The sequence below is a fragment of the Bradyrhizobium sp. UFLA06-06 genome (assembly GCF_054820065.1).
The window spans coordinates 115,344-230,686 of sequence record NZ_JADFUD010000001.1 but is presented as its reverse complement, the minus strand read 5'-3'; the positions used below and the strand labels follow the sequence as shown (position 1 = coordinate 230,686).

The following is a 115,343-nucleotide window of genomic DNA, read 5'->3' as shown; positions in this document are numbered from 1 at the left end:
AACGTGTCGGACGAAGAGGTCGAGGTGATCGAGCGCTCGGCCTGCCCGACCTGCGGCTCCTGCTCCGGCATGTTCACCGCGAACTCGATGAACTGCCTGACCGAGGCGCTCGGCCTCGCGCTGCCCGGCAACGGCTCGGTGCTGGCGACCCACGCCGACCGCAAGAGCCTGTTCGTCGAGGCCGGCCATCTGATCGTCGACCTCGCCCGCCGCTACTACGAGCAGGACGACGCCAAGGTGCTGCCGCGCAATATCGCGAACTTCAAGTCGTTCGAGAACGCGATGACGCTCGACATCGCGATGGGCGGTTCGACCAACACCGTGCTGCATCTGCTCGCCGCCGCACGCGAGGGCGAAGTGCCGTTCACGATGACCGACATCGACCGCCTGTCGCGCAAGGTGCCGGTGCTCTGCAAGGTCGCGCCCTCGGTGCAGGACGTCCACATGGAGGACGTGCATCACGCCGGCGGCATCATGGCGATCCTCGGCGAGCTCGACCGCGCCAAGCTGCTCACGACCGACGGGCCGACCGTGCACGCCGCGACACTGGACGATGCGCTGAACCGCTGGGACGTGGTGCGGACCACGAGCGACAAGGTGCGCAACTTCTACCGCGCCGCACCGGGCGGCGTGCCGACCCAGGAGGCCTTCAGCCAGGACCGCCGCTTTGACGAGGTCGATCTCGATCGCGAAAAGGGCGTCATCCGCGACGCCGAGCATGCCTATTCCAAGGACGGCGGCCTCGCCGTGCTGTTCGGCAACCTCGCCGAGGACGGCTGCATCGTGAAGACCGCCGGCGTCGACCAGAGCATTTTGAAGTTCTCCGGCCCCGCCCGGATCTTCGAGAGCCAGGACGCATCGGTCGACGCCATCCTCACCAACAAGGTGAAGGCCGGCGATGTCGTGCTGATCCGCTATGAGGGTCCGCGCGGCGGCCCCGGCATGCAGGAGATGCTGTACCCGACCAGCTACCTGAAGTCGAAAGGTCTCGGAAAGGCCTGCGCGCTGATCACCGACGGCCGCTTCTCCGGCGGATCGTCGGGCCTGTCGATCGGCCACGTCTCGCCGGAAGCCGCCGAAGGCGGCCTGATCGGCCTCGTCGAGGAAGGCGACGTCATCGAGTTCGACATCCCGAACCGCAAGGTCAACCTCAAGGTCGACGATGTCGAGCTGAAGCGCCGTCGCGCAGCGATGGAAGCCAAGGGCAACGCGGCATGGAAGCCGGCAGCGCCGCGCAAGCGCGCCGTCTCGACCGCGCTGAAGGCCTATGCGGCATTCGCCAGCAGCGCGGCCAAGGGTGCGGTTCGCATCCTGCCGGAGTGATCGGGGCGAGCTGAACTCGGCCGTCCACTTCGCAAGAGCGAGTTAGCTTCTCTTGTGTCATTGCGAGCGCAGCGAAGCAATCCATCTGTCCGCACATGCGGAACCATGGATTGCTTCGTCGCTTCAGCGCAAAATTGCTCTGCAATTTTGTCGCGAGCTCCTCGCAATGACGGCACCATTGGGTCGCGCCCCAAACTCCCACAGGGGGAGGTCGGATGGCGTCATCGCGGTCCATCTGGTTCAGGCGTGCAAGTCGGCCGCCTCGATCCGGATGCGGTCGGCATGCAGTGACCAGTCGCATAGCGATTGTTCCTGGCAAAACTTGACCTTGGCGATCTCGGTGGCCTGGCCCTCGCTCGAGGCGTCGATCTCAAGCGCGCCCTGGCAAACCTCGCGCTCGCGGCCATTGCCGCCGAGCACGTCCTTCATGAAATGAACGACGAAGCGTGACATGGAACCCTCCCTGCTGCACCGGCAGAGCCCGGGGGTACCACGCTAGCACTAACACGAAAGGGTAGTGAGTTAATTCGGCTGATACGTGTGCGACTGTTCGCAGCGGGGAAAATTACGCGCCGGCCTGCGGCAGGCTGGCGGCAGCGATCGCGACGATCTGCGCAAGACGGCGGCCGATCTTGGCGGGCGCGTTGCGAAGCAATGACTGGACCTGTCGCATGAACTTCTTCCTTCCGTGCCCGGAATGGTCGGGCACCCAGGGAAAATGGCGATTTCGGGCTAAGCCGTCGATATCTCAGGGAAAATAACAACGGGCGTGTTGTGAGGCGGCCGTTTGGCAGTGGGTTTATTGCTCCGATCGAGACTACGACGAAGGAGATTTTCTCCGGTGTTTTGGCGCGCGCAACAACGCTCGCACGGCTGGCCGCTTGCGTGAGGGACGCACCCCCGGAACAGTTCCCTCCGCCTTGCGGTATATCTCCCGCAAGGCCGGCGCCTGCACGATTTCTGAATATTGGAAATGTATCCCTGAGTTGCCCGACGCGTCAAGTTGCCTGCGCGAACGCCGGCAGCCGCCAGCTCCTTTGCATGGGGTTGTTTTCGATATTTTTGGGCGCGCGCAGCCGCGGCCCCCGCAGGGGCAGGGCTGACCCTACCCCGGCATGAACCCGAACGCCTTCTCGAACCGTCTTGCGTAGACCGGCCACACCTCGGGATTGATGATGCGCGGCGGCCGCTTGCCGTCGAGGGCGTCGAGGATCTGCTCGGCGGCAATCCGGCCCATGTTGATGCGCGCCTCGCGGGTGACGCCGGCGGTGTGCGGACTCGCCAGCACATTGTCGAACTGCAAGAGCGGATGATCCGGCGGCGGCGGCTCCTTGTCCCAGACGTCGAGCCCGGCCCCGGCGATGCGTTTGTCACGCAGCGCTTCCTCCAGCGCCTTCTCGTCGTGAATGAAGCCGCGCGCCGTGGTGACGAAATAGGCGTGCGGCTGCATCAGCGCGAACTGGCGCGCGCCGATCATGCCGCGGCTGTTCTTGTCCAGCGGACACGAGATCGAAACAAAGTCCGCGCGGCGCAGGAGATCGTCGAGCTCGACCTTCTCCCCGCCCCGCTTCGCCATCTCATCCGCCGTGAGATAGGGATCGTAGGCGATCACCTTCATGTGCAGGAGGCCCTTGCACAGTTCGGCGATGCGGCGGCCGACATTGCCGAGACCGACGATGCCGACGGTCTTCTCCTTCAGCTCATTGCCAATCAGATCGTTGCGGTTGACGTTGGCCTCACGCCGCAGCCTGCGGTCGGACTGGATGATCCGCTTCGACAGCGTCAGCATCATGCCGAGCGCGTGTTCGGCGACCGAATTGGCGTTGCCGCCGGACTGGTTGACGACAAGCACGCCCGCCGCGGTGCAGGCATCGACATCGACGGGATCGAAGCCGGCACCATTCGACGACACGATCAGAAGATTAGGCGCACGCTTCAACAGCTCGGCATGGGCATGGAAATGCGGCGCCAGCTCATCGCGCGCCGCGCCGATCTGATAGGCATGCGCGTCGGCGAGAACCGGCGCGAATGTCGCCTCCGGCGTCTCGTTCTCCAAACGATCGAGCCGGACGTCCGGCCGCTTCTTCAGGATATCGACGTAGATCTCGTGGGCGAGGTATTTGACGTAGAACACGCGCTTGTTGTTGACGGTCATGTCTTCGAGCAGCTTTCAGTTTGGGAAGCCATAGAGTCGTGCGGGATTGTCGACGAGGATGCGGTGCCGTGTCGCCGAATCCGGCGTCCATTCGTGAAACAGGTCGAGCAGATGGCCGGCATCGGGCATTTCACCATCGACCCGCGGATGCGGCCAGTCGCCGCCCCACACCAGCCGTTCAGGATTGGCTGCGACCAGCGCCTCGTGGAACGGCCGCGCATCGGGATAATCAGGAGCCCGCTGACTCAGGCGATGCGCACCTGACAGTTTGGCCCAGCACCAGCCTTCGTCCACCGCACGCAGCAAGCTCTGAAAGCCCGCGGTGTTGATGCCGGCGGCAGCATCGGTGCGGCCCATGTGATCGACCACGACCGGCAACCCGAGCGCCTTCAGCGTCGGGATCGTGTCGGGCAGATCCTTCACGTCGATCCAGAGCTGCAGATGCCAGCCGAGCTCGGCCATCACGCCCGCGTGCGTTTCGGCAACATTCAAGGGAATGCCGCCGCGATAGTGCAGCTGCCCGCCGCGGAAGAAATGGTTGAAGCGCAGGCCGCGGACTGTCTCTTATACACATAGTTCGTCGGCAGCGTCAGATGTGTATAAGAGACAGGCACCAGCACGCCGCGGGCGAAACCGAGCGCATCGAGCATGCCGAGATAGGTCGCGAGCGGCGCGTCGGGCGGCGTGTAGCTGCGATCGCCGGCATAGGGAAAGCGGTCAGCCGGGCCGAACACATGCGCATGCGTATCGCAGGCCTTCGGCGGCAGCTTGTGCTTTGGCGGCGTCACCGCACGCGGCGGCAGGCAGGCGGGAATTTCCGACGCAGCCATGTTCTATTCTGCCTTCATGCCGGCGGCCTTGATGATCGGCCCCCATTTGTCGTAGTCGGCCTTGATCTTGGCGGCGAACTTGTCCGGCGGTGAGCCGATCGGGATCGCACCGAGCTTGCCGAGCCGCTCCTTCACGGCATCGGTGTTCACCGCCGCGACGAAATCATGCGAGATCTTGGCGACGAGGTCGGCCGGCATGTTGCCGGGTCCGAGCAAGCCCCACCACACCTCAGTGTCGTAGCCCGGCACGGTTTCCGACATGCTGGGCACGTCAGGCAGGAACGGCGCACGCGAGCCGGTCGTCACCGCCAGCGCGCGAACCGTGCCGGCCTGCAACTGCCCGACCGATTCCGGCCCGTTGTTGAACGACATCGGAATTTGCCCGCCGAGCAGATCGTTGATCGCGGGCGCACCGCCCTTGTAGGGGATCGCGCTGATCTCGATCTTGGCGAGATTGTTGAGCAGCTCGCCGGCCAGATGGGTCGAGGTGCCGTTGCCGGCATGGGCGAAGGACAGGCTGCCGGGCTTTGCCTTCGCCGCGGCGATGACGTCGCCGACCGATTTGAACGGCGAATCCGCGCGCACCAGCAGCACGTTCGGCGACGACGCCAAGAGCGAGATCGGCGAAAAATCCCTGAACGTGTCGTAGGGCAGCTTGGGATAAAGGAACGGATTGGTGGCGTGGCCGCTCGCCACCATGATCAGATTGTAACCGTCGGGCGCGGAGGTCGCGATCGCCTGCGAGGCGATCACCCCGCCGGCGCCGGGCCGATTCTCGACCACGATCGATTGCGTCCAGGTCTTCGACACTGCTTCGGCGAGCGTCCGCGTCAGCACATCGACGCCGCCGCCGGGCGGATATGGAACGAGAATGTGAACGGCCTTGGCCGGGAACGGCTGCGCGGACGCAAGGCCGGCCACAATCATGGCCGCTGCCGCAATGGCGGTCCGCCAGACCCATCCGGCCATCGACGCCTCCCGTCCCTTGATCGCTACCGTCCCTTTTTCGTTACGCCTGTATCGCACGTTGGTTCGGCGCTGCGATGGCCGAATTCCGCAGATCGCGTTGCGGCCGCGACATGTTGACAATCGCAGGCACCGCGTCAAGTTTCGTGCGGCAAGCGGCCACCAGCGTCGCGCGAGCAGGGAGAACAGGATGGCGGCCGCGGAACAAGCCTCGTCCAAAGATAAAGCCAAGGACAAGTCCCAGGATGCGGCGACGACCTGGCACGGCATCGTGCTGCAGACGCTGAAGCGGAACGAGATCAAGCTCGTGCCCTATGTGCCCGACCGGGTGCTGACCACGCTGATCAAGGACCTGCACGCCGATCCTTATTTCACGACGTTTCCGACCGCGCGCGAGGAAGAAGCGGTGGGCATCGTCTCCGGTGCCTGGATGGCGGGAACGCGCGGCGCGGTGCTGATGCAAACTTCGGGCTTTGCCACGCTCGCCAACGTGCTGGCCTCGCTCGCGGTGCCCTACCAGATCCCGCTGATCATGTTCGTCTCCGAGCGTGGCACGCTCGGCGAGTTCAATTACGGCCAGGCGCTGGTCTGCCGCACCATGCGCCCGGTGCTGGATTCGCTGGCGATGGAGCATCACACCATCACGCGGCTCGACGAGCTCGAATTCATCGCCGACCGCTCGATCAAGCAGGCCGTCACCACCCAGGCGCCGGTGGCGCTGATCCTCTCGCCGCTGCTGACCGGCGGCAAGACCTTCGACAAGTGAGATCAGCCATGACCAGCACCCATGCGCGCAACACCAAGGTGATGAACCGCTTCGATCTCACCCAGCGCCTCGTCGCCGGGCTCAAGGACGAAGCCGTGATCGGCGGCATCGGCAACACCAATTTCGACCTCTGGGCCGCCGGCCATCGCCCGCAGAATTTTTACATGCTGGGCAGCATGGGCCTTGCGTTTCCGATCGCGCTCGGCGTCGCGCTGGCGCAGCCGAACCGGCGCGTGTTCGCACTCGAAGGCGACGGCTCGCTGCTGATGCAGCTCGGCTGCCTCTCGACCATCGCGACGCTGGCGCCGAAGAATCTCACCATGGTGGTGATGGACAACGGCATCTACCAGATCACGGGCGCCCAGCCGACGCCGGCCGCTGGCCATACCGATATCGTCCAGGTCGCAATCGCCAGCGGGATCGCGAACAGCTCCTGGGCCGCCGACGAGGACGATTTCGAGCGGCTGATCGAGCAGTCGAAACAGGCCTCCGCCCCGACCCTGATCGGCGTCCGCATCGACGACAAGCCCGGCACCGGTACGACCAGGCGAGATCCCGTGCAGATCCGCGAGCGGTTCATGAGCGGGATGGGGGTGAGGCAGTTGCTGTAGGCAATCGGCCCACAATCTCCACGTCATTGCGAGCGAAGCGAAGCAATCCATCCAGCCGCACACGTTGATGCATGGATTGCTTCGTCGCTTCGCTCCTCGCAATGACGGCGAGAGGCGACGAGAGCCTCTAGTTCAATTCATCCTCAACTCCGTGATGTGCAGCGGATCCGGCTTCAGTTCGCCGCGCTCGACGCGCTTGACGATGTCGGTCAACGCGGCATTCGCCGCGCAGGTGATGCCGAGCTTCTCGCCTTCGCGGACCACGAGGCCGTTGAGGAATTCGATCTCGGTGCGGCGGCCCTTCTGCATGTCCTGGCCCATCGAGGGACGCTGCGCGGACGAGGTGCGCTTGGCATCCTTGAAGCGCTGCTCGTCACAGGCGCGCGTTGCGGCCTCGTCGCCCTCGCCGGCCCGCGCGATGGTCTCGGGCGGCAGATGCAGGATCTCCTCCAGCTGATAGCCCTGCGCCTGGCCGACGCGGATCGCCTCGCTGCCGAGCCGGGTCGAGAAGCGGCGCAGCGGCTCGCTTTGCAGCACCTCGCCGCCCGCCAGACCAGTGCAGGCCGAGAGCCCGTTGCCCATCACGTTGGCGACGAGCTTGGACCAGCGCTCGCCCCAGAGATTGGAGGTCACCTTGGCGCTGTCGGAATAGCCGACCAGCCTGCACACTTCTTCGGCCCGCGCGGTGATCCGGCCATGCACCTCGCCGGCGCGAAACACGGTGTGATCAGCGCCGCCCTTGCCGGCGCCGCGGTGGATATGGCCCGGCTCCGGCAGATTGACGGTGATGCTGCTCGCGATGCAGCCGAGCGTCTTGCCCCAGCCGACGATGCCGGCGATGGTTTCCTCGTTCATGCAGTTCTGCAGCGACACCACGTAGCCATCCGCCGCCAGATATTGCCGGATCAGCATGGTGGCCCAGGCGGTGTCGTAGGACTTCATGCAGACGAAGGCGATGTCGACCGGTTTCTCTTTCGCCAATTGCTGCGCGTCGGTGACATCGAGCGCGCGCACCGGCACCGAGAATTCCGCGACGTCCATCGCGTGCGTGACGCGCAGGCCGTGCTTGCGCATGTGCTCGACATGCGCTGGCCAGGGATCGATGAAGGTAACGTCCTCCCCTGCCTGCACCATGTGCGCACCGGCGTAGCCGCCGACAGCGCCCGCACCGACGATCGCGATCTTCCGAGCCATGCTTCCATCCCCTGCTTTTGACCAAGGCCGACGCTTGCTGCGTCCGTCCGTTACAACCCAGTCTAGGGGATCGGGCCGTCAGGCCAACCGGCCGCTTCATGAAAAAACGGGCCTGTGCCATGCCGGTATTCATGGGACCCACGAAAATCCCCGCGGGCGATGGGCCCGCGAGGATGATATTTCTCCACTTCCGTCATTGCGAGCGAAGCGAAGCAATCCACGCTTCAGCATATGCGGCGCGATGGATTGCTTCGTCGCTTCAGCGCAAAATTGCTTCGCAATTTTGTCGCGAGCTCCTCGCAATGACGGGAAATCGATGCGATCAGTCGATGATCTTGACGATCCGGCGGGTGCGCGGCTCGACGATCACGCGGCGATCGTTGACGACGGCGTAGCGATACTCGGTGTAGCGCGGCACCGGACGCAGCACGACCGTGCCGGGCAGCGGCTCGCCGACCACGACGCGTTCACGCACTACCACGGACGGCTCGCCGCGCGGGATCGAGGTGATCACCGCATTCGGAATCTCGAGGCCGGCGCCGACCGCGGCACCCACCGTGCCGCCGACGATCTCGCCGACCGGCCCCGCGATTTCGCCGCCGGCCCGCGCGCCGTTCGCGGCGCCCGCCGCAGTCGTGGACTGCGCGAAGGCCGAACCGGACGCGAGCAGCGACGCTGCAGCGACAAGGGACACAGCAAAGCGCTCGTTCATGATTGTCCTCCTCCGAATTGATCGATGCCCCCTCAACATCGCAAGCAACGAGAACGTTCCAGTTCCAATGCTGCAACCCGCGCAACTCCAGTTCCGCGCGCAATTCGCTTGATTCCAGCACGAATGAAAATGCTGGCCCGGACAATGTCCGAAGCAGCATTCATCCTGGGTTCAGATTCAGGGATCGTTCAGAACAGGAGCGCGCTGCGCGCCGTTCATTCCGGCGGTTTTTGATCGGCTCGCCGTCTTGGAGCTCGTCGTCTTGGCGGCGGCGCAGCTGATGGCTTGATGCGGATTCGCATCGTCCCGCCCTTCGACTCGATCTCGAAAGCGTTGGTCCTGCGCACCAGCTCGCCGAGGGTGCGGAAGCCGTAGGTCCTCTGATCGAAATCCGATGCGAAATTGGCAAGCTGCCGTCCGACCTCGCCAAGCGTGACCCAGCCGTCCTCGCTTGCCATCTGGCTGATGACCTTCTTGATGATGGGCGTGGCGGCCTCGGGCGGCTGCAACGGCTGGGCCCGCACGGCGGCATCCTGATTGCTCGGCGCGCCGCCGCGCAGATTCTCGGTGTAGACGAACCGGCGGCAGGCCTGCCGAAAACTCTCCGGCGTCTTCTGCTCGCCGAACCCGAACACGTCGATGCCGTGCTCGCGGATGCGGGCGGCTAGCCGGGTGAAATCGCTGTCGGACGACACCAGGCAGAAGCCGTCGAACCGGCCGCTGTGCAGCAGGTCCATGGCGTCAATGACCAGCGTGATATCGGATGCATTCTTCCCGGTCGTATAGGCGAATTGCTGCTGGGGAATAATGGCGTGCTTCGACAGAATGTCGGCCCAGCCCTTGGACCTCGGATTGGAGAAGTCGCCGTAGATGCGGCGCACGCTGGCCTCGCCGATCTTGGCGATCTCCTCGAACAGCCCATCGGCGATCTTTGCAGATGCGTTGTCGGCGTCGATCAGGACGGCCAGACGCGGCGAACGGAGTTCGGAAGGCATGGCATTTCTCGGCTGGGACGGGATGAATGGACAATTCCGCAGACAGCTGCGGAACCGGCGCAGCTGCCGTATCGGAGCACATCGCGCGTCCCAAGCATAGGCAGCATCGCCGAGACGTCGCGGCGATGGCAAGCCTTGAGGCGGCGAGGTCAGATCACCTCGCCCAGGTCGATCGCCCGCCTCGCGAACTCGATGGCCTTCTCGGCGGTGATCGCGTCCGCTGTGGTCGTCGCCTCGTCGCGCACGGACGGCGGCGAAGCGATCCGGATCTTCTTGCCGTTCGAACGGCGGATGGTCGCGCGCCAGCGATCGACATCGCGCCGGTAGGCGTCGATCACAAAATCCCGATAGGTGACGCCGCTCATCAGCGGCTGAATCGATGCCGCTTCGACAGTGGGCGGCCGGCTTGCGATGTCGCGCACCATCTCGACAATCGTCTCGACGGCATGCTCACGCGTGACGCCGGTCGCGTCCCTGAGCAGATAGCTCACCGCCGCGCCGATCTGCGCCCTCGCGCGATCGTCGCTCGCAAAATCCAAATCGGCCTGAACTGACATATGGGGAAAACGCCTCCGCCCGACGCAACATCGGATACCTCCAGGCATCCGGTACCTTGCAACCACGTGACGTTTAGTCGGCTCCCCATTAAAGCCGGATTATCGGTTAGCCCCCGAATTCTCGGATGCCGTTAACCGGCTCTTGATGCCGCTTCGCAGGATGCCCGAAGCGGCAAGGATGGTCGACCGGATCACGGGAGGACCGCGCTACGCGCCGATTTGTTTGCGGCCACATCCGGCGCCGCAGCTCGGGCCGCGCCGTCAATTCATGCGTGATCGCCAATTGACATATCACTGCTATTCGTGTGACATTTTATGAAAAGGCCGAAAAGAGCCCGTCAGCATCCACTTGGGGAGGCAGCAATGACCATTTCCGACGTCACCGCAGCAGCCGGAAGCCGGGCTCCGGCCGTTGCGCGAACCGCGCAGGCGCAGCAGGTCGCCGACATCGCGGCACGCCTCGAACGCCTGCCGCTGACCTCCTATCAGCGCTGGATCTTCGGAATCATCGCGACCGCGTGGTTTTTCGACAGCATGGACCTGGCCGCGCTGACCTTTGTGCTTGGCTCGATCCGCCAGACCTTCGGCCTGTCGACGGCGGAAGCCGGGCTGCTGTCCAGCATGAGCTTCCTCGGCATGTTCGTGGGCGCCGCGTCCGCCGGCCTGCTCGCCGACCGTTTCGGCCGCGCCCGCGTCTTCCAGGTCAGCATGATCTTCTGGGGCTTGGGCAGCCTGTGCTGCGGTCTCTCGACGACGGCGACCGCGCTCGGCGCGTCCCGCCTGCTGCTCGGCTTCGGCATGGGCATGGAGTTTCCGGTCGCGCAGTCGATGGTCTCGGAGATCATGCCGGCGCGCAACCGCGGCCGCTACATCGCGTTCCTCGAAGGATTCTGGCCGCTCGGCTTCATCGCGTCGGGCCTGCTGACCTACTTCGTGCTGCAGGTCGCCGACTGGCGCTGGGTCTTCATCCTGCAGGCGATCCCGGCCGTCTTCGTGCTGGTGGTGCGCCGCTTCGTTCCGGAATCGCCGCGCTGGCTCGCCTCGCACGGCTATTCGGAGCGGGCCGAGGCCACGGTGCGCGACATCGAATCCAGGGTCCGCGATCGTCTCGGCGGCAAGGACCTGCCGCCGGTGGTGCGCCAGGCCGCCGCCCCCACGTCCGAAGTGACCGGCCTGAGAACGCTGTTTTCTGGCATCTACGCCAAGCGGACCACGATGTTGTGGACCCTGTGGTTCTTCGCGCTGCTCGGCTTCTACGGCCTGACCACGTGGCTCGGCGCGCTGCTGCAGGCCAAGGGCTTCCCGATCACCAAATCGGTGTTCTACACCATCCTGATCTCGCTCGCGGGTATCCCCGGCTTCCTGGTCTCGGCCTGGCTCGTCGAATCCTGGGGCCGAAAGGCGACGCTGGTGATGAACCTGCTCTGCGGCGCGATCGCCTGCCATTTCTACGGCTCGGCGGCGGACCAGACCCAGCTCATCATTGCCGGCCTCTGCATGCAGTTCTTCCTGTTCGGCATGTGGTCGGCGCTTTACGCCTATACGCCCGAACTGTACCCGACCCATGTCCGCGCCACCGGAACGGGCTTTGCTTCCGCGGTCGGCCGAATCGGTTCGCTGATCGGCCCCTATGTGATCGGCGTGATTCTGCCGGCCGCCGGACAAGGCGGCGTGTTTGCGCTCGGCGCCGGCGCGTTCGTGGTGGCGGCGCTCGCGGTGCTGTTGCTCGGCGAGGAAACCCGCGGCCGGACGCTGGAAAGCATTTCGCACTGATGGGCGCGCTGCGCGCCGTCCGATTCGGCTTAGGCCGATCGACCGGCCTTGTCAGTGCCATCGGGCGTGTGAGATATCTGCTGTAGAGCAGCACTCGCGATCCAGATGGCACATTCGAACAAACGATCCAGCACGGTGCGCGCGCGCGCAGCAGGGAGCCGCCGGCCGGCACGGCAATCGTCCGCCGCCGGCGACAAGCCGCGCGGTTCCGCGCCGGCCCCTCTCCCGCAAAGCGACGTCACGCTCACCGATCGCGCCTATGCCGAGCTGGAAGAGCTGATCGTGACGCTGCAACTGCCGCCGGGCACCGCGCTCTCCGAGCTCGTACTCGCCAAGCGGCTCGACATCGGCCGAACCCCGATCCGCGAAGCCTTGCAGCGCCTGTCGCGCGACGGCCTCGTCAATATCCTGGCCCGCCGCGGCGTGCTGGTGTCCGAGATCGACCTCAGGGCCCAGCTGCGCCTGCTCGAAGTCCGGCGCGAGCTGGAACGGCTGATGGCGCGCGGCGCCGCCGAGCGCGCCACCAGCGAGCAGCGCACGCAGTTCTCCGAGATCGCCGCCGGCATGCGGCGCGCGGCGGAGAAATCCGACGATCTGCTGTTCATGCGGCTGGATCACCAGTTCAACACACTGATCTCCACGGCGTCGCGCAACGAGTTCGCCTCCCGCGCGATGGGCCTGATGCATGGCCTGTCGCGCCGGTTCTGGTACCAGCATTACAAGGAAGCGGCCGATCTGCCGCTCGCGGCGCGGCTGCATGCCGACGTCGCCGAAGCCATCGCCGAGCGCCGCGTCGACGCCGCGGGCGCGGCCTCCGACAGCCTGATCGACTACATCGAGAGTTTTGCGCGTTCGACGCTGTAGCAGCTCTCAGAGCTCAACCACTGTGCGGATCGACCGCCCGCGCCGCAGCGCCTCGAAGCCGTCATTGATGCCGTCGAGACTGCAGCGGCCGGTGATCAGTTCGTCGAGCTTGAGCCGGCCGTCGAGATAGGCCTGCGCCAGCAAGGGAAAGTCGCGCCGTGGCCGCGCGCCGCCATAGCTCGAGCGGCGAAATCGCTTCTCGCCCATCAACGCGCCCCAGCGAAAACTCACGTCCTGCGTGACGTCGATCTTGCCGAGCCAGATCACCTCACCGCCCGGCCGCACCGCCTCGGCGGTCTGCCGAAACGCGTTGGGATGGCCCGCCGCTTCGAGGATGACGTCGGCGCCCCGGCCGCGCGTCGCCTGTTTTGCGAACTGGACCGGGTCCTCGCGTGCCGCGTTGACGACGTGCGTGGCGCCGAGCTGCCGCGCCAGCGCCAGCTTTGCATCATCGAGGTCGACCGCGATAACAGCACCGGCGCCGGCAAGCCGGGCGCCCTGCACCGCCGCCAGCCCGACCGCGCCGCAGCCGGTGACCATCACGGTATCGCCGTGGCTGATGGCGGCGACGTTCAGCGCGGCGCCGACGCCGGTCATGACGCCGCAGCCGATCAGGCACGCGCGGTCGAAGGGGATTTCGTTCGGCACGACGATCGCCTGCTGCGCCGGCAGCACGACATATTCCGAGAACCCGCCGAGGAACATCAGGTGCGCCAGGTTGCGGCCGTCCGCGAGCTGCGCCTTCGACGCGCCGTCGAAATGCACGCCTTCGGCGCCCCGCGCGAGATAGCTCTCGCACAGGATCGGCTGCGCGCGGTCGCAGTGGAAGCAGTGCCCGCAATGCGGATTCCAGGACAGGATGACGCGATCGCCGACGCTGATGTCGCGGACCGCACTGCCGATTTCCTCGACCACGCCGGCGGCCTCGTGCCCGAGGATCATCGGCAAGGGATAGCGCAGCGATCCGTCGATGACTTCGAGATCGGTGTGGCAGAGCCCCGCGGCGCGCACCTTCACCACGACATCGGTCGGCATCGGCTGAGCAAGCGATACGCGCTCGACGGAGAGCGGCGTTCCGCTTTGATGCAGCACCGCCGCGCGACAGGTCAGGGTCATCTCAAGAATTCTCTGCCGGAAACATCAGCGAGGGCTCAGGCCGTCTGTCCGGAGCGCAGCGCCGCAACCGCCTCGTCGAGATCGACCGAGGAGAGCTCCCATTCATTGTCGAAATTGGCGACGACGCGCCGCATGAAGCTCTCGTGCAACGCTTTCGCGGCAGCGGCATCGTGCAGATGATCATAGAGCAGCGCGAAGGCCAGTTGTGCCGGCTCGGGCCCCTCGTAGCTCCATTCAAAACCGTGTTCGGTGAGACGAAGCTGGTCGTAATGCGGTGACAGCGGCTTGCCGTCGACCAGCACGGAAATGCCGTCGATGGTGCGGTCCCCGGCATAGCTCGCCATCGGAGTCTCCCTGTGCTGCAGCATCATGTCACGATCCCGGCGGTCGCATCTTGAGGTCCTTCTTGACGACCTCGGGGAAGATCCACATCGCGACGGTGGCGAATACGCCAAGGAAGGCGACCGCGTAGCTCGGTCCCTGCTGTCCCAGATAGACCATGAAAAAGTATCCGCAGGCTGCCGTGGCGAGGCACGCCAGCGACAGCATGAGCTTGATGTGGCTTGGCATCGAGACCTCCTTTAAAGCGCGATGAAATTAGGTTGAATCGTCATCGCGCTTTGACTCTTTGTTTGAGCATGTTCTTGTCGGAAAACCGCTTCGCACTTTTCCGGATCATGCTTTAGGTCATCCACATGTACAACGACGGCGCCGCCACGCGGACCAGCAGCGCGAGCGCGGCGATCATGGCGCAACAGGACAGCCGCAATCCCGCGCGTCCGTCGCGCCACCATTCCGGCAGCGCCTGAAACAGCCCGGGCAAAAACAGGAACAGCACGCCGCCGACGACAACGATTGTGGTCCAGCGCAATTCGGCCAGCGCGAATGCCAGCGTGCCGGCGAGCAACATCGCCCACACGATGGTCGTCATCGTCACCGGCAGAACCGCGCGCCCGCGCAGCGGGTACATGCCGGCCAGCTGCAGGAAGCCGATGCAGCACACGCTCCACAGCAGACCGAACCAGGCGAGGCCTGCGAGATTGGGTTCAAGCTGCGGCATGCGGCACCGATTGCTCCTTCGCCACGACCCGCGGCGTTCGCGCTGTCCGGCGCATGTCGGTCTTCACGTAGCGCGTGCTGTAGCCGTTGAAGATGTGGCCAAGCAGGCCGCGATTGAGGTCGGAGGTGCCGAACACATAGTCCATCACCGGGAAGGTCAGGTTCATGTTCCGCTCCATCATGATCGACTGGTTGTGATGGGCGGTATGATGCCGGCGGATGGTGTTGACGAAGGGCATGTTGCGCACGAAGGCATTTTCCTCGACGTGGCAGCAGAAGTGCATGAACTCGTAGATCAGGTACATCGAGGTCGTCGTGGTGATCAGCAGCCAGCCGGTGTTGGCCGAGATCACAAGGCCCGCGACGATCGCCGGCAGGATCGACATCAGGGTAAACACCACCAGCGCATAGGGCGGAAAGAAAGTGACGCGCCAGTCGTGATGATCTGCAAAGCGCATCTCCTCCTCGGTGAAGAACTGATGGTGCATCAGCGTGTGGCGGCTATAGACCGCGCGCAGCAAGGGCACATTCGAGGGCCGGTGCATGACGAAGCGATGCACCGCCCATTCGAAGAAGTTTGCGATCAGGAAGACCACGGGAATGGTGAGGTATTCCCACCACCGCACGTCGTGCACATTGGCGAGATAGACGTACAGCGCCGTGAAGCCGATCGTGTAGATCAGCACGACATGCAGCCAGCCATTGTACCAGCCCACCACGCGCTCGCGGTAGGTCGCGCGATATTTGCGCTGGCGGTCGGTCATCCCTGTTGCAGCCAACTCCATCGAGGGTCCCTCCATCGCGCGTCAACTGACATATCAGTAGCACATCAGTTACGGAAGGCAAGCCGCCTTCGGCGGTCGCGGGTGGTTCCGGAAAAAGAAGATGGTGCGCGGAACCCGCGGGAGGATCAGGAAAGCCTGGCTTGGTTTCGCGCGATCGGGCTGATCGCGCCCTTCCCGCTCATCTCGGCGGCACGTTGCAGATGGGGGCAGCCCAAAGAAAAGGCCGCCCCGGACGGTGTCCGAGGCGGCCTGTGGTATTCGACAGATCAGTAGATCAGAGCAGGCCGGCGCCGCGGGCCCACTTGTACTTGGCGCCGAGCACCTCGACCGGGAGTTCGGTCGAATAGGCGTAGGCCGGGATGCCGTTCTGGTAGAGATACTCGGCGGCTTCCTCGACTTCGACGTCGCCGGCGAGCGAGGCGACGATCGGCTTGACGAAGCCCTTGGCCTCCATCTCCTTCTTCACCTCGACCATGTTGCGCGCGAACACCATCGGCGGCGTCACGATGGTGTGCCAGTAGCCGAGGATCAGCGCGTGGATGCGCTCGTCCGACAGGCCGAGCTTCACGGTGTTGACGTAGGTGATCGGCGGCTCGCCACCGGTGATATCCACAGGATTTCCGGCCGCGCCGAACGGCGGGATGAACTTGCGGAACGCCGCATCGAGATCCGGCGGCATCTGCATCAGCGACAGGCCGTTGTCGACCACGGAGTCGGAGAGCAGCACGCCGGAGCCGCCGGCGCCGGTGATGATCAGGACGTTCTCGCCCTTCGGCGTCGGCAGCACCGGCACGCCGCGGGCGAATTCGAGCAGCTGCCGCAGGCTGCGGGCGCGGATCACGCCCGACTGCTTGAACACGTCCTCGTAGATCTTGTCGTTGCCGGCGAGCGCGCCGGTGTGCGACGAGGCCGCCTTCGCACCGGCCGAGGTGCGGCCGGCCTTCAGCACGACCACCGGCTTCTTCTTGGAGACCCGCTTGGCGGCCTCCGCGAAGGCGCGGCCGTCCTTCAAGTCCTCGCAGTGCTGCGCGATCAGATTGGTGTTGGGATCCTGCTCGAAGAAGGCGAGCAGATCGTCCTCGTCGATGTCGGACTTGTTGCCAAGGCCGACGATCGCCGACACGCCCATCTTGGCGGAGCGCGAGAAGCCGATGATCGCCATGCCGATGCCGCCCGACTGCGACGACAGCGCGGCGTGGCCCTTGACGTCATAGGCGGTGCAGAACGTGGCGCAGAGATTGGCCGGCGTGTAATAGAAGCCGTAGATGTTCGGCCCCATCAGGCGGATATTGTACTTCTTGCCGACCTCGACGATCTCGGCCTGCAATTCCGGCGCGCCGGCCTCGGCAAAGCCCGAGGGAATCAGCACCGCGCCGGGGATTTTCTTCTCGCCGCATTCGGCGAGCGCGCCGGCGACGAACTTTGCCGGGATCGCGAACACTGCCGTGTCGATCACGCCGGGCACGTCCTTGACGCTCTTGTAGGCCTTGTAGCCGAGGATTTCGTCGGCCTTGGGGTGGATCGGATAGATCTCGCCCTTGTAGCCGCCGTTGATGAGGTTCTTCATCACGGAGTTGCCGATCTTGCCGTCCTCGGCGGAGGCGCCGATCACCGCCACGCCCTTCGGCTGCATGATGCGGTTCATCGCGGCGACGATCTCTTCGGTCGGACGCGGCGCCGGGCGCGGCTTGTAGTTGAAGTCGACGACGATGCGGACGTCGGCGGCGATCGCATTCTTGCTGGTGGCGAACACCGGATTGAGGTCGAGCTCGACGATCTCGGGAAAATCGCTGACCAGCTGCGACACCTTGACGATGACGTCGGCGAGCGCCTCGCGGTTGACCGGATCGCCGCCGCGCACGCCCTTCAGCATCTCATGCGCCTGGATGCCGTCGAGCATCGACAGCGCATCGTCCTTGGTCGCGGGCGCGAGGCGGAAAGTGATATCCTTGAGGATCTCGACCAGCACGCCGCCGAGGCCGAAGGCGACCAGCTTGCCGAACGAGCCGTCGGTGATCGAACCGACGATCACCTCGGTGCCGCCGCCCAGCATCTGCTGGACCTGGATGCCCTCGATCTTGGCGTCGGCCTTGTACTTCCTGGCGTTGGCGAGAATGGTCTCGTAGCTCTTCTCGGCCTCGGCGGCGCTCTTGACGCCGACCACCACGCCGCCGGCCTCGGTCTTGTGGAGGATGTCGGGCGAGACGATCTTCATCACGACCGGGAAGCCCATGTCGGAGGCGATGCGGGCAGCCTCGGCCGCCGACTTGGCGACGCCCTCTTTCGGCACCGGAATGCCGTAGGCGTCGCACACCACCTTGCCTTCGGGCGCGGTGAGGCTCGTGCGCTTGTCGGCCCTGACCGCATCGAGAATTTTGCGGACCGCATCCTTCGAATTTGACATTGGCTTCCTCCTGGGACAGATTTCGTGGCATTTGGTATGCCAAAAACGCAATTGTCAAGGTCGGTCGAGGTCTAAAAAGATCGAAAAATATAGGCAGCTTGACATTCTGGTATTTGGCATGCCAAAAATCTAAGGTAATTTCTTCTGCTAAGAAGACGTCTCCAAGAGGAGGAGACGAGTCGTGCCAGAACCGAAACAGACCAAGGCGTCGCCCACCATGGCTGACACAGATATCGCCATCGTCCGGATCGCGCCGGAGACGAGCTTCAAGAACAAGGCCTATGAAGCCTTGAAGGAAGCGATCCTGAAGATGGACATCTACGCGACGCCGGAGCCCGTGATGCTCGACGAGCGCGCACTGTCCGAGCGCCTCGGCGTCAGCCGCACGCCGATCCGCGAAGCGATCGCGATGCTCGAGCAGGACGGATTCGTGAAGACCGTGCCGCGCCGCGGCATCGTCGTGGTCCGGCGTACCAAGGCGGAGATCGTCGACATGATCCGCGCCTGGGCGGCGCTGGAGAGCATGGCGGCGCGCCTGATCACGACCACCGCGCGCAAGAAGGACATCTCGGCGCTGCGCGACTTCTTCAAGGACTTCAGCGACGATCGCCTGCCGCAGGATCACGTCGAGGAATATTCCAAGGCCAACATCGCCTTCCACCAGGCGCTGATCTCGCTGTCGGAATCGCCCGTTCTGGTCGACCTCACCAACGACCTGCTGCTGCATGTGCGCGGCTATCGTCAGCTCACGATCGGCCGCAAGGACCGCACCGCGACCTCGCTGCCCGAGCATCTCGGGATCATCGAGGCGCTGGAAGCGCGCGACACCGAGCTTGCCGAGAAGCGCGCGCGCGACCACACGCTTGGGCTTGCCGCCTATGTCGAGGCGCACGGCCAAGAATTATTCACGTAGAGAACCGTTCACTTAAGTTTGAGAGTCCACACCCGCTTCAGACGACAATCAGATCGTCCGAACAAAGAACGACCAGGGAGACGATGCCGATGCTGAATACCGCTACGAAGTCCGAGGCACCGGGCACCGAGCAAGAACTGACCGATGGCTTCCATCTCGTCATCGATGCGCTCAAGCTCAACGGCATCGACACCATCTATGGTGTGCCGGGTATCCCGATCACGGACCTGGGCCGCATGGCCCAGGCGGCGGGCATTCGCGTGCTCTCGTTCCGCCACGAGCAGAATGCCGGCTATGCGGCGTCGATCGCCGGCTTCCTGACCAAGCGGCCCGGCGTCTGCCTCACGGTGTCCGCGCCCGGCTTCCTCAACGGCCTCACCGCGCTCGCCCACGCCACCACCAACTGCTTCCCGATGATCCTGGTCTCGGGCTCGTCAGAGCGCGAGATCGTCGACCTGCAGCAGGGCGACTATGAAGAGATGGATCAGCTCGCGATCGCCAAGCCGCTGTGCAAGGCCGCGTTCCGCGTGCTGCACGCCCAGGACATCGGCATCGGCCTCGCGCGCGCGATCCGCGCCGCGGTGTCGGGCCGTCCGGGCGGCGTCTATCTCGACCTGCCCGCAAAGCTGTTCTCGCAGGTGATCAACGCCGACGCCGGTCAGAAGTCGCTGGTCAAGGTGATCGACGCCGCGCCCGAGCAGATCCCCTCCCCGTCTTCGGTCAAGCGCGCGCTGGACGTGCTGAAGAACGCAAAACGTCCGCTCATCATCCTCGGCAAGGGCGCGGCCTACGCGCAAGCCGACGAGGCGATCAAGAATTTCGTCGAGAAGAGCGGCGTGCCGTTCCTGCCGATGAGCATGGCCAAGGGCCTGCTGCCCGACCTGCATCCGCAATGCGCCGGTGCGGCGCGCTCGACCGTGCTGAAGGAAGCCGACGTCGTGATGCTGATCGGCGCCCGCCTCAACTGGCTGCTCTCGCATGGCAAGGGCAAGACCTGGGGTGAAGCCCCGAAGAAGTTCATCCAGGTCGACATCGAGCCGAAGGAAATGGATTCCAACGTCGAGATCGTCGCCCCCGTGGTCGGCGATATCGGCTCCTGCGTCTCCTCGTTCCTCGACGCCATGGGCGCGAGCTGGACCGCGGCGCCCTCCGACTGGCTCTCGACCGTCGCCAAGAAGCGCGACGACAACGTCGCCAAGATGGCGCCGAAGCTGATGAGCAACGCTTCGCCGATGGACTACCACGGCGCGCTCGGCGCGCTGCGTGCCATCATCGCGGAACGTCCGGACACCATCTTCGTCAACGAGGGCGCCAACACGCTCGACCTCGCCCGCGGCGTCGTCGACATGCACAAGCCGCGCAAGCGGCTCGACGTCGGCACCTGGGGCGTGATGGGCATCGGCATGGGCTATTCGATCGCCGCCGCGGTCGAGACCGGCCTGCCCGTGCTCGCGGTCGAGGGCGACAGTGCGTTCGGGTTTTCGGGCATGGAGGTCGAGACCATCTGCCGCTACAAGCTGCCGATCTGCGTCGTGATCTTCAACAATGACGGCATCTATCGCGGCACCGACGTCAACAGCGCCGGCGACGATCCGGCGACCACCGTGTTCGTCAAGGGCTCGCGCTACGACAAGATGATGGAAGCCTTCGGCGGCGTCGGCGTCAACGCCACCTCGCCGGACGAGTTGAAGCGCGCCGTCAATGCGGCGCTGGATTCCGGCAAGCCGACGCTGATCAACGCGGTGATCGACCCGGCGGCGGGCTCGGAGAGCGGCCGCATCGGCAACCTCAATCCGCAGAGCGTTCTGCAGCAGAAGAAGAAGTAACCCCTAACCCCATCACTCCCTGCGGGTGCAGGGGCAGACAGAGTACGGAGCAAACATTATGACCAAGGCGCTGAAGGGCGTTCGCATTCTCGATTTCACCCACGTCCAGTCGGGTCCGACCTGCACGCAATTGCTGGCCTGGTTCGGCGCCGACGTGATCAAGGTCGAGCGTCCCGGCGTCGGCGACATCACGCGCGGCCAGCTGCAGGACATCCCGAACGTGGACAGCCTGTATTTCACCATGCTGAATCACAACAAGCGCTCGATCACGCTCGACACCAAGAACCCGAAGGGCAAGGAAGTGTTGACGGCGCTGATCAAGCAGTGCGACGTGCTGGTCGAGAATTTCGGTCCCGGCGTGCTCGATCGCATGGGCTTCCCCTGGGAGAAGATCCACAGCCTCAACCCGAAGATGATCGTCGCCTCGATCAAGGGCTTCGGCCCCGGCCCGTATGAGGACTGCAAGGTCTACGAGAACGTCGCGCAGTGCACCGGCGGCGCCGCCTCGACCACCGGCTTCCGCGACGGCCTGCCGCTGGTCACCGGCGCGCAGATCGGCGACACCGGCACCGGATTGCATCTCGCGATCGGCATCCTTGCTGCGCTCCACCAGCGCACCAGCACCGGCAAGGGCCAGAAGGTCACCGCCGCAATGCAGGACGGCGTGCTCAACCTGGCGCGCGTCAAGCTGCGCGACCAGCAGCGCCTCGCCCATGGGCCGCTGAAGGAATACAGCCAGTTCGGCGAAGGCATTCCGTTCGGCGACGCCGTGCCGCGCGCCGGCAACGATTCCGGCGGCGGCCAGCCCGGTCGCATCCTGAAATGCAAGGGCTGGGAGACCGACCCGAACGCCTACATCTACTTCATCACCCAGGCGCAGGTCTGGGAGAAGATCTGCGACGTGATCGGCGAGCCGACCTGGAAGACCGATCCGAACTACGCCAAGCCGCCGGCCCGCCTGCCGCGCCTCAACGAGATCTTCGGCCGCATCGAGCAGTGGACGATGACAAAGACCAAGTTCGAGGCGATGGAGATCCTCAACAAGGACGACATCCCCTGCGGTCCGATCCTGTCGATGAAGGAGATCGCGGAAGACCAGTCGCTGCGCGCGACCGGCACCGTGGTCGAGGTCGATCACCCGACCCGCGGCAAGTACGTCTCGGTCGGCAACCCGATCAAGCTGTCGGATTCGCCGAGCGACGTTCAGCGCTCGCCGCTGCTCGGCGAGCACACCGACGAGATCCTGCGCGAGGTGCTCGGCTTCAGCGATCACCAGGTCGCCGAGATCCACGACTCCGGCGCGCTCGACCCGCCGCGCAAGCAGGCGGCCGAGTAAAGGCTGGCACTCAAGCAAGACGCAAATGGCCGCGGGAAACCGCGGCCATTTTCGTTCCGGCTGATCGTCAGCCGTCGTGGAAAGATCAAGGTCCCCGGCGAAAGCCGGCGCTCATTGCCAGCCCGGAACTCCACGCATGTCGGGCAAGTGATGTGCAATGCCCTTGTGGCAATCAATGCAGGTCTTCTCGCCGGTAAACAGGAAGCGCTGGTGCGCCACCGACGCGCGCGGCGACTGCTTGGTGATATCCATCGATTCCGCGCTGTGACAGTTGCGGCATTCGAGTGAATCGTTGGCTTTGAAACGCGCCCACTCATGCAGCGCGAGTTCGAGCCGCTTGTCGACGAACTTGTCGCGGGTGTCGATGACGCCGAACAGGTGGCCCCACACCTCCTTGGAGGCCTGCATCTTGCGCGCGATCTTGTCGGTCCAGTTGTGCGGAACGTGACAATCCGGACAGGTGGCGCGGACGCCGGAGCGATTGGTGAAATGGATGGTCGACTTCAGCTCTGTAAACAGATTTTCGCGCATCTCATGGCAGCCGGTGCAGAATTTTTCAGTATTGGTCAGCTCGAGCGCGGTATTGAAGCCGCCCCAGAAAACAACGCCGGCGACGAAGCCCGCGATCACCAATACGCCGAGCCCGAACACCGTGCTCGGTCGCACCAGCACGTCCCACAGCTCACGCGCGAAGGCCCATGCGCGTCGGAAGAGCCCCTCCTTCGAGGTTTGCGGGTCGGCCGCCTTCATCGACTGCCGCCCGGAGCCGCGCGGCTCAGCATGGTGTCGATGTCGACGAAGTCGTTACTGACGGGCGGATTGCTCATGCTCTGCGGTACGTGACATTCAGTGCAGAAAAAACGGCGCGGCGAGATCGACGCAAGGAACTGGCCGTCGCGATCCATGAAATGAGTAATCGAGACCATCGGCGCCTGCGACTCGCCGGTGCGGGCGCGCGCGTGACAGGACAGGCATTTGTTGCTGTTCAGATCGATCTGGTAGCCGTCGATCGAATGCGGAATCACCGGCGGCTGCTCGGGATAGTTCCTGACCTCCCGCTCGGACGTATTGCGCGTCGGCATCATCGGCGGAGCCGGGCCTTCATTGTCGAGCGGCGTCGGCCCACGCAGCCCGGAATTAAGCGATTGCGCCGCCAATGTGCCGGTGCCGGCCCCTATTGCCAGGACGAGCAGAACGACGCGCAGGTTCCTGATCATGACGGCAGCACCTTCTCGATGCGCACGGCGCATTTCTTGAAGTCGGTCTGCAGCGAAAGCGGATCGGTGGCGTCGAGCGTCACCTTGTTGATCAGCTTCGACTCGTCGAACCAGGGGACGAACACCAGACCTCGCGGCGGCCGGTCGCGGCCGCGGGTCTCCAGTCGCGCCCGGATAAACCCGCGGCGAGAGATCACCTTGACCTCGTCGCCGCGTCGCAGCTTGGCCTCCTGCGCATCATCCGGATGCATGAAGCAGACCGCCTCGGGAAACGCGCGATAGAGTTCGGGCACGCGGCGGGTCATGGTGCCGGAGTGCCAATGCTCCAGCACCCGGCCGGTGGAAAGCCACAAGGGGTATTCGCTATCGGGCGATTCCGCCGGCGGTTCGTAGGGAAGCGCAAAGATGCGCGCCTTGCCATCGGCAAAACCGTAGAACTGCACGCCTCTGCCCTGCCCGACATACGGATCCGAGCCCTCGCGGAAGCGCCACTTCGTCTCCTTGCCGTTCACGACGGGCCAGCGCAGCCCGCGCTCGCCGTGATAGGCATCGAACGGCGCGAGATCGTGGCCGTGGCCGCGGCCGAAGCTGGCGTACTCCTCAAATAGCCCTTTCTGGACATAGAAGCCGAACGCCTTCGATTCGTCGTTGGCGTAGCCCGACGCGATGTCGGAGACTGGAAACTTGTCGACCTGCCCGTTGCGATAGAGCACGTCGAACAGCGTCTTGCCACGATACTCCGGCTTCTTTGCCAGCAACTCTTCCGGCCAGACCTCCTCGATCTTGAAACGCTTGGAAAATTCCATCAGCTGCCAGAGGTCGGAACGCGACTCGCCCGGCGCGGTGACGAGCTGGTGCCAGAACTGGGTGCGCCGCTCGGCATTGCCATAGGCGCCTTCCTTTTCCACCCACATCGCGGTCGGCAAGATCAGGTCGGCGCCGAGCGCGGTGACGGTCGGATAGACTTCCGAAACGACGATGAAATTGTCGGGGTTGCGGAAACCGGGATAGGTTTCCTCGTTGATGTTGGGACCGGCCTGCAGATTGTTGTTGACCTGCACCCAGTAGGCGTTGAGCAGACCGTCCTTCAGCATCCGGCTTTGCAACACCGCGTGATAGCCCGGCTTGTCCGGAATCGTGCCTTCCGGCAGCTTCCAGATCTCCTCCGCCTTGTCGCGATGCGCCTTGTTGGTGACGACCATGTCTGCCGGGAGGCGGTGCGAGAAGGTCCCCACCTCGCGTGCGGTACCGCAGGCCGAGGGCTGCCCGGTCAGCGAAAATGGGCTGTTGCCGGGCTCCGCGATCTTCCCGGTCAGAAGGTGAAGATTGTAGACCAGATTGTTGCACCAGACGCCGCGGGTGTGCTGGTTGAAACCCATGGTCCAGAAGCTGACGACCTTGGCCTTCGGGTCGGCGTAGAGCTCGGCCAGCGCCTCCAGACGATTGAGCGGAACGCCCGACATCTTCGCCGCCTTTTCCAGCGTGTAGTCGGCGAGGAATTTGACGTAGTCGTCATAGCTCATATCGGTGGCATCGTTGGCCTTGGCCGCGCCCGTCGCCTTCTTCTGCAGCGGATGATCGGGTCTCAGGCCGTAGCCGATGTCGGTCTGGCCGCGCTTGAACACGGTATGCGCGGTGACGAAATCCTTGTTCACGCGCCCGGTCTTGATGATGTGATTGGCGATCGCATTGAGGATGTAGAGATCGGAGTGCGGCGTGAACACGATCCCGATGTCGGCGAGGTCGAACGATCGGTGCTCGAAGGTCGAAAGCACGGCGACCCGCACATGCGCCGCCGAGAGCCTGCGGTCGGTCACCCGCGTCCACAGGATCGGGTGCATCTCCGCCATGTTGGAGCCCCACAACACGAAGGCATCGGTGGCCTCGATATCGTCGTAGCAGCCGGCCGGTTCGTCCATGCCGAAGGTGCGCATCATGCCGACCACGGCGGAAGCCATGCAGTGGCGCGCGTTGGGATCGATGTTGTTGGAGCGAAACCCGGCCTTGAACAGTTTTGCAGCCGCATATCCCTCCCAGACCGTCCATTGGCCGGAGCCGAACATGCCGATGCCGCTCGGCCCGCGCTGCTTCAGTGCCGCCTTGAACTTCTCGGCCATGATGTCGAACGCCTCGTCCCACGAGACCGGGGTGAAGTCTCCGTTCTTGTCGTACTTGCCGTTGGTCTTGCGCAGCATCGGCTGCGTCAGGCGATCGTGGCCGTACATGATCTTGGAGAGGAAGTAACCCTTCACGCAGTTGAGGCCGCGATTGACCTCTGCCTTGATATCGCCGTGGGTGGCGACGACGCGATTGTCCTTGGTTGCCACCATGACGCTGCAGCCGGTGCCGCAGAAGCGGCAGGGAGCCTTGTTCCAGTCGAGTTCGCTGGCATCGCGTTCGGTGACGAGGTTTGCCGCGACCGACGCAACCGGCATTCCGCCGGCCGCTGCGGCGATCGCGGCGGCCTCCAGCTTCAGCATCTGGCGGCGGTCGAGCTTGGTTTCGGTCATGGCTTGCCTCCCGGCACTTCAGCAGACGTCGATGGCGTGAAACACCAGCGAGGCGGAATGGACGTGCGGTAACAGAGCGATCGTGTTCAACGTCGCGCCGAGCGCGCCGGCATTGGGTGCATCGACCACCACGACGAGCTTGCCTCTGGGGTCGCGGCCGAAAATCTCGCAGCCGGAAACGGCGAGGATATCGGCTTCGACCGCATCAAGGCGCTCGGGCCGGGCCTGCACCAGGATGCTGGCGATCTCGCCCCCGGGTGGCGCCACGACGCGCTCCGCTGTCAAGGCGCGGCCGGTAATCAACATACGGCGATTGATCGCGGTCTTGCGCACAACGATGTCTCTCCCTGTCAATGCGGCGGGGGCGGACCGGGAGGGCCGGCCACCATTTGGTAGATCCAGACCGCGAGCCCGTATGACCCCACCGTCGCGACCGCGAGCCCCGGCATCAGGATGGCGGTCAGGAACAGGAAGGCGAAGATCTCCATTCGCGTTCGGCGACGCCGTACATCTGCGTCGCCGTCTGCGACCGCCATGATCGTGTCTCTCACGTGGGACGTTGGGGGGACGGCATCCGGGCCGCTGCCTTGGACACGAACCTAAGGAGCGGCGATGAGCGGACATTGATTCAGATCAAAGTGCGGGGCGATGGCCTCACCGGCAAACATATCTCGGGCGAGCGAGACGACTCTGCCTGGTAATCAATCGCACGCCGGATCAACCACCCTCGCCGCTCTCGCCGTCCCCGCCCTCATCCCCCGGCACATATTCCAGAATATCCCCCGGCCGGCAGTCCAGCTCGCGGCAGATTGCCGACAGTGTCGAGAAGCGCATCGCTTTCGCCTTGCCGGTTTTCAGGATCGACAGGTTCTGGATCGAAATGCCGATCGCGTCCGCGAGGTCTCCGAGGCGGCGCTTGCGCTTTGCGAGCATGACATCGAGGTTCACCACGATGGGCACAAGCATCACCCTCAGATCGTCAGATCGTTTTCGGACTGCAACAGGATGGCGTGCTCGATCACGAATTTCAGCGCCATCAGGAACACGCCACCTGCGACGGTGCCGACGTCGACGCCGTAGCTCGGCAGGAAGAACTTGATGTCGCCGAGTTGATACAGCGCATAGGTCACCGCGATGGTCGTGATCGTATCCACAAACGGCCAGACCACCAGGAAGATCCCCATCCACCAGACACCCTGCAGCGTTTCGGACACGAAGATCCGCCCGTTGGCGAATCGGTTCACCATGCGATGTAGGATGCCGATCAGCACGGCGTAAAACGATACCCCAAGCGCGAACAGCGACCAGAACAGCACCTGGCCCTTGGCCGACATGGTGAGCGGGTTGGCGACGATGGCCGCGCACTTCGCCTGCTCGCCGATCAGGCTCTCGGCGATCGTCGCCGACGCCGTGGTGGTGCGGTAATAGGCCAGCCACAGCACGACCGGCAGCGCCGCCCAGATCAACCAGAACGCCCGATCGAGCCTTCGAAACCAGAGCTGGCGCTGCTCACGAACCGATTTCCCCATCGCACCCATCCAGAAATTCTTTGCCAAAAAAGCCGTTACGGCCGGATTACATCATGCCTAGGCAATGTCATTGACTCAACCTTAAACGTGATTTATTTCATGTTTATCATGAAATTTTTCATGAAGAAGGTGGATGATGACGGTAATCCCAGACCAAAACGGCCTGCGCAAGGCTTTGAAGCAATTGGTCCACGCTCACCTCACGCGCCGCCTGATCGTGGCCGCGTTCCACATCCCGCTGCTCGGCAGCCCCGCCGATGCCGCCAAGGCGAGCGACAAGTCGAGCGATCCGGCCGGCGTCTGGCTGACCCAGTCCGGCGACGCCAGGATCAAGATCCATCGCTGCGGCAGCGCGCTGTGCGGCCGCGTCGTCTGGCTGAAGGAGCCGAGGGACAGGGCCACCGGCAAGCCGCAGCTCGACGACAAGAACGCCGATCCCCTCCAGCGCGCTCGGCCGGTCATGGGCATATCGTTGTTCATCAACATGCAGTCCGCAGGACCGAACAAATGGGCCGGCCGGATCTACAACGCCGATGACGGCAAGACCTATGAGAGCTCGGTGACACTGGTGTCGCCAGGCACGCTGAACGTTCGCGGCTGCATGGGAACGCTGTGCGCCGGCGAAGACTGGACGCGGTGAAGCGAATGCGGTGAAGGGACTTGGCCCCGACCCTTCATCGGCCAAGAAGAAAAGCAAACCCGCTCACTCGAGGCCGCCGCATTTGGGCGGCCTTCTTTTATGAACTAGTGTGCTGAATGCGAAGTTCGTGCGATTTCGCGGCAGCCACTTTCACGAACTTCGCATTCATAAAGCACACTAGAATCATAAGTTTCCTAGTGTCCTTATCGAATCCGAAGTTCGCTCCGAAGGTGCGGCAAATGATGCGAACTTCGGATTCGGGACACTCGCCGCCCGCCCTCAGCCTTCCACGCCGAGCTTCCACAGCGGCGGCAGATCGGCGAAGGGCGGCGTGGTGTGGGCGATGACGATCGCGGCGCGCCGGCTGTCGGAATCGATCTTGCTGTTGATCGCCTTGACGTGCGCCTTCACGGCATCGAGCCCGACGCCGAGGATAGCAGCGATCTCCTCGTTCGACTTGCCCTGGGCGATCCACGACGCCACCTCGATCTGGCGCGGCGTCAGCGCAGGAAATGCCAGCCGCAGGCGGTCGCTCGGCGTCAGCGCCGCCAGCGTTCGCTCCTGCGCCTGGCGGTAGCCGCGTAGGATGTGCGGACGAAAACCCTGCATCCGGTCGCGCTCCTCGTCGCTGAACGCCGGCCGTCCCACCACGCGATGCCCGACAACCGTGACCACATAACCGGCGTGCTCGAACGCGATCCCCATGATCCGCCGCGCCCCCGACGGCAGGAACACCTCCTTGGCAATCGGCAGCTCGACGAATTCCTCGTCGCTGAAGAAATCCGACTCGCGCAGCGCGCGTTCGCCATAGAACGCCGGATCGTGCTGCCAGAACGGATGCGAATGCATGTGCTTCGCAAACGCCTGCATGCCGCGGGCACGAACCTCCGGATCGTCGCCGACCGAAATCAACGACCGGAAATCCCAGCTCGGACGATGGAACTCGGTGAAGCTCACCACCTCCGCATCGACCAGGCGGCCGACGCCGGCGAACAGGACACCAGGCAGCGTGTGCAGGTTGGACTCAGATTCGTAGAGACGAATGATTTCGTCGTTGAGCTTGCTGTCCCGTTGCATGGGATTCTGATCGACCAGGTTTGATTTGATTTTTTGGCGATCGCTGCAACGTCACGACGTGCCCACATGTTGCAGCAAAGCCTCGCTCGCCGTCTTATCGTTCGTGCGCGCGTTGGTATACCCCTTAGGGTAATGGCCAGATCGCATTCGATTACGGAATCTCTGCGCTGTGTCGAGTCCGACACATCGCGCGGCGTCGTCAGGGGCAGCAACACGCATGGCCCGGCGAAAGTTGCAACAATTCGAGTTACTACCGGGACTGAATGCGGTGACCCCATTGGAAGACGCAGCGGAACGTCCCGCTGTAGGACAGTTCGACGACACACGCGCTGATTGTTTCGAGGCAAAATCGCTCGCGCGCCACGGGCGCGCGTCGTTCGGCGGCGCCCTGCTGGGCACGACATCGCTGGTTGCGCTGGCGCTGCTCACGGCAACGGCGATGCCGTCCCATGCGGCCGACATCGTCTGGACCGGCGCCAACTCGTCGATCTGGACCGACACCAGCAACTGGCTGCCGAACACGCTTCCGGCCAACCCCAACAACGCGGTGATCGATACGACCTCGCCCAACCCCACGGCGATCGCAGGGACCGCAGGGCAAGCCACCAATGTCACTATCGGCCAAAACGCCAACGGCCAGCTGACGATTTCGGGCGGCGGAACGCTGAACGACCTTAATGGCTTCATCGGAAACAATGCCGGTTCGAACGGCGCCGTGACGGTCGATGGCTTCGGCTCGGTGTGGTTCAGTCCCGGTGTCACTGTCGGCGTGGCCGGCACCGGCACGCTGACGATCCAGAACGGCGGCACCGTGGCCGGTACCAACGGCCTGATCGGGTCTTTGCCTGGCTCGAGCGGGACTGCAACGGTCACCGGACCCAACTCGTCCTGGAATATGACTGACGATCTCGCTGTCGGCGCAAACGGAACCGGTGTGCTGACAATCAAGGCTGGCGGCACCGTGAGCGATCGCAACGGCCGCGTCGGCTTTGTCCCCGGTTCGAGCGGCACCGTCACCGTCACCGGCCCCGGCTCGTCCTGGACCAACTCCGCCGAACTCTATGTCGGCACCGCCGGCACCGGCACGCTGAACATCGAGAACCGCGGCGTCGTGAGCAACGGCGCCAGCTCAAATGCCTACCTTGGCTATATCTTCGGATCCAACGGCAACTTAACGGTCGATGGCGCCGGTTCATCGCTTCTTGTCGGCAAGGAGCTTCATGTCGGCTATGTCGGCACCGGCGTCCTCAACATCCAGAACGGCGGCGCGGTCAGCAACGACACGACCTTCATCGGCTCCAATGTGGGCTCCAACGGCAACGTTGTCGTCACCGGCGCCGGTTCGTCGCTGAGCAGCGCTGACTTCCTGTATGTCGGCTACTCCGGCACCGGCACGCTCGACATTCAAAATGGCGCCACGGTCACCAGCGCCCCTAGCGCGACTCGCGGGATTGCCGGTATCGGCGTCATTGCAGGCTCGAACGGCACGGTGACGATCGACGGCCCCGGGTCATCCTGGACCCATGGCGGCATTCTCAATGTCGGAGGTGGCGGCACCGGCACGCTGACCATCCGGAACGGCGCGGTGGCCAGCATGATCGGCAGCGACATCGGCTTCCTTGCCGGCTCGAAAGGCACGGCCACGGTCACCGGCTCCGGCTCGTCCTGGACCAACAGCTTCGCGCTGTTCGTCGGCGATGCCGGCACCGGCACGCTGACGATCCAGAACGGTGGTATCGTAACGACGCCGCTTTTCGGTGTTGCCAATCAGGCCGGCTCGACCGGCACCGTCAACATCGGCGCCGGGCTCGGCCAGGTTGCCGCGGCGCCGGGCACGTTGAACACGCCGACCGTCACGTTCGGCGCCGGCACCGGCAGCATCGTCTTCAACCACACGTCTGCGAACTACAGCTTCGACCCGGCCATATCAGGCGCAGGGTCGGTGCTGGTGGAGGCCGGCAAGACCATCCTGACCGCAAACAGCACCTACACCGGCACCACCACGGTCGACGGCGGCACGCTCAGCGTCAACGGCTCGATTGCGTCCTCGTCCCTCACCTCAGTCAACGCGGGCGGCACGCTCGGCGGCAACGGCACCGTCGGCAACCTCACCATTGCGAGCGGCGGCACCGTGGCGCCGGGCAATTCGATCGGCAGGTTGAACGTCTCGGGCAATGTCAGCTTCGCGGCCGGCTCGATCTATCAGGTCGAAGCCAATGCCGCCGGCCAGTCCGACAGGATCGTCGCCACCGGCAAGGCGACACTCGGCGGCGGCAGCGTGCTGGCGCTGGCGCAGAACGGCACCTATGCGCCGCAGACCACCTACACCATCCTCACCGCGAACAGCGGCGTCACCGGCAGCTTTGCCGACGTCACCAGCAGCCTCACCTTCCTGAACCCGTCGCTGACCTATGATCCGAGCAATGCGTATCTGACCTTGGCGCGCAACGGCACGACCTTCCCCGACGTCGCGCAGACGCCGAACCAGCTCGCGGTCTCCAACGCCCTCGAGGCGAGCGCGCAGACCAGCCCGCTGGTGGTCAGCATCCTCAATCAGAACGCCGCCGGCGCGCGGCAGGCGTTCGATGCGCTGTCGGGCGAGATGCATGCCAGCGCGCAGACCGCGATGCTCGACGATTCACGCTATCTGCGCGATGCGGTGCTCGGCCGGTTGCGGCAATCCGCGTTTGCCGGCGATGCAGGGCCGATGGCCGCACTCAGCGCCGGCGGTCCGCAACTCGCGGCGATGGACTCGATGGCAGCCTCCTCCGCCCTCGCCTATGCCGGCGCGAGCCGTCCCAGCTTCCCGATCAAGGCGCCGCCGCTCGCCGCGCCCGCGCGGATTCCCGACACCACATTCTGGGCCCAGGGCGTCGGCGCCTGGGGCCGCTTCGGCGGCGACGGCAATGCGAGCGGCATGACGCGCGACCTCGCCGGGTTCTTCAGCGGCGTCGATCATCGCTTTGCGCCGAACTGGATCGCCGGCATCGCCGGCGGCTACACCAATTCCTCGTTGCGCATCGGCGACCGCACGAGCTCGGACAACATCGACACCGCGCATCTCGCCGGCTATGTCGGCGCGACCTACGGCGCGCTCAGCCTGCGCGGCGGCGCCGGCGCCAGCTTCAGTACGCTGGACACCAGCCGCTCGATCATCTTCCCGGATTTCTTCGACACCACGCGTGCGCGTTACAACGCCACCATGGCGCAGGTGTTCGGCGAAGTCGGCTACGGCTTCAACCTCGGCAAGGTCGCGCTCGAGCCGTTCGCCGGCCTAGCCTGGGCGCATCTCGACACCGACAGCTTCAACGAGACCGGCGGCAGCGGCGCCGCAGCGCTATTCGGCGGCCGCAGCAACCAGGACGTCGGCTATTCCACGATCGGCACGCGCTTCGCCAGCAATCTTGCGCTCGCCAACGGCATGTGGCTGACGCCGCGTGCCTCGGTCGCCTGGCAATACGCGTTCGGCGATGTCTCGCCGACCGCCGCGCTCGCGTTCCAGAGCACCGGCGCAAGCTTCACGGTCGCCGGCGTGCCGCTCGCGCGCAACGCGGCGCTGGTGGAAGGCGGGCTCGACCTGCGCATCACCACGCAGGCAAGCGTCGGCATCTCCTATGTCGGACAGCTTGCCGACCGGGTGCAGGATCATTCGGTGAAGGGCAACTTCAGCTGGAAGTTCTGACGACGGTTTTGAGTTCGCCGCGGAAGCGAACAGTTGCAACCATCGCTCTTCCCGCTAGCGGGAAGAGCAGCAGCTTTGATTCGATTTTGCGCGCAATTCGCGGCGATTGCGGAACCGCTCTGTTGCAGCAATGCCTCGCTTGGCGACTGATCGTACGCGCGCACGTTGATGTACCCTTTCGGGTAGTGGCCAGATTGTGGTCCATTGCGGAATCTGTCGACGGTGTCGACTCCGACACATCGTGCGACATCATCAGGGCCTGGCACGCGCAGGCCCGATGAAAACGGCGACATCTTAAGTCTGGCAAGGCTGGAATGCGGTGACCACGCGGGAATACGCGGCGAAGGATTTCGCTGTAGGACAGTTCGGTAGCGCGCAGACCGCCCGTCTCGATGCGAAGTCGCGCGCGAGTTATTTTCGCACCCTCGCCACGGTCTCGCCGCTTGCGCTGATCCTCGGCACGACCGGCCTGACATTGCCGGCTCACGCCCAGGCGGCCTGCACGGCCGACACCACTGCGTGCAGCGCTGCCGGTGGTCCCAGCTTCGGGCGTGGCGGCTTCGGCGGCAACGGCAATGGCGCCGGCGGCAACAGCACCAACCTGGTGGGCGCCGACACCGTGCAAGTGCCCGGCAGCCCCAGCAGCGGCGGCACCGGAGGGATCGGCGGTGCGGGGGAGAACGCTGGAGGAAACGGCGGCGCGCCGGGCTCCGCACTATCCGGAACGGCTGTCGTGACAATACCCGTCACCGGCGTGACCGGGGACACCGGACCGGACGGGTTTCATTTTGGGTCCGGCGGCGGCGATGGCTTGCTGGTGCTCGGCGATGGAACGTCGATCAGCAACGCCGGCAGCATTACCGGAGGCAGCGGCGGCAGCGGCGGGATCGGCTCCCTTGGCGGAGCCAGCACCGGCGGCAGCGGCGCTGGCGTCAATCTGGTCAGCAGCAATAATACACTGGGCAACACCGGCACCGTCACGGGCGGTGCCGCGACCGGCGGAGGTACGGCCGGCGTCGGTGTCATGACCAATGGAAACAGCACCATCAACAATGCCGGCACGATCAGTGGCGGGCTCAACGCCGACGGCGTGACCCATGCGGCCGCGATCCGTTTCGGTGGAACCAGCAACGTCCTGAATTTGCTGACCGGCTCGACGCTTGTCGGCGATATTCAATTGATTACGGGTGCCGCTGCAACGATTGCAGCACAAAACAACGGGTTCGCGCTCGGCAACAACATCGTGCTCGGCTCCGGCTCCCTCGTCGCCTTCAACACCACGCCGGCCAATTTTTCAGTCACCGGTGTGGTATCGGGCGCCGGCAGCGTGGCCGTGACCGGAATAGGCACGCTCACTCTCTCCGGGACCAACACCTACACCGGAGGAACGACGCTGGCGGGCGGAACGCTGTCGGTGTCGTCAGAGGCCAACCTCGGCGCGGCTTCGGGCTCCCTGACCTTCAACGGCGGCACGCTCCAGGTGACCGGCACGAGCTTCACCGGTACGTCACGCACCATCAATTGGGGCGGCGGCGGCTTCGAGATCGTCGATGGCACCAACAATTTCGTCGTCAGCAACTCGTTCACGGGCAACGGCGGGCTGACCAAGTCCGGCGCCGGAACGCTGACCTTCACCGGCAGCAACAACTACTCCGGCGGCACCACCATCTCCGCCGGCACGCTGCAACTCGGCAACGGCGTCAGCTTCGGATCCATCACCGGCAACGTGGTGAACAACGGCATCTTCGCCGTCAACCGATCGGACATCTATACGTTCGGCGGGACGATCTCGGGCAGCGGTGCGTTCGCGCAGATCGGCATCGGCACCACCATCCTGACCGGCACCAACAGCTATGGCGGCGGCACGACTATGTCGCGTGGCACAGTGCAGGTGTCATCGGACACCAATCTCGGCGCCGCGTCGGGCGCGCTGAATTTCGACGGCGGTGGCACGCTGCGGGTCACCGGCACAAGCTTCACCGGCACCACGCGCACGATCAATTTGGGCACCGGCGGCGGCGGTTTCGATATCGCTGACGCCGCCAACAATTTCACCCTGGGCCAGTCGATCAACGGAAACGGCACCCTGTTCAAGCTCGGCGCCGGAACGCTGACGTTGACCGGCAACAGCAGCCTGACAGGAGGCATCGCAATCAGAGCGGGCACGCTGCAACTCGGCAACGGCGGCACCTCCGGCTCCATCCTGGGCCAGGTGGTGAACAATGGCACCTTCGCCATCAACCGCTCCGACACCTATACTTTCGGCGGCACCATCTCGGGCAACGGTGCGTTCGTGCAGAAGGGCAGCGGCACCACCATCCTGACCGGCAACAGCAGCTACGGCGGCGGCACGACGATCGCGAACGGCACGCTGCAGATCGGCAATGGCGGCACGTCGGGCGCGATCACCGGCAACGTCTTCAACGACGGACGGCTGATCTTCAACCGCGCCGACGACAGCACCTTCGCCGGCTCGATCAGCGGCGGCGGCCTCTTCACCAAGAGCGGGACCGGCACGCTGACGCTCTCCGGCAACAACACCTATACGGGCGGCACGCAGCTGCTCAGCGGCACCCTCGTGGTCCAGGGTGGCAATGCGATTGGCGACAATTCCAGCGTCATCGTGCTCGGGGGCAGCACGCTGCGCCTGCTGAACAACGAGAAAGTCGCAACCCTGTCGTCCGGCGCCGCCGATTTCGGCACCGTCGATCTGGCCGCCGGCAATCTCACCACCAGCCTGAATTCGACCATCACCACCGCACTCTATTACGGCGCCATCACCGGCGCGGGCGGGCTGGTCAAGGACGGCACCTACAAGCAGGTGCTGGCCGGCAACGGCAGCTATACCGGCGGCACCACGATCAACGCCGGCACGCTACAGCTCGGCGATACGACGCATCAAGGCAAGATCGTCGGCAGCGTGCTCAACAACGCCACGTTCGAGATCGTCAACGCGGACACCTCGGGCCTGACCGCGATCACCAACAACGGCAAGCTGAATTTCCGCAACGCGACCTCGGCCGGCGCCGTCACGCTCACCACTACAGCGAGCGGCCAGACCGCGTTTGCCGGCAACAGCACGGCCGGCAATGCCCGTCTCGTCACCGACAGCGGCGGCGTCGTGGACTTCTCCGCAAGCACGGGCCCCGCCGGCGACCGCCGTCTCGCCGCCGGATCGATCGAAGGCGCCGGCCGCTATAATCTCGGCGCGAACGCGCTGGCCGTCGGCGGCAACGACCTGTCGACCATCGTCAGCGGCGTCATCGCCGACGGCGGCGCGAGCGGCGGCACCGGCGCATCGCTCACCAAGACCGGTGCCGGCACCCTGACGCTGAACGGCCAAAACACCTACACCGGCGCGACCAATGTCAACGCCGGCAAGCTCGTGGTCGGCGACGACACCCACGGCAGCGCAACCCTCGCCAGCGCCGTCACGGTGAACAATGGCGGCGCGCTCGGCGGCATCGGCACCGTCGGCGGCATCACGGCCAATGCCGGCGGCATCGTCGCGCCCGGCAATTCGATCGGCACGTTGAACGTCGCCGGCAACGTTTCCTTCGCGGCCGGCTCGATCTACCAGGTCGAGGCCAATGCGGCCGGCCAGTCCGACAAGATTGTCGCCACCGGCACCGCGACGCTCGCCGGCGGCAATGTGCTGGCGCTGGCACAGACCGGCACCTATGCGCCGCAGACCGTCTACACGGTCCTCACGGCGAATGGCGGCGTCAACGGCACGTTCAGCGACGTCACCAGCAGCCTGACATTCCTCACGCCGTCGCTGAGCTACGACGCCAACGACGTCTTCCTGACGCTCGCCCGCAACGCCACCTCGCTGACGAGCGTCGCAACGACACCGAACCAGATCGCCGTGGCCGGCGCGCTCGATGCGAGCGGGCAGCAACGCGCTCCGCTGATGATCGCCGTGCTGAACCAGGGCGCCGCCGGCGCGCGGCAGGCGTTCGATGCGCTGTCCGGCGAAGTGCATGCCAGCGCGCAGACCGCGATGCTCGACGACTCGCGCTATCTGCGCGACGCTGTGCTCGGCCGTCTGCGGCAGGCTTCGTTCGCCGGCAGCAGCGGACCGATGGCGGCGCTCGGTTCGGGTGGCCCGCAGACCGCTGCGATGGACCAGCTGTCGGTGAGCACCGCGCTCGCCTATGCCGGCACCGAGCGGTCCGCGTTTCCCGTCAAGGCGCCGCCGCTCGCACGTCCTGCGCAGATTCCGGACACCACGTTCTGGGCACAGGGGGTCGGCGCCTGGGGCCGGTTGAACGGCGACGGCAATGCCGCGGGAATCACGCGCGACCTCGCCGGCTTCTTCAGCGGCGTCGATCACAGATTCGCGCCGAACTGGATCGCCGGCATCGCCGGCGGCTACACCAGTTCGTCGGTTCATGTCGGCGATCGCGCGAGCTCGGCCGATATCGAGACCGCACATCTCGCCGGCTATGTCGGTGCGAGCTACGGCGCGGTCAATCTGCGCGGCGGCGCCTCGGCAAGCTTCAGCACGCTCGACACCAGCCGTTCGATCGTGTTCCCGGGCTTCTTCGACACGGCGCGCGCCCGCTATGACGCGACCACGGCGCAGGTGTTCGGCGAGATCGGCTATGGGCTATCGCTCGGCCGCACTGCGCTCGAGCCGTTCGCCGGCCTCGCCTGGGCCCATCTCGACACCGACAGTTTCGCCGAGACCGGCGGCAGCGGCGCCGCCGCGCTGCGCGGCGCCGGCAGCAACCAGGATGTCGGCTACTCCTCGCTCGGTGCCCGCATCGCGACCAGCTTCGCCCTCACCAACGGCATGCAGCTGACGCCGCGCGCCTCGGTGGCCTGGCAGTACGCCTTCGGCGACGTGACCCCGACGGCGGCGCTCGCGTTCCAGAGCCTGGGAACCGGATTCACCGTGGCCGGCGTGCCGCTGGCGCGGAACGCGGCGCTGGTCGAAGGCGGGCTCGACCTGCGGGTCACACCGCAGGCCAGCATCGGCGTCGCCTATGTCGGCCAGCTCGCCGACCGGGTCCAGGATCACTCGGTAAAGGCCAGTTTTAGCTGGAAATTCTGACCCGGCGGCGCCGCCGGGCTGCTCCCCTTCCACGCCAATCCGGGATGCCGATCAGCCGATTTTGCTGCATTGCACAGTCGTGAATGCTGCTATGCAAACAAGTCCGTTGTATCTGGCATCTGGTATACATAGTCTGGCTGCAGATGATGAGCCGGCCCATTGCTGGCCTCCAATGAAAGGGGACACCAATGTCCAAGACCACTGCACTGACGCTCGCGCCCTCCTCCACCCTGTTCGGCCGCCTGCTGGCCTCGATCGACCGCCTGCTGATGAAGAGCGCGGAGATCTCGAATCGCAACGGCGACCTGCCGCGCTTCGGCCTCTAAGCCAAGGGATTTCCGGCGCTCTCCGCCGGATGCAGCTTCCGTCGCAAGATGCGACCTGACATTGAACCTTCGACCAATGGCCCCGATTTTCGGGGCCATTTCCTTGCGCGCTGAACTAGTCTCCCGGGGTGCCCGGGCTGAGTCCTGTGCGGCATAAGCGCGCGCTGCCCCTGCGACAGCTTGAACCTTGGCATATCGGATACCAAGATGGCCGTCGCGCGCTCATAAGCAACGACAAGGGGCGCACTGGGAGGATCTATGTCGGACATGGTTCAGGCAACTGCGGCCCCTGCGGCCGCGCGTGTCAGCGACACCTATCGCTGGACGCAACTCGCGATCGGCGTCGCCGCGATGGTGATGATCGCAAATTATCAATACGGGTGGACGTTCTTCGTCCCCGACATCCAGAAGAAATTCGGATGGGATCGCGCATCGATCCAATGGGCCTTCACGCTGTTCGTGCTGTTCGAGACCTGGCTGGTGCCGGTCGAAGGCTGGTTCGTCGACAAATACGGTCCGCGCATCGTCGTGCTGGTCGGCGGCATCCTCTGCGCGCTCGGCTGGGCGATCAACGCGCAGGCGACGACACTGAACGGCTACTATCTCGGCATGATCATCGCAGGCATCGGCGCCGGCGGCGTCTACGGCACCTGCGTCGGCAATGCGCTGAAATGGTTTCCGGATAAACGCGGACTTGCCGCGGGCATCACCGCTGCCGGCTTCGGCGCGGGCTCGGCGCTCACGGTCGCGCCGATCCAGGCGATGATCAAGGACTCCGGCTTCCAGACCACCTTCCTCTACTTCGGTCTCGGCCAGGGCATCATCATCGTGCTGCTCTCCTTCTTCCTGCTGGCGCCGAAGGCCGGACAGGTGCCGGCCGTCGTGGCGAACGCCAATATCATCCAGACCCGGCGCAACTATCAGCCGACCGAAGTGCTGCGGCAGCCGATTTTCTGGCTGATGTACTTCATGTTCGTGATCGTCGGCGCGGGGGGCCTGATGGTGACGGCGAACCTGAAGCCGATCGCGGTCGACTGGAAGGTCGACAGCGTGCCGGTCACGCTGATGGCAGTGACGATGACGGCCGTGACCTTCGCGGCGACCATCGACCGCGTCCTCAACGGTCTGACGCGTCCGTTCTTTGGCTGGATCTCCGACATGATCGGCCGCGAGAACACGATGTTCATCGCCTTCGGCATGGAAGGCATCGGCATCTGGATGCTCTACCTCTGGGGACACGACCCGGTTTGGTTCGTGCTGCTCTCGGGCTTCGTGTTCTTTGCCTGGGGCGAGATCTACTCGCTGTTCCCCTCGACCTGCACCGATACGTTCGGCGCCAAGTTCGCAACAACGAATGCGGGCCTGCTCTACACCGCGAAGGGCACCGCGGCGCTGCTGGTGCCGATCGCCAACTACATGCAGCAATCGTCGGGTAACTGGGACAAGGTGTTCATCATCGCGGCAGGCGCCAACATCCTCGCCTCACTGCTCGCGATCGCCCTGCTCAAGCCCTGGCGAAAAATCGTGGTCGCGAAGTCCTCGGCTACGGCTTAAGCAACCGCCCTCCACCATCGCTTGCGAAGCGCCCGGCCAAAAGCCGGGCGCTTTTCATTTTGCCGTTAGGGAAGAGGCCGTCCGGAGCGGCACGTCGAAGGGCAGATTTGCTGCATTGCAGCAGAATGAAGGGCTTGCTTTCTGGAATATAGTATACCAACTTCCGCCGCGCTTGCGACGATACGCCACAATAATTGCGACACTCGGTCACAAGACCAGCGCGCTCGGGAGGACTTGATGGTTTCCAGCAATACTGCCGTCACACAAGCTCAACCTTCGTCCAGCGGCTTCCGCTGGCTGCAGCTCGTCATGGGCATCGTCTGCATGGCGATGATCGCGAACCTGCAATACGGCTGGACGCTGTTCGTCGATCCGATCGACGGCGCGCACCACTGGGGCCGCGCGGCGATCCAGTTCGCCTTCACGATCTTCGTGGTGACCGAGACCTGGCTGGTGCCGGTCGAGGCGTGGTTCGTCGACAAATACGGCCCGCGGCTCGTCATCATGTTCGGCGGCATCATGATCGCGCTCGCCTGGGTGTTGAACTCCTATGCCGACTCGCTCGCCTTGCTCTACACCGCCGCGGTGTTCGGCGGCATCGGCGCCGGCGCGGTGTACGGCACCTGCGTCGGCAACGCGCTGAAGTGGTTTCCCGATCGCCGCGGCCTCGCCGCCGGCGCAACCGCGGCCGGCTTCGGCGCCGGCGCCGCGCTCACCGTGGTGCCGATTGCAAAGATGATCGCCGCGAGCGGCTATCAGACTGCGTTCTTCGATTTCGGCATCGGACAGGGATTGATCGTCTTCCTGCTCGCCTTCTTCATCCAGCCGCCCGCGGTCTCGATCCCGCCGAAGAAGAAGCAGCTCAATCTGCCGCAGACCAAGGTCGACTTCACGCCGCCGCAGGTGCTGCGCAGCCCGATCTTCTGGGTGATGTATCTGGTGTTCGTGATGGTCGCCGCCGGCGGCCTGATGGCGGCGGCGCAGATCGCACCGATCGCGCACGACTACAAGATCGCGAACACGCCGGTCACGCTCGCCGGCTTCCAGATGGCCGCGCTGACATTTGCGATCTCGCTCGACCGCATCTTCGACGGTTTCGGACGGCCGTTCTTCGGCTGGGTCTCCGACAATATCGGCCGCGAGCACACCATGTTCATCGCGTTCGGCACCGGCGCGCTGATGCTGCTCACGCTGTCCACCTGGGGTCACAACCCGGTGGTGTTCGTGCTGGCGACCGCGGTCTATTTCGGCGTGTTCGGCGAGATCTACTCGCTGTTTCCGGCGACCTGCGGCGACACCTTCGGCTCGAAGTTCGCGACCACCAACAACGGCATGCTCTACACCGCGAAGGGCACCGCAGCGCTCTTGGTGCCTGCCGCCAGCATCGTTGCCGCCAGCTACGGCTGGCAGGCGGTGTTCGTGATCGCGGTCGCCCTCAATGCCACCGCGGCGCTGATGGCGCTGTTCGTGATCAAGCCGATGCGCCGCGCCTTCATCAACGGTAACGAGGTTGCCGCCGCGGAAGAGACCGCGACGAGCGCCAAAACGGCTTGACAAGACGGCTTGACAAGACGGCTTAACAGGACGGCTTGGCTAAAGACCACCCGATCAGGACCGCTTGGTCCCGACATTTCCCCGGAGACTGATGGAGGCGCATTTCGGTGCGCCTCTTTTCTTTTGCCAAGTTTCTTTTGCCGAGACAGGGATGCCAGATACCAGAACGCTTAGTGCAGCAGATCGCCCTCGTCGCTCACAATCGTCGGAAACGTCAGCAAACCTGCCTATTTAAGACGTTTCCTGATGGTAGATTTCTGTGACAGTCACGTTGACAATTGGCATTTTGTATACCAGACTCCAGTCAACGATAACCAAGGAGGTTGCCATGCAAGTCGGAGATATCCTGCGCAAGAAGACCCCCCGCGTCGCCACGGTGCGCATGAACGAGACCGTCGCGATTGCCGCGCAACTGATGCGCGCCAGCAATATCAGCGCGCTCGTGGTCAAGGATGTCGTTCGCACCGAGGGCAACACCGCCGTCGGCATGTTCACCGAGCGCGACGTGGTGCGCGCGATCGCCGAGCACGGTGCGGCCGGCGCGAGCATGAAGGTGTCGCAATTCGTCTCGGTGCAGCAGCTGGTCTCGTGCACATCGAGCGACACGCTCGAGCACATCCGTCATCTCATGACCAAGCACCACATTCGCCACGTGCCGGTCATCGACAATTACAGCCTGATCGGCGTCGTCAGCATGCGCGACATCGCCGCCGCGTTCGACGAGGAGACCGCCGCGTCGAAGAAAGACGCCGTGCCGGCGTAACAAGCGCCTTCTTTGCCTCGCTCTCAGCCAGGCGCTGCGTGTTCGATCACGAGCGCCTGAACAGATGACGAAAGATTTCCGTCCCGCCCTCGCCTGACCGCCGCGGCCTGTCATTTCCGCATGGGCGCGCCGCAGGTCGCCGGTAGACAATTGCCGGACAGGACTGCATCCTTCCCTCGACATCCCATAACAACACCGTGCGCCGCCGTCCGCGTCACGGAAAATACCGATGGAAACGAGGGCAGAATGATCAAGACACGTTTCACCGAGATGTTCGGCGTCGACCACCCGATCGTGCAGGGCGGCATGCAATGGGTCGGGCGCGCCGAATTGGTTGCGGCCGTCGCCAATGCCGGCGCACTCGGCATGATCACCGCGCTGACGCAGCCGACGCCGGACGATCTGCGCAAGGAAATCGCGCGCTGCCGCGAGCTGACCGACAAGCCGTTCGGCGTCAACCTGACCATTCTGCCCGCGATCAAGCCGCCGCCCTACGCCGAATACCGCCAAGCCATCATCGAGAGCGGCATCAAGATCGTCGAGACCGCCGGCAACAAGCCGCAGGAACATGTCGACGAGTTCAAGAAGCACGGCATCAAGGTGCTGCACAAATGCACCAGCGTGCGCCACGCGCTGTCCGCCGAGCGGATGGGCGCCGACGCGATCTCGATCGACGGCTTTGAATGCGCTGGCCATCCCGGCGAGGACGACACCCCCGGCCTGATCCTGATCCCCGCCGCCGCCGACAAGGTGAAGATCCCGATGATCGCCTCGGGCGGCTTCGGCGATGCGCGCGGCCTGGTCGCTGCGCTCGCGCTCGGCGCCGAAGGCATCAACATGGGCACGCGCTTCATGTGCACCAGGGAGAGCCCGATCCACCAACTCGTGAAGGAACGCATTGTCGCCAATGACGAGCGCGAGACCGAGCTGATCTTCCGCACCATGCGCAACACCTCGCGCGTCGCCAAGAACGCGATCTCGACCAAGGTCGTGCAGATGGAAAAGGAAGGCGCCAAGTTCGAGGACGTGCGCGAGCTGGTCGCCGGCGCCCGCGGCAAGATGGTCTACGCGTCAGGCGATGCCGACGAAGGCATCTGGTCGGCCGGCCAGGTGCAGGGCCTGATCCACGACATTCCGTCCTGCGCCGAGCTGGTGTCGCGCATCGTCCACGAAGCGGAAGCGATCATCCGCGAGCGGCTGGAAGCCATGATGTCCGGCGCCAAGCGCCAGGCCGCGGAATAAGCGATTTGATCGCGCGCGGCTCTATCTCCTCATCCTGAGGAGCTTGATCTCCTCATCCTGAGGAGCTTGCGAAGCAAGCGTCTCGAAGGATGAGGCCACAGTCGGGCCTCATGGTTCGAGACGCGCGAAGACGCGCTCCTCACCATGAGGATTCAGACCGAAGGGAATGCCCCCATGAAAGCCTATGTCTACGGAGCCAACGGCCCTGAAATCACCGACGTTGCGAAGCCCGTGCCGAAGGGCACCCAGGTGCTGGTCAAGGTCCATGCCTGCGGGCTGAACCGCGCCGATCTCGGCATGACCAAGGGCCATGTCCACGGCGCGGCCGGTGGCGTCGGCACCGTGCTCGGCATGGAATGGGCCGGCGAGGTCGCCGAGCTCGGCCCCGATGCCAAAGGCGTCAAGGTCGGCGACAAGATCATGGGCTCCGGCGGCGCGGCATTCGCCGAATACACGCTGGCCGATCACGGCCGGCTGTTCCGCGCGCCCTCGAACATGAATTTCGACGAGGCCGCAACCCTGCCCGTCGCGCTCGCCACCATGCACAACGCCGTCGTCACCAATGGCGCGCTGCAGCCGGGCCAGACCGTGCTGATCCAGGGCGCAAGCTCGGGCGTCGGGCTGATGGCGATGCAGATCGCCAAGCTGAAGGGCGCCAGGCTCGTGGTGGGCTCATCGACCGACGCGATGCGCCGCGGCCGGCTGAAGGAGTTCGGCGCCGATCTCGCGGTGGATTCGAAGGATCCCGGCTGGGTCGATCAGGTGCTGCAGGCGACATCAGGCGAAGGCGTCGACCTGATCGTCGACCAGGTTTCCGGACCGGTCGCGAACCAGAACCTCAAGGCGACCAAGGTCAAGGGCCGCATCGTCAATGTCGGCCGGCTCGGCGGCACCCATGGCGACTTCAACTTCGACCTGCATGCGGCGCGCCGCATCCAGTATATCGGCGTCACCTTCCGCACCCGCTCGATCGAGGAGATCCGCGCGATCTTCGAGGAGGTGCGCAAGGACATCTGGCCGGCGGTCGAGGCACGCAAGCTGCAGCTGCCGATCGACCAGGTCTACAAATTCGCCGACATCGGCAAGGCGTTCGAACACATGGAAGCCAACAAGCATCTCGGCAAGATCGTGGTGACGCTGTAGCAGCAGGCTCCGGCGATTGTCATTGTCATTGCGAACGACGGGCGGATCAGCGAAGCGCAATCCGCCATCATTCGCCAGATGCAACGGCGGATGATGCCGGAGCCTGTCATCGGACCGCGCTTCGCGCGGACCCGGTGGGCTGATCCGCGCCTGCTACGTGCGATGTCCTGGCTCTTCGCGTACGGTGTTCAACCGACCGGTCCGGGAATCCAATAGTCCCCCGCAAGCGGGCTGACCTTTACGCCACCAATGACTCCAAGCTCCAGGCTTGGATCGAAGTAGCGCATCGTCCGCTCATTGAGGTCGATGATGCGGCCAGGCCGTAGCGGCCCCACGTCATTTATCTTCACGATAACCTTCTTGCCGACAGCCTCGACGAGGGCATATTTCGGCCTCGCGCCAAATTGGACCCCACCAAACTTCCGACGCAAACTCGTCTTGATGGCGGCCGCCCAGACCGAGTGATCATAGCGCTCGCCGGAGGCTGTGCTCGGACCGCCCTCCTCCTTGCCGGGCTTGAACGGATTGTACATGGATGCCGCGCCAACGATTGCATCCCCGCACGCGGCATTGACGACGGCGCTTGAATGAACCGCAGCGATTTCACTTCGAGCAGCGGTGCCAGAAAAGGCGAGCGCAACCAGGGCGCCGCAAATCGCGGCGCTCGAGCCGAACAGCATCATAACTCCTTGATTGATTTTCTTCGATCTTCCGGTTCCCGATGCCGCAAAACATGGTCAAGCGAACGCGGAGGCGCTAACTCGTGCCAATTCCTTGCGGATTCGTGCCAATTCCGGCGACGGAACCGTTATGAGAACCAGGCGGTTCTCACACAGCGTTTTCAGTTTCTCGCCCGACTAAGACAGAGAATGCGTCAGCAAAATGACTGAATGGAGCTGTCTTCGACAGCGCATGACCAGCATATCGGCGTCACCTTCCGCACCCGTTCGATCAGGGAGATCCGCGCGATCTTCGGCAAGGTGCGCAAGGACATCTGGCCCGCGGTCGAGGCGCGCAAGCTGCATCTGCCGATCGACCAAATCTACAAATTCGCCGACATCGGCAAGCCGTCCGAACACACGGAAGCAACAGTCACCTCGGCAAGATCGTGGTGACGCTGTACTCGGCGCGCACGGCTGCGTAGGATGGGCAGAGCGAAGCGAAACCCATCGATGTATCCGTGCAGCGAGATGATGGGTTTCGCTTCGCTCTACCCATCCTACAGCTACCGCGTTGGTCCGCCCTACGTGCTCGGTCTCACCTGCGTGATGGCGACGCCGGAGATCGCGAGCAGTCCGCCGACAACCAGTTTCGGGGTCACCTGGTCGCCAAGGAACAGCACGCTCGAGATCAAGGCGAACACCGGAAGCAGCAGACCGAAGGGGGCGACACGGGCCATGGAGCAGCGGGCGATCAGCCAGAACCACAGGCCGAACCCGACAATGCCACCGATGAAGACGGTGTAGGCGAGCGCCAGCCAGCCCCGTTGATCCGCAGTGCCAAGGCTCGCCAGCTGTCCGTATTCCAGCAACAGCGACATCAACATCACCTGCGGCACGGTGAGCAGCGACGACCACCCCATCAGCATCAGGGGATCAAAAGGGCCGTAGCGTTTCGTCAGGACGGTGGACACCGCGAATGCGAAGGCAGCGGCAACCACGAGCAGCAGCGGCAGCGCGTTTGCCGACAGCCCCGGCCCCGCCGCCAGCACCACCACGCCGACGAACGCCAGTACCACGCCGGCGGATGTGATGAGCGACGGCCGCTCCGCGAGCAGCGGCCAGGCGAGCAGCACGGTGAAGGGCGGAGCGAGTTGATAGGCGACCGCCGACATGCTTCCCGAGCCGAGCCCGAGGCCGACATAGAACAGCCCGAAGTTCAGTCCGCCGAGGAAAACCGAAATAGCCGCGACAGGGCCGAACTGTTGGCGTGTCGGCCTTCTGACGAACGGAACAAGCAGCAGCGCGATGGCCAGGAAGCGCAGCGCGAGGAAGAACAGCGGCGGAAACTCGGTGACGCCGACCTTGATGACCACGAACTGATAACCCCAGAGCAAGGGAACGGCCACCGCGCAGACGATCTGGATGGCGGACATGGAATCTTTCCTTTCAAGACCGATCGGTCCATATATCGGCGCGCCGATCGCGCAGACGTCCAGAGGACATCAAGGGTCATTCCAACAGTTGCTTATTCGATGAAGCGATCGAGCAGCGCGTCGGCAGTGGCTTGCGACGTGGTGCGCGCCGGCGCCGTTTTGGCGACCACGCGCAGCCCCCAAAGGAAACAGATCAGAATTCGGGCGGCACTCGAAGGCTCGACGCCATCGGCCAATCTGCCCGCGGTCTCCGCACGGGAAAATGCGTCCGCCACCCTGGCCTCCATGATCTTGAAGAAGCTCGCGAAGCGACGGCCAACCTCAGCATCCTGGCCAGCCAGTTCCATCGCCGTCGCCACCAACAGGCAGCCGCGCCGGCCATTGGCACCGCACGCGCGTTCAACGTAGCCGGCAAGGTAGGCTCGCAGGCCGTCGACCGGATCTCTGCGGGGGTCGAGTTCATCATCCATCCGCGTCAGGGCATCGGCAATGTAGCGATCGAGCGCGCGCAGGAACAGCGAGTGCTTGTCGCCGAAAGCGGCGTAAAGGCTGCCGCGCGAGAGCTTCGTCGCACGCAGCAGGTCCGGCAGCGCCGTGGCGTGATAGCCGCGCGACCAAAACACATTCATGGCGCGCTCGACCGCGGCCTCCATGTCGAAGCTTCGCGGGCGCCCACGGGGCGACTGCATGGCGGTTTGGCGGCTCATTGCCGATATATAGACCGATTGGTCTTTAAATAGCAAGTGCCGGCTTCGGATAACAACCCGGCGGGTCCGTAGGATGGGTAGAGCGAAGCGAAACTTCACGTTACCGCGCGGAAACAACTGATGTGTTTCGCTGCGCAACACATCCAGTGTCGTCCTGGCGAAAGCCAGGACCCATTACCCCGAATGCGAGTCATGAGGCGATGCAATTGCACCAGCTCACTTCAACAACACAACCCTGTGGTTATGGGTCATGGCTTTCGCCAGGACGACGGCATGATTTTGGCGCAAGGATGCAATTGCAACTGAGTGGCGATTGCGCGTGGCGAATGACACTTGATGTTCACCAACTCCCTGCTACACCGCCGCCCATGAGCTCTTCAAAGACCAGCGCACCCTCCACCAAGACATCCGTCGCCGCGATCTCGATCCTCGCCAGCGGCAGCATGGCGGTGGCGAAGTTCGTCGTCGGCATCGCGATCGGATCGCTGGCGCTGATCTCCGAGGCGCTGCACTCGTCGATCGACCTGGTCGCCACCATCATCACCTGGGCGGTGGTGCGGGTGTCCGACCAGCCGGCCGATGCCGAGCATCATTACGGCCACGGCAAGTTCGAGAGCGTCTCGGCGCTCGGCATCATCGCGCTGCTCTATGTGCTGGCCGGCGGCATCCTGGTCCAGGCCTACAGCCATCTGCGCGAGGGCGCGCCGCCGCCGTCGATATCGGCCATTCCCTTTGTCGTTCTGGTCATCGATATCGGCGTCAATCTGTGGCGGGCCCGCGCGCTGCACCGCGCCGCGCGCGACACCAAGAGCCAGGCGCTGGCCGCCGACGCGCTGCATTTCGCCTCCGACGTGATGGGCTCGACCGCCGTCATCGTCGGCCTGGTGCTGGCCGGCTTCGGCTTCTGGTGGGGCGATGCCGCGGCGGCGATCGCGGTCGCGGTGATGATCGCCCTGCTCGGCCTGCGCATGGCGCGGGAGACGGTCGAGACTTTGCTCGACCGCGCGCCCGAAGGCGCGCTGGAAAAGGCCACCGCCGCTATCAAGGCCGTGCCGGGGGTGGTCGATGTCGACCGGTTGCGCGTCCGCATGGTCGGCGCCACGCATTTCATCGATGCCATCGCCAAGGTGCCGCGCACCTACCCGATCGACCGCGTCGAGGACATCAAGCGCAGGGCGCAGGCGGCGGTGACCAAGACGTTCGGCGACGCCGACCTCACCTTCACCGCGGTGCCGGTGGCGCGCGACAATGAGAGCGTGCGCGAACGCATCATGGTGATCGCGCGCAATTCCGGCCTCGCCATCCACCACGTCACGGTGCACGATATCGGCGGCAAGCTGATCGTCGGCATCGACCTCGAGGTCGACGGCGACATGGCGCTGGACGCGGCGCACGACATCGCCCACGAGCTCGAGCGCGCGATCCGCGAGGACTTTGGCGAGGACGTCGAGGTCGACTCCCATATCGAGCCGCTCGAGCCGGAACTGCCGTGGGGAACCAACGCCGCGCCCGATCGCGTCGAGGCCATCAAGGCGGCGCTGACCGGCTTTGCCGATGGCGGCGCGATCCATGACATCCACAACGTGCGGGTCCGTAACACCGACGCCGGCGAGATCGTCAACTTCCATTGCCGCGCCCGGCCTTCGATGAGTGTGATCAAGGTGCACGAAAGCGTCGACGAGATCGAACGCAAACTGCGTCGTGCGTTCCCCACCGTGAAGCGTGTGATCAGTCACGCCGAGCCGACGCGCGCGTAATTCTACGGAGCCGTTCCTGTTTCGGACTCACTTTGCGCCGCCTGATTCTGTTTTGGACAAGAATTATTTCGCATTAACGAATCGTTGACTCTCGACAGTCCCGGAAATCTGGATTCAAATGATCATGATTCGGATGCATCGTGGGGAGCATCCGAACCGGGTAAAAAATCAGCTTAGAGCGGGGGTCTAAGGCATGGCGCGCGCGCATGCAGCGAACGCGTGCGTCCAATCCGATTCGATCAAGGGATTGGCGCAGTCGATCGCGAAACCGGCCTATCACAGGCTCTTGACGGCCGAGCCTGCACTGCGCCGCGCTGTCCCTACCCTCATCATCGCCTTCCTCATCACGATCTGCCTCGGCGCCTTCGTCCAGGTGATCGACCAGAACCGGCAGAAGCGCGGCGCGATGAAGCGCGACCTTGCCGCGCTCTCCGACATCCTCGCCGAACGTCTCGATCGCCTGACCTCGGTGCGGCGCGACCGGCTCGCCAACATCGAGCGGATGCAGGAACTGCTGCCGGACCTGATCCCGTCCTGGGGCATCGCCTATGGCCGCCACGTCATCATCACCAGCGCCGATCACCGCGTGCTGGCGCGCGTGCCGGTCGATGGCGCCGGCGAGAACGACCGCATCCTCGACATCGTCTCCACCGCGCAGCTGCTCGTCGCGCCCGGCCAGCAGGGCACGGTCAGCGACATGACGCTGCCCGGTGGCACCGGCGCGCTGGCGATCTCGCAGCTCGTCAAGTCGCTACCCGGCCAGGTCGTCGTGATCCAGGAGATGAACGAGCCGATCTGGGGATCGGACGCTGCGCTCTCGGTGACGCTGTCGGCGACCACGAGCTTCGTGGTGCTGATCCTCGGCTTCGCGTTCCACTGGCAATCGACCCGCGCCCGCGAGGGCGACCTGATCAACGACGCCGTGCGCGGCCGCATCGACACCGCGCTCAACCGCGGCCGCTGCGGATTGTGGGACTGGGACCTGTCGCGCGGCAGGATCTTCTGGTCGCAGTCGATGTTCACCCTGCTCGGCCTCGACACCCGCAACGACCTCCTCACCTTCGGCGAGGTCAACGCGCTGGTGAATTCCGACGACATCAACCTGTTCGACATCGCCGACCAGCTGATCTCGGGCAAGATCGATCACATCGACCAGAGCTTCCGCATGCGCCATGTCGGCGGCCACTGGATCTGGCTGCGGGTGCGCTGCGAGCTCAGCCACGCCGCCGCCGACGGCGGCCTGCATCTGATCGGCATCGCGGTCGACATCACCGAGCAGAAGAGCCTCGCCGAGAAGTCGGTGGAAGCCGATCTCAGACTGCGCGATGCGATCGAGACCATTCCCGAGGCTTTCGTGCTCTGGGATGCCGACGACCGCCTCGTGCTCTGCAACTCGCACTTCCAGCGGCTGCACAAGCTGCCCGATTCCGCCGTCAGCCCCGGCACCTCCTACGAGACCGTGATCGAGGTCGGCAGCATGCCCGAGGTGCGCACCCGCCTGCACGAGAGCGGCGTGCCGGCGCCCGGCGCCCGCACCTTCGAGGCCCAGCTCGACGACGGCAGCTGGCTGCACATCAGCGAGCGCCGCACCAAGGACGGCGGCTACGTCTCCGTCGGCACCGACATCACCCGCATCAAGGCGCACGAGCAGAAGCTGGTCGACAACGACCTGCGCCTGCGCGCCACCGTGATCGACCTACAGCGCTCGCAAGCCGAGCTGGAACGGCAGGCCGTCGAGCTCGCCGACCTCGCCGAAAAATACTCGCAGGAAAAGACCCGCGCCGAGGACGCCAACGCCGCGAAGTCGAAATTCCTCGCCAATATGAGCCATGAGCTGCGCACGCCGCTCAACGCCATCATCGGCTTCTCCGAGATCATGGGCAGCGGCCTGTTCGGCACGCTCGGCTCGGACAAGTACGCGGAGTACTGCCACGACATCCTGACGTCGGGGAAATACCTGCTCGAGGTGATCAACGACATTCTCGACATGTCCAAGATCGAGGCCGGCCGCATGAAGTTCGACATGGAGCCGCTCGACCTCTCCGGCATCCTCGCGGAGTCGCTGCGGGTGGTCTCCGGCCGCGCCGAGCACAAGGGATTGTCGCTGGAATCGGATATCGAAAGCACGATCTCGGTCGTCGCCGACCGCCGCGCGGTCAAGCAGATCATCGTCAACCTGCTCTCCAATGCCGTGAAGTTCACGCCCGACCACGGCCGCGTGCTGGTGCGCGGCCAGATGCTGGACGACTCGATCGTGCTGTTGATCGCCGACAGCGGCATCGGCATCGCGCCGGAATCGCTGCGCCGGCTCGGCAAGCCGTTCGAGCAGGTCGAGAGCCAGCTCACCAAGAGCTACCAGGGCTCCGGTCTCGGACTTGCGATCGCGCGCTCGCTCACCAATCTGCACGGCGGCTCGATGCGGCTGCGCTCCAAGCTCGGCGTCGGCACCGTCGTGCGGGTCACGCTGCCCCGCGATCCGCGGTCCCTGCAGACGAAGCTGCCGGAAGCGGCCTGACGCCCCCCACTACTTCGCAAGCACCCCTTCCAGCAGCGCGGCATCACCGAGCACGGCCAGCGTCTCGCGAGGCGTGAGATGGCGGACTGCCTGGTCGAAGCTGTCGCTTGCCTCGATCCGCGCCCGCGCCACCGCGAGGTGAAGATCGATCTCGCCCGGACCGCCGCGCCGCACCGGCGGCAGCGACGAGAGATGGCGATGCAGCAGGTCGGAATCCTGCCGCAGCGTCGCGAGCGCGGGGGCCGACGCAGGTGCCGGCGACGCCGCCAGCTCATTGGCGCGGACCAGCACGCGCGGCGGCTTAGCTTCCTCCGGCGTCACGAACAGCGCGTGCATCGCGGGCCTCGCAGTCCAGGCGCCGATCGGGATCGCAAACAAGAGGCCAACGATCACCGGCGACATCCACAGCAGCAGCGGCAGCGACACCGCCCAGGCGCTGATCGCCATCGCGACACCGCAAGCGGTCGGAACGCCGTACTTCCGATAGAGCTCGCGCCGTTCGACCGCGCCGTCGTCGCGCCGCTGTGTCTGCCAGCCGGCATCCCGACCGAGCAGGATCTCGACGACGGCGATCGACTGGAACACCATCATGACCGGCGCGATCATCGCCGAGATCAGCACCTCGGCGATCACGCCCGTCAGCGCCCGGAAGCCGCCGCCGAATTGCCGGCGCGTGTCCGACCGTGTCAGCAACAGGAGGAAGCCGAGCAGCTTCGGCACGATCAGCAGCGCCATGGTAAGGCCAAACACCCATGCCGCGAGCACCGGGTCCTGCGCCGGCCAGTTGGGAAACAGCGAAAAGCCCTTCGGAAAATATTCGGGGCGAATGAAGCGCGCCTGCAACGAAATCAGGATTCCGAGCAGCAGGAACGACAGCCAGAGCGGCGCGGTGATGTAGGAGCCGATCCCGGTCATGAAATGCAGCCGCGAGATCCAGTGCAGGCGGCGCGTCCTCAGCACGGCGAGATGCTGCAGATTGCCCTGGCACCAGCGCCGGTCGCGCGCGGCAAAATCCAATAGCGACGGCGGCACCTCCTCAAAACTGCCGCCGAGCATCGGCGCCATGTAGATGCCCCAGCCGGCGCGCCGCATCAGCGCCGCCTCGACAAAGTCGTGGCTCAGGATGTGTCCGCCGAACGGCTTGCGTCCGGAGAGCTCGGGCAGGCCCGCCTGCTGCGCAAATGCCTCGATCCTGATGATGGCATTGTGCCCCCAATAATTGCCCTCGGAGCCGTGCCACCACGCAACGCCGGCGGCGACCATCGGTCCGTAGAGCCGGCCGGCAAACTGCTGCAGCCGGCTGAACAGGCTGCGCGCGTTGACGATGACCGGCAGCGTCTGCAGCAGCGCCGCCTGCGGATTGGTCTCCATGGCGTGCGCCATCCGCACCATGGTGTCGCCCGACATCAGGCTGTCGGCGTCGAGCACGATCATGAACCGGTAGGCGCCGCCGAACCGCGTGATCCACTCGCCGACATTGCCGGACTTGCGCGCCGTATTGTCGGCGCGATGGCGGTAGAACAGCCGCTGCGCGCCGCAGGCCTCGCACAGTTCGAGGAACGCCCGTTCCTCGGCGATCCAGATATCGGGATCGCGGGTGTCGCTGAGCACGAACCAGTCGAAGCTGTCGCCCTGCCCGGTCGCCTCGACGGACTCGTAGATGGCGTGCAGGCGCGCCATCAATTGATGCGGGTTCTCGTTGTAGGTCGGGAGCAGCACCGCGGTCCGGCTCGCGAGTTGCGGCAACGGACCATCGTCGCGGATCGGCAAGGCATTGCCGTTGCGCCGAAGCAGAACGAAGAAGCCGGCGAGCGCCGACGCAAACGAAAACGCGATCCAGGCGAGCAGCGCGACGAACAGCACCAGCACAATGCCTTCCATGATCGTCACGCCGCCGACCTGGACCACCATGTACATCTCGTAGGCGCCGGCACCGGTCAGCGCCGCCGTCAACAGCAGGACGAACGCGCGGCGCATGAACATGCCCGCGCCGACCGACACTGGCTTGCTCACCGCATGCGGCGGCCGGGCGAGATCGGCCGCCGACATCGCAAGCGGGCTCTCTTGCGGCAGGAAGCCGTCCGCCGCCGCGGCGACGTCGGACTGAGGCGACGTGACTATGGCGCCCATCGATAGACCCAGATCTCGGAGAGCGGCTTGTCATCTTGCGCCAGATGCGCACGCAGCTCGATCGGGTCCTTCTTGACGGCGCACTGGAAGCTGAGCCGCCATCCGCCGGTATTCGGATTCGGCTGCGTGACGACGTTCGTGATCTCGGACTTCTCGGCCGTCACGACGCCCTTGACGCTATTGGGATCGATCCCCTTCAGATTGTCCCCGAACAGGTCGAGCACGAACAGCTTGCTATTCTCGCCATGGGCGCCGATGCCGCTGCGCGTAAAGCGCGCGAGCGAGTGCGGCTTCGGCGCATCTGGTCCCCAATGCAGGCGATAGGTGAAGTTGGTCTCGCTCTTGGCCTTGAGCGGCGCCTTCGGCCGCCAGAACGCGGCGATGTTGTCGTGGATCTCTTCCTTGGTCGGGATCTCGAACAGGATGACCGCGCCCTCGCCCCAGTCGCCGATCGGCTCGACCCACAGGCTCGGACGCTTCTCGAAGCGCGATTCGATGTCCTGATAGGCGAAGAAATTCTTCTCGCGCTGCATCAGCCCGAAGCCATGCGGATTGACGTCTTGGAACGTGCTGATCTGGAGGTCGCGCGGATTGCTCAGCGGCCGCCACAGGCTCTCGCCCTTGCCGTTGTAGATCGCAAGCCCGTCGGAATCGTGCACGGACGGCCTGAAGTCGTCGACCTCGTTGCGATCGTTGGGCCCGAAGAAGAACATGCTTGTCATCGGCGCAAGGCCGGCATGCTCGAGATCGGCACGCGGATAGAGCGATGCCTCGACATCGAACACCGTGGTCGCTCCAGGCCTGATCGTGAAGCGGTAGCTTGCCGCGCAGCTCTTGCTGTCGAGCAAGGCGTGAATGACCAGCGAGGTCGCGTTGGGCACCGGGCGCTCGAGCCAGAACGCCTTGAAGAACGGAAACTCCTCGCCCTTGGCCTCGCCGGTATCGATCGACAGGCCGCGCGCCGACAGGCCGTAGGTCTCGTCCTTGGCGACGGCGCGGAAATAGCTCGCGCCGAGGAAGACGCAGACCTCGTCGTAATAGTCCCGCTTGTTGATCGGCGCGTGGATCCGAAATCCGGCAAAGCCGAGGTCGGTCTCGGTGAAGTCAGGCACGGTCTCGCCGAACGAAAACATGTCCTTGCTGTACTTGACTTCGCTGACCTTGCCGTCGGCGACCTCGAAGATGTTGACCTTGTTCTTGTAGAAGAAGCCGCGGTGGAAGAACTGCGCCTCGAACGGCAGCTTCGCGCCGCGCCACAGCGCGCGCTCGGACGTGAAGCGGATCGTGCGGTACTGGTCGTAGTTCAGGTCCGTCAGGCCGTTCGGCAACTTCTCGTCCGGCGCCTCGAACGACTTGCTGGCGAGATTGCGCGCAAGCTCCCTGACCATGGCGGGGTTGAAGGGTGCGTCCGTCGCGCTCGCTGCGGCGGCGGCCTGGCGCTGTGGCAAGAACATGAGTGTCGGCAACATGGCCGATCCGTGGAGTAACTGGCGACGATTCAAAGCAGCTCCTGCTCGCTGACCGGGACGCCGCAATGCAACCGCCGAGCCGGCGCTGAGTTCCATCTTTGCTGCGAGCAAGCGAAGATTGTCGGCCGGCTGAACACCAGGACTTGCTTCAACGCAAGCACACAACGCGTGGTCGCTGCTGTGCCGGAACCGCGGCGGAAAGGCTGCGAGAGAATGCCGGGAGCTACGCGCTCTCGAGCGTCGGCGCGACCTCGCGTGCGACCTGCACCAAGGCTGCGATCAGCGGCGTCATCGGATCGCGCTGCGGGATCACGAGGCCAATGCTGTAGTCCACGACCGGATCGATGATCGGAATGCTGCGCACGGCATCCGCAAGGCCGAGCGTCTCGGCGAGCTTGGCCGGCATCACGCTGGCCCAGCGGCCGGTCTTCACATGGGTGTAGAGCACGAGCAGCGAGTTCGATGTCAGCGTCGGCGTCGCCTCCGCGCCGACCGAGGTCAGCGCGCGATCGATGATGCGACGATTCTGCATGTCGGGCGTGAGCAGACAGAGCGGCACGGTGCCGACTTCCTTCCACGTCACCTGCTTGCGGTCGCCGAACATCGCATCCGGCGCCGTCAGCAAACGATAGCTCTCATTGTAGAGCGGGATGGTGCGGACCTTGCCGATCGGCTCGTTCTCGATATAGGTCAGCCCGGCATCGACCTCGAGATTCTCGAGCAGGCCGAGCACGTCGGCCGACGTGCACGACTGGATACGGAAACGCACGTCGGGATGGCGCGCCCGGAACGGCGTGGTCAGCGAGGCCACCATGCCGAGCGCGGTCGGGATCGCCGCGATCCTGATCTCGCCCGACAGCTTGTCCTTGAGGCTGTTGATCTCCTGCTTCATCGCGCGCGCATCGCCGACGATGCGCCGCGCCCAGTCCAGCGTCCGCTCCCCTTCCGGCGTGAAGCCCTGGAAGCGGGATCCGCGCTGCACCAGCATGACGCCGAGGATTTCCTCGAGCTGCTTGAGACTGGTCGACATCGTCGGCTGGGTGACGCCGCACGCCTCCGCGGCCCGGCCGAAATGCCGCTCCTTGGCCAGCGCCAGCAGAAGTTCCAGCTTGTCGATCAAGGTTCAAATCCCTTCGGAAAACGGCGCCCCAAGCGGCAGCCCAACACGTCCATAGGTAGCACGATCCGGGTGCGATCCCGAAATCCAAAGCGCCCCGGAAGTGCGTGATTCCAGAACATTATTGCGATCCCGGATCGATCCATTCGACAGCGCTATTAATCGCGTTTCGCAATCGCCGCATGAGACAGCTTTATTGATGTTTCGAAGGATTCCAACTCTCATGTGCGAAGCAAAAAACTGATCGTGAGAAGCGCTGATGACGGTGGGATACGAACCTTGGGACAAGGCGCGCGGCGCTGAAGTCATCGCCGAGCATGCCGGGCTTGAAGGCGCCACGCTGGTGATCCTGCACGCGCTGCAGGAAGCCTTCGGCTACGTGCCCGAGCCGGCGATCCCGATGGTGGCGGAGGCGCTCAATTTGTCGCGCGCCGAGGTGCACGGCGTGTTCACCTTCTACCACGATTTCCGGAAGCAACCCGCCGGACGCCACGTCCTCAAGCTGTGCCGCGCCGAGGCCTGCCAGGCCGCCGGCGGCGACGCGCTGGCGGCGCGCGCGGAAGCCAGGCTCGGCGTTGCCCTCGGCAATACCACGGCGGATGACCGCGTGACGCTGGAGCCGATCTACTGCCTCGGGCTGTGCGCCACCGCGCCGTCGGCGATGCTGGATGGCCGCGTGGTCGGCCGGCTAGATGAAGCGCGGATCGACGCGCTGGTCGCGGAGGCACAGCGATGACGATGCGAATCTTCATTCCCCGCGACGCCGGCGCGGTCGCCGTCGGTGCCGACGATGTCGCCCTCGCCTTCGAGCAGGCCGCAGCAGGACGCGGCGCGCCGCTCGAGATCGTCAGGACCGGTTCGCGCGGCCTGTACTGGCTGGAGCCGATGGTCGAGCTGGCGACCGCACAAGGCCGCGTTGCGTTCGGCCCGATCAGCCCGGCGGACGTCCCGTCTCTGCTCGAGGCGATGGCCGGCAGCGGCCAGCACGCGCTGCGGCTTGGTGTCACGGACGAGATTCCCTGGCTGAAGCGCCAGACCCGGCTGACCTTCGCCCGCTGCGGCGTGATCGATCCGCGCTCGGTCGATGACTACCGCGCCCATGGCGGCTACAAGGGTCTGGAGCGGGCGCTGACGCTGACCTCCGACCAGATCCTCGCCGACGTCACGACGTCCGGTCTGCGCGGCCGCGGCGGCGCCGGCTTCCCCACCGGCATCAAGTGGAAGACCGTGGCGCAGGCCAGCGCCGACCGCAAATACATCGTCTGCAACGCCGACGAAGGCGACAGCGGCACCTTCGCCGACCGCATGATCATGGAAGGCGACCCCTTCGTCGTGATCGAGGGCATGACGATCGCAGGTATCACGGTAGGCGCCACCAAGGGCTACATCTACATCCGCTCGGAATATCCGCACGCGGTCGAAGCGATGAACGCGGCGATCGTGGCGGCCCGCCGCACCGGCTTGCTCGGCAAGCGCATCGGCGGCTCCGCCCATGAGTTCGATCTCGAGGTGCGCGTCGGCGCCGGCGCCTATGTCTGTGGCGAGGAAACCTCGCTGCTGGAAAGCCTCGAGGGCCGCCGCGGCATCGTGCGGGCCAAGCCGCCGCTGCCGGCGCATAAGGGCCTGTTCGGCCGCCCGAGCGTGATCAACAACGTGCTGTCGTTCGCGGCGATCCCCTTCATCCTCGACAACGGCGCCAAGGCCTACGCCGATTTCGGCATGGGCCGCTCGCGCGGCACGATGCCGATCCAGCTCGCCGGCAACATCAAATATGGCGGGCTGTTCGAGACCGCCTTCGGCGTCACCCTCGGCGAACTCGTCGACGAGATCGGCGGCGGCACCTTCACCGGACGCGAGGTCCGCGCGGTGCAGGTCGGCGGCCCGCTCGGGGCCTACTTCCCGCGCACGCTGTTCGACACGCCGTTCGACTATGAGGCGTTCGCCGCGCGCGACGGCCTGATCGGCCATGGCGGAATCGTGGTGTTCGACGACAGCGTCGACATGGCGAAGCAGGCCCGCTTTGCGATGGAATTCTGCGCGGTCGAATCCTGCGGCAAGTGCACGCCGTGCCGGATCGGCTCGACCCGCGGCGTCGAGACCATCAACAAGATCATCAATGGCGAGCGCGTGGCGGAAAACCTCGCCGTTGTCGAAGACCTCTGCAACACCATGAAATTCGGCTCGCTGTGCGCACTCGGCGGCTTCACGCCCTACCCCGTGATGAGCGCACTGAAACACTTCCGGGAAGATTTCGGCGGAGATCTAGGTCCCGCACCGGCCCACCTGCAGGCCGCGGAATAGCAAGGAAATCACGATGTCGCTGATCCAGGAAACCGATTTCGGCACGCCCAAATCCAAATCCGAGGCGATGGTCACGCTGACCATCGACGGCAATCAGATCACGGTGCCCGAGGGCACCTCGATCATGCGCGCGGCGATGGAAGCCGGCACCCAGATCCCGAAGCTCTGCGCGACCGACATGGTCGACGCCTTCGGCTCCTGCCGGCTCTGCCTCGTCGAGATCGAGGGCCGCGCCGGCACGCCGGCCTCCTGCACGACGCCCGTCATGCCCGGCCTCGTCGTGCACACCCAGAGCGAGCGGCTGAAGAAGCTGCGCAAGGGCGTGATGGAGCTCTACATCTCCGACCACCCGCTGGACTGCCTGACCTGCGCCGCGAATGGCGACTGCGAATTGCAGGACATGGCGGGTGCCGTCGGCCTGCGCGACGTGCGCTACGGCTATGAGGGCGAGAACCACGTCTTCGCCAAGACTCCTAACAATACGGCGCACGGCTGCGAAAACGACAACTGGATGCCAAAGGACGAATCCAATCCGTACTTCACCTATGATCCCTCGAAGTGCATCGTCTGCTCGCGCTGCGTGCGCGCCTGCGAGGAAGTGCAAGGCACCTTCGCGCTGACGATCTCCGGCCGCGGCTTCGACAGCCGCGTCTCGCCCGGCATGAGCGAGAGCTTCCTCGGCTCCGAATGCGTGTCCTGCGGCGCCTGCGTGCAGGCCTGCCCGACCGCGACGCTGACCGAGAAATCCGTGATCGAGATCGGCCAGCCCGAGCATTCGGTGGTCACCACCTGCGCCTATTGCGGCGTCGGCTGCGCCTTCAAGGCCGAGATGCGCGGCGAGGAAGTGGTGCGCATGGTGCCGTGGAAGGACGGCAAGGCCAATCGCGGCCATTCCTGCGTCAAGGGCCGCTTCGCCTGGGGCTACACCACCCACAAGGAGCGCATCCTGAAGCCGATGATCCGCGAACGGATCGAGGATCCCTGGCAGGAAGTGTCGTGGGACGAGGCGTTCAACTTCGCCGCCGCCAAGTTCAAGGGCATCCAGCAGAAATACGGCCGCGACGCGGTCGGCGGCATCACGTCTTCGCGCTGCACCAATGAAGAAACCTATCTGGTGCAGAAGCTGATCCGCGGCGGCTTCGGCAACAACAACGTCGACACCTGCGCCCGCGTCTGTCATTCGCCGACCGGCTACGGCCTGTCGCAGACCTTCGGCACCTCGGCCGGCACGCAGGATTTCGATTCGGTTGAAGACACCGACGTCGTCATGGTGATCGGCGCCAACCCGGCCTCCGCCCACCCAGTGTTCGCCTCGCGGCTGAAGAAGCGACTGCGCCAGGGCGCCAGGCTGATCGTGATCGATCCGCGCCGCACCGAGATGGTGGAATCGCCGCATGTGAAGGCGCTGCATCTGCCGCTGATGCCCGGCACCAACGTCGCGGTGGTCACGGCGCTCGCCCACGTCATCGTCACCGAAGGGCTGGTCAACGAGACCTTCGTGCGCGAACGCTGCGACTGGAGCGAGTTCGAGGAATGGGCGGCCTTCGTCGCCCAGGAGAAATACAGCCCCGAAGCGACCGCGATCATGACCGGCGTCGATCCGAAGGATCTGCGCGAGGCGGCTCGGATCTACGCCACCGGCGGCAACGGCGCGATCTATTACGGGCTCGGCGTCACCGAGCACAGCCAGGGCTCGACCACGGTGATCGCGATCGCCAACCTCGCGATGGTTACCGGCAATATCGGCCGGCCCGGCGTCGGCGTGAACCCGCTGCGCGGCCAGAACAACGTGCAGGGCTCCTGCGACATGGGCTCGTTCCCGCACGAGCTGCCCGGCTATCGCCACATCTCCGGCGATGCCGTGCGCGAGCAGTTCGAGGCGATGTGGAACGTCAAGCTCAACAAGGAGCCGGGCCTGCGCATCCCCAACATGTTCGATGCCGCGATCGAAGGCACCTTCATGGGCCTCTATGTGCAGGGCGAGGACATCCTGCAATCCGATCCGAACACCAAGCATGTGGTGGCGGCGCTGTCGGCGATGGAATGCGTCATCGTCCACGATCTCTTCCTGAACGAGACCGCGAACTACGCTCACGTCTTCCTGCCCGGCTCGACCTTCCTGGAAAAGGACGGCACCTTCACCAATGCCGAGCGCCGCATTCAGCGCGTCCGCAAGGTGATGACGCCGCGCAACGGCTATGCCGACTGGGAGGTGACGATCCTGCTCGCCAAGGCGATGGGATTCGAGATGCACTACGACCACCCGTCGGAGATCATGGACGAGATCGCGGCGCTGACGCCGACCTTTACCGGCGTCTCCTACGCCAAGCTCGACGAACTCGGCTCGGTGCAGTGGCCGTGCAACGAGAAGGCGCCTGAGGGCACGCCGATCATGCATATCGGCGGCTTCGTGCGCGGCAAGGGCAAGTTCATCGTCACCGAATATGTGGCGACCGACGAGCGCACCGGCCCGCGCTATCCGCTGCTGCTCACCACCGGCCGCATCCTCAGCCAGTACAATGTGGGTGCGCAGACGAGGCGTACCGAGAACGTGGTCTGGCACGCCGAGGATCGGCTGGAGATTCACCCGCACGACGCCGAGCAGCGCGGCGTGCGCGACGGGGACTGGGTGCGGCTGACGAGCCGCGCCGGCGAGACGACGCTGCGCGCCGAGATCACCGACCGCGTGGCACCGGGCGTGGTCTACACCACCTTCCACCACCCGGACACCCAGGCCAACGTCATTACGACCGATTTCTCGGACTGGGCGACCAACTGTCCGGAGTATAAGGTGACGGCCGTGCAGATCTCGCCGTCGAACGGTCCGTCCGACTGGCAGAAGGCCTATGACGAGCAGGCCCGCCATTCGCGCCGCATCGCGCCGGTGGTGGAAGCCGCGGAGTAGCGATGCGCGAACCGGTCCACAAGGCGATACGGAAGGTCTGGCGCGACGGCGTCTTCAGCGACGGCGCGCGCCTGATCCCGGAGGAGACGCCGCTGGCGCTGACCTATAATGGCGGCACCTACGCCGTGATGATGGGCTCGCCCGAGGACCTCGGCGACTTCGCGGTTGGCTTCAGCCTGAGCGAAGGCATCGTGCAATCGGCCGACGAGATCGAGAACCTCGACATCGTCGAGCTCGATGACGGCATCGAGCTTCGGATGTGGCTCAGGCCCGACAGGGCCGAGCGGATCGCCGAGCGGCGGCGCAACATCGCCGGCCCGACCGGCTGCGGTCTGTGCGGACTCGATTCCATCAGCGAGGCGGTCCGGCCGGCCGCGGTGGTGCGCGCAGGTCGCGTCTTCTCGCCGCGCGAGATCATGGTGGCGATGGCGGCGGTCGCGCCGCTGCAGGAGATCAACCACCAGACCCGCGCCGTGCACGCCGCGGCGTTCTGGACGGCCGCGCGCGGCATCGTGGCGCTGCGCGAGGATGTCGGCCGCCACAATGCGCTGGACAAGCTCGCCGGCGCGCTGGCGCGCGACAAGGTCGTCGCAAGTGACGGCATCGTGCTGGTGACCAGCCGCGTCTCGGTCGAAATGGTGCAGAAGACCGCCGCGATCGGCGCGCCGCTGATCGCCGCGGTGTCAGCGCCGACCGCGCTTGCGGTGCGGATGGCGGATGCCGCCGGCATCACGCTCGCCGCGATCGCTCGCGCCGATGGATTTGAAATCTTTACGCATCCGGAACGCGTCACAGGCGCGGTGGCCGGCAAGGAGTCCGCTTATGTCGTCGTCGCCTGACAAACTGGTCTATATGGCGAACCAGATCGGAAAATTCTTCCAGAGCCAGGGGCGCGACCGCGCCGTGCAGGGCATTTCCGAGCACATCTGGAAGTTCTGGGATCCGCGGATGCGCAAGCAGATCTTCGCCCATCTCGACTCCGGCGGCACCGGCCTCGATCCCGACGTCCGCGATGCCTTGCAGAAGCTGAAGCAGCAGGCGTAGAGTTCCCAGTCCCCGCGAACTCACTGTCACCTCGAGAGGCTGTGACGCGTCGCACCGCCGTCATTGCGAGGAGCGATAGCGACGTCTCCGCTTGCGGAGCGATGGATTGCTTCGCTTCGCTCGCAATGACGTGGATGGATCGACGCGTACTATCACCGTCACCCTGAGGAGCGCGTAGCGCGTCTCGAAGGGTCGACGGCCCCGCTGGTGGCCGATTCATCCTTCGAGGCTCGCAAGAGCTCGCACCTCAGGATGACGGGTCCAGCAGGGTCTCGCTACTCCCCTACCCCACGATCGTGTTGAAGACGCGGCGCACCTCGCTCTGGGTCTCGCGCAGGCGCGCTTCCAGTGCGGAGAAATCCGGCGTGTCCCCGGCCCGCGCCATCACGCGCAGCAGGTCTTCGCCCGCGGTCTCCGGATTGAACTTGCCGGTGACGCAGAGGCGCAGGATCTGCGTCAGGTCATGATAGAGCCGCGCCGCCGAGCGCAGGATCTCGGCCTCGGACTGGCCGAGCAGGCCGAGCTTGGCGGCATTGTCGAGCACCTGCAGCGTGGAGACGCTGAGAATTTCCGGCTTCACCGAGGCATGCGCGAGCTGGAGATATTGCGCGATGAAATCGATGTCGACGAGCCCGCCGGCGGCGAGCTTGAGATCCCAGACGTCGTCCTCGCCCTTCTCCAGCGCGATCGCCCGCCGCATGTCGGCAACGTCGGCCGCGGTCGACGCCGCATCGCGCGGCCGGGTCAGCACGCTGCGGATGATCGCCTCGATCTTCTCGCGGAACTCAGGCGACGACGAGATCACGCGGGCGCGCGTCAGCGCCATGTGCTCCCAGGTCCACGCCTCGCGCTCCTGGTAGTCGGAGAATGAATCGATCCGCGAGGCGACCGGGCCGGCGCGCCCCGACGGGCGCAGCCGCATGTCGACCTCATAGAGCACGCCGTAATTGGTCCGGGTCGTGAAGGCGCTGATCAGACGCTGGGTGAAGCGGGCAAAATACTGCGCGCCATGCAACGAACGCTCGCCGTCGGAATCCGGCGCCTCGCTGTCGAAATCGTACAGCAGGATCAGATCGAGGTCGGAGGACGCCGTCATCTCGCGGCTGCCGAGCCGCCCCATCGCGACGATCGCGGTCTCCTGCCCCTTGATCCGGCCATATTGCGCGGCGAACTGGTCGGTGACGAGGCCGTGCACGGTGTGGACGATGCCCTCGGCCACATCGGCAAAGGCGGTGCTGGCGTGCTGCGCCGACACCGTGCCGGACAGGATCCGCGTGCCGATCAGGAACAGGCTCTCCTGGCCGAACAATCTCAGACGATCGAGGAAATCCTCGTAGGACGACGCATCCTGCAGCGTGGCGGCGAGCCGCTCCGACAGTTCCTTCTTGTCCGGCATCGCGCCGAAGAAGCGCGGATCGACCAGGCCGTCCATGATCTGCGGCTGCCGCGCCAGCATGTCGCCGAGCCGCGGTGCCGCGCCGAGGATCAGTGCCACCAGCGCGACGAAATCGCGATTCTGGCTGAGCAGCGAGATCAGCCGCCCGCCCCGCTGCAACGCACCGAGGAAACGGTCGAACGCCGCCACCGCATCGTCCGGCTCCTCGGCATTTGCGAGGCCGTCGATCAGGCCGGGAATGAATTCGAGGAACGCGGCGCGCGTCGCCTCGACGCGCAGCGCGCGATAATCGCCCTCGATCCACTGCTGCACGGTGCCGGCAACCGCGATCGGCTTCTTGAAGCCGAGATTGGCGAGATGCTCGATCAGGCGGGCATCCTCGGGCCCGGCGCCGTAGTCGATATCCGGCAGCTTCGCGGTGCCGGTCGGATCGTCGCCCTCGAACAGCTTGCCATAATGGTTCTGCACGATCTTGAGCTGGCCGAGCAAATCCCTGGCGAAGGCCTCGCGATTCTCGTAGCCGAAGAAATGCGCAAAGCGCTCGACGTCCTCAGGCGCTTCGGGCAGCGAATGGGTCTGCTCGTCGGCGATCATCTGCAGGCGGTGCTCGACCCGGCGCAGGAATTCATAGGCCGTCGTCAGCTCGTCGCGCGCCTCAAAGGTGATCCAGTTGCTGTTGGCGAGCACGTTGAGCGCCTCCAGCGTCGGCCGCACCCGCAACTCCGGATGGCGGCCGCCGGCGATCAGCTGCTGGGTCTGGGCGAAGAACTCGATCTCGCGGATGCCGCCGCGGCCGACCTTGACGTTATGGCCCTCGACCGAGATCTCGCTCTGGCCGCGATAGGTCTGCATCTGCCGCTTCATGTCGTGGACATCGGCAAGCGCGGCAAAATCCAGATGCTTGCGCCAGACGAAGGGCGCGAGCTCGGCGATCAGCGCCTCGCCGGCCTTGGGATCGCCGGCGCAGGGCCGCGCCTTGATCATAGCGGCGCGCTCCCAGGTGCGTCCCTCGCGCTCGTAATAATGCAAAGCCGCGTCGGTCGAGATCGCGACCTGGGTCGAGGCCGGGTCCGGCCGCAGCCTGAGATCGACCCGGAACACGTAGCCGTCGCCCGAGCGCTGCTGCAGCATCCGCGCCATCGCCTGGGTGACGCGCACGAAGAACGGCTGCGGCTCGATATCCTCGGCCAGCGAGGTCGCCGCGCGATCGAAGAACACGATCAGGTCGATGTCGCTGGAATAGTTCAGCTCGCCGGCCCCCATCTTGCCCATCGCGAGCACGATCAGGCCCGAGCCTGCCTCGGGGTGATCGGGATCGGCGGCGGTCATCCGGCCGCGGGCCACTTCCTGCCGGAACAAATATCGCAGCGCCGATTGCACCGAATTCACCGCGATGTCGGTCAGCGCTGCCGTCACCCGCATCACCGGCCAGACGCCGCCGATGTCGCACAGCGCGATCATCAGCGCGGCCTCCGCCTTCAAACGGCGAAGCAGAACCATCACGTCGGCCTCGCTGCCGGCGGCGAGCACCTCGCGCGACGTCGTCTCGATCAGGCCGGCAAGATGCGACTCCGGGTCGCATGACAGGATCCGGATCAGCCGCGCGGCGTCGGCGCGGGCGAGCTCGAACAAATAGGGCGAGAACTCGGCGACGCCGCGCAGGATGTCCCGTGCGAACGGATGTTCGAGCAACGCATTGAGCGCGGCCGATTGCGCCGGCTCGAGCTCGACGAACCAGTCGGTCAGGCGCTGATCGGCGGATACGGGCGCGGCGACACGCGGTCCGTCCGCGAACCGCGCGGCCAGACGATGTCGATCCGCGTTTCCCGGCGCGGCGGCATTCATGCCGCCTTCTGTGGCACATCCTGCGTTTGAGCCGCAAGCCTGTCACTGCCGCCCGCCCGCGCGGGCAGCACCAGGGTGGCGACCAGCCCCGGATGGGCATCGCCGAGCCTGAGCTCGCCGCCATGAAGCGTGGCAACCGCCGAGGCCAGGCTGAGGCCGAGACCGGAACCGGGTAAGGTACGGCTCGCCTCGAGCCGGACGAAGCGCTCGACCGCGTGCTTGCGGTCGGCCTCGGGAATGCCCGGGCCGTGGTCGGTGACGCTGAGCAGGACCTGATCGCCCTCGCGCCGCGCCTCGATCAGGATCTCCCGCGCATCCGCATTGAGCGGCTGCACGCTGGCGTCGGGCTTGCCGTATTTGATGGCGTTCTCGACCAGGTTGGCGACCGCCTGGCTGATCAATTCGCGGTTGCCGTGAATCGGCGCCGGCACGGTCTTCACCTGCAGCGTCATGCCGTCGTCCTCGGCCAGCGGCTCGTACAGTTCGTGGATGCCGTTGGCGACATCGGCGCCGTCGAAATCGTCCATATTGCCGCGCGCCTGGCCGGACTCGGCACGCGCGATCATCAACAGGGCGTTGAAGGTGCGGATCAACCCGTCGGATTCCTCGATGGTCCGCTCCAGCGCCGCGCGATAGTCGGCCTCGCAGCCCGACCGCGCCAGCGCCTCCTCGGCGCGGTTGCGCAGCCGCGTCAGCGGCGTCTTGAGGTCATGGGCGATGTTGTCGGAGACCTCCTTCAGCCCCGTCATCAGCGCCTCGATGCGCTCGAGCATGGCGTTGAGATTTTCCGCCAGGCGATCGAGCTCGTCGCCGCTGCGACCGACCGGCAGCCGGCCGGACAGATCGCCGGCCATGATGCGCTTGGTCGTGCCGGTCATGGCGTCGATCCGGTGCAGCACGCGGCGGGCGACGAAGATACCGCCGCCGATGCCGAGTACGACGACGACGAGGATCGACCATTGCGCGGCCTTGGCGACGATACCGAACAGTCGCCGCCGTTCCTCGAGGTCGCGCCCGACCAGCAGACGGAAGCCGTTGTCCATCTGGGTGACCCGCACCAGCGCGCGGTGATCGGTCTTGTCCTGGTCGTCGAGCCGGCGATAGGCGGTCTCGGTCCAGCCCTGCGTGCTCATCACGCCCGGGGCCAGCGCGCCAACATTGCCGGCGAGCATCTGCCCGTTCGGCGCCGTCACCAGATAGAGGTTGGCGCCCGGCCGCAGCGCACGGTTGCCCATGGTGCCCAGCAGGCCGCGCAGGCCGCGGCGGTTGTAGATGTCGGTGATCTCGCTGATCTCGACGTTGACCGTCGTCGTGATCTGCTCGGTGATCAGCCGCCGCGTGTTCCAGGCGAAGTAAGCCAGCAGCGAGGCGGCGAACAGCGCGAACAGGAACAGGTAGACCAGCGTCAGCCGAAACGCCGTGGTCCGGATCAGTTTACCGAATGCCGTCACGGATCATATACCCCGCGCCGCGGATGGTATGCAGCAGCGGCCGCTCAAAACCCTTGTCGATCTTGGAGCGCAGCCGCGAGATGTGGACGTCGATGACGTTGGTCTGCGGATCGAAATGATAATCCCAGACATTCTCGAGCAGCATGGTGCGCGTCACCACCTGCCCGGCATGCTTCATGAGATATTCGAGCAGGCGGAACTCGCGCGGCTGCAAGGTCAGCTCGTCCTTGCCGCGGGCGACGCGATGGGACAGCCGATCGAGCTCGAGGTCGCCGACCCGGTAGGTCGTCTCCTCGGCCGGGCCGACATTGCGCCGCGACAGCACCTCGACGCGCGCGAGCAGCTCGGCGAAGGAATAGGGTTTCGGCAGGTAGTCGTCGCCGCCGGCGCGCAGGCCCTTGATGCGGTCATCGACCTGGCCGAGCGCCGAGAGGATCAGCACCGGCGTGCGGTTGCCCTTGTCGCGCAGGCTGCCGATCAGCGACAGGCCGTCACGCTTCGGCAGCATGCGATCCACAACCAGCACGTCGTAGTCGCCGGTCTCGGCCATCGACAGCCCTTCCTCGCCATCGGAGGCGAGATCGGCGATATAGCCGACTTCGCGGAATGCCTTGACCAGATAGTCAGCTGACTCACGGTCGTCTTCGATGATCAGGATGCGCATTTGCGGAGCGATTGCGGTCACGGGAATTGGCCCTCTGTCAGCATGACGCGGCCGGCCTGCACATGCAAGACGACCGCGCATATTCTCGATTGCTTGGAAAAAGTGGGCGGTGAAGCTGGGGGACCTCACCGCCCTGAGACCTTCCGACAGAGGGGGGCATATTCCATCGAAAGGCAACGTAGGGAGCGAGCAAGGGGCCCGCCCCCCGGAAAGCGCCGTCGGCGGGGGCGACTGATGCCGGCGACGCCTTCCAACTCATAGATAGTTATCCCTTCGCCAGCGGCACTGCCACAAAGCGCGACGAACCGCCGCTCTTCACGCGCATGAGAACGCTGTTCTTGCTGTCATTGCGCGCCGCGGTGATCGCATCACGCACTTCACCGGCGGTGCCGACGGACTTGCCGGCGACCTCGAGGATCACGTCACCTTCCTTGAAGCCCCGCTCAGCGGCAGCACTCTTGGGATCGACTTCGGTCACGACCACGCCATCCTTGCCGGCGCCGGCCACGCTGTTGGCGGGCGCGACGGTGAGGCCGAGCTTCGGCACGTCGGTGCCGCGGGACGAATTGCCCTTGTCGCTCTTGTCGGTGTCAGCCTTGGCCTCCAGGTTGTTGGGCAGCTGGCCGAGCGTGAGGTTGACGGTCTTGTCCTGACCCTTGTGCAGCACGTTCAGCTTCACGGCGTTGCCGGGCGCGAGGCCACCGATGGTGCGGGCGAGTTCGCGCGCATCCTTCACCGGCTCGCCGTTGACGGCCGTGATGACGTCACCGGATTCGATGCCGGCCTTGGCCGCGGGGCCGTTGGCCTGCGGTTCGGCCACCAGCGCGCCTTCGGCCTTCTTCATGCCGAGGCTGTCGGCGATGTCGGAGGTCACCGGCTGGATCTGGACGCCGATCCAGCCACGGCTGACCGCGCCCTTGTCCTTCAGCTGGGCGACGACGCTCTTGACGGTCTGGGCCGGGATCGAGAACGCGATGCCGACGCTGCCGCCGGACGGCGAGTAGATCGCCGTGTTGACGCCCATCACCTCACCGGACACGTCGAACGCCGGGCCGCCCGAATTGCCCTTGTTCACGGGCGCATCGATCTGGATGAAATCGTCATACGGGCCGTTGCCGATGTCGCGGCCGGAGGCCGAGACGATGCCCGCGGTCACGGTGCCGCCGAGGCCGAACGGATTGCCGACCGCCAGCACCCAGTCGCCGATGCGCGGCTTGGTTTCGGACAGCTTGGCGAACTGGAAGTTGGAACCGCCCTCCACCTTGATCAGCGCGAGGTCGGTGCGCGGATCGGTGCCGATCACCTTGGCGGAATAGGACTTGCCGTCGTCGGTGGTGACTTCGACCTTGTCGGCGCCGTCAACGACGTGATTGTTGGTCACGGCAAAGCCGTCAGCCGAGATGAAGAAGCCGGAGCCCTGGCCCGTCACCACGCCACCGCCACGCGGTCCACCGCGCAGGCCCGGGGGCAAGCCATCCGGACCGCCGAAGCGGCGGAAGAAGCGCTCCATCGGCGAACCCGGTTGGAACGGCGAATCGTCATTGTTGTTGCTGTCATCCTTCGCGACCTTCTCGCGAATGTTGACCTTGACCGAGATCACCGACGGCTTGACGCGCTCGACGATGTCGGCAAACCCGACCGGCTGCTGAACCTTCTTGACCTCGTTATTGACCTGCGCATGCGCGGGCGTCGTGAACAGGTCGGCGGGGTTGTGCGAGGGGCTGAAGCCATAGGTGGCGGCACCGAGGCCGGCCACGACCGACGCCATCAGCGCGAGTTTGCGGGCAGAGAACAGCGAGCGCTTCGGCGCCTTGTAGGACGGAAGGGTCGAGAGGTCGGGACGGTCGGTCATGTCTTGAAATCTCCAGGGCCAGAATCATTGGTGCCGGGGGCGAGCACCTGATGGGTCTGAACATGGGGTCATCAGCCTTACAGCGCGCTGGCTGCGGAATTAAACTTTGGTAATTGAGCAGGCCGCCGCTGCGGCAGAATAGCGCAGGTAAATAAAGGACTTAAAAGGGAACTAAAGCGGCTTGTCCGGCGCGGATTCCGCCGCCAGCAGCCGTTTCAGGCGCGCCTGCTCGTCGGACGTCAGTCCGGCGGCGGAATCGCCCCCGCCGGCGGCCGAATTTGCCTTGCGCCGGCCGAGCCGCCAGAGCGCAAAACCGCCCAGCAGAAGCGCCAGCGGCGGGGTCAGCCACAGCAGCAGCGTGTGCTCGTTGAGGCGCGGCTTCAGCAGCACGAATTCGCCGTAGCGGGCCACCAGGAAATCGATCACCTGGGCGTCGCTGTCGCCGGCCGAGATGCGTTCACGCACCAAAAGACGGAGGTCGCGCGCCAGCGGCGCCTCCGAATCGTCGATCGACTGGTTCTGGCAGACCATGCAGCGCAGCTCTTTGGAGAGCTCGCGCGCCCTCGCCTCCTTGGCCGGATCCGCCATGATCTCGTCGGGCAGCACCGCCCGGGCGGGCAACGCGCCGAGCATCAGGGCCGCCGCAAGCACGGCGGCTGCAAGCGCGCGCGGCCGCATCACTCGGCCGCCTGCAATGCGCGCGCCGCTTTCGCCGGCTTCGGCGCGCCGACCCGCAAGCGGCGGTCGGACAGCGACAGCATGCCGCCGAACGCCATCAGCACCGGGCCCCACCAGATCATCAACACCAGCGGCTTGTGATAGATCCGCACCGCGATCGCGCCGTCGGCCGAGGTATCGCCGAGCGAGATGTAGAGCTGGCTTGCACCGCGCGTCATCAGCGCGGCCTCGGTCGTCGAGGCGCCCCGCGTCGTGAAGTTGCGCTTCGACGGCGTCATCACGCTGACCTTCTCGCCGTCACGCGTCACGGTGAATTGCGCGACCATCTCGCGGAAGTTCGGACCCTGCCGCGGGTTCAGGCCGTCGAGCCGCAGCTGGTAGCCGGCGACGCGGGCGACGTCGTCCGGCTTCATCGCGCCGATATATTCGCTGTTCCAGGTGGTCTCGCAGACGATCCCGATCAGGGCGACGCCGAGACCGGCATGCGCGAAGGCGGTCCCCCAGGTCGCACGCGGCAAGCCGCGCGCCCGGCGCAGCGAGAGCGCCAACGGAATCCGGAACAGCGCGATGCGCTCGGCGAGATCGCACAGCGCGCCCATGATCACGAACACCGCAAGCGCAATGGCGAGCGGCGCCAAGGTCGCGCCGCCATAGGTCCACGCCAACACCAGCGCCATCGCAACCAGCGCGACGATGCCGGCCACCATCAGCCGCTGCGCCGCGCCGAGCAGATCGCCGCGCTTCCAGGCCAGCAGCGGCCCGAACGGCACCGCGAGCAGCAGCGGCACGAACAGCGGCGCGAAGGTGAAATTGAAGAACGGCGCGCCGACCGAAATCTTTTCGCCGGTCAGAACCTCGAGCGCCAGCGGATACAGCGTGCCGATGAACACGGTCGCGCAGGCGGTGGTGAGCAGCAAATTGTTGAGCACCAGCGCGCCCTCGCGCGAGATCGGCGCGAACAGCCCACCCTGCTTCAGCGCCGGCGCGCGCCAGGCGTAGAGCGACAGGCTGCCGCCGATGAAGACGAACAGGATCAGCAGGATGAACACGCCGCGTGTCGGATCGGTCGCGAAGGCATGGACCGACGTCAGCACGCCGGAGCGCACCAGGAAGGTGCCGAGCAGCGACAGCGAGAAGGTCAGGATCGAGAGCAGGACGGTCCAGACCTTCAGCGCGTTGCGCTTCTCCATCACCAGCGCCGAATGCAGCAGCGCGGTGCCGGCAAGCCACGGCATCAGCGAGGCGTTCTCGACCGGATCCCAGAACCACCAGCCGCCCCAGCCGAGTTCGTAATAGGCCCAGTAGGAGCCCATCGCGATGCCGAGCGTCAGGAATATCCACGCCATCAGCGTCCACGGCCGCACCCAGCGCGCCCAGGCGGCGTCGATCCGTCCCTCGAGCAGCGCCGCCACCGCGAACGAGAACGAGATCGAGAAGCCGACATAGCCGAGATAGAGCATCGGCGGATGCACCGCGAGGCCGATGTCCTGCAGCACCGGATTGAGGTCGCGGCCTTCCAGCGGCGGATTGGCGATGCGCAGGAACGGGTTCGAGGTGATCAGGATGAACAGATAGAACGCGCTGGCGACCCAGGCCTGCACCGCCAGCACATGCGCGCGCAGCGACAGCGGCAGATTGTTGCCGAAGGCGGCGACGAGGCCGCCGAACAGCGCCAGGATCGACACCCACAGCAGCATCGAGCCTTCATGGTTTCCCCACACGCCGGTGATCTTGTAGAGCAGCGGCTTCAGCGAGTGCGAATTCTCGTAGACATTGGCGACCGAGAAATCCGAGGTGACATGCAACGTCACCAGCGCCGCGAACGACGCCGCGACGAACAGCAACTGGGCGAGCGCGGTCGAACGCGCGACGTTCATCAGCGCCGCATCGCGCCAGCGCGCGCCGACGATCGGCACGATGGACTGGATCAACGCCAGCCCAAGCGCGAGCACCAGGGCGTAATGTCCACTTTCGGCAATCACCGCACGGCTCCCTGTGTCGGCGCCGCGGAGGCGCTCGGCGTATTGCTTGATTTGGCACCGTAATCGTCCTTCCAGTGGCCCTGCTTCTTCAAGGCGTCGGCGACGTCCTTCGGCATGTAGGTCTCGTCATGCTTGGCAAGCACGGTGTCGGCGCGGAACACGCCGTTCGCATCAAGCGCGCCTTCGGCAACCACGCCCTGCCCCTCGCGGAACAGATCGGGCAGGATGCCCTTGTAGGCGACCGGCAGCGTCGCGCCGCCGTCGCCGACGGTGAAGGTCACGGCGAGATTGTCCCCACGCTTCAGCGAGCCCTGTTCCACCAGGCCGCCGAGCCGGAAGCGCTTGCCGGGACCAAGATGCTTTTCGGCGACCATCGACGGCGTCGAGAAGAACACGATGGAATCGCGCAGCGCGTTCAGCACCAGGCCCGCGGCGATCGCGAGCACGACGAACGCGCAGCCGATCAGTGTCAAACGCCGTTGCTTCCTGGTCATGTTCCATCCTTGCGCATGACGTTCTCCGAAACCCGCTCCGCACTTTTCGGCGTCATGCGTTATCCATCCAGCCCGAGATTCTTCAGCCCCTCATTGAGCTGACGCAACCGGTCCGCATCGTTGCCGACCGCCTGACGGGCATCCGCGAGCGCGCTCATCGCCTTGTCGCGCTCGCCCATCACGAGATAGGCGCGGACCAGCCGCAGCCAGCCCTCGACGTCGTCGCCATTGGTCTTCAGCCGCGTCGCCAGCCGGTCGACCATGCCTTTGATCATGCTGCCGCGATCGGCCTCGCTCATGTCCCTGGCCGCAGCCACCGCACTGTCCGGCAGCGCCGGTGCGCTGACGCCACCGGGTGCGCTGCCGCCGCCGGGCGCGCTGCCACCGACCCGGACCAGCGCGGCCTGCACCAGCGGCCGCCACGGCGCGTCCGCCGGCGCCTTCGCCAGCATCTTTTGCCAGAGCGCCGCGGCATCAGCCTTGCGGCCGTCCTGCTCGGCGGCAAGGCCGAGGAAATAGTTCGCCTTGGCATCGTCGCCATTCAGCGCGACGGAGCGCTCGAACTCCGCCTTGGCGTCCGCGGTGACGACGCCGCCGGCAGTCCCCATCAGCGCCTCGCCGAGATCGGCGCGGCGATCGGCGCTGTCGCCGGCATAGGTGATGGCGTTGCGATAGGCGCGGACGGCGTCATCGTAGCGGCCGAGGCGCGACAGCACCGGCGCCAGCACCGTCCAGCCGCGGCCGTCGGTCGGGTTCTTTTCGAGATGCGCCTCGACCTGCGCAACCAGATTGGCGAGCGGCTGGTTGGCGTCGGCCACCCGGCTGCGCTCGGCGAGCGGAAAGTCGCCGAGGCGCGGCGAGCCGAGCGCGAGATAGAAGCCCGAGGCGATCACCGGCAATCCGACCAGGCCGACGATCGCGGCAGTGCGCCGCAGGTTGAGGCTGCCCTGCACCGGGGTCTCACGTCCGCTCTGATCGGCGGCGGCCAGCAGCCGGCGGCTGATCTCGATCCGCGCGGCATCGGCCTCGGCGGCGCCGATGATGCCGGCGGCCATGTCGCGGTCGATTTCGGCGAGCTGGTCGCGATAGACCACGACCTCGCTGCCGCCGGTATCAGCGCGCCCGCGGCGGCTGAGCGGCCACAGCACGGCAAAGATCGCCGCGACCGTCATCAGCGCGAACACAAACCACAGCGTCATCAAGCGGTTCCCGGATGGAACGGCGGCTTCCGGCAAGCCGCCTTAGAATCGCTTTACACTACCGGCGGCGAGCCCGGCAATTGACAATTGCTGGATCGACCGAAGGTCGAAATCAGCCGGTTTCCGGTGCCGTTCCGGCGGTATTGCAACGGCATTTCCGGGCGAAGGCGCGCGTGACCAAAATATCGAAAACAACCCCATGCACAGTAGCCGGCTTCCGCCGGTACTCGATCGACGCTTGACACGTCGGGCAACTCAGTGCCACACTTCCATTATTCCGAAATTGCGCAAATGCTTGTCGTCCCGACCTGCCAGGCTCGTCGGTTTCCCGCCCGCTTTCAGGGCAAAGTGGACACGCGACCCGACCCCGGCAATATCGTCCTGCGACCCTTCTGCGACATCCAGGGATGTTCGCATTAGCGCGACGCGGCGACGGGCGGCGGATGAACGCGTCACGCCGTCACCGAGGATCATTGTTATGCAGCGTGGCATTTGAGCACCCAGGCCGGCTGCCGCGCGGGATGGTAGGTCGCTTCGAGCTGCTATTCGACGGAAACTGGGAGCAGAGGCCGGGCGAAACTGAGTTCGTGGCCATCGGGATCAATCAGGTGGAAGTAGCGCTCACCCCATTCGGCGTCGCGGGGGACAGTAGCCGGCTGGTATCCGGCTGCAAGCGAACGGTCGTAGAGTTTGTCAACATCGGCAACATAAAAGATGATGCGTCCCCACCAGGACCAGCACCGATCGGCAGGCTGGGCGATGAGGTTGAGATAACTCGCACCAGCCCGAAAGCTGGTGAATGACGACTGTTCGCCGCCATGCAGGACCTCAAATCCCAAGGCGCGGTAAAATCGGACAGCCCGTGGCATTTCGTGGGTGCCAAGCGTGACCGCGCTGATCCCCTCGATCATGGAAACAACTCTCCTGCGCTATTTCCTGCGTCGTTTGTAGGTAAGACTTCTCTCGCGGTCAGAGTGCGACTGTTTCCTCGACAACATGTTTCAGCGGCGTCCCCTCAGCGGACAGGGTCATTCGCAGTTTGAGCTCGCCACCTTTCACCGCCCCGCTACGCACCAGGTTCTCGATTTCACGCTGCGATGTAACTCCGACATGCTTCAGAAATTTACGGATAGCCATATTGAAGCGGTCTTCATCGAATTCGGCGGTCATGGCTGTTCTCCCTGATCGGGTAGCCAAAGTCTAACACGAGGTGAGCAAACCCCAAACATCGAGGCCGCGCTCGCGTCGCCGCCGACTTCCTCCTTACCTGGATCGCCTACCAACCTCGGCCCGGATCTGAAGACTACACCTGACGCTGCAATGTCGGCACGCTGAGGTGGACCGGACACGGCTGAGCGCGGTCCTCGACCGCTGCTTGTGACCCATCTGCGACATTACCCCTCCGGTACTCCTGCCAATCGCATGCCTTCATAAATGCGCTCACGTTTGGCGAGATAAGCTGGATTATCGCTCGACGGGCTGGCGCGGAAGCGGCGGATGCTGAAATTAGGTTGAAGCGCGAGCCCTGCTTGCGCCGCGGCCCGCGCGTCATCGAGTGCTCCAAGCAGTGCTAGGGCAGCGGCGAGCCCAAGATGCGCAAACGGATAATTTCGGTTGGCGTCGATGCTCCTGCGGAGCCAACAGACGGCTTCCCTATCGGCACTAAGTTGCAACTTAGCGAAACCGACATACTGCATCCACATGAAGGCATGAATGTCGCGGGGAGACAGGCGGAGTGCCTCTAAGACATGCGCCTCAGTGTCCCCGCCGCGACCGAGGAAAATCTTGGCTTGACCGATTAACCCGTGCGCATGGGCCAGATTTCGGTCCAACGCCAAAGCGTGTTGTAGTTCGTCAATGCCCTCGGACACGCGGTTCGTGAAAATTTTTGCTGTTCCCAAATGTAAGTGAGCCAAGGCGTGGTTCGGCGCGAGGGTCAGGACATGCATAACGGCCACTTCTGCTACGGTAAGGTACTTTATCCGATTGTCGGTCATGTGGCCGGCACCAACAATGCCATCAACATGCGCTAAGCCCAGACACGCTTCGATATTGCCGGGATCAAGCGTCAGGGCACGCTCGAAAAAGTGGCGCGCCTGCAAGATATATTCGGAAGTCAACCCCATATTGAGCTTAGCTCTGCCCTGGAAGTACAACTCCATTGAATTGGGATGCGCCGAACGTTGTGCTCTCACGGCCTCGGCTGCGACGAGCTGCGCGTCTAAGGAGTTAGCTAGCCTAGATATGATCTCGTCCTGCATATCGAACAGATCGGCGACGGGTTTGTCAAAGCGGTCCGCCCATAAGTGCGCGCTGGTTTCAGCGTCTACCAGCTGCACGTTGACGCGAAGTCGGCTTTCGTGACGCTGCACGGAGCCTTCTAGCACATACCGGATGTTCAACTCGCGACCGATTTGCTTGAGGTCAACTGCTTTGCCCTTGTAGGTGAATGCGGTGTGTCGCCCGATCACCAATGAGCCGCTGATCCGCGACAAGTCCGTAGTGAGGCTTTCCGTTACACCATCGACGAAATAGTCGTGCTCTGGGTCGCCGTTGAGGTTGGCGAAGGGCAACACAACGATGGAGAGGTGAGGCGATGAAAGTGACATTTGTGCCGTGCCGTCGTTCTGCGCCGCCGAACTAGCCGCCGCAGTTTCGGGCGTCTGCCCTTCGTGCACTACGCCAACGAAGCGAAAGCCTTTGCGCGGCAACGTTTTGATTAGGCGCTGCTTGTCACCATCGTCACCGATTGCGGCGCGAGCGGCATTCAAGCGGGTCGTCAACGCGGCATCTGAGACTATGCGTCCGTTCCAAACTGCGCTGATGAGATCGTCCTTGCTGACGACGCGCTCCCTGTGCCGGATCAAATGGTCTAGTAGATCGAAGACCTGCGGCGTGATGGGAACAGGGATGGTCCCGCGATGTAGCTCGCGACGGTCAGTATCGAATGCGTACTCCTCGAAGAAATAGCGCATCTGGCGATCCCTTAAAGGGCGTTCGATTTTCAGGCTTTAACGCCCTCGAACGCAAAGAATAAGCCGCTGGTAAGGAAAATGTAAGCCGGATGTCAGGCGCGGTGGCTCGTCGTACAGCATGTTCGTCCTCCGAAAAGTAGACAGGACACACGGCAATGAGCACAGTCCAAGAGATCACCAAGTTGCAGCACAGAGCAACTGCCGACCGGCCGGTCTATAGTCCGCTCGAAGCATATTGGAAGGCATTTCAGGAGTGGCGCAAACGCCGGAGGCTGCAAACGGAATTATGCCGCCTGACGGACCGCGAGCTGATGGATATTGGCACGACGCGAGGCGAGATTGACTACGTCGTGTCGAACAGAGATATCGACCCGCGAGGCATACGAGCCGAATGGGTCCAATACCTGCCAACAGTGGACGGCCAAATCCACCCACATTGGGACAAGCACCTCTCAGAAACACGCGTCAAACCTCGCTAGTGCAATGCGCGGAAACCATCGCGGTCTGCTACGCAAGCCGTTATGGCTGCTTCTGGCCCCTTAGCCGACATGACCAAGCGCGCCTGTTTTGTCAGCTTACCGTTGGCAATGCGGACGTTGGTACAGCGGACGGATTTACAGGTACACGCCCTGGTAAGTGGGATTTTGGAGCGCTCGAACAGGGTTCGAACCGTATCTAGGCTATCGCTACCCCGCGCGCGACGACTTCCGCTCGCCGGTGACGGCATTCTCCGCCGCCCGGTTCATCAGGGAGGCGTAGTCGTGGCCGAACAGCACCTCGCAGAACCGGATCGCGGCCTTGACCTGCTGCTGGCGGAAGGCCCGCACCCGGGCATCGCCGCCGCGCAGCGACTGCACCAGCCCCTCGGTCGACTGCTCGACATAATGCTGCAGGTCCGAGAAGGTCCGCAGCGTCACCTCGTTGATGGCGAGCTCGCTGGCATAGGTGCGGCACACCGCGACGAAATCGATCAGGGCGGCGGCGTCCTCGACCTCGGTCGCATCGATCTTGGCGCCGGCCGTAATGTCCTTGTCGGCGCGCTGGCGCAGGATGCGGCGGACCCGGCCCGGCACGCTGTCGATCTCCGATTGCAGCGCGTTGGAGGTATCGGCGCGGACCGATGTGAGCTGGCGGCCCCAGGTGGAATCGTTGCGCAGATCGAGCTCGGTGCGCAGGCCGCGGACGCCGTCATGCAGGGTCTTGAGCTGCTCGCCGACATAATCGAAATGGCCGCGCCTGATGTCGGTACGCAGGCAGGCCGCGACGAACGACAGGTCATGCAGCGCGATGGTGACCGCGACGCCATACGGCGTTGCCGCTACGCGAAGCTCATCGTCCGAGGCCGCCATCTTGATGGCGAGGCGGACAATCTGCCATGGCGCGGCGAGCCGCTGCGCAATCAGTGACAGCGCGAACGGCAATAGCTGTGGCGTCTGCAGCGACGGCAGCTTGAGCGCTTCCGTGGCGGACGCGATCTGGGAGTCGGCAAACACCCGGATCTGGCTCGGCAGCCGGCTGCCGAGGGTTTCCAGCGCTTCGCGGGCCTGCAGCACGAGGCCGATCGGCAGCAGGTCCTCGACCACGTTTGGCGGGCCGACGCGCGACAGCGCGCGCTGGCGATCGTCCTGACTTGGCGCCGCGATCTTGAGGATGGCGTCCGCGGCGGCAAGCTGGAACTTGCGCGCGGCAGTCTCTATCGGACCGCTCTCCGTCGCCGCGGCGAGCGCCGCCTCGAACGCGCGAGCCGCTTCGGGCGCGCCCTCGCGCGCGAGCCATTGCCAGATCGGCAGCAGCGAGGCGCGCCGGATCTGGCCCGCTCGCGTCGGGAAATTGGTCTCGGCGAGGAACGGCTCGAGCGGCCGGAACAGGAGCCGCGCCGGATCGTCGCTGCGCGGCTGGATCTGCTCGTCCTCCTCGGCCCCGCGCACGATCTTGCGCAGCTGCTCGAGGACCAGGTTGGCGACGGCGACGTCATCGCCGCGTTCGACGGCGCGCTCCAGCTCCCGCATCAGCAGCGCCTGCGATTGCGGCGGAAGCTGCGCGAGATAATCCCTCAGCCGCTCGGTCGATTTCTGGCTCATGCCCGGTCGTGAAAGCTTGGTGCCCGGCAAGCGCCGCAGCCCGTCCGCCCGCAATGATAGCGGCGGGCGCGTTAAGAAGCCGTTTAGGAAGAATGACGGCGTCGATCCCGCTATACCGCCGGCAGCGTGAGCTCGGCCCGCAGGCCGCCGATCGGCGCGTTGTTCAGGGTGAGATTGCCGCCGTAGAGGCCGGCGAGATCGGTCACGATCGACAGACCGAGCCCGGAGCCGGGTTTCGACTCGTCGAGCCGCTGGCCGCGCCGCGACACCTGGGCACGTTCGGCTTCCGACAGGCCGCGCCCGTCGTCGTCGACCACAATGCGCAGCCTCGGCCCGGCGCCCGAGGCCTCGGGCGGAACCACGGTGACCTCGACGAACACCTGCGAAGCCGCCCATTTGCAGGCGTTGTCGACGAGATTGCCGACCATCTCCTCCAGATCCTGCCGCTCGCCGCGAAACCGTGCCGCCGGATCGGCCTTCGCCTCGATCGAGAGGTCGCGATCGCGATGGATCTTCTCCATGGTCCGGCGCAGCGCCTCGATCACGGGTGCGACGTCGGTGATGGTGCTGACGATGGTGGCACGGGCGGCGATCCGCGCGCGCTCAAGATGGTGCGCGACCTGGTCCCGCATCAAATCGGCCTGCTCCAGCACCTTGCTGGCGAAAGGATCGGCGGCATGCGCGCCCGCCTCGTTCACGATCACCGAGAGCGGCGTCTTGATCGCATGGGCGAGATTGCCGACATGGGTGCGCGAGCGCTCGACGATCTCCCGGTTGGCATCGATCAGCGCATTGGTCTCGCGCGCCAGCGGCGCGATCTCGACCGGAAACCGGCCCTCCAGCCGCTCGGCGCGGCCGGAGCGGATATCGGCAATCGCATCGGAAATGCGCTTGAGCGGCGCGAGGCCGTAACGCACCTGGAAGACCGTGGTCAGCAGCAGCACGACGCCGAGCGCGGCGAAGGTGCCGCCGAGATAATAGTCGAAGCTGCGCGTCTCATCGAAGATCTCGGTGGCATCGCCGGCGACGCTGACCAGGAACTTGCCGTCGGCGCCGAGATCGACCGGCCGCTCCACCACACGCAGGCTCTGGCCTTCGGGCCCGTCGACATAACCGAGGCGGACCCCGGCGGCGGTCAGCTCGGCGCCGTGCTCCTCGAGCTTGGGCAGCTTCTTGTCCCACAGCGAGCGCGAGGCGCGGGTCTCGCCCTTTTCGGTATCGGTCCGGGTGATCTGCCAGTACCAGCCCGACAATGGCAGGTCGAACAGCGGCTCGCCGAGCGACTGGAACTGGCGGTCCGCCGGCTCGTCCGGCGTCGCCACCTCGGCGATCAGGGTGCGCAGATAGAGATTGAGCCGCCGGTCGAAGGCGCGCTCGGTCGCGTCGCGATAGACCGACGACAGGATGACGCCCGTGATCGCCAGGATCACCACCACCCAGGCAGTCGCCGAGACGAACAGGCGTGTCGCGAGCGAGCTGCCGCCCATCAGAACATCGTGTCAGCGGCAACAGACATGGCGAATCCCGTCCTCCTGGCGCGGATCATGCCGTAGCCCGCACGCCGATCAAGCGCCTTAAGAGCATGATCCGATTGAATAGGATATGCCCTTATCCTTTTGTTTGGTCGTGCTTTCTTCGCGCGAACCAACCAGCATCCACTTCGTTCGAAAATGCTCTAAAGCGCAATGAGATCAGGTTGGATCCACATCGCGAGCTCCTTGTTTGAGCATGATCTTTTCGGAAAACCGCTGCGCACTTTTCCGGATCATGCTCTAGGTCGGCGGCGACAGCATGTAGCCGAGGCCGCGAACGGTCTGGATGATATCGACTTCCAGCTTCTTGCGAATGCGCCCGACGAACACCTCGATCGTGTTGGAGTCGCGGTCGAAGTCCTGGTCGTAGAGATGCTCGACCAGCTCGGTGCGTGAGACCACCCGCCCGGTGTGGTGCATCAGATAGTCGAGCAGATTGTACTCGTGCGAGGTCAGCTTGATCGGATTGCCGTTGACGGTGACACGCTTGGTGCGGGTATTCAACGCCACCGGCCCGCAGTTCAATTCGACCTGGGCATGCCCGGTCGCGCGGCGCAGCAGCGCGCGGATCCGCGCCAGCACCTCCTCGAGGTGGAAGGGCTTGGCGACATAGTCGTCGGCGCCGGCGTCGAAGCCCTGAACCTTGTCGCTCCAGCGGTCACGCGCGGTGAGGATCAGCACCGGCATCACCCGCTTGTTCCGCCGCCAAGCCTCGAGCACCGAGATACCGTCCATCTTCGGCAGCCCGATATCCAGCACGACCGCGTCATAGGGCTCGCTGTCGCCAAGGAAATGTCCCTCCTCGCCGTCGAACGCGCGATCGACCACATAGCCGGCGTCCGTCAGCGCGGTGGTGAGCTGGCGGTTCAGATCCGGGTCATCCTCAACGACGAGCAGACGCACTTTGGCCTCCGAGAGTGAGCATTGCGATATCCGGCATCAAATGAGGCTTCCGGCCGTGAACGGCTTATGAATGGATCCGCAAGGCGCAGCTAATTTTTTCGTCAGGTGCACCATCCCGGAACCCGCGCAAGCACCCCTGGTTCCCTCCATGAGATGCGCGCGAAGTGAGATCGGGTTTCAGTTTAAGGTATTATAATACCTTAAACTGAAGGCAATTCTTGCTGGCAGCCTTCCGGCGGACCAGGGCACCGAGAACATGTCGGGTCATTTACAGTCGACCGGCAAGTTAACCTTCGACGACCATTTTCATGTCGCTGACACGAGCGATGCGCTAATTCAACGGCGGCGCGCCGAGCGCACATGGACCGGGAAGAACGCGTTGCTTGTTTCAAAAATACGGAGGTTCGGCGTGATCGCAGGCTGGCTTGCGCTTGCCTTCATCGCCTTCGTGACACTGTCCCCGATCCAGGACCGTCCCTCGCTATTCCATCCGCAGATCGAGCATTTCGCGGCGTTCGCCGTGATGGCGCTGGCCTTCGTGCTGGGCTACCCGCGTCGCACCGCGCTGATCGTGCTCTTTGTGATCTTCAGCGCGTTCACGCTCGAAGCGATGCAATTCCTGACACCGGACCGTCACGGCCGCCTGATCGATGCGATCGTCAAGGTGGCGGGAGGTCTCGCCGGCGTCGGCGTCGGTCGCTTCATGCTGCTCGTGCTGCGCAACCAGTTCGGCCGGCTGAGGCCGGGCGTGGAGCAGTCCGCGAGCTGAGCGGCCGGCGCATTGCGCTCAATCGCGCTTCGGCGCTTCCGCTGACCTCGTGCCGTCCTGCGCCATGCATTGCTGAAAGAAGTGCAGCCGGTCGCCATTCATCGGCACGGCCCCCGGTCGCTTGTAGGGGTAGACCATGTAGGCCGCGCGCAGGCAGCGCTTTGCGGTCTCGGCGGCGGGTGCGGCGACGGCGGCACCCGACGCCAGCAGGAGCGCCAGCACGGCGCTGAACCGGACGGAAATCCCGCTCACGGTTTCTCGCATTCCGAGTAGAACACGCCATTGGCGGCTGCCAGCCGCTGCAGGCAGTGCCGCTTGTCGGTCACCGCGCCCTCGACGGTGAAATCGTAGGCCTGGGCCTTCAGGATCAGCGCGTAGCGTCCCGGCGGCAGCGGCGCGTCGTCGCGCGGCAGGACCTCGAACATCTGCGGATCGTCCTTGAGCGGCGCCGCGCGGAACGGGATCGAGATGTTGCGGATCACCCAGCTGTCGTCGCCCGGCGAAACCACCGGCTTGCCGGTGGCGTCGAACGTGGTCTGCTGGCTCACATGCGCGATCAGGCGCACATCGATCGAATCGGAGGCGCCGCCGGCACCCTCGCGCCGGAACACGATGAAGCGGAGATGTCCGTCAGGCAGTGTGGTCTCGCTCGGCCTGGTGATCGCCGCCGAGATCGCCACCCGCGGATCCGGCGCACGCCCCTGGATCAGTTGCAGCTCGTGGAGCTTGCCGCCGCTCTCGGCGTAAACGCCATAGGCGGTCGGCAATAGCCGTCTCGGCGCCGGCGGCTCGGCCGCAACGGCCGGCGCCGGCACGGCCGCGACCACCGCCGGCCTTTGGGTTTCAGGCGGCGCCGATACCAGCGTGCCGGCAATCATCGCGCGGGCCGCGGCCAACGACACGCCGCGTTGCTGCAGCAGGACAACGGCCGCGATCAGGCCAAAGAACGCCAGCATGACAACGTAACGCAGCGGCGCCGACGACGACCATCGCGGACGGCGCGACACCGCGGCAGGCTCGACGCGATCGAGGGTCGTGACAAATGCCGCCTCGGCATCGATCCGGGGCGGCGCCTCGATCCGCCGCGCAGCGCCCGCCGCCTCGAGGAATGCGGGCAGCGCCCGCGCCGGCGGCACCTCGAATTTCTCGATCACATTGCTCTTCGTGTGCGCCTCGACGCCTTCGATCGCCACCTCCAGCGCCTGCATCAGTCGCTGCTTTTCCGTCGGATCCTCGTGCGCGAGCTGCTGCAGCTTCTGCCGCGCGAGCTCGTAGACCGCGCTGCGCAGCTGCTGCGGGTCGGCGCTCACGGAATCGATGGTTCGCGCCAGCACCAGCGCGAACTCCACCTCGGGGTGCGCAGGAGCGATGTCCCTGACCGTTCTCTGGGCCGGCGTCGGCGTCATAAATGTTAGTCTGGTTTGCCCATAATGTTACAACATTCTATGTGGATTTTACTGTTAACACAGGCCGGCAGATGACGCCACGGTTTGACCGTCCCGATCCGAGCAGCAGCAGGATTCATTGACCCGTTCTCTGCACATCCTGGACCAGTGGTTGTTCGCGCCCAAGCGGGACCGCCGATCCTGGCCGGACGTCCTGCTCCTCGCGGGATGGGTCGCGCTGGTCGGCTTCCAGATCGGCCGTCACGTGATGTGGCGCGACGAGGTCCGCGCGCTCACCATTGCCCTGAACGGCGACAATGTGTCCGCCATGCTGAGAGGGTTGCATGGCGAGGGCCACCCTGCCCTTTGGTACCTTCTGCTGCGCGGCGCGCATGCCGTATTCGATCGGGTCGAGGTGCTGCCCGCCGTCGCCTTCGTGGTCGGGCTCATCACGGTCGCACTGCTGATCTTCCGGTCGCCATTCCCACGACCGTTGGTCCTGCTGCTGATCACGAGCCATGCGCTGTTGTTTGAATATGTCGTGATGGCCAGGAATTACGGCATCTCCGCCCTGTTCCTGTTCGCGATCGCGGCCTGCTATCGGGCCCACCGCGATCGTGGTTTGCTGCTCGGCGCGCTGCTATTCCTGCTCGCCAACACCAACGTCGTCGGCGCGATCATGGCCGGCGCATTCCTGCTGTTCTGGCTGCTCGACCTGCTCGACACCCAACTCGTGAGCCATGGCTGGCGCTGGTCGTCGCAACTCACCAATTTCGCCATCAACGCAACGATCGCGACGATTGGCGTCGTCATCTGCGCCGTGACGATGCTGCCGACCTATAATGACGCCGCGGCTCGCGATTGGTCGCACGAGTCACCGCTGGCGGCGGCAATCCTGTCCCTGGTGAACCCCGGCGCGACGTCGCTGGGCGCGCTGTTTGCCAATCTGCTGCCGGGGGTCGCGGGATCGGCGCTGCTGTTCGGCGCGACGCTCGGGCTTGTGCCGCGGCGACCGGCCTTCCTCGCCGCCATCGCCGCCCTGTTGCTGACGTCGTTGTTCTTCGCTGTCGCCGCCAACGGTGCCTACCGTCATGCCGCGGTCTGGCTGAGCTTCCTGATCGCGCTTTACTGGATCGGCTGGAGCCGGGTCACCGCGCCATCCGTCTCTCGCGCATGGCTCGACCGGCGCTTGCCGGCGATCGGACGCGTGTCGCTCCTGCTCGTGCTCGCGATCCAGACCGCCGCCGGCATCAACGATTTGCGCAACGCATTGACCGGCGTGGTCGCGAGCCGCAGCGCCGATCTCGGCCGCCTGATCGCCTCGCGCGCCGATCTGGCCGACGCGGTCATCCTCAGCGAGCCGGAATGGCTGGTCGAGGGGTTGCCGTACTACGTCAAGAACCCTGTCTATCTCGCGCGCGACCACAAATTCGGCAGCGTCGTGATCTTCTCGCGCAAGGGCAGGATGGACAGCGATCTCGGCGAGACCCTGCGCCTTGCCCGCGAGCTTCGCGACACGAGCCGCGCGCCCGTCATCGTCCTGCTGGCCTACCGGCTCGACGAGATCACGCCCGACCGCATCTACGACGAAGGCAAGGACTGGCGGACGTTCCGTGCCTCAGCGACGCAGATCCGCGATTTCCGCGAAGCGACCACGATGCTCCGCCGCTTCGGCCCCGCCAAGACCGACGAGAGTTTCGACGTCTACCTCCTCAACTAGGCGATCGATCAACGACGACAGAAAAGGACCGCGCGATGGCGCTGATGGACAGCAAGGTCGAAGCCAGCAAGCCGCCGGCCGCAAGCATCCGGCAGTATCTCGCCATCCTGCGGCTCGATCACAGCACCAAGCACATCTTCATCGTTCCCGGGATTGTGCTCGCCTGGCTGTTGCGCGGCGCGAGAGGCGAGCATGTTGCAAGCGCGATCGTCCTCGGCCTTGTGGCCGCGATCTGCATCGCGTCGGCCAATTATGTGATCAATGAATGGTTCGACCGCGACTTCGACCGGCATCACCCGACCAAATCGCAGCGCTCCGCGGTCCAGAGCGCGATGGACGGCAAGATCATCGGAATCGAGTGGCTGCTGCTGGTCGCGCTCGGCCTCGTCTGCGCATCTGCGAGCAGCCGCCTGATGCTGTTCGCAACCGGCATCTTCGCCCTGCAGGGCATCGTCTACAATGTCCCGCCGCTCCGCAGCAAGGACAAGGCCTATTTCGACGTCATCTCGGAATCCGTCAACAATCCGCTGCGGCTATTGATCGGCTGGGCGATGATCGACCCGACCTCGCTGCCGCCGGGCTCGGTGATCCTGTGCTACTGGTTTGGCGGCGCGTTCCTGATGGCAGCCAAGCGGCTGTCCGAATATCGCGAGATTGCCGCGTCCCACGGCAGGGAGCTGCTGGCGCGCTACCGCGCGAGCTTCGCGCACTATACCGAGGTGTCGCTGACGGCCTCGTGCCTCAGCTATTCGCTGTTCTCGGTGTTCTTCCTCTCGGTGTTCCTGGTGAAGTACCGCATCGAGTATGTCCTTGCGATGCCGCTGGTGGTGATGCTGTTCACCACCTACTTCTCGATGTCGACGTCGCCGGGATCGTCGGCGCAGAAACCCGAGAAGCTCTATGGCGAGCGCGGCCTGATGCTGCTCGTGCTGGCGCTGGTCGCCGTCTTCCTGGTGGCAAGCCTTGTCGACATGCCGTTCCTCGCGCGATTGGCCGAACAGCACTACATCACGCTGGATTGAGGCGCTGCGGCCGCGATCGGCGCTTTTTGTTTGAGCGTTTTCTTCACGCGAACCGGTATGCACTTCGTTCGAAAACGCTCTAGCGCCGGCGCGGATGCGCCTTCTGATGCCAGGCCCAGGCCGAGCGAATGATGTAGCCGAGATCGGACCGCCTCGCCTTGAAGCCGAGGCCGCGCTCCGACCTGGAGGGATCGGCCACCAGGATCGGCGGATCGCCGGCCCGGCGCTCGCGCACCACGCTCGGCACCGCTTCGCCGGTCTCGGCGTGGATCGCGTCGAGCACCTCGCGCACGGAATAGCCGGTGCCGGTGCCGAGATTGAACACGCCGCCGGCGTCGCCCTTCAGCAGCAGTTCGAGCGCCGCGATATGGGCGCTCGCGAGGTCGTCGACATGGATGTAGTCGCGCACCGCGGTGCCGTCAGGCGTGTCATAGTCTTCGCCGAAGATCGCAAAGTCCGGCACGTGCCCCAGCAGCGCCATCATCGCGCGCGGAATCAAATGCGTCTCGGGATCGCGAAGCTCGCCGATGGTGACGGAGGCGTCGGCGCCGCAGGCGTTGAAATAGCGCAGGCAGACCGAGTTGAACCGATAGGCCGCGCGGTAGTCGGCCAGGATCTGCTCGATCATGAACTTGGAGCGGCCGTAGGGATTGACGGTCGGACCAGCGGCACTCTCGGGAATCGGATCGCGTCCGGCGTTACCATAGACCGCGCCGGTGCTGGAAAACACCAGGCGGTCGCAGCCCGCCTCCCGCATGCCGCGCAGCAGGCCGAGCGTGCCGGCAACGTTGTTGGTGAAGTATTTCTGCGGATCAGCCACGGACTCGCCGACCGCACTGAACGCAGCGAAGTGCATCGCGGCGAGCGCATTGTGCTCGCGGACGGTCGCGGCGATCTTGTCGTGGTCGGCGACGTCGCCGATCACGAGCGGCCCCCATCGCACGAAATCACGGTGACCGGTGGACAAATTGTCGTAGACGACCGGCAGAAACCCGGCCTCGGCAACCGCCTTGGCGCAATGGGACCCGATGTATCCCGCGCCACCCGTGATCAGGATCGAACCCCTGCTCGCCATTTAAAAGTGTCGTCCCTGCGCGAACCAATCCCGCGCCTCAGCAGGCGCAGTGATCGCATCGGTACGACATTCCGTCCGAGGCGGCAAAATGACGATGGGAATAGCGTTAAGACCGAACGGATTTGCTGGTCACGCAACGCTTAACGCGACCCCAGCGGCACGTTGGTCCGTTGACCGACCGGCGGCGCGTGCCGCGACGGTCTGCCATAGGGGTAAGCCGGTGTTGCCGGCGGGACCGGCTGGGTCGCCTGCGGCCGCGACGTCGGAACGCCGCCGCCCGGTCCATCGATCGAATAGCGCGTTGCGCCCTGCGTGGTCTGCCCGGTGCCCTGTGCAAGCACCGGCGTGGCTAGGGCGACGACCAACGTCGCTGTTGTGACAAGACCGGCCAGCTGCATGTCGATGCCTCGATGGGTTGGATCAGGGTCAACCGTTAATGCCTCCAATCGTTCCGGCAATGTCGCCGCAGCGCGCTGGCGATCGTCCTTGATGCGAAAAATGGCGCGGCGAAATGTCTCGCCGCGCCATTTTCGATCGATGAGGCTCGTTCAGAACTTCAGGCGCCGGCCTGCGCAACGGCGGCCCAGTGAGCGGGGTTCGCCGGGGTCTGCATCCTGACCCAGCGATAACGCGCCTGCGACCAGCTGCGGATCTGCGCATTCAGATTGTCGAGCACGATGTCTCCACCCCTGGCGCGGACCACCAGCACGAGATGATGCTCGCCGGAGGAGGTCACAACCTCGCTCAGCAGAAGGTCGCGCATCGGCCAGCCGCGCGCCAAAAGCTCGTGGCGCTTGCTGACCGCATAGTCGTTGCAATCGCCGCGCGCCGGATTGATCAGCCATTCCTCGCCGGCAAGGCCGCGTTCGTTGCGCTGCGGCGCGATGCTGCGATTGACCGAAGCGTTGACCTCGATCAGGTCGGCGATGCGCTGCTTGGTCAGGCGTGTGGCGCCGCCGCGGAACACCATCCGGGCGCGGGCTTTCGGCTTGCACTCGTCGGCATAGCGCATGCAGAACATGGTGTAGGCCATCGGCGCCAGCGTCGGCTCGCTGAAGCGGATCTTCTCGATCACGCCGCGCAGCGGCAGCGGGAAGCCGACCATTCCAGCCTGGGTGTTCTGTGCGCTTGTCCCGAGCGCAAGGACGGCCAGAACCAGGGCCATCACTCTCTTGACGTTGTACATTCTTCACTCCCCACAGTGACGGGAAGCATGTACGGGAAATGTCTTGAGCTTGGGCTCAAGCGCGCGGCGGCATTTGTTTCAAATGCGAGGGTGCGCGCGAGCAATCCGTTAACCAAGCCCTTTCGGCGGGACACGTCAGATCAAGGGCTGACTGCGGCCCGAAGTCTTTCGTTCCCATGCCGGCATGGTTAGCCTGACGTGAAGCCGCCGGCGCGCTCTGTTAAATCGCCACCCGTTGCCTGGGAGCGATCCCGCACCAACTCATGACGAGATCGGCGAGCATCTTGATCTCGAGATCCGCGGGCGTACCGCCGGCGAAATCGGCGACCGATTGCCCCAAGGCGACCGCGCGAACATAGGCCGAGCGACTGCCGATCATCGGCCCGATCTCCTCGTCGAGCGTATCGAGCTCCTCGATCAGCTGTTGGCCTTCGAGCGTGCGCTGGTCGACGCGGTTCGGCACGATCATGGCACGGAGCGCCGTTCGCCGCGTGGCACGCACTTCCCGCACGATGTCGAGCGTCCGCGCGGTGGCCTCGATGTCAAGGCCGGACGGCGTGCATGGCATCAGCACGATATTGGCGACCGCGAGCACGGCGCCCAGCACCCGATCGTTCGGCGCGGAGTCCACCACGATGATCTGATGCGGAATCTGTCGCATCAGCTTGGCCCATTCGGCGACCGGCCGGGTTTCCGGATCAAGCTGGTAGACGGGGAACGACAGATTGCCGGGCTCGGCCCAGTGACACGCGGACGCCTGCGAGTCGGCGTCGACCAGTCCCACCACGCCCGTGCGCCGATCCAGTTCCGCGGCGAGCAAGACCGCAAGGGTCGTTTTTCCGACCCCGCCCTTGCGCTGGGCAACCGAGATGACAAGCGGCATCGCAAACTCCTGGCGTTATCCCCCGTACGTGCGCGGGAGGGCACCTTCATCAACGAGCGTCAGCATCCGCGGCAGACAGACCCGCTTTGCGTCGTAATTGTCCCGCACGAAGCTGCGCGCCTTCATCCGCATCTTCTTGAAGGCCTTGGGCCGTGACAGCACCGAGAGTACCTGATCCGACAGCGCATCAATATCAAAAAACGGCACCAGCAGGCCGTTGCCGTCCGAGATGATATCGCGAAGCGGGGCGGTGTCGGATGCCACCACCGCGCATCCCGCGCTCATCGCCTCCAGCAGCGACCAGGACAGCACGAAGGGATAGGTCAGATAGACGTGCACCGAGGATATCTGCAGCAGCTCGAGATACGGTTCCCGAGGAATTCGGCCGAGGAAATGCACCCGGCGCAGGTCGATGTCCGACTTGATCTCGTCCAGGAACATCGACTTCCAGCTCGAGCCCTTGGGCGGATTCGCGCCGTAGGATGTCCCGCTGCCGCCGACGATCACAACCTGCGCATTCGGCCGCGTGGCGAGGATCTTCGGCAGGGACCGCATGAAGATATGGAATCCGCGCACCGGCTCGAGGTTGCGCGAGACGTAGGTGATCACCTCGTCGTCCGCCGACAGCGTCGCACCGTTCGGAAGCTGAAACCGCGCGACCGGATTGGGCTTCACCTCGTCGGTGTCGACGCCTTCGTGGATGACCTCGATCTTGCTCTGAAACTCGGCGGGAAAGGTCGATCTCTGCCATGGCGTCGGCGAAACGCCCGTATCGCATTCCGTGAGCGCCAGCAGCGTGGTCGCATTCTTCAGATGGAGTGCGACATTGCCATCAAGGCCCGTCATGGGAAACTCGGGATCGAAGCCGACGTCCCTGCCCTCGGCACCGTAATAGAATTCGCAGTAGAGGATGATCCGCGCGCGCGGAAACATCGTGCGCAGCGGCAGCGTTTCGCCCCAACCGGGATGCGCGAAGATCAGGTCGGGCACGAAGCCCTGCCCCGACAGCGATGACAGCGCGTACAGAACCTCTTCGGCACGCCGCGATTCGACATCGAAGCGCCGGGCAAACGGATGGACGACGGCGGAATCCGTCTTGGTTGTCGAATATTTGAGCAGCCGGATATCCGGCGTCGTGCTGGCAGTCGATGAACCGACGGCAACGACCCTGTTGCCGGGCTGCTCTGCGAGCGCGCGCGCAATGTGGCGATACTGGGCTGGAAAGTTATTGTGGACGAACAGGACGTTCATTGGCGGGCGAGCGCGCCCCCCGGCCGCGCGGTCTTCGATTGGGGTCAGGGTCTGCATCATCACCGGCGGTGTGTCATCGATTGGCGAGAAAACAATCTTACCGGATTAACATTATGCCCCCTTCTATCACACAGATTTTTGGGGCACACTGCAGGAGACTTATCAATCCATTCCGTTAGGCTCGCAGGCGACAATGAACGAACAGATTCAGCAGAAAACCATTGATCTGGCACGGGGTCTCTTCCTGGTTCGGTACAATGGCGCAGATGATAAGGTGTCACCTCCGGTGGTGCGCGTATACGCGGATCGCGCCAGTCTTAACAATTGTAATATCATTACCGGACCGGACGTGGTCAATGGAACCCTGTTCGCGCCCGAGACCGCGCTGGTCGTGTCGGTCGCCCGGCCGAGCCGCCTGATCGTCGAGGTCACCGCAGGACGCGTCGGCGGGTCGACCGCCGCCAATATCAAGATCGAGCCGCTGACCCAGGGACAGCCGGCTGAGCAGCCGGCCAGCCAGCCATTCGACATGTTCGAGCCGGAGGCTGGCCCCGGCGAATTGAGCGACCTCAAGCTGCTCGCACATGTCGCGGGCCTGGGCGACGTGACGGTCGGCTCGAACGTCTGGATTGCCGGACCGTCCGCTCCGGCGCGGATCGAGGGAATTTCCCTCGATTGGCCCAACAAGCCGCACGATCTCCACCTGCAATATGCCGTCAAGTTCGCCAGGCCGCAGCGGGGCGACAACCAGTTCGTTCCTCTCGGAACTTTTGCCGGAACCCGGGGACGCGCATTGGCCATCACAGGGTTCTCGCTGGAGGCCACGGGTCCCGGCGCGGATCGCTACGCCATCGCGGCTGAAACCATCTTCCTGGGGGCTCCGACCCTGCGGGTCACCGGGAACCGGATCGTGGTGTCGGGCCCTTCGGGACGGGAACCGCTGGTGGGCCTCAAGCTCAACCTTGAGGAGCGCCGGGTGCAGGCAGCCCCTCTCGCGCCCCAGCAGCCGAGGCGGGTCGAGCCCGCCGCTCCGATGCCGCGCCAGGAGGAACCACGCCTCGAGGGACGGGTGCGCGTGTTCCGGAGCCGTCAGGGCGCCGTCAAGACGGCAAGCTGACCATGCGGGCAGATAAGGGCGCCACTTGACCGCCGACGCGCGCAGGATCGCCTTTACGTCCAAAACGCTCCACCACGTCGATCTCGAGCGGGCCGCTGTCGGGGCGCTCGAGGCGCGTGATTTCCGCTTGGCGTTCGCGCTCGCCGACCGCCGCTGCCGGATCCTGCCGCATCCGGGTGCCCGTGCGCATCTGCTGCGCGCGGAAGCGCTGTTTCATCTCGATCTCAGGGATGCGGCCATCGCCGGCGTCGCCAGGGCGCTCGAACTCGAGCCGGACGATCTGGTCGCTGCCCGCCGAATGATGGCTTGGGGCGACGACCTTCAGCAGATCGAGGCGGCGCGAAGCGTCACGCGGCGTGATGACGATCCGGATTCGGTCAGGAGCGCCCTGCTGCTGCTGCTCGAACAGAGCGGCCAGGACAGCTGCGCCCGCATCGACTTTCTCGATGAAGAGGTGAAGGGATGGGTGACGTGGCGCGGGCCGGACGACCCGCACCTTTCGCTGGCGCAGGCGGATCAATCCAGCACGATCCAGCTTCCCGCCGACCCACGCCACAGATTCGCGCGTGACGGGCGACATGCCGCGAGCTTCCGTCTGATACGGCCCGCGTCCGCGACCTCGCAGCGCCTGCAGATCACGCAGGCGGACCGGGTGATCGCAAGTGTTCAACTCCCGGCCAACCGCGTTCCGGATCACCGGGCCGCACCACGCCGGCCGGCTCGCCTTCGAAACGGCGAACCTCCTCCGCTCACCATCATCATCCCGGTATACCGGGATCTGGCCGCAACGCGAGCCTGCATCGACAGCGCGTTGAATGCGCTCGCCTGCACGCCGGGCTCGACCATCGTCGTCGTGGATGATGCGTCGCCCGAGCCGGACATCAAGCGCCTGCTCAACGAGCTCGCCGCCGAGTTCCGCATCCGCCTGCTGACCAATGAGCACAATCTCGGCTTTGTCGGCGCGGTCAACCGGGCGCTCGGCGAGACCGGCGCCGGCGACGTCGTGCTGCTGAACTCGGACACGATCGTGCCGAAATACGCGCTGCAACGCCTGCGAAGTGCCGTGCAATCGACGCCGCGCGTGGGCACGGCGACCCCGCTATCGAACAACGGCGAATACACCAGCTTTCCAATCCCGAACCGGTCAAATCCCCTGCCCCCGCCCGGCGAGATCGAATTGCTGGATGAACTTGCAGGCAGGGCAAATTCCGGGATTGCCATCGATATCCCCAACGGCATCGGGTTCTGCCTCTACATTACCCGCGAATGCCTCGACGCCGTGCGCGAGCTCTCCGACGACTTCTATCGCGGCTATCTCGAAGACGTCGACTTCTGCCTGCGCGCAGCCGAGGCCGGCTTCCGCAACGTGTGCATTCCTTCGGTTTTCGTCGGGCACGAGGGCTCGCGCTCGTTTCTTGGCGAGAAGCGTTCGCTCGTGATGCGAAATCTTCGCGTCCTCGAACACCGTTACCGGCGCTATGCGACGGACTGCGCCGCATTCCTGCTTGCCGATCCACTCCGCGATTGCCGGGCCGCGCTTGAGCTCAAGCTGCTCACGAACCAGCAGGTCGCCACCGGCCCATCCGTCATCCTCTGCGGCTCGTTCGCCGGCCGCGCAATTGCCATCGAACGCTGCCGGCAGCTGGCTGCAGAGGGTCAGCACGGTCTGGTCATGCAGATCCGCTCGGAGGGGCAACGCCAGCAGGCTGCGATGTTCGATCCGGATGGCGGAGCGCCGCAGTCGATCGCACTCGACGTTGCGACGCCTGAGGGCCGCGAAGCTCTTTTGACGTTTCTCGCCGATCTCGGAATCCGGTCGCTCGAGATCGCAGAGCCGAACCGCATTCCCGGCGCATGTCTGGCGCAGCTCACGCAACGCTTTGCCTACGACCTCCTGATCACCGACACCACGCTTGCAATGCGCACGGCGGTTGGATCAGGCGTTCATCCGGATTGGAAAAGCCTGGTCGCCGGGGCGCGGCGCGTGACTGCGATCGGTGACGACGGCGCAGCCTTTTCGGAAGCCGTTCTCGGCCTGCAAGTCGTGAGGCTGAGCGACCCGCCCGCGCCGCCGGTGCTGTATCCCGCCGTGAGCGGCCCCGCCCGTCTCGGCCTGCTGGTCCTGCACGCCAACGCCACGGAATTTCGCTTCATACGAGCATTGAGCGATCAACTGGCCGACGCCAACGAAGACGTCGAGATGATCGTGCTGGGGAGTACCCTCGACGATCTCAAGCTGATGCAGCGCACCAATGTCATCGTCACCGGCGATATTGCCGTTGACGACGTCGCCACGCTGATCGAAGGTCACGCCATCACGAAATTGGTTCTCGACATCGGCGAACCGGCGTTTGGTCATCCATTGGTGGACGCGCTGCAGGCAACCGGGCTGCCGATCGCCGCGACGGAATGGAGTCCGACTCCACCGGGCCGTGGCCGAAGCACGGACCTGAAGCTGCAGCCAGGCCTTGATGGCGATGCAACGATTGCTGCCGTATGCGACTGGGTGGTGGAGGACGTCCTGCTACAACCCGATCGGAGGAGCGGTCGGCACCGGCGGCAGGTTGGCGCGCGGCTTCCATGATCGCGGCGGCCATGCAAGCGAGGAGAACGGCGTCGAATCCAGCCCCAGCAGCGGGCTGTAATAGGGATCGTCGAGCAGCACCTCTCCCCATTTCGCGCGCAGGATCGACAGCTCGCGCCTGAAGCGTGCCCTGCGATCCGGCGCGGAATCGCGGCCGCGGCTTGCCGACTCCAGATGAACGAGTTTCGCGTCCGGCGTGAACACGATCCGCTTTCCGAGCTGGCGCAGCTTCAGGCACAGATCGATATCGTTGAAGCTGATCGGAAAGCGGATCTCGTCCATGCCGCCGACGGCCACGAAATCGCGCTTGCGCATCAGGAGGCACGCCCCCGTCACCGCCGAACATTCGTGCGCCACCTGAAGCAGATCGCCATAGCCGGGATCACCATCCATCCGGTCGTTGAAGGCGTGCGCGGCCGAGAAATTGGCCCCCAGCACCACTCCGCCGTGCTGCACGACGCTGCTCGGCCAGAGCAGCTTTGCACCGACGGCTCCGACATCGGGAGCGGCGAGCCGCCACAGCATCTCCGCCAACCAGCTGTCGTCGAGCGCCTCGACGTCATTGTTGAGAAAGCAGATGTTCTCCGTATCGACGCAAGCGACGGCGGCGTTGTTGATGGATGCGAAGTTGAAGGGCCCCTCGACCGAGATGACGTCGATTTCCTGCGCGGACAGGCTGTCCAGATAGTCCAGCGTTTCCGGCTCGGTCGAGCTGTTGTCGACGACAAGGATCCGGGCGTTCGTCTCATTTGCCGCCGGCATGACCGTCTCAACGCATCGCTTGAGCAGCTCGGCGCGATTTCTGGTCGGGATGATGATGGTGGTGCGCTCGCTCCAATCGACGGCGCGCTTGACCTGACCGGCCGGTAGAAGTCCCGCTTTCCGCGGCTCGACATTGGCCTCGATGCCGGCCCTGGCAAAATAGGCCTTGCTTGCGGCGACCAGTTCGGCGGTGGCGGCCGATGCATCGATCCGCGGCAACGCCGCAACCGATCCCGGAAGATGATAGGTTCGATCCGGCTCCGCGCAGGAAAGGAAGATGTCGTAGAGCGACGTCGCCGATCGCAGCGCTTCCACGGCAGGCTCCCGACGCACCGCAAAACAATACGCCCCATAGCCCTGCTCGAGCGCGCGCTCGAGATCGAATGCGGAGAACGCCAGCGGCCAGACAGCGCCGGCGCCCGCAGCAACTTCGACGTCGCCATAGACGAGATCGCACCCGGGTTCGGATGCGAATAGATCGGCGAAGCGCTGCAAGGCGTCTTCCGCAAGGATCGTTCCGCTCAGACAAAACACAAAGAACGCGCTGCCGGCGGCATCGCCGTCGACAAACTCGCGCGCTGCTTTTGGATCGAATTGACTGAACGCCCGCGCCGGCAGGGACACCGCCGACCAGGCCGAATGCCGTTGAGCTTCGAGGCTTTCGATGCTCTCGTCCACCCTGACGTCGCCGATCAGGACGACCGCCGCCTCGGATGCGACGTCAGACTGTTCAGATTGTGCCGTCGGCGAGAAGCGCTCTTTCCAGCCGCGATAGGCGTGAAACGGCATCGAGGCCGGCAGCACCCGGTCAAACAGCTCTCCACGAAGCCGCTCGCTCTCCCAGCGCCCGAGATCCGCGAGCGTTTGCTCCAATCCGCGATCGAAAGCGACAAAGGAAATCGGCTCCGAGATCAGGCTCCGTCCCGAAATCGTCCGCGCGGATAGTCCGCGCATGCGACCGTCCGCAAAATGCTCGGGCAGATGAAAATCGATCCGGCGGCCGACGCCGAACTCGCCGCCCCGCGCAACGTTGGTCCACCCGGTCGGCTTCACGGTCATCACCGGCCGTTGCGCGATCAGGATTTCGATGTCCTCGTCGATGTCCTGAGCAAGCCAGCCTTCGAAGCGCAAACCTCCGACCCACTCGATATCGCCGATCCGGTGCCAGCGTGCTTCCGGCGCGGCGACATCGCAACGAATCGGAGCCCCGACGGGACTGCCGATATTTGCCAGCCTTGCCTCAATGATCGTGGCGTTCGCGCTGACCTGATCCTGCACGTTGAAGGTAAAGCCAAATCGCGCATCGCCGATCCCGGAGTCGGCAAGCTCCGTTACAAACTCGTCACACAATGATGACATGTATGGCTCGCCGTCGACGAGCAGGTCGACGGTGTAGCGTCGGCCGAGATCGGCGCGATCATAGACGAACCCGGAAAACGTCGTGCGATCGTGTCTGGAGAACTGCGTTTGCAACGACGCGTATTCAGCTCCCGAGGGCTTCTGCTTGCCAATCGTCTTCGTGCTCATGTCCACCCCTGAAACGGCGGCTCGATTGTCGGTCGATTTCAAGTTGAGAATGTGTCCATGGTGCGCCCGAGGTGACTAACGGGCGCTCAGCTGCACCGAGCCGATCACCGTTTGCACAAAAAGCCGCCGAGCTCCAACACAAACTATACGCTATAAAACTTGGCGTTATCGGCGCCATTTGTGCTAGTGCTAACTCCTCCTCTCCACACTGATCGACGAGCGGATTCATGAAGATTGCAATGGTTGGAACGGGATATGTAGGTCTCGTGTCCGGAGCGTGTTTTGCCGATTTCGGCCATCAGGTCGTTTGCGTCGACAAGGACGCCGGCAAGATCGAAGCCCTGAAGCGCGGCAAGATCCCGATCTACGAAACTGACCTCGATAAGCTCGTCGAGACCAATGCCGCGGCCGGACGGCTGACCTTCACGACGGAGCTCGCGGGCGCCGTCGCGGACGCCGATGCCGTGTTCATCGCGGTTGGAACGCCCTCGCGGCGCGGCGACGGCCATGCGGACCTGAGCTACGTCTATGCTGCCGCCAAGGAGATCGGCGCGGCGCTCGAGAAGTTCACCGTGGTGGTGACCAAGTCGACCGTGCCCGTGGGCACCGGCGACGAGGTTGAACGACTGATCCGCGAAACCAATCCCGACGCCGATTTCGCCGTTGCGTCGAACCCCGAATTCCTGCGCGAAGGCGCCGCAATCCAGGATTTTCGTCACCCCGACCGCATCGTCGTCGGCACCGAGGATGATCGGGCCAAGAGGGTGATGGGCGAAGTCTATCGTCCGCTCTATCTGAACCAGGCGCCGATCCTCTATACCGCGCGACGCACGGCTGAATTGATCAAATACGCCGCGAATGCCTTCCTTGCCACCAAGATCACCTTCATCAACGAGATCGCCGATCTCTCCGAGAGGGTCGGGGCGAACGTGCAGGAGGTCGCGCGCGGCATCGGGCTCGACAACCGGATTGGAACCAAGTTCCTGCATGCCGGCGCCGGCTATGGCGGCTCCTGCTTCCCGAAGGACACCCGTGCGCTGTTCAAGACCGCGCTCGACCACGACGTCCAGCTTAAAATCGTCGAAGCCACGCTGACCGCGAACGACAACCGCAAGCGCGCGATGGCGCGCAAGGTCGCCAACGTGCTCGGCGGCGAGATGCGCGGCAAGACCATCGGCGTGCTCGGCCTGACCTTCAAGCCCGACACGGACGACATGCGCGAGGCCCCCTCGATCCCGCTGATCAACGGCCTGATCGACTTCGGCGCCAAGGTTCGCGCCTACGATCCCATCGGCATGGAGCAGGCGCGCAAGGAATTGCCGGAGATCGAGTACTGCAAGGATGCCTATGAATGCGCGCGCCAGGCGGATGCGCTGGTGATCGTGACCGAGTGGCGCCAGTTCCGCGCGCTCGATCTCAAGCGCATCAAGCAGGAGATGAAGCATCCGGTCGTCGTCGACCTGCGCAACATCTACCGTCCGGACGAGATGGCCGCGCACGGCTTCACCTACGACAGCATCGGTCGGCCGCGCTGAGCGCTCCCACCTGGCGACGATAGCCGCCGGTCGGTTCAATCCTGGAGCCTTGGTTCTGATCAAATCAGAACCAAGGCTCTCTTCTTGTCTGACACGATTTTTTCACGCACCGGCAATCCGCTTCCGAATGCGCCCTAGCAGGCTGTTGAAGAAGTCGGTGGCGAAGCGTTCCGTATCGTGATTCTCTAGGACCAGGATTTAACTGGGGGCGCGATGCGAGGGAGTGATGAACGGTCCGGCTCGCTCTTCAGTTATGTGGACTTGGAGGCTCGGGTTCGCGTCGACCACCCGCTACGGGTGATCCGGGACTTGGCGAATTCAGCGCTGGACGACCTTTCTGGCGAGTTCGGCAAGCTCTATACGGAGTTCGGTCGCCCCTCGATCGCACCGGAGAAGTTGCTTCGGGCGATGCTCCTCCAGGCGTTCTATGGGGTTCGCTCGGAACGGCATTTGATGGAACGGATAGAGTTCGATCTGCTGTTCCGCTGGTTCGTTGGGCTTGGGGTGGACGATGCGGTTTGGGACCATTCGACCTTCTCGAAGAACCGCGACCGGCTGCTCGAGGGCGAGATTGCGGCCAAGTTCCTGAACGCGCTTTTGGCGCAGCCAAAGGTCAAGCGTCTGCTATCGAGCGATCACTTCTCGGTGGATGGTACGCTGATTGAAGCCTGGGCTTCGATCAAGAGCTTCCGGAAGAAGGATGGCGGCGACAAAGACGAGGATGGTCCGGGACGCAACGCTGAGCGCAGCTTCCACAAGGAGAGGCGATCCAACGAGACCCATGAGAGCACGACCGATCCCGAGGCGCGGCTCTACAAGAAGGGTGACGGCCAGCCAGCCAAGCTGAGCTATATGGGCCATGCTCTGATGGAGAACCGCAATGGATTGGCGGTTTTGGGTGGGGTGAGCCAGGCGACGGGCACCGCCGAACGGGAGATCGCGCTTGCCATGATCGACAGGCGCGGGTGCGCAAAGCGGATCACTCTGGGGGCCGATAAGGCCTATGATGTCACGCAGTTCGTACACGACCTGAGAGATAGATCGGTTACCCCGCATATCGCGATTGATGGACATCTGAGTAAGACCGGCAAGCGGCGCAAGACGGCAATTGACGCACGTACCACACGCCACAGTGGCTATGACCTCAGCCAGCGCTGTCGCAAACGCATCGAAGAAGTCTTCGGCTGGATCAAGAGTTCCGCTGGCTTGGCCAAGGTCAAGCTGCGAGGTCGCGACCGGGTGGACGCCGTCTTTGTCCTGGCACTTGCGGCCTATAATCTGATCCGGCTGCCCAAGCTCCTGGCTGCACCGGCATGAGCATCCGGGGCAGATGCCAGGTCGTCGAGACACCGGGCTACGACATGGCCTTGGCGGGCGCCTATATCCTGTTCGACGAGGACGGAGGCGAGTTCGCCGTCGATTGCCTCACCGGCTCCATTCATGGAGCCTGCGACGGCGATGCGATCGCGTTCGGCTGGCAGGGAAATGACGAAATGGAGCCAGCCGACGGTGACGGTTGGGCCGAACTAAGGGATGATGGCTCACTCGAAGGGGAGATCTGCCTCCTCAACGGCGACGACATCCCATTCATTGCGATCCGCTCAAGGACTTCTTCAACAGCCTGCTAGAGCTTTTCCCGTTCCGATGGAATCGGAACGGGGCTCTAGATTCTTGTTTTGACGCGTTTTCTTCACGCGAACCGGCATCCACTTCGCTCGAAAACGCTCTAGGCGTGGGCGGGCGCGCCGAGCTGGACAAATGCATCCAGTTCGCGCGCCAGCGCTTCCTGCCACGTCGGCATCGCCACGCCGAACTGCGCCTGCAGCCGCGACAAGTCCAGCCGCGAATTGCCCGGACGCACCGCCTTGGTCGGAAAGTCGGTCGCTGCGATCGGAGCGATATTCTCGACCGCCAGCGTGACGCCGCGAGACCTCAGCCCGCCGACAATGGCGGTTGCGAAGCCGTGCCAGCTGGTTTCGCCGGCGCAAACGAGATTGACGACACCACCCCTGCGCACGAGCTGATCGTGCAACGTGGTGAGGTTGGGCAGGACGATGCCGGCGACCGCACTGGCGATCGCTGGTGCCGTGGTCGGCGCACCGATCTGATCGGCCACGATCCGTAGTTCTTTACGCTCGCCGGCGAGCCGCGCGATGGTGCGCAGGAAATTCGTGCCCTTTGCGGCATAAACCCATGAGGTGCGCGCGATCAGATGCGCCCCGCCCGCCGCCTGGATCGCAACATCGCCGGCAAGCTTGCTGGCGCCGTAGACCGACAGCGGTTCGGTCGGACTGTCCTCGCGCCACGGCCTGTCGCCCGAACCATTGAAGACGTAGTCCGTGGAGAAATGCACCAGCGGCACGCGGTTCGCCGCAGCCCATTTGGCGATTACTTCAGGTCCCCTCGCGTTGACCAGGAAGGCCAGCTCACGCTCGTCCTCGGCGCGATCGACGGCGGTATAGGCCGCCGGATTGATGATGAGATCGGGCTTCAGACTCTCAAGCTGGCTCGTCAACATCTCCGGCTTCGACAGATCGAACTCAGCCGTCGCCGGCGCGATGATCGTGCCGTGGCTTTCCAGCAGAGGCTTGAGCGCACTGCCAACCTGGCCGCGTGTTCCCGTCAACAAGATCCGCATCAGATTTGTCCATAGGTCGGAAGATTGCTGGCGTCGGCCAGGAGCGGCGCGTCCGCATCCTTGGCCGACAGCTGTGGCTTGTCGACGCCCCATTTGATCCCGATCGCGGGATCATTCCACCGGATCGAGAGCTCGTCCTTGGGGCTGTAGAAATCATCGCATTTGTAGAAGAAGTCGGCGGTCTCCGAGAGCACCACGAAGCCGTGGGCGAAGCCGCGCGGCACCCATAATTGCCGGCGGTTGTCCTCGCTCAACTCGACCGCGACGTGCTTGCCGAAATTCGGACTGCCGACGCGCACGTCGACGGCAACGTCCAGCACCTTGCCACGCAGCACGGTCACGAGCTTGCCCTGGGTGAGCGGGTTTTGCAGATGCAGCCCGCGCAGCACGCCATAGGCCGAGCGGGACATGTTGTCCTGCACGAAGGGACGCGTGATGCCGTGCTCGACATAACGCGGAGACTGGTAGGTCTCGAGGAAGAAGCCGCGCTGGTCGCCAAACAGCTTCGGCTCGACGATCAGGACTTCAGGAAGCTCGGTCTTGATGACGTTCATCTAACATTTGTTCCAGTTTGACGCGCTTGAAATGTTAATTTCCATCTCATAACAAACTTGTGCAGCGCACGCTATATGTTATGTTCTGATAGTCAAATTGTGAGGGACCATGAAAGGCATTATCCTTGCCGGTGGCACCGGCTCGCGCCTCTACCCGGTGACGACAGTCGTCTCCAAGCAACTGCTGCCCGTCTTCGACAAGCCGATGATCTACTATCCGCTGTCGACGCTGATGCTGGGCGGAATCCGCGATATCCTGATCATTTCCACGCCGCAGGACAAGCCGCTGTTCCAGCGCTTGCTCGGCGACGGCAGCGAGATGGGTGTCCGGTTCGCCTATGCGACGCAGGAGACCCCGCGGGGTCTTGCCGACGCCTTCATCGTCGGCCGCGACTTCATCGGCGATGACTCTGTTGCCCTTGTGTTAGGGGATAACATTTTCTACGGTCACGGCCTGCCGAGCATGCTGTCCGCCGCCTCGATCCGCAAGAAAGGCGCCACCGTGTTCGGCTACGTCGTGAACGCGCCGGAGCAGTACGGCGTGATCGAGCTGGACGGCACCGGACGGGCGCTCTCGATCGAGGAGAAGCCGAAGCGGCCGAAGTCCAACGTCGCGGTCACCGGTCTCTACTTCTACGACAATGACGTGGTCGACATCGCGGCCGGCATCAGGCCATCGCCGCGCGGCGAGATCGAGATCACCGACGTCAACAAGGCCTATCTCGAGCGCGGCGACCTCTATGTCGAGGTGCTCGGCCGCGGCTTTGCCTGGCTCGACACCGGCACCCATTCCTCGCTGGTGGAGGCCAGTCACTTCGTCCAGATCCTGGAGCAGCGCCAGGGCCTGCGCATCGCCTGCCCCGAGGAGATCGCGCTGCGCCAGGGTTACATCTCGCTCGAAGCCTTCGCGAGGGTGGCACAGAAGACCGCCAAGAGCAGCTACGGCGAGTACCTGCTGTCGGTCTACCGCTCGTTCCACGGCGAGCCGCGCGCGGCGGAGGTATTCAAACATGCGGTTTAAGGGATCGACGATTTTCGTCACCGGCGGCGCCGGTTTCATCGGCTCCGCCGTGGTCCGTCACCTGCTGCGCGACACCCACGCCCGCGTCGTCAACATCGACAAGCTCACCTACGCGGCAAACCTGGCCTCCCTGCCCCGTGCCGCCGAAAGCCTGAACTACACCTTCGAGAAGGCCTGCATCTGCGAGGCACAGAACCTGCGCCGGCTGTTCGAGAAATATCAGCCCGATGCGGTGATGAACCTTGCCGCGGAAAGCCATGTCGACCGCTCGATCGACGGCCCCGGCGAATTCATCCAGACCAACATCGTCGGCACCTTCACGATCCTGCAGGAGACGCTGCGTCACTGGCGTTCGCTCTCGCCCGAGAAGCGCGACCGGTTCCGCTTCCTGCATATCTCGACCGACGAGGTGTTCGGTTCGCTCGGCGACGAAGGGCTGTTCACCGAGACCACGGCGTATGCGCCGAACTCGCCCTATTCGGCCAGCAAGGCATCGTCCGATCACCTGGTGCGGGCCTGGCGCGAGACCTACGAGCTGCCGACCCTGGTGACCAACTGCTCCAACAATTACGGCCCCTATCACTTCCCGGAAAAGCTGATCCCGCACATGATCATCAAGGGGCTCGCCGGCGGGCCGCTGCCGGTCTATGGCGACGGCAAGAACATCCGCGACTGGCTGTTCGTCGAGGATCACGCCAAGGCGCTGACGCTGGTGCTGGAGCGCGGCGAGGTCGGCGAGACCTACAATGTCGGCGGCCGCAACGAGCGCACCAACCTGCACGTGGTCGAGAGCATCTGCGACCTGCTCGACGAGGTCGTGCCGGCCGCAGCCGGCCCGCGCCGCCAGCTGATCAATTTCGTCGCCGACCGGCCCGGCCACGACCGCCGCTACGCCATCGACGCCACCAAGCTCGAAACCGAGCTCGGCTGGCGCGCCGAGGAGAATTTCGAGACCGGCATCGCCAAGACCGTGCGCTGGTATGTCGACGAGCAACCCTGGTGGCGTTCCATCCTGGAGGGCGGCTACAAGGTGGAGCGTGTCGGCCTGAACCAGTAGCCGCCGATCACCACGGATCATCAGCAACGGTGGCAGCGCCGATCATCGTGGACTTGCGGAATATCCTTCGGCCGGAAGATGTCCGGCCGATCGGGTGCAAGGACGCAAGCCTTGGTGACCGTGCCTCGGCGGTGATGACTTGGCGTTGATGACCTGACGCTGATGAACTGCGGCGCGGCCTGAATATGCAAAGACGTGCTGGCATCAGACACGTCCAACGCCCCCGGTGAGGAGAGATTGTCCCGGGGGCTGCGAACAACGAGGAGACGTCAATTGCTACCAAGAATGTCGCGGGAAGAAGCGGAACTGTTCTTGTCGTTTGTGAGAAATAGCCGCGATTACGTCGAATTCGGCACAGGCGGAAGTACGGTCATCGCCTCAAAGCACGTCGCGAACTCGATATTGTCGATCGATTCCTCACAGGACTGGCTGGATCAGGTCGATCGTGCGTGCGCCTCAGCGCGTACGAAGCCTCATTTGACGTTCATCGACATCGGACGGACTGGCGATTGGGGTTTCCCGGTCGACCCATCAACAAAGCCGCGTTGGCCGGACTATCACTCGACCATCTGGGAAACGCCGCAAAGCGCCAATGCTGATCTTTATCTCGTCGACGGTCGTTTCAGGGTCGCATGCTTCGCCCAGATCGTCCTGCACTGCGGCCCGTCTGCAATCATCGGCATGCACGACTTTAGCTCTCGCCCCGCCTATCACTGCGTCAGAGAGATCGCTCGCGAAATCGCGACGGCCGGCGATATGTCGTTCTTCATGCCGCTTGCGAAAAGAGAGGCTGCCCAAGCCATCCTTCAGTCGTTCAGCGGAGAGCCGTCCTGACCGGCGAGCTCTCCCGATAGCCGTCAAAGGCGACGTTGCACCATGGCTTGCCGCCTGGGCGTTAAAGGCGGCAATGCCCCGGCGAAGCGGGCAGATCCCACCTCAAGAAGGCAGTGTTTGCGCGCATAGCGCGTCAAAGGATGCGGCGAACTCGGCAAAGACGCGCTCCTCGGTGGGCGACGCAAATTCAACTTTGCCCGACTGATCAATTCGCATCGACCCGGTTCCCAAGGGAGCCGTCTCGGGACCGCGATCTTCTCGAAGAGAGAGCATCCGCTTGATCTCGGTCACGTACAGCTTCTCGTTCTCTGTCGCCCGCGATATATCCCGCTCCAATACTTTCTCAAGGGAGTCCCCGCGCTGCATGAATCCGCGGGCAATCAGCTTGTTTAGATTGGCGCGGATCCGCTGCGCGGGCGACAAGGTCGCCATATGCAGCAGGAAAAATCCGAACAACGGCGCGGGAGCCTTCTTTCCCTTGGCGATCTGGCAGTTGTGATTCACCTCTCCCGAGAAAGGCGCGGCAGCCGATCGGATCAACGGCTTACCCCAGGTGAGGCCATTCCGGAGCGTGCCCAAATCGGTGCCGCACAACATTCTGTCGCGATAGGAAGGCGCGTTGTACAGCCAAGTCGACGGGATAAACGCACCACCGTCCTTGTCGCTCAGGTGACGCAATATTGAAGCGTCGCTCGTGAAGCGTTCGCCGTCATAGAACGCCAGAAACTCGTCCGTATCCAGGAAGCAATGGAAATCGGAAGAAGCCGACAGGCTGGCGTAAAGCTCCTCGAAGTTTTTGGGATTATGCAGATTGTTGTGAAATCCGCCGAAACTCGCGATCAGCAAGTCCGGCCCCAGCTCTTCGTAAACCGACAAGACCTTGCTGTCGGAAGATCCATTGTCAAAAATGATCAGGTTCGCATCGCCCACGATTTTCCTGTGATGGTCCACCCAATCCGCAAGGAAAAACGGATCATCCTTGGTCTTGAGAACGATCTTGAGCGCTCCACGGCTGCTCCGGATGCGATCGCAAATCGCCGTAGATTCATTTTCCCATGCAACCAGCTGCATCAAACACGGTCCCTGTGCGTTGCAATCAACATCGACTGGTTTTAGCCAATCTAAGCTCATCGCGCAGAAAAAGTTTGGCCAATCATTAGCCGCACTGTCAGTGGATCATTAGGACGTTTTTGAAGAGAATCAACAGGATGTTTGGGAAAACAACGGCGAGCGCTCGAAGATGCTGACACGACGATTGTTTCTGGCCCTGGGCTCAGCTGGAGCCCTTAGCTATACGGTTACGCGCGCCCTCGCCGCCCAGCAAGTGGCTGCGCGCACCGACCGGCCTCTGGTGGGCGCGCTGCGGTGGGACGCCTGGTATGCGCCCGGATCAACGCCAACGAAGGCGGTGGAAACATCGCTCTCTCCGCAGCAGTACCATTGGCGAGTTCCATTCTTTGCGAAGGAGACCACTGGAAAGAGCCGCAGTGAGATTGCCTTTCCGGAGATCACGCAACAGACGATCGACAAGGAAATCAAGCAGGCCGTTTTCGCAGGCATCGACTACTGGGCGTTTGTCGCCTACGGCTCCGCCGATCCGATGTCGAGGGCTCTGAAAATCTTCAGGGAAAGCCCGATCAAGCATGAGATTTCGTACTGCATCTTTACCGAGTTCCCTCGATGGGGCTCGCACGACAAGGTAAGCCCGCTGATTGACGAACACGTCAAACTCATGGGCGACAGCAACTACCTGAAAGTAGCGGGCGGGAGACCGCTGTATTTTCTCGGCTTCATACATGTTGCCGACGTTGAAAAACGATGGGGTGGGTTCGAGAACCTTCGAGCCCAGATCGAGCAATTCAGAGCGCGTGTAAGAGCCGCAGGACACGGAGATCCGTACCTGGTGCTCACTGGTGACAAGAAACTGCTCAATGAACAGGGCGCTTTCCTGACTGCCGACGCGGTCAGTTCCTATGCGGGAGTCTACGGGAGCGTCCGTGGTTCCTATGCCGACCTCACGCGCGGCGCGGAGCGAGACTGGAATGAACTGGCCAAGAGCCGGCTTCCCGTCATCCCCACCGTGATGACCGGCTGGGATCGCCGTCCACGCATCGAACGCCCCGTGCCTTGGGAAGCCAAGCAGCGCCCCGGCGTGGGGATGGAAAACTTCTTCATTGCGCCGACCGGGGCGGAGCTGTCCGATCATCTGCACCGCTCGATCGAATGGAGGGCTGCTCAGCCGGGTGAGATGAAGTCTCCTGCGATCCTGATTTATGCCTGGAACGAAAACGACGAAGGCGGGTGGCTTGTCCCCACCTTGCCCTGCAAGACCGAGCGCCTGGAGGCCTTGCGCAAGGTCCTGAAAGACCCGCAATCCAAGCAAAGGCCAAACCTTTGCTAGCTCTGACGCGCTGAGGCTGGCGCCCGCGAGCTTCTTCAGCTGCGACCTGGCGTCAGCCGTGACTTGGCGCGTGATCTGGCGTCAGCCGCGTTGTGCTAGCGCCATTCGGCCGGGACCGTCCACTGGTTCAGCTCAACGGTCCTGTGCTCGGCAAGATAAGGTGCGTAGAGCTGCCGCATCCAGAAGCGGAAGTTCGGGTAATTCCTGATCAGCTTGTAGAACGCCTCCCCCATGTTGAGCGGACTGAGACAGGTCCCGTTCGGTGGCTTGGACGTCATCGCGCGCAGCGAATAGCTGTGCATGCAAGCCCGCGTTTCGCTTTCGGCCACCGAACTTAGTCCGCGGAAGCTGTTGGTTGCATGCAATCGATACATGTATTGATCGGATTCCACGTATTTTGGTTCGACGATCGTGATCGCGCGCAGCGCGAATTCCCAATCGTGACAATATTTGAGGTCCGCGAACCACCCGGCCTGCCGCAACAGTTCGGCGCTCAACACAAAATTTCCCGTCGAGGCGGCGATCTGCGACTCCAGGAAGGACCACGACAGCGGGCGATCGGCGCTTACCGCTTGACTGGTTGCGTATCTGAGACGCGCCGGAAACTGAAAGCTCTTGATGGATTTCCCGTTCTCGTCGATGGGTTCGATCGCGGAGAAGCCGAAGAACAGCTTTTCAGCGCCATGGCGGCCGACAAATGTCTCGACCCGCTCTTTCGAAAACGCGTCGTCCGAGTTGAGCAGGAAGAGCATCTCGCCCTTTGCAAGCGACAGCGCGCGATTCCAGGTAAAGTGAGCTCCCATGTTGGTGGGATTCTTGAGCAGTTTGCATGATGCAAAACGCTTTGCGAACGACTTCCGCTTCAGAAGCCTTTCGGCCAGCTGGAAGCTGTTGTCCGGCGAATTGTCGTCGACAATGATCAGCTCAAGTTTGGGATAGGTCTGGTCGAAGACCGTCTCGAGACAATGCTCAAGATAGGCCTCGTGCTTGTAACAAGCAATCACCACGCTGGCTAACATAGGACTCTCAACTCAATGCCGAACGACCAGGGAATGGCTTGATCCAACCAGCAGGTTTTCTCCTTCGCCAACCTCAAGCATCGAAAGCCTGTACTCTCCGTCCGGCAGTCCCTTGAGCATGAAGCTGACCTCGAAGCCGAAGCAGCACTCGCGCGCGGTCGCCTTCATATACTCCGTAACGTCCATTCGCTCGTGCCAATCGATGACGAGGCAGTACCCGCTCTTGCCGGCGTTCGTCTCTCCTTCCGGAGACAACACCAGAAACGAGATGCGGTTTCTCAGGGGCTCGAAGCCATCCTTGGCAAACACCCACCCTCGGACCAGCACTCTGTAGCGCGGGTCCACCACCACGCGCTCCTCCGTTTGCGAATTGATATTCTCGATCACAAACATCGAGCCATCCGGACTTGCGATGGCGCCCTCAATTTCGACCGGCAAGCCTTCGCGAATGCTTTGGAAGCCGGTGAGCGCGACTTCATTGCGCTGCAAATTGGCGAGTACTTCGACATGAACTGCAGCACTCTTGATCGTCTGCTCGAGCTCCGATCTGCTCAAGCAGTCCAGCAGGGCGGAGTTCGAGCGCAGTTCTGCCGAGATCGACTCGCCGGCAGACACGCGTCTGACGACATCGAGATACGCACGGCCGAAGCGCGAGTCCGGCTCCAGGTGGGCTCCCTCGGCCCATTCGTTCCACGAATTGATGAAGACGATCGGCTGTTCGAAAGAACTCCGGCGAGCCCGCTCGGTCGCCTCACGAAGCCAGACTTCGAACGCCTCGGGGCTTGATCTGACGAACACGTGTCCTCGCGAGCCCTTGCGCGGCGTGTTGTCCCAGCGCGGCATCACGGTTGGAAAGAACGGAAACTCATAGACCTTGCCGAGCGTCGAGCGCATGGCTTCAAGATAGTCGTAGAGCTTGCCGGAGAACTCCGTCGGCGTCTCGACCTCCGCTCGGCTCAGCTCCCGCGCATTGACGGTATGGGGCGGGAATTCCACGGCGGCATCGCAATGGAATTCTCGTGGATCGAACTCGCCGAACGTCATCGCATTGCAAATCAGCAGCTCGCCGATGCCGAGTTGCCTTGCACGCACACGCCACGTCTGGAACAGGCGTTCCTTGTCCGGGATCAGCGAGGGACGGTAGACGAGAAGGATCTTGCGACCGTCAACGGTGATGTAGCGATCATCCAGGAGGATATCGGCCATATCGTCAATGAAGCGGACATCATCCTCGAGGGAGTGGTTCTGGCCGAGCAGCAGCTCGGTATCAGAACCATCCCATCGCCGTGACCAGTTTTCGTTCGCCCAGCAGATGCAGAACGGGATGTTCGGCTCTCCGTCCTCCAGCAAAAGCCTCAGCGGCCGCTCCAGCAATCTTCGCCCCTGAAACCAGTAGGCGTAATAGCAAAAGCCGTGAACGCCGTAACGGCGAGCCAGGTCTGCCTGTTGCTGGCGCGTCTCGACCAGTCTCATGTCATAGAAGCCGAGATCCGCGGGCAACCAGGGAGACTGGTGCGTTGGAAACTGCGGACGCATCTGGGAGACGTTGGTCCATTCGGTGAAGCCAGGACCCCACCAACGGTCGTTCTCCGCAAATGAATGGAATTGCGGCAGGTAGAAGCAGACGTAGCGCACCTCTTTCACGGAGGCGGCGCCTGCCATCGCGGCAACCAATTTCTTGTCGTTGTTCGGAAACAGCAGATCGTCGTAATCGTCGGTCGAGAAGCCGAGCGCGACGACCACCTCGTTCGACTCGAGTTTCTCGAACAGCGGTATTTCGTAATATTCGCCGTCGTTCAGGCTGATGCGCAGGTAGATCTGCACAGGCTTGCGTTCCAGCAGCGTATTCTTCAGGGCGCGAGCCAAACGACGGCGCACGCCCGGCGTGGATAGGTTGATGCGAAATCCGGGACGCCCGATCACAGTGTGCGGACCGACGCTGGCCGGCACGGACCGGCCCGTCCGTCCCTCTTCGACACAGTGGGAAGCAACAAAAAGCGATATCGCAACGGTCGAAGCAGGCGACTGCGCATCCACAATCCAGCCGGAGATCACTCGCCCGGAATGCTCGAGGATCGCACCACGCAGCCTCGGTCCCGACTGGAAATCGCCGACATCGGGATCCAGGAATACGCTCTGCGATTGATCGTCCTGCTGAACCGGACTGGCAACGGGCAACATATCCTTCGTATCCCTGACGCTCCGTTCCACCATCTTGTTCATCGCTTCTCAAGCTCCTACCAACGTCTAACGTTGGTTCCAGTTTCTTTCTCAGCCGTGCGGAAGATCGATATCCCGAGATCGCGTTGCCGTTCGAACCTGCCCCGGATCGTGATCTGATGCTTATCAGTCAACTTCACACAACCACAATGAGTATTTGTTGGCGACGTCCACATTAACGCAATCTCTCTGTCGTCGATATGAAAGCCACCGTTAGTTCTGCCCAGATTGTCGCGCGAAGCTGCCTGCTTCGTTGCCTTCGCGCCTAAAAACAAAGCCGCTGCTCAGCGTCTGCGGCCGCGTGCGAAGCCCGCCTCCATCTCAGCCAACACTCTCGCCCATTGCCTGCAGACGACGTCGCGCGCCTTCGTTGTTCTGCTGTGCCGCTTGTCGATACCAGTGCAACGCCTGATCGCGGTCCTGCGCGACGCCGTCGCCGGCGCGCAGTGCATCGCCAATCGCGAGTTGGGCTTCGACCATGCCCTGCTTCGCCGCGGCCTCGAACCATTCGGCCGCCTTCGCCGGATCGGCATCGCGCCCCTGTCCCCGGCCGAGCATCACGGCAAGGTTGTATTGCGCCGTCGTGTGGCCCTGGCGCGCCGCCGCCTCGTACCACGTGACGCCCTTGGACAGGTCCTGCTCGACGCCCTGCCCGGTGCAATACATCACCGCAAGCTTGAACTGCGCCGCGGCGTTGCCGCCGTCCGCGGCCTTGACGATCCAGCCGGCTGCGGCCTGCGGATCCTTGAGGCTGCTCTTGGGATCGGAATACAGCAGCGCCAAAGTGTGCTGGGCTTCGACGTGGCCAGCGCCTGCCGCACGCTTGAACCATTGGGCTGCGGCCGGAACATCGACGGCGCCGCCGGATCTGCCCATGTGAAGCCCGCCCAGCTGAAATGCCGCCGCCGGATGACCGGCCTCGGCAGCGTCGGTCAGCAGCGCACGTGCTTGCGCAAGACGCTCCGCGGACGGCTCATCCTGGATCAGAAACATCGCATAGGCCGTCTTCGCGTCGGCATCGCCGCCGTTGGCCGCCTTGCTGAGCCACTCCGCGGCGCGCGCTTGATCGCGCGGCACGCCGTTGCCCGCCGAGTAGAGCCGACCGAGCTGCACGCCGGCGGCGCTAATGCCTCCCTCGGATGCGCGCTCGAACCACTTGATCGCAGTCGCGACATCGCGCCCCACGCCCCTGCCATTGAGATAGAACACCGCAATGTTGTGGGCCGCGGTGGCATGGCCGCCCTCCGCCGCACGCTCAAACCATTTCGCAGCCTGGCGGATGCTGGGCGGAACGCCGGTGCCGGTGGCATAGAAGCGTCCGGTCAGGAACTGCGCCTGCGTATCGCCGCGCTCGGCCGCCTTCTCGTACCAATACGCCGCCTCGCGCAGATCCGGCTCGGCGGCAGTCCCGAGCGCATAGAACTCGGCCAGCGCCTGGATCGCCGGCAAATAGTCCTTCCGCGCCGCCTTGCGCAATGCGGTCTCGGCCCTGTCGAGATCCTTGACAGCCCCCTTGCCGCTCAACCGCAGCAGCGCAATGTTGTAGAGCGCGATCGTATCGTCATGCGCAGCGGCACTCTGGAACAGCCGTGCGGCCTCTTCGACATTTTCGGGAAGCCCGGTGCCCTTGAGGCACATGAAAGCCAGCGCAACCTGTGCGCGAACATGTCCCTGCTCGGCGGCCTTGTGATACCAGATCGCGGCCTGCGCGAAATCGACGGGAACGCCGCGGCCCTGATAATACACATCGCCGAGTGCGAATTCGCCGGACGCCGCCTTCTGCTCGGCCGCGGCCTGATACCAGCGCAGGGCTGCAGCGTGATCCCGCTCGCAACCTTGCCCGTTGGCGTACATGTTGCCAAGAATCGATTGCGCCTCCGCCTTGCCGGCTTCCGCCGCGACTGACATCCAGAGGAACGCGGCGTCGACGTCCTTGGCCACGCCCATCCCGTTCGGGAAGACCAGATCGTGGAGGTTGATCGCCTTGTCGCCGAGACGGGCCGCAGTGGATTGCCGCCACATCTCGGGCCTGTTCGGACCGAGCGTCGCCTTGACCCCGTTGAGGTAGATCAGGCCGAGCTGGAATTGCGCATCCAGATGTCCATTCAGCGCGGCGCGCTCATACCACGCGACCGCGTCCGGAATGCTGCCGATAACGCCCTCGTTCCGCGCATAGAGCAGCCCGATCCGGTAATCCGCCTCAGGGTTGCCCGCCCGCGAGGCAAGCCGCCAGAAGCGCAGGGCTTCAAGATATCGCCCGTTCTCGTAAGCCTCCAGTCCCCGTTCAAACTGCTTTGAGTCTGAACGGGAGGAGTCGGGCCGGAACAACTCGAGCAGGGATCTCGTCGACTCCATCATGGCTCGCGCATCGCTTCCGTCATGCCGCGCAGCATGTCACTGAGCAGATACATCGCCACCGAACGGGTGCCGACATTGACGTCGCCCTGCAGCGTCATGCCCGGGATGAGGCGGAAATTGTTCGGAACATTGGTGAAGTTGCTCTGGTCGACCGAGCATCGCGCCTTGTAGTAGGCATCGACGGGCTTTCCGTCGTCGTCAGTGGTGAAGGCGCCTTCGCTGATCCAGCGTATCTTGCCCGCCGCCGTGCCGTGCTCCGCCGCGTTGAAGGCATCAACCTTCAGCGTGCAGGGGTCATTCGGCCGGATAAAGCCGACGTCGCGGGACAGCACCTGGATCTCCGCCTCCAGCCGCGTCTTGAGCGGCATCAGCGTGATGAAGGGATCGCCCGGCTTCAGCACGGATCCGACCGAGAGCTTGGCAAGGGTGAGGACGACCGACGGCTCGGCAGCCGTCCATCGGACCAGGTCCTGGTGCTTGATGGCCTTGTCGTAGGCTGCCCGGGCCGTATCCAAATTGTTGCGCGTCGTGACCAGATCCTGGCTCAGCTGCGCGTTCCACTGCTCGATGAAGGCCTTGCGATCGGCCCTCAGCGAGTCGAGCTGGTGTTGCGCTTCCAGCAGCGTGTTGTGCGTGTTGTCGATCTGACGCAGCAACTCGAGGCGCGTATCCTGCGACAGATACAGGTTCAGCTTGGACCCGCTGCCGCTTTCGGCAAGGGTCGAGCGCATGTCCTCGATCTTGCCGGCGATCTCGGCGCGTTGACCATACCGCTCGTCGTCCTTCTTCGCCTTCGAGATCGTCGCTTCGGTCTGGCTGATCTTGGAATCGTAACTCGTCACCTGCGCGCTGTACTGGGCGACGCGCTGGTCGTAGAGCGCCTTCTGCAAGGCGTTGTACCTGGCGGCATCCGGATCCTTGGCGTTGCCATACGACAGCGGCTTTCCGGACAATTCGGCCTCGTCACGCGCAACCTGCGCATCGAGGCTCGCGATCTGCAGCTTGTACTGGGTGACATCGGCCGCGGTGAAGGTCGAGTCGAGGGTCGCAAGCAATTGTCCCGTGTCGACCTGCTCGCCTTCGCGAACATCGATCGTCTTGATGATCGACGGGTCAAGGGCCTGCAGCACGTTGATCTGATCGACCGGAACGATCTTGCCGCGGACGCTGGTGATCACCCGATCGAGGCGCGTCAGGCACATGATCGCCACGATGGATACCAGCAGCGCCGACAGCACGAACAGCGTCGCACGGGCCAACATCGGCTCGGGCGCCTCGCGGATGGCGTCGGTTTCGGACTGGAACTGGCGAACGGTCGCGAGCGAAGCTTGATTAGGAGACAAGGGTCGGACTCCTGAAGTTGGGCTTGTCGTTGCGGCCCGTCGGAACGAGATGCGTGTTCTGCTGGTACCAGAGCGAGCTGTAGATGTCGTTGCGCTCCAGAAGTTCCTCGTGGCGACCGATATCGTTGACCACGCCGCGATTGAGCACGAGGATCGCGTCGGCCTTCGTCAGCGACGACAGGCGATGCGAGATGATGATCAGCGTGCGGCCGTGCGCGATCCGCGAAATGTTCGCATTCACGATCGTCTCGCTCTCCGCATCGAGCGCGCTGGTCGCCTCGTCCAGGATCAGGATGGGCGGATTGACGATCAGCGCGCGCGCGATCGCGAGGCGCTGACGCTGTCCGCCGGAGAGGTTGGTGGAGCCCTCATAGACATAGGTCTCGTAACCCCGCGGCAGCTTGTCGATGAATTCCTCGGCGCCGGCCAATCGCGCCGCCCTGACGACGTCGTCGAAGGTCGCGTCCGGCTTTGCCGCGGCAATATTCTCGCGGATCGTGCCGCTGAACAGGAAGTTCTCCTGCAGCACGACGCCGACGTTGCGCCGCAGATGGTCGACATCGTATTCCCGAACATCGATACCGTCGACCTTGATCAACCCGCCATAGTCGGAGTGCAGGCGCTGCAACAGCCGCGTGATCGTGGTCTTGCCCGAGCCGCTCTTGCCCATCACGCCGAGCGTCGTGCCGAGCGGAATCTCGAATGAGATATTGTTCAGCGCCGGCGACACCGCGCCCTTGTACTTGAACGTGACGCCGGAGAACTCGATCAGGCCCTTCAGCGGAACCCGCACGCCATGGCCAGAACGTCCCTCCTCCGGCAGCTGATTCACCAGATTGCCGACGATGGTGACCGCGGTGCGCGCCTCGTCATACTGGTTGATGAGTTGGGCCATCTTCATCAGCGGACCGGCAACACGCTGCGACAGCATCAGAAAGGCAAACAGCGCCCCGACATAGACCGGATCGCCGCTCGATACGGCGAGGTAGACGCCGAGCGCATAGGGAGCGCTGACCGCCAACCGTTCCAGCGGACGGACCAGCGTCTGGATCATGTTTCCGGTCATGCCTTCGGCAAGACGCGCCTTGGCGGCGCGCGCAACGAGCACATCCCACATGTGCCGCTGGCGCGTGTCGAGCGCTAGCGATTTGATGGTCCTCATGCCGTTCAGGCTCTGGATCAGAAACGCCCCCTGCGCGCCTTCGGCGGCAAGAACCGCCGAGGAGCTCCGCCGGTACACGGGCAGCATCAGGATGAGCCAGACCACGATCATTGCGGCAAAGCCCAGAACCATCAGCGTCATGATCGGGCTGAAGAAGAACATGACGGGCAGGAAGAAGATCAGCGTCGTCGAATCGAGAACCGTCCCGAACAACTGCCCGGTCAGGAAGCCGCGAATCCGGAACACTTCGCGGATGTCGCGGGAAATCAGGCCGACGGGATTCTGCTCGAAATAATCGATCGGCAGATTGAGCACCTTTTCGAACACGTAGGTCGACAATTTGACGT

General features: G+C 64.3%; 97 protein-coding genes (2 of these 97 cut by a window edge). 38 read left to right on the top strand and 59 right to left on the bottom strand.

Features of this window, described 5'->3' with window-relative positions:
- Positions 1 to 1,323, top strand: the 3' portion of a protein-coding gene (gene ilvD / locus IF803_RS01000) for a dihydroxy-acid dehydratase (protein ID WP_461190969.1). 522 nt of this gene lie to the left of the window's left edge; 1,323 of the gene's 1,845 nt are visible here — the last part of the coding sequence; the start codon falls outside the window, past its left edge; it ends in the stop codon at positions 1,321 to 1,323.
- 240 nt (positions 1,324 to 1,563) lie between these two features.
- Here the strand turns inward: ilvD and IF803_RS00995 are convergent, their stop codons facing one another.
- The 5 genes from IF803_RS00995 to IF803_RS00975 all read right to left on the bottom strand — a co-directional run bounded on the left by IF803_RS00995 (position 1,564) and on the right by IF803_RS00975 (position 5,277).
- Entirely contained in the window at positions 1,564 to 1,776 is a 213-nt protein-coding gene (locus IF803_RS00995; RefSeq protein WP_461190968.1) for a hypothetical protein, read from the bottom strand.
- 652 nt (positions 1,777 to 2,428) lie between these two features.
- Positions 2,429 to 3,478, bottom strand: a complete 1,050-nt coding sequence (locus tag IF803_RS00990; protein WP_157345985.1) for a hydroxyacid dehydrogenase — start codon at positions 3,476 to 3,478, stop codon at positions 2,429 to 2,431.
- Between the two features lie 15 nt (positions 3,479 to 3,493).
- Positions 3,494 to 3,970: an amidohydrolase family protein gene (locus IF803_RS00985; RefSeq protein WP_461190967.1), complete on the bottom strand. Its 477-nt coding sequence runs from the start codon at positions 3,968 to 3,970 to the stop codon at positions 3,494 to 3,496.
- Positions 3,967 to 4,308, bottom strand: coding sequence for a hypothetical protein (locus IF803_RS00980; protein ID WP_461190966.1), 342 nt, complete (start codon positions 4,306 to 4,308; stop codon positions 3,967 to 3,969). The genes IF803_RS00985 and IF803_RS00980 overlap by 4 nt, the downstream gene beginning before the upstream one ends.
- Before the next feature lie 3 nt (positions 4,309 to 4,311).
- Complete coding sequence (locus IF803_RS00975; RefSeq protein WP_461190965.1) at positions 4,312 to 5,277, bottom strand: Bug family tripartite tricarboxylate transporter substrate binding protein; 966 nt, start codon at positions 5,275 to 5,277, stop codon at positions 4,312 to 4,314.
- 187 nt (positions 5,278 to 5,464) lie between these two features.
- On the opposite strand from IF803_RS00975, the gene IF803_RS00970 reads away from it, so the two are divergent.
- A complete protein-coding gene (locus tag IF803_RS00970; RefSeq protein WP_026192548.1) occupies positions 5,465 to 6,040 on the top strand; it encodes a thiamine pyrophosphate-binding protein in 576 nt (191 codons plus the stop codon).
- Positions 6,041 to 6,048: 8 nt separating this feature from the next.
- The gene (locus IF803_RS00965; protein ID WP_304499498.1) at positions 6,049 to 6,651 is read left to right on the top strand and encodes a thiamine pyrophosphate-dependent enzyme; all 603 of its coding nucleotides are present in this window, start codon (positions 6,049 to 6,051) and stop codon (positions 6,649 to 6,651) included.
- Between the two features lie 132 nt (positions 6,652 to 6,783).
- On the opposite strand, the gene IF803_RS00960 is transcribed toward IF803_RS00965, so the two are convergent.
- The 4 genes from IF803_RS00960 to IF803_RS00945 all read right to left on the bottom strand — a co-directional run bounded on the left by IF803_RS00960 (position 6,784) and on the right by IF803_RS00945 (position 10,109).
- Positions 6,784 to 7,845 carry a ketopantoate reductase family protein gene (locus tag IF803_RS00960; protein WP_461190964.1) on the bottom strand — a complete coding sequence of 354 codons (1,062 nt, stop codon included), beginning with the start codon at positions 7,843 to 7,845 and terminating at the stop codon, positions 6,784 to 6,786.
- 322 nt (positions 7,846 to 8,167) lie between these two features.
- Positions 8,168 to 8,557, bottom strand: coding sequence for a DUF1236 domain-containing protein (locus IF803_RS00955; protein ID WP_461190963.1), 390 nt, complete (start codon positions 8,555 to 8,557; stop codon positions 8,168 to 8,170).
- Between the two features lie 215 nt (positions 8,558 to 8,772).
- The gene (locus IF803_RS00950) at positions 8,773 to 9,552 is read right to left on the bottom strand and encodes an NYN domain-containing protein (RefSeq protein WP_016842370.1); all 780 of its coding nucleotides are present in this window, start codon (positions 9,550 to 9,552) and stop codon (positions 8,773 to 8,775) included.
- Positions 9,553 to 9,701: 149 nt separating this feature from the next.
- Positions 9,702 to 10,109: a hypothetical protein gene (locus IF803_RS00945; RefSeq protein WP_016842371.1), complete on the bottom strand. Its 408-nt coding sequence runs from the start codon at positions 10,107 to 10,109 to the stop codon at positions 9,702 to 9,704.
- A 363-nt stretch (positions 10,110 to 10,472) separates the two neighbouring features.
- On the opposite strand from IF803_RS00945, the gene IF803_RS00940 reads away from it, so the two are divergent.
- Together IF803_RS00940 and IF803_RS00935 are read left to right on the top strand one after the other, a co-directional pair.
- Entirely contained in the window at positions 10,473 to 11,882 is a 1,410-nt protein-coding gene (locus tag IF803_RS00940) for an MFS transporter (protein ID WP_028345225.1), read from the top strand.
- Positions 11,883 to 11,987: 105 nt separating this feature from the next.
- Positions 11,988 to 12,746 (top strand): GntR family transcriptional regulator, encoded by a 759-nt coding sequence (locus tag IF803_RS00935; protein ID WP_461190962.1) that lies wholly within the window; start codon positions 11,988 to 11,990, stop codon positions 12,744 to 12,746.
- 6 nt (positions 12,747 to 12,752) lie between these two features.
- Here IF803_RS00935 and IF803_RS00930 read toward each other — a convergent pair whose 3' ends face one another.
- The 6 genes from IF803_RS00930 to IF803_RS00905 all read right to left on the bottom strand — a co-directional run bounded on the left by IF803_RS00930 (position 12,753) and on the right by IF803_RS00905 (position 18,110).
- On the bottom strand, positions 12,753 to 13,862 hold the full coding sequence (locus tag IF803_RS00930) for a Zn-dependent alcohol dehydrogenase (RefSeq protein ID WP_461190961.1): 1,110 nt from the start codon (positions 13,860 to 13,862) through the stop codon (positions 12,753 to 12,755).
- A 35-nt stretch (positions 13,863 to 13,897) separates the two neighbouring features.
- Positions 13,898 to 14,206, bottom strand: coding sequence for a DUF6166 domain-containing protein (locus tag IF803_RS00925; protein WP_461190960.1), 309 nt, complete (start codon positions 14,204 to 14,206; stop codon positions 13,898 to 13,900).
- 28 nt (positions 14,207 to 14,234) lie between these two features.
- On the bottom strand, positions 14,235 to 14,432 hold the full coding sequence (locus IF803_RS00920) for a hypothetical protein (RefSeq protein ID WP_024579640.1): 198 nt from the start codon (positions 14,430 to 14,432) through the stop codon (positions 14,235 to 14,237).
- A gap of 112 nt (positions 14,433 to 14,544) precedes the next feature.
- Entirely contained in the window at positions 14,545 to 14,922 is a 378-nt protein-coding gene (locus tag IF803_RS00915; protein ID WP_461190959.1) for a hypothetical protein, read from the bottom strand.
- Positions 14,909 to 15,706, bottom strand: a complete 798-nt coding sequence (locus IF803_RS00910; RefSeq protein ID WP_028345230.1) for a sterol desaturase family protein — start codon at positions 15,704 to 15,706, stop codon at positions 14,909 to 14,911. Before IF803_RS00910 ends, IF803_RS00915 begins: the two co-directional genes overlap by 14 nt.
- Positions 15,707 to 15,980: 274 nt before the next feature.
- On the bottom strand, positions 15,981 to 18,110 hold the full coding sequence (locus IF803_RS00905; RefSeq protein ID WP_028345231.1) for an acetate--CoA ligase family protein: 2,130 nt from the start codon (positions 18,108 to 18,110) through the stop codon (positions 15,981 to 15,983).
- A 217-nt stretch (positions 18,111 to 18,327) separates the two neighbouring features.
- Between IF803_RS00905 and IF803_RS00900 the strand changes: the two genes are divergently transcribed.
- The 3 genes from IF803_RS00900 to frc all read left to right on the top strand — a co-directional run bounded on the left by IF803_RS00900 (position 18,328) and on the right by frc (position 22,185).
- On the top strand, positions 18,328 to 19,023 hold the full coding sequence (locus IF803_RS00900; RefSeq protein WP_050387017.1) for a GntR family transcriptional regulator: 696 nt from the start codon (positions 18,328 to 18,330) through the stop codon (positions 19,021 to 19,023).
- A gap of 89 nt (positions 19,024 to 19,112) precedes the next feature.
- Positions 19,113 to 20,849: an oxalyl-CoA decarboxylase gene (oxc, locus tag IF803_RS00895; RefSeq protein ID WP_461190958.1), complete on the top strand. Its 1,737-nt coding sequence runs from the start codon at positions 19,113 to 19,115 to the stop codon at positions 20,847 to 20,849.
- Between the two features lie 58 nt (positions 20,850 to 20,907).
- Positions 20,908 to 22,185: a formyl-CoA transferase gene (gene frc, locus IF803_RS00890; RefSeq protein WP_304499490.1), complete on the top strand. Its 1,278-nt coding sequence runs from the start codon at positions 20,908 to 20,910 to the stop codon at positions 22,183 to 22,185.
- 111 nt (positions 22,186 to 22,296) lie between these two features.
- On the opposite strand, the gene IF803_RS00885 is transcribed toward frc, so the two are convergent.
- From IF803_RS00885 to IF803_RS00855, 7 genes are all read right to left on the bottom strand, one after another.
- A complete protein-coding gene (locus IF803_RS00885; protein ID WP_461190957.1) occupies positions 22,297 to 22,935 on the bottom strand; it encodes a NapC/NirT family cytochrome c in 639 nt (212 codons plus the stop codon).
- Entirely contained in the window at positions 22,932 to 23,435 is a 504-nt protein-coding gene (locus IF803_RS00880) for a nitrate reductase cytochrome c-type subunit (RefSeq protein WP_461190956.1), read from the bottom strand. Before IF803_RS00880 ends, IF803_RS00885 begins: the two co-directional genes overlap by 4 nt.
- Positions 23,399 to 25,912, bottom strand: coding sequence for a nitrate reductase catalytic subunit NapA (gene napA, locus IF803_RS00875; protein ID WP_461190955.1), 2,514 nt, complete (start codon positions 25,910 to 25,912; stop codon positions 23,399 to 23,401). Before napA ends, IF803_RS00880 begins: the two co-directional genes overlap by 37 nt.
- An 18-nt stretch (positions 25,913 to 25,930) precedes the next feature.
- On the bottom strand, positions 25,931 to 26,218 hold the full coding sequence (locus IF803_RS00870; RefSeq protein ID WP_461191057.1) for a chaperone NapD: 288 nt from the start codon (positions 26,216 to 26,218) through the stop codon (positions 25,931 to 25,933).
- A 44-nt stretch (positions 26,219 to 26,262) separates the two neighbouring features.
- On the bottom strand, positions 26,263 to 26,448 hold the full coding sequence (gene napE / locus IF803_RS00865) for a periplasmic nitrate reductase, NapE protein (RefSeq protein WP_157345976.1): 186 nt from the start codon (positions 26,446 to 26,448) through the stop codon (positions 26,263 to 26,265).
- A 181-nt stretch (positions 26,449 to 26,629) separates the two neighbouring features.
- The gene (locus IF803_RS00860; RefSeq protein WP_026192543.1) at positions 26,630 to 26,872 is read right to left on the bottom strand and encodes a helix-turn-helix domain-containing protein; all 243 of its coding nucleotides are present in this window, start codon (positions 26,870 to 26,872) and stop codon (positions 26,630 to 26,632) included.
- An 11-nt stretch (positions 26,873 to 26,883) separates the two neighbouring features.
- Positions 26,884 to 27,441 carry a DUF2975 domain-containing protein gene (locus IF803_RS00855; RefSeq protein WP_461190954.1) on the bottom strand — a complete coding sequence of 186 codons (558 nt, stop codon included), beginning with the start codon at positions 27,439 to 27,441 and terminating at the stop codon, positions 26,884 to 26,886.
- 133 nt (positions 27,442 to 27,574) lie between these two features.
- On the opposite strand from IF803_RS00855, the gene IF803_RS00850 reads away from it, so the two are divergent.
- Positions 27,575 to 28,081, top strand: a complete 507-nt coding sequence (locus tag IF803_RS00850; protein ID WP_411784874.1) for a DUF2147 domain-containing protein — start codon at positions 27,575 to 27,577, stop codon at positions 28,079 to 28,081.
- Positions 28,082 to 28,360: 279 nt separating this feature from the next.
- Here the strand turns inward: IF803_RS00850 and IF803_RS00845 are convergent, their stop codons facing one another.
- Positions 28,361 to 29,158 (bottom strand): helix-turn-helix transcriptional regulator, encoded by a 798-nt coding sequence (locus tag IF803_RS00845; protein ID WP_028345242.1) that lies wholly within the window; start codon positions 29,156 to 29,158, stop codon positions 28,361 to 28,363.
- 268 nt (positions 29,159 to 29,426) lie between these two features.
- Here IF803_RS00845 and IF803_RS00840 point away from each other — a divergent pair, with 268 nt between their 5' ends.
- From IF803_RS00840 to IF803_RS00805, 8 genes are all read left to right on the top strand, one after another.
- On the top strand, positions 29,427 to 32,840 hold the full coding sequence (locus IF803_RS00840; protein WP_461190953.1) for an autotransporter outer membrane beta-barrel domain-containing protein: 3,414 nt from the start codon (positions 29,427 to 29,429) through the stop codon (positions 32,838 to 32,840).
- A 319-nt stretch (positions 32,841 to 33,159) separates the two neighbouring features.
- Entirely contained in the window at positions 33,160 to 37,899 is a 4,740-nt protein-coding gene (locus tag IF803_RS00835; RefSeq protein WP_461190952.1) for an autotransporter domain-containing protein, read from the top strand.
- Positions 37,900 to 38,087: 188 nt separating this feature from the next.
- On the top strand, positions 38,088 to 38,225 hold the full coding sequence (locus tag IF803_RS00830; RefSeq protein WP_016848357.1) for a hypothetical protein: 138 nt from the start codon (positions 38,088 to 38,090) through the stop codon (positions 38,223 to 38,225).
- A 258-nt stretch (positions 38,226 to 38,483) separates the two neighbouring features.
- Entirely contained in the window at positions 38,484 to 39,779 is a 1,296-nt protein-coding gene (gene oxlT, locus IF803_RS00825) for an oxalate/formate MFS antiporter (RefSeq protein WP_304499483.1), read from the top strand.
- Between the two features lie 237 nt (positions 39,780 to 40,016).
- A complete protein-coding gene (gene oxlT / locus IF803_RS00820; RefSeq protein WP_028345244.1) occupies positions 40,017 to 41,333 on the top strand; it encodes an oxalate/formate MFS antiporter in 1,317 nt (438 codons plus the stop codon).
- Between the two features lie 328 nt (positions 41,334 to 41,661).
- On the top strand, positions 41,662 to 42,096 hold the full coding sequence (locus IF803_RS00815; protein ID WP_028331534.1) for a CBS domain-containing protein: 435 nt from the start codon (positions 41,662 to 41,664) through the stop codon (positions 42,094 to 42,096).
- Between the two features lie 246 nt (positions 42,097 to 42,342).
- Complete coding sequence (locus tag IF803_RS00810) at positions 42,343 to 43,338, top strand: NAD(P)H-dependent flavin oxidoreductase (protein ID WP_168858126.1); 996 nt, start codon at positions 42,343 to 42,345, stop codon at positions 43,336 to 43,338.
- Between the two features lie 174 nt (positions 43,339 to 43,512).
- Positions 43,513 to 44,481 (top strand): zinc-binding dehydrogenase, encoded by a 969-nt coding sequence (locus tag IF803_RS00805; RefSeq protein ID WP_461190951.1) that lies wholly within the window; start codon positions 43,513 to 43,515, stop codon positions 44,479 to 44,481.
- 188 nt (positions 44,482 to 44,669) lie between these two features.
- Here IF803_RS00805 and IF803_RS00800 read toward each other — a convergent pair whose 3' ends face one another.
- Positions 44,670 to 45,164, bottom strand: coding sequence for a septal ring lytic transglycosylase RlpA family protein (locus tag IF803_RS00800; RefSeq protein ID WP_304499480.1), 495 nt, complete (start codon positions 45,162 to 45,164; stop codon positions 44,670 to 44,672).
- A 207-nt stretch (positions 45,165 to 45,371) separates the two neighbouring features.
- Between IF803_RS00800 and IF803_RS00795 the strand changes: the two genes are divergently transcribed.
- Positions 45,372 to 45,596, top strand: coding sequence for a hypothetical protein (locus tag IF803_RS00795; RefSeq protein ID WP_028345247.1), 225 nt, complete (start codon positions 45,372 to 45,374; stop codon positions 45,594 to 45,596).
- Between the two features lie 128 nt (positions 45,597 to 45,724).
- Here the strand turns inward: IF803_RS00795 and IF803_RS00790 are convergent, their stop codons facing one another.
- Both IF803_RS00790 and IF803_RS00785 read right to left on the bottom strand, forming a co-directional pair.
- Positions 45,725 to 46,576: a DMT family transporter gene (locus tag IF803_RS00790; RefSeq protein WP_461190950.1), complete on the bottom strand. Its 852-nt coding sequence runs from the start codon at positions 46,574 to 46,576 to the stop codon at positions 45,725 to 45,727.
- Between the two features lie 92 nt (positions 46,577 to 46,668).
- Positions 46,669 to 47,265, bottom strand: coding sequence for a TetR/AcrR family transcriptional regulator (locus IF803_RS00785; RefSeq protein WP_461190949.1), 597 nt, complete (start codon positions 47,263 to 47,265; stop codon positions 46,669 to 46,671).
- Between the two features lie 386 nt (positions 47,266 to 47,651).
- Between IF803_RS00785 and IF803_RS00780 the strand changes: the two genes are divergently transcribed.
- Both IF803_RS00780 and IF803_RS00775 read left to right on the top strand, forming a co-directional pair.
- Positions 47,652 to 49,040, top strand: a complete 1,389-nt coding sequence (locus tag IF803_RS00780) for a cation diffusion facilitator family transporter (RefSeq protein WP_461190948.1) — start codon at positions 47,652 to 47,654, stop codon at positions 49,038 to 49,040.
- Between the two features lie 193 nt (positions 49,041 to 49,233).
- A complete protein-coding gene (locus IF803_RS00775; protein WP_253587337.1) occupies positions 49,234 to 51,555 on the top strand; it encodes a sensor histidine kinase in 2,322 nt (773 codons plus the stop codon).
- A 9-nt stretch (positions 51,556 to 51,564) separates the two neighbouring features.
- Here the strand turns inward: IF803_RS00775 and mdoH are convergent, their stop codons facing one another.
- The 3 genes from mdoH to IF803_RS00760 form a co-directional block, all read right to left on the bottom strand.
- Positions 51,565 to 53,685: a glucans biosynthesis glucosyltransferase MdoH gene (mdoH, locus tag IF803_RS00770; RefSeq protein WP_461190947.1), complete on the bottom strand. Its 2,121-nt coding sequence runs from the start codon at positions 53,683 to 53,685 to the stop codon at positions 51,565 to 51,567.
- On the bottom strand, positions 53,673 to 55,139 hold the full coding sequence (locus tag IF803_RS00765) for a glucan biosynthesis protein G (RefSeq protein WP_461191056.1): 1,467 nt from the start codon (positions 55,137 to 55,139) through the stop codon (positions 53,673 to 53,675). The genes mdoH and IF803_RS00765 overlap by 13 nt, the downstream gene beginning before the upstream one ends.
- 238 nt (positions 55,140 to 55,377) lie before the next feature.
- Positions 55,378 to 56,274, bottom strand: a complete 897-nt coding sequence (locus IF803_RS00760; protein ID WP_028345254.1) for a LysR family transcriptional regulator — start codon at positions 56,272 to 56,274, stop codon at positions 55,378 to 55,380.
- Between the two features lie 256 nt (positions 56,275 to 56,530).
- Between IF803_RS00760 and IF803_RS00755 the strand changes: the two genes are divergently transcribed.
- The 5 genes from IF803_RS00755 to IF803_RS00735 are packed head-to-tail and all read left to right on the top strand — an operon-like array spanning position 56,531 to position 62,521.
- The gene (locus IF803_RS00755; RefSeq protein WP_461190946.1) at positions 56,531 to 57,007 is read left to right on the top strand and encodes a formate dehydrogenase subunit gamma; all 477 of its coding nucleotides are present in this window, start codon (positions 56,531 to 56,533) and stop codon (positions 57,005 to 57,007) included.
- Positions 57,004 to 58,572: a formate dehydrogenase beta subunit gene (locus IF803_RS00750; RefSeq protein WP_461190945.1), complete on the top strand. Its 1,569-nt coding sequence runs from the start codon at positions 57,004 to 57,006 to the stop codon at positions 58,570 to 58,572. Before IF803_RS00755 ends, IF803_RS00750 begins: the two co-directional genes overlap by 4 nt.
- A 13-nt stretch (positions 58,573 to 58,585) precedes the next feature.
- Positions 58,586 to 61,477, top strand: coding sequence for a formate dehydrogenase subunit alpha (gene fdhF / locus IF803_RS00745; protein ID WP_461190944.1), 2,892 nt, complete (start codon positions 58,586 to 58,588; stop codon positions 61,475 to 61,477).
- A 2-nt stretch (positions 61,478 to 61,479) separates the two neighbouring features.
- Positions 61,480 to 62,316 carry a formate dehydrogenase accessory sulfurtransferase FdhD gene (gene fdhD / locus IF803_RS00740; protein WP_461190943.1) on the top strand — a complete coding sequence of 279 codons (837 nt, stop codon included), beginning with the start codon at positions 61,480 to 61,482 and terminating at the stop codon, positions 62,314 to 62,316.
- Complete coding sequence (locus IF803_RS00735; RefSeq protein ID WP_461190942.1) at positions 62,300 to 62,521, top strand: formate dehydrogenase subunit delta; 222 nt, start codon at positions 62,300 to 62,302, stop codon at positions 62,519 to 62,521. The genes fdhD and IF803_RS00735 overlap by 17 nt, the downstream gene beginning before the upstream one ends.
- A gap of 283 nt (positions 62,522 to 62,804) precedes the next feature.
- On the opposite strand, the gene IF803_RS00730 is transcribed toward IF803_RS00735, so the two are convergent.
- The 11 genes from IF803_RS00730 to IF803_RS00680 form a co-directional block, all read right to left on the bottom strand.
- Positions 62,805 to 65,762, bottom strand: a complete 2,958-nt coding sequence (locus IF803_RS00730; RefSeq protein ID WP_461190941.1) for a bifunctional [glutamine synthetase] adenylyltransferase/[glutamine synthetase]-adenylyl-L-tyrosine phosphorylase — start codon at positions 65,760 to 65,762, stop codon at positions 62,805 to 62,807.
- Positions 65,759 to 67,213, bottom strand: a complete 1,455-nt coding sequence (locus IF803_RS00725) for a sensor histidine kinase (RefSeq protein WP_038379574.1) — start codon at positions 67,211 to 67,213, stop codon at positions 65,759 to 65,761. Before IF803_RS00725 ends, IF803_RS00730 begins: the two co-directional genes overlap by 4 nt.
- Positions 67,197 to 67,877, bottom strand: a complete 681-nt coding sequence (locus tag IF803_RS00720; protein WP_016842329.1) for a response regulator transcription factor — start codon at positions 67,875 to 67,877, stop codon at positions 67,197 to 67,199. Before IF803_RS00720 ends, IF803_RS00725 begins: the two co-directional genes overlap by 17 nt.
- Before the next feature lie 265 nt (positions 67,878 to 68,142).
- Positions 68,143 to 69,729: a Do family serine endopeptidase gene (locus IF803_RS00715; RefSeq protein ID WP_461190940.1), complete on the bottom strand. Its 1,587-nt coding sequence runs from the start codon at positions 69,727 to 69,729 to the stop codon at positions 68,143 to 68,145.
- A 171-nt stretch (positions 69,730 to 69,900) separates the two neighbouring features.
- Positions 69,901 to 70,407, bottom strand: a complete 507-nt coding sequence (locus IF803_RS00710; RefSeq protein WP_461190939.1) for a cytochrome c-type biogenesis protein — start codon at positions 70,405 to 70,407, stop codon at positions 69,901 to 69,903.
- Positions 70,407 to 72,389: a heme lyase CcmF/NrfE family subunit gene (locus tag IF803_RS00705; protein WP_461190938.1), complete on the bottom strand. Its 1,983-nt coding sequence runs from the start codon at positions 72,387 to 72,389 to the stop codon at positions 70,407 to 70,409. Before IF803_RS00705 ends, IF803_RS00710 begins: the two co-directional genes overlap by 1 nt.
- Positions 72,386 to 72,883: a cytochrome c maturation protein CcmE gene (ccmE, locus tag IF803_RS00700; protein ID WP_461190937.1), complete on the bottom strand. Its 498-nt coding sequence runs from the start codon at positions 72,881 to 72,883 to the stop codon at positions 72,386 to 72,388. Before ccmE ends, IF803_RS00705 begins: the two co-directional genes overlap by 4 nt.
- A 59-nt stretch (positions 72,884 to 72,942) precedes the next feature.
- Positions 72,943 to 74,082, bottom strand: a complete 1,140-nt coding sequence (gene ccmI / locus IF803_RS00695; RefSeq protein ID WP_461190936.1) for a c-type cytochrome biogenesis protein CcmI — start codon at positions 74,080 to 74,082, stop codon at positions 72,943 to 72,945.
- A 542-nt stretch (positions 74,083 to 74,624) separates the two neighbouring features.
- Positions 74,625 to 74,993 carry a VOC family protein gene (locus IF803_RS00690; RefSeq protein WP_028345268.1) on the bottom strand — a complete coding sequence of 123 codons (369 nt, stop codon included), beginning with the start codon at positions 74,991 to 74,993 and terminating at the stop codon, positions 74,625 to 74,627.
- A gap of 58 nt (positions 74,994 to 75,051) precedes the next feature.
- Positions 75,052 to 75,252 carry a DUF6494 family protein gene (locus IF803_RS00685; protein ID WP_027547784.1) on the bottom strand — a complete coding sequence of 67 codons (201 nt, stop codon included), beginning with the start codon at positions 75,250 to 75,252 and terminating at the stop codon, positions 75,052 to 75,054.
- A gap of 224 nt (positions 75,253 to 75,476) precedes the next feature.
- Complete coding sequence (locus IF803_RS00680) at positions 75,477 to 77,057, bottom strand: winged helix-turn-helix domain-containing protein (RefSeq protein WP_461190935.1); 1,581 nt, start codon at positions 77,055 to 77,057, stop codon at positions 75,477 to 75,479.
- 155 nt (positions 77,058 to 77,212) lie between these two features.
- Here IF803_RS00680 and IF803_RS00675 point away from each other — a divergent pair, with 155 nt between their 5' ends.
- On the top strand, positions 77,213 to 77,536 hold the full coding sequence (locus tag IF803_RS00675; protein WP_028345270.1) for a DUF1127 domain-containing protein: 324 nt from the start codon (positions 77,213 to 77,215) through the stop codon (positions 77,534 to 77,536).
- A 207-nt stretch (positions 77,537 to 77,743) separates the two neighbouring features.
- Here IF803_RS00675 and IF803_RS00670 read toward each other — a convergent pair whose 3' ends face one another.
- From IF803_RS00670 to IF803_RS00660, 3 genes are all read right to left on the bottom strand, one after another.
- Complete coding sequence (locus IF803_RS00670) at positions 77,744 to 79,138, bottom strand: hypothetical protein (RefSeq protein WP_461190934.1); 1,395 nt, start codon at positions 79,136 to 79,138, stop codon at positions 77,744 to 77,746.
- Positions 79,139 to 79,248: 110 nt separating this feature from the next.
- Positions 79,249 to 80,625, bottom strand: coding sequence for a sensor histidine kinase (locus IF803_RS00665; RefSeq protein WP_028345272.1), 1,377 nt, complete (start codon positions 80,623 to 80,625; stop codon positions 79,249 to 79,251).
- Positions 80,626 to 80,910: 285 nt separating this feature from the next.
- Positions 80,911 to 81,573, bottom strand: coding sequence for a response regulator transcription factor (locus tag IF803_RS00660; protein WP_016841655.1), 663 nt, complete (start codon positions 81,571 to 81,573; stop codon positions 80,911 to 80,913).
- A 409-nt stretch (positions 81,574 to 81,982) separates the two neighbouring features.
- Here IF803_RS00660 and IF803_RS00655 point away from each other — a divergent pair, with 409 nt between their 5' ends.
- On the top strand, positions 81,983 to 82,342 hold the full coding sequence (locus IF803_RS00655) for a VanZ family protein (RefSeq protein WP_179077249.1): 360 nt from the start codon (positions 81,983 to 81,985) through the stop codon (positions 82,340 to 82,342).
- Between the two features lie 18 nt (positions 82,343 to 82,360).
- Here IF803_RS00655 and IF803_RS00650 read toward each other — a convergent pair whose 3' ends face one another.
- Both IF803_RS00650 and IF803_RS00645 read right to left on the bottom strand, forming a co-directional pair.
- Entirely contained in the window at positions 82,361 to 82,594 is a 234-nt protein-coding gene (locus IF803_RS00650) for a hypothetical protein (protein ID WP_461190933.1), read from the bottom strand.
- Positions 82,591 to 83,748: a hypothetical protein gene (locus tag IF803_RS00645; RefSeq protein ID WP_461190932.1), complete on the bottom strand. Its 1,158-nt coding sequence runs from the start codon at positions 83,746 to 83,748 to the stop codon at positions 82,591 to 82,593. The genes IF803_RS00650 and IF803_RS00645 overlap by 4 nt, the downstream gene beginning before the upstream one ends.
- A gap of 118 nt (positions 83,749 to 83,866) precedes the next feature.
- On the opposite strand from IF803_RS00645, the gene IF803_RS00640 reads away from it, so the two are divergent.
- Positions 83,867 to 85,447 carry a hypothetical protein gene (locus tag IF803_RS00640; protein ID WP_461190931.1) on the top strand — a complete coding sequence of 527 codons (1,581 nt, stop codon included), beginning with the start codon at positions 83,867 to 83,869 and terminating at the stop codon, positions 85,445 to 85,447.
- A 35-nt stretch (positions 85,448 to 85,482) separates the two neighbouring features.
- Entirely contained in the window at positions 85,483 to 86,469 is a 987-nt protein-coding gene (locus tag IF803_RS00635) for a UbiA family prenyltransferase (protein ID WP_461190930.1), read from the top strand.
- Positions 86,470 to 86,548: 79 nt separating this feature from the next.
- Here the strand turns inward: IF803_RS00635 and galE are convergent, their stop codons facing one another.
- The 5 genes from galE to IF803_RS00610 all read right to left on the bottom strand — a co-directional run bounded on the left by galE (position 86,549) and on the right by IF803_RS00610 (position 90,864).
- Entirely contained in the window at positions 86,549 to 87,544 is a 996-nt protein-coding gene (galE, locus tag IF803_RS00630; protein WP_461190929.1) for a UDP-glucose 4-epimerase GalE, read from the bottom strand.
- Positions 87,545 to 87,684: 140 nt separating this feature from the next.
- A complete protein-coding gene (locus IF803_RS00625; protein WP_411779645.1) occupies positions 87,685 to 87,942 on the bottom strand; it encodes a hypothetical protein in 258 nt (85 codons plus the stop codon).
- A gap of 158 nt (positions 87,943 to 88,100) precedes the next feature.
- Complete coding sequence (locus IF803_RS00620) at positions 88,101 to 88,730, bottom strand: transglutaminase-like cysteine peptidase (protein ID WP_411779644.1); 630 nt, start codon at positions 88,728 to 88,730, stop codon at positions 88,101 to 88,103.
- Positions 88,731 to 88,950: 220 nt separating this feature from the next.
- The gene (locus tag IF803_RS00615; RefSeq protein WP_028345280.1) at positions 88,951 to 89,613 is read right to left on the bottom strand and encodes a ParA family protein; all 663 of its coding nucleotides are present in this window, start codon (positions 89,611 to 89,613) and stop codon (positions 88,951 to 88,953) included.
- Between the two features lie 15 nt (positions 89,614 to 89,628).
- Entirely contained in the window at positions 89,629 to 90,864 is a 1,236-nt protein-coding gene (locus IF803_RS00610; protein WP_461190928.1) for a glycosyltransferase family 4 protein, read from the bottom strand.
- 193 nt (positions 90,865 to 91,057) lie between these two features.
- Between IF803_RS00610 and IF803_RS00605 the strand changes: the two genes are divergently transcribed.
- Both IF803_RS00605 and IF803_RS00600 read left to right on the top strand, forming a co-directional pair.
- Positions 91,058 to 91,981, top strand: coding sequence for a hypothetical protein (locus IF803_RS00605; RefSeq protein ID WP_304499449.1), 924 nt, complete (start codon positions 91,058 to 91,060; stop codon positions 91,979 to 91,981).
- A gap of 25 nt (positions 91,982 to 92,006) precedes the next feature.
- The gene (locus tag IF803_RS00600) at positions 92,007 to 94,565 is read left to right on the top strand and encodes a glycosyltransferase family 2 protein (protein WP_461190927.1); all 2,559 of its coding nucleotides are present in this window, start codon (positions 92,007 to 92,009) and stop codon (positions 94,563 to 94,565) included.
- Here the strand turns inward: IF803_RS00600 and IF803_RS00595 are convergent.
- Entirely contained in the window at positions 94,506 to 96,854 is a 2,349-nt protein-coding gene (locus IF803_RS00595) for a glycosyltransferase family 2 protein (RefSeq protein ID WP_461190926.1), read from the bottom strand. The genes IF803_RS00600 and IF803_RS00595 overlap by 60 nt on opposite strands.
- A 227-nt stretch (positions 96,855 to 97,081) precedes the next feature.
- Between IF803_RS00595 and IF803_RS00590 the strand changes: the two genes are divergently transcribed.
- The 3 genes from IF803_RS00590 (at position 97,082) to IF803_RS00580 (ending at position 100,017) form a co-directional block, all read left to right on the top strand.
- Positions 97,082 to 98,389 carry a UDP-glucose dehydrogenase family protein gene (locus tag IF803_RS00590; RefSeq protein ID WP_461190925.1) on the top strand — a complete coding sequence of 436 codons (1,308 nt, stop codon included), beginning with the start codon at positions 97,082 to 97,084 and terminating at the stop codon, positions 98,387 to 98,389.
- Between the two features lie 213 nt (positions 98,390 to 98,602).
- Complete coding sequence (locus IF803_RS00585) at positions 98,603 to 99,706, top strand: IS5 family transposase (protein ID WP_461190924.1); 1,104 nt, start codon at positions 98,603 to 98,605, stop codon at positions 99,704 to 99,706.
- A complete protein-coding gene (locus IF803_RS00580; RefSeq protein WP_461190923.1) occupies positions 99,703 to 100,017 on the top strand; it encodes a hypothetical protein in 315 nt (104 codons plus the stop codon). Before IF803_RS00585 ends, IF803_RS00580 begins: the two co-directional genes overlap by 4 nt.
- Before the next feature lie 98 nt (positions 100,018 to 100,115).
- Here the strand turns inward: IF803_RS00580 and rfbD are convergent, their stop codons facing one another.
- Together rfbD and rfbC are read right to left on the bottom strand one after the other, a co-directional pair.
- On the bottom strand, positions 100,116 to 101,027 hold the full coding sequence (gene rfbD / locus IF803_RS00575; RefSeq protein ID WP_461190922.1) for a dTDP-4-dehydrorhamnose reductase: 912 nt from the start codon (positions 101,025 to 101,027) through the stop codon (positions 100,116 to 100,118).
- The gene (gene rfbC / locus IF803_RS00570) at positions 101,027 to 101,581 is read right to left on the bottom strand and encodes a dTDP-4-dehydrorhamnose 3,5-epimerase (RefSeq protein ID WP_016841672.1); all 555 of its coding nucleotides are present in this window, start codon (positions 101,579 to 101,581) and stop codon (positions 101,027 to 101,029) included. The genes rfbD and rfbC overlap by 1 nt, the downstream gene beginning before the upstream one ends.
- Positions 101,582 to 101,690: 109 nt before the next feature.
- On the opposite strand from rfbC, the gene rfbA reads away from it, so the two are divergent.
- From rfbA to IF803_RS00555, 3 genes are all read left to right on the top strand, one after another.
- Positions 101,691 to 102,602, top strand: a complete 912-nt coding sequence (gene rfbA, locus IF803_RS00565; protein WP_028345286.1) for a glucose-1-phosphate thymidylyltransferase RfbA — start codon at positions 101,691 to 101,693, stop codon at positions 102,600 to 102,602.
- Complete coding sequence (gene rfbB, locus IF803_RS00560) at positions 102,592 to 103,659, top strand: dTDP-glucose 4,6-dehydratase (RefSeq protein WP_461190921.1); 1,068 nt, start codon at positions 102,592 to 102,594, stop codon at positions 103,657 to 103,659. Before rfbA ends, rfbB begins: the two co-directional genes overlap by 11 nt.
- 285 nt (positions 103,660 to 103,944) lie before the next feature.
- Entirely contained in the window at positions 103,945 to 104,493 is a 549-nt protein-coding gene (locus tag IF803_RS00555; RefSeq protein ID WP_461190920.1) for a hypothetical protein, read from the top strand.
- A 102-nt stretch (positions 104,494 to 104,595) separates the two neighbouring features.
- Here IF803_RS00555 and IF803_RS00550 read toward each other — a convergent pair whose 3' ends face one another.
- Entirely contained in the window at positions 104,596 to 105,564 is a 969-nt protein-coding gene (locus IF803_RS00550) for a hypothetical protein (protein WP_461190919.1), read from the bottom strand.
- 169 nt (positions 105,565 to 105,733) lie between these two features.
- On the opposite strand from IF803_RS00550, the gene IF803_RS00545 reads away from it, so the two are divergent.
- Positions 105,734 to 106,894, top strand: coding sequence for a glycoside hydrolase family 71/99 protein (locus tag IF803_RS00545; RefSeq protein WP_461190918.1), 1,161 nt, complete (start codon positions 105,734 to 105,736; stop codon positions 106,892 to 106,894).
- A gap of 95 nt (positions 106,895 to 106,989) precedes the next feature.
- Here the strand turns inward: IF803_RS00545 and IF803_RS00540 are convergent, their stop codons facing one another.
- The 5 genes from IF803_RS00540 to IF803_RS00520 form a co-directional block, all read right to left on the bottom strand.
- Positions 106,990 to 107,913: a glycosyltransferase family 2 protein gene (locus tag IF803_RS00540; protein ID WP_038387934.1), complete on the bottom strand. Its 924-nt coding sequence runs from the start codon at positions 107,911 to 107,913 to the stop codon at positions 106,990 to 106,992.
- A 12-nt stretch (positions 107,914 to 107,925) separates the two neighbouring features.
- Complete coding sequence (locus tag IF803_RS00535) at positions 107,926 to 110,136, bottom strand: glycosyltransferase WbsX family protein (RefSeq protein WP_461190917.1); 2,211 nt, start codon at positions 110,134 to 110,136, stop codon at positions 107,926 to 107,928.
- 318 nt (positions 110,137 to 110,454) lie between these two features.
- Positions 110,455 to 112,488 carry an SEL1-like repeat protein gene (locus IF803_RS00530; protein ID WP_461191055.1) on the bottom strand — a complete coding sequence of 678 codons (2,034 nt, stop codon included), beginning with the start codon at positions 112,486 to 112,488 and terminating at the stop codon, positions 110,455 to 110,457.
- Complete coding sequence (locus IF803_RS00525) at positions 112,488 to 113,834, bottom strand: HlyD family type I secretion periplasmic adaptor subunit (RefSeq protein WP_026192529.1); 1,347 nt, start codon at positions 113,832 to 113,834, stop codon at positions 112,488 to 112,490. The genes IF803_RS00530 and IF803_RS00525 overlap by 1 nt, the downstream gene beginning before the upstream one ends.
- Positions 113,824 to 115,343: the 3' portion of a peptidase domain-containing ABC transporter gene (locus IF803_RS00520; protein ID WP_038387938.1), read on the bottom strand. 718 nt of this gene lie beyond the right edge of the window; the window shows 1,520 of its 2,238 coding nt (coding positions 719–2,238); its start codon lies beyond the right edge, outside the window; it ends in the stop codon at positions 113,824 to 113,826. Before IF803_RS00520 ends, IF803_RS00525 begins: the two co-directional genes overlap by 11 nt.

Coding starts and splice junctions, on each gene's coding strand:
- IF803_RS00995 (WP_461190968.1), bottom strand. CDS start 1,776: ATGTCACGCTTCGTCGTTCATTTCATGAAGGACGTGCTCGGCGGCAAT.
- IF803_RS00990 (WP_157345985.1), bottom strand. CDS start 3,478: ATGACCGTCAACAACAAGCGCGTGTTCTACGTCAAATACCTCGCCCAC.
- IF803_RS00980 (WP_461190966.1), bottom strand. CDS start 4,308: ATGGCTGCGTCGGAAATTCCCGCCTGCCTGCCGCCGCGTGCGGTGACG.
- IF803_RS00975 (WP_461190965.1), bottom strand. CDS start 5,277: ATGGCCGGATGGGTCTGGCGGACCGCCATTGCGGCAGCGGCCATGATT.
- IF803_RS00970 (WP_026192548.1), top strand. CDS start 5,465: ATGGCGGCCGCGGAACAAGCCTCGTCCAAAGATAAAGCCAAGGACAAG.
- IF803_RS00965 (WP_304499498.1), top strand. CDS start 6,049: ATGACCAGCACCCATGCGCGCAACACCAAGGTGATGAACCGCTTCGAT.
- IF803_RS00960 (WP_461190964.1), bottom strand. CDS start 7,845: ATGGCTCGGAAGATCGCGATCGTCGGTGCGGGCGCTGTCGGCGGCTAC.
- IF803_RS00955 (WP_461190963.1), bottom strand. CDS start 8,557: ATGAACGAGCGCTTTGCTGTGTCCCTTGTCGCTGCAGCGTCGCTGCTC.
- IF803_RS00950 (WP_016842370.1), bottom strand. CDS start 9,552: ATGCCTTCCGAACTCCGTTCGCCGCGTCTGGCCGTCCTGATCGACGCC.
- IF803_RS00945 (WP_016842371.1), bottom strand. CDS start 10,109: ATGTCAGTTCAGGCCGATTTGGATTTTGCGAGCGACGATCGCGCGAGG.
- IF803_RS00940 (WP_028345225.1), top strand. CDS start 10,473: ATGACCATTTCCGACGTCACCGCAGCAGCCGGAAGCCGGGCTCCGGCC.
- IF803_RS00935 (WP_461190962.1), top strand. CDS start 11,988: ATGGCACATTCGAACAAACGATCCAGCACGGTGCGCGCGCGCGCAGCA.
- IF803_RS00930 (WP_461190961.1), bottom strand. CDS start 13,862: ATGACCCTGACCTGTCGCGCGGCGGTGCTGCATCAAAGCGGAACGCCG.
- IF803_RS00925 (WP_461190960.1), bottom strand. CDS start 14,206: ATGGCGAGCTATGCCGGGGACCGCACCATCGACGGCATTTCCGTGCTG.
- IF803_RS00920 (WP_024579640.1), bottom strand. CDS start 14,432: ATGCCAAGCCACATCAAGCTCATGCTGTCGCTGGCGTGCCTCGCCACG.
- IF803_RS00915 (WP_461190959.1), bottom strand. CDS start 14,922: ATGCCGCAGCTTGAACCCAATCTCGCAGGCCTCGCCTGGTTCGGTCTG.
- IF803_RS00910 (WP_028345230.1), bottom strand. CDS start 15,706: ATGGAGTTGGCTGCAACAGGGATGACCGACCGCCAGCGCAAATATCGC.
- IF803_RS00905 (WP_028345231.1), bottom strand. CDS start 18,110: ATGTCAAATTCGAAGGATGCGGTCCGCAAAATTCTCGATGCGGTCAGG.
- IF803_RS00900 (WP_050387017.1), top strand. CDS start 18,328: ATGGCTGACACAGATATCGCCATCGTCCGGATCGCGCCGGAGACGAGC.
- oxc (WP_461190958.1), top strand. CDS start 19,113: ATGCTGAATACCGCTACGAAGTCCGAGGCACCGGGCACCGAGCAAGAA.
- frc (WP_304499490.1), top strand. CDS start 20,908: ATGACCAAGGCGCTGAAGGGCGTTCGCATTCTCGATTTCACCCACGTC.
- IF803_RS00885 (WP_461190957.1), bottom strand. CDS start 22,935: ATGAAGGCGGCCGACCCGCAAACCTCGAAGGAGGGGCTCTTCCGACGC.
- IF803_RS00880 (WP_461190956.1), bottom strand. CDS start 23,435: ATGCGCCGTGCGCATCGAGAAGGTGCTGCCGTCATGATCAGGAACCTG.
- napA (WP_461190955.1), bottom strand. CDS start 25,912: ATGACCGAAACCAAGCTCGACCGCCGCCAGATGCTGAAGCTGGAGGCC.
- IF803_RS00870 (WP_461191057.1), bottom strand. CDS start 26,218: ATGTTGATTACCGGCCGCGCCTTGACAGCGGAGCGCGTCGTGGCGCCA.
- napE (WP_157345976.1), bottom strand. CDS start 26,448: ATGGCGGTCGCAGACGGCGACGCAGATGTACGGCGTCGCCGAACGCGA.
- IF803_RS00855 (WP_461190954.1), bottom strand. CDS start 27,441: ATGGGGAAATCGGTTCGTGAGCAGCGCCAGCTCTGGTTTCGAAGGCTC.
- IF803_RS00850 (WP_411784874.1), top strand. CDS start 27,575: ATGATGACGGTAATCCCAGACCAAAACGGCCTGCGCAAGGCTTTGAAG.
- IF803_RS00845 (WP_028345242.1), bottom strand. CDS start 29,158: ATGCAACGGGACAGCAAGCTCAACGACGAAATCATTCGTCTCTACGAA.
- IF803_RS00830 (WP_016848357.1), top strand. CDS start 38,088: ATGTCCAAGACCACTGCACTGACGCTCGCGCCCTCCTCCACCCTGTTC.
- oxlT (WP_304499483.1), top strand. CDS start 38,484: ATGTCGGACATGGTTCAGGCAACTGCGGCCCCTGCGGCCGCGCGTGTC.
- oxlT (WP_028345244.1), top strand. CDS start 40,017: ATGGTTTCCAGCAATACTGCCGTCACACAAGCTCAACCTTCGTCCAGC.
- IF803_RS00815 (WP_028331534.1), top strand. CDS start 41,662: ATGCAAGTCGGAGATATCCTGCGCAAGAAGACCCCCCGCGTCGCCACG.
- IF803_RS00810 (WP_168858126.1), top strand. CDS start 42,343: ATGATCAAGACACGTTTCACCGAGATGTTCGGCGTCGACCACCCGATC.
- IF803_RS00805 (WP_461190951.1), top strand. CDS start 43,513: ATGAAAGCCTATGTCTACGGAGCCAACGGCCCTGAAATCACCGACGTT.
- IF803_RS00800 (WP_304499480.1), bottom strand. CDS start 45,164: ATGATGCTGTTCGGCTCGAGCGCCGCGATTTGCGGCGCCCTGGTTGCG.
- IF803_RS00795 (WP_028345247.1), top strand. CDS start 45,372: ATGGAGCTGTCTTCGACAGCGCATGACCAGCATATCGGCGTCACCTTC.
- IF803_RS00790 (WP_461190950.1), bottom strand. CDS start 46,576: ATGTCCGCCATCCAGATCGTCTGCGCGGTGGCCGTTCCCTTGCTCTGG.
- IF803_RS00785 (WP_461190949.1), bottom strand. CDS start 47,265: ATGCAGTCGCCCCGTGGGCGCCCGCGAAGCTTCGACATGGAGGCCGCG.
- IF803_RS00780 (WP_461190948.1), top strand. CDS start 47,652: ATGAGCTCTTCAAAGACCAGCGCACCCTCCACCAAGACATCCGTCGCC.
- IF803_RS00775 (WP_253587337.1), top strand. CDS start 49,234: ATGGCGCGCGCGCATGCAGCGAACGCGTGCGTCCAATCCGATTCGATC.
- mdoH (WP_461190947.1), bottom strand. CDS start 53,685: ATGGGCGCCATAGTCACGTCGCCTCAGTCCGACGTCGCCGCGGCGGCG.
- IF803_RS00765 (WP_461191056.1), bottom strand. CDS start 55,139: ATGTTCTTGCCACAGCGCCAGGCCGCCGCCGCAGCGAGCGCGACGGAC.
- IF803_RS00755 (WP_461190946.1), top strand. CDS start 56,531: ATGACGGTGGGATACGAACCTTGGGACAAGGCGCGCGGCGCTGAAGTC.
- IF803_RS00750 (WP_461190945.1), top strand. CDS start 57,004: ATGACGATGCGAATCTTCATTCCCCGCGACGCCGGCGCGGTCGCCGTC.
- fdhF (WP_461190944.1), top strand. CDS start 58,586: ATGTCGCTGATCCAGGAAACCGATTTCGGCACGCCCAAATCCAAATCC.
- fdhD (WP_461190943.1), top strand. CDS start 61,480: ATGCGCGAACCGGTCCACAAGGCGATACGGAAGGTCTGGCGCGACGGC.
- IF803_RS00735 (WP_461190942.1), top strand. CDS start 62,300: ATGTCGTCGTCGCCTGACAAACTGGTCTATATGGCGAACCAGATCGGA.
- IF803_RS00730 (WP_461190941.1), bottom strand. CDS start 65,762: ATGAATGCCGCCGCGCCGGGAAACGCGGATCGACATCGTCTGGCCGCG.
- IF803_RS00720 (WP_016842329.1), bottom strand. CDS start 67,877: ATGCGCATCCTGATCATCGAAGACGACCGTGAGTCAGCTGACTATCTG.
- IF803_RS00715 (WP_461190940.1), bottom strand. CDS start 69,729: ATGACCGACCGTCCCGACCTCTCGACCCTTCCGTCCTACAAGGCGCCG.
- IF803_RS00710 (WP_461190939.1), bottom strand. CDS start 70,407: ATGCGGCCGCGCGCGCTTGCAGCCGCCGTGCTTGCGGCGGCCCTGATG.
- ccmE (WP_461190937.1), bottom strand. CDS start 72,883: ATGACCAGGAAGCAACGGCGTTTGACACTGATCGGCTGCGCGTTCGTC.
- ccmI (WP_461190936.1), bottom strand. CDS start 74,082: ATGACGCTGTGGTTTGTGTTCGCGCTGATGACGGTCGCGGCGATCTTT.
- IF803_RS00690 (WP_028345268.1), bottom strand. CDS start 74,993: ATGATCGAGGGGATCAGCGCGGTCACGCTTGGCACCCACGAAATGCCA.
- IF803_RS00685 (WP_027547784.1), bottom strand. CDS start 75,252: ATGACCGCCGAATTCGATGAAGACCGCTTCAATATGGCTATCCGTAAA.
- IF803_RS00680 (WP_461190935.1), bottom strand. CDS start 77,057: ATGCGCTATTTCTTCGAGGAGTACGCATTCGATACTGACCGTCGCGAG.
- IF803_RS00675 (WP_028345270.1), top strand. CDS start 77,213: ATGAGCACAGTCCAAGAGATCACCAAGTTGCAGCACAGAGCAACTGCC.
- IF803_RS00670 (WP_461190934.1), bottom strand. CDS start 79,138: ATGAGCCAGAAATCGACCGAGCGGCTGAGGGATTATCTCGCGCAGCTT.
- IF803_RS00665 (WP_028345272.1), bottom strand. CDS start 80,625: ATGGGCGGCAGCTCGCTCGCGACACGCCTGTTCGTCTCGGCGACTGCC.
- IF803_RS00645 (WP_461190932.1), bottom strand. CDS start 83,748: ATGACGCCGACGCCGGCCCAGAGAACGGTCAGGGACATCGCTCCTGCG.
- IF803_RS00635 (WP_461190930.1), top strand. CDS start 85,483: ATGGCGCTGATGGACAGCAAGGTCGAAGCCAGCAAGCCGCCGGCCGCA.
- galE (WP_461190929.1), bottom strand. CDS start 87,544: ATGGCGAGCAGGGGTTCGATCCTGATCACGGGTGGCGCGGGATACATC.
- IF803_RS00625 (WP_411779645.1), bottom strand. CDS start 87,942: ATGCAGCTGGCCGGTCTTGTCACAACAGCGACGTTGGTCGTCGCCCTA.
- IF803_RS00620 (WP_411779644.1), bottom strand. CDS start 88,730: ATGTACAACGTCAAGAGAGTGATGGCCCTGGTTCTGGCCGTCCTTGCG.
- IF803_RS00615 (WP_028345280.1), bottom strand. CDS start 89,613: ATGCCGCTTGTCATCTCGGTTGCCCAGCGCAAGGGCGGGGTCGGAAAA.
- IF803_RS00610 (WP_461190928.1), bottom strand. CDS start 90,864: ATGAACGTCCTGTTCGTCCACAATAACTTTCCAGCCCAGTATCGCCAC.
- IF803_RS00605 (WP_304499449.1), top strand. CDS start 91,058: ATGAACGAACAGATTCAGCAGAAAACCATTGATCTGGCACGGGGTCTC.
- IF803_RS00595 (WP_461190926.1), bottom strand. CDS start 96,854: ATGAGCACGAAGACGATTGGCAAGCAGAAGCCCTCGGGAGCTGAATAC.
- IF803_RS00590 (WP_461190925.1), top strand. CDS start 97,082: ATGAAGATTGCAATGGTTGGAACGGGATATGTAGGTCTCGTGTCCGGA.
- IF803_RS00585 (WP_461190924.1), top strand. CDS start 98,603: ATGCGAGGGAGTGATGAACGGTCCGGCTCGCTCTTCAGTTATGTGGAC.
- IF803_RS00580 (WP_461190923.1), top strand. CDS start 99,703: ATGAGCATCCGGGGCAGATGCCAGGTCGTCGAGACACCGGGCTACGAC.
- rfbD (WP_461190922.1), bottom strand. CDS start 101,027: ATGCGGATCTTGTTGACGGGAACACGCGGCCAGGTTGGCAGTGCGCTC.
- rfbC (WP_016841672.1), bottom strand. CDS start 101,581: ATGAACGTCATCAAGACCGAGCTTCCTGAAGTCCTGATCGTCGAGCCG.
- rfbA (WP_028345286.1), top strand. CDS start 101,691: ATGAAAGGCATTATCCTTGCCGGTGGCACCGGCTCGCGCCTCTACCCG.
- rfbB (WP_461190921.1), top strand. CDS start 102,592: ATGCGGTTTAAGGGATCGACGATTTTCGTCACCGGCGGCGCCGGTTTC.
- IF803_RS00555 (WP_461190920.1), top strand. CDS start 103,945: ATGTCGCGGGAAGAAGCGGAACTGTTCTTGTCGTTTGTGAGAAATAGC.
- IF803_RS00550 (WP_461190919.1), bottom strand. CDS start 105,564: ATGCAGCTGGTTGCATGGGAAAATGAATCTACGGCGATTTGCGATCGC.
- IF803_RS00545 (WP_461190918.1), top strand. CDS start 105,734: ATGCTGACACGACGATTGTTTCTGGCCCTGGGCTCAGCTGGAGCCCTT.
- IF803_RS00540 (WP_038387934.1), bottom strand. CDS start 107,913: ATGTTAGCCAGCGTGGTGATTGCTTGTTACAAGCACGAGGCCTATCTT.
- IF803_RS00535 (WP_461190917.1), bottom strand. CDS start 110,136: ATGAACAAGATGGTGGAACGGAGCGTCAGGGATACGAAGGATATGTTG.
- IF803_RS00530 (WP_461191055.1), bottom strand. CDS start 112,488: ATGGAGTCGACGAGATCCCTGCTCGAGTTGTTCCGGCCCGACTCCTCC.